Source organism: Streptomyces sp. NPDC052052 (assembly GCF_040680455.1).
Lineage (GTDB): Bacteria > Actinomycetota > Actinomycetes > Streptomycetales > Streptomycetaceae > Streptomyces.
Genome location: NZ_JBFAWU010000013.1, coordinates 1 through 113,691, shown reverse-complemented (window position 1 = coordinate 113,691; position 113,691 = coordinate 1). Strand labels below are relative to the sequence as shown.

The window sequence follows — 113,691 nt, the reverse complement described above, 5'->3', positions numbered from 1 at the left end:
GGAGTCGGTCGCGGCTCGCGAGGCGGCGATCTCCATCCACCGGCGGTGCCTGGCCGGGTCGGACGTCCGCACCGATCCCGATCTGGCGGACCAGCTGCCCGAGTTGATGTGGCTCATGCAGATGGGCCTGGTGCTGTACTGGGTGTACGACCGGACGGAGCACACCGAACGCAGCCGCCGCCTGGTCGAACGCTCCGCCCCGATCGTCGCCCGCGCCATCGCGCTCTCCCGGTTCCGGGCGCTGCGTCCCCTGGTGCGCCAGATCCACGGCCTGCTGGAGGAGTTCCTGCCCGGCGCCGCCAGGCACCGGGCCTGACACGGAGCGCGACCCGGCCCCCGGGACGGACGAAGGGGCGGGCGCCCCGGCAGTGCCGGGGCGCCCGCCCCTCGACCTGGTTCGTCACGCGCCCGGTCCGGCGCGGCGGGCCGTCAGATCCGCTTCAGTTCCCAGAGCCGCCAGATGCCGGTGCCGTCCGACAGGTACTGCGAGCCGGAGATCTCCCCCGTGCTGACGACGTAGTCCTTCTTCTGCCACAGCGGCACGAGCGGCACGTCCTCGGCGACCAGTTCCTGGATCTCCTTGAAGTCCGCGGAGGTACGGCTGCGGTCGCTGTACTGCAGCGTGTCCGCGATCAGTTCGTCCATCTTCTTGCTGACGTAGCCGTTGTGGAGGGTGTTGGAACGGCCGACCAGCGGCTGACTGAAGGTGTCGGGGTCCGGGTAGTCGGGCAGCCAACCGAGCGTGAACGCGTCGTACTTACCGGACGTGTACCCCTTCTGGTACTCCTGCCACTCGGCCGACTTGACCGTGACCTTGAACAGTCCGGTCGCCTCCAGCTGGCGCCGCAGCTCCTTGGTCTCCGCCACGTACGCGGTGTCGCCGGCGCGGTAGGCGAAGGTGAAGTGCAGCGGTGTCTGCACCCCGGCCTCCTGCAGCAGCGTCCTGGCACGCTCGGTGTCCGGCGAGGGATAGGCGTCGAAGAACGGCGTGCTGTGCCCGAGGACACCCTGCGGGATCAGCGAGTAGAGCGGTTCGACCGTGCCCTTGTAGGCACCGGCCGCCAACTGGCCGCGGTCGATGACCGAGGCGATGGCCTGCCGGACCCTCTTGTCCGCGAGCGGGGAGCCTGCGCGGACGTTGAAGACGAGGTTGCGGGTCTCGGAACTGTCCGCCTCCGTGACGTGCAGGTCGGGGTCACCGGGGTTCAGCTCGGTGACCGCTTCCGGCGTGAGCTGACGGTGCGTCACCTCGACCTGTCCGGACTTCCAGGCCGCCAGGAGCGCTTCCGGCTCCTTGTAGTAGCGCACCGTGACCGGGACACCGGTCTTGCTGATGGCGCCCTCGTAACGGGGGTTGGGAACCAGCTCGATGGAGTCGTCCCGGAACGACTTCAGGAGGTACGACCCCGACCCGTCGACCTTGGTACCGGTCCGGAGCTCCTTCGCCGGGTACACCTCGCGGTCCACGATCGCAGCGGCGCCCGTGGCGAGAATCTGCGGGAAGGTCGCGTCACGCGTGGAGAGGTTGAAGGTGATGGTGCGGCCCTTGGTCACCACGCTCTTGAGGTTCGCGAACAGCACCGCCGGACCGACGTCCGAATTGATGTTGATCACGCGCTCGATGGAGTACTTGACGTCCTCGGCGGTGACCTCTCGGCCGTTGGAGAAGGTCAGGTCGTCGCGCAGCTTGCACTGGTACGTCTGGAGCTTCTGGCCGATGTACCCGCAGCTCTCGGCGGCGTCGGGTTCGGGGACGATCGCCCCGGTCCTGAACGTCAGGAGAGTTTGGTAGATGTTGTTGAACAGCGACCAGGAACCGGCGTCGTACGCACCTGCCGGGTCGAGCGAGGTGACCTCGTCCGTCGTGCCGACCGTGATCGGGTCCCGGTCCGTCTCGTCCGAGGGGAGCAACTGCCAGGCCCCGACCCCCACGATGATCAGTACGGCGAAAATCGCGAGAATCCGTAGTCGGATCGACCGCATTGTCGTGCTCTCCCTTACCAGCCCCACCTCGGTGTTGTGCTCAGACACGCACATCACCGCATGTTCTCGCTCAGCAAATCACACGATTTGCACATCTGGAAGCCGGAAACTAGTACTCATAGCCTTTTGTTCGACACTTGAAACCTCGGGGCGATCATCCGGCCTGTCACCGTTCGGCGGAGTGTCAGATTTGTCCGGAGGCGAGTTCCACCACGGTGATGTCGGAGGGCGCACCGACCCGCACGGGCGGCCCCCAGGCGCCCGCGCCCCGCGAGACGTACAACTGGGTGTCGCCGTAGCGGTCGAGTCCGGCGGCCGTGGGATTGGCCAGGCCCGCGAGGTAGTTGCCCGGCCAGAGCTGGCCGCCGTGAGTGTGTCCGGAGAGCTGGAGGTCCACACCGTGGGCGACGGCCTCGTCGATCAGGACGGGCTGGTGGGCGAGGAGGACGGCGGCGCGGGTACGGTCCCGGTCACCGAGCGCGGACTCGAAATCGGGCCCCTGCCCCTCGCCCTCCCCTCCGATGTCGTTGACGCCCGCGAGATCGAATCCGTCGATCTCCACCCGGGCGTTCTCCAGCGGATGCAGCCCCAAGTCCCTTACGTGGTCGATCCATTGAGCGGCGCCGGAGAAGTACTCGTGATTTCCGGTGACGAAGAAGCTCCCCCGGCGGGAGCTCAACCGGGCCAGCGGCTCCGCCGCCGGACCGAGATCGGCCACGGTTCCGTCGACGAGGTCCCCGACGACGGCGACGAGATCCGGCTGGGTGCGGTTGATCGTGTCGACGATCCGCTGGGTGTGGGCGCGGCCGAGGATCGGGCCGAGATGGATGTCGCTGACGACGGCGATCCGGAAACCGTGCGCGGAACGGGGCAGCTTGGCGAGCGGCACGGTGACCCGCTTGACCCGCGGCCCGCGCAGCACGCCGTAGGTGCCGTAGCCGACCGTGCCGAGCCCGGCGACGGCGGCGGCGCCCGAGACGGCCCGTGCGACGAACAGACGACGGGTGGGAGCGGCGGGACCGGCCACCGCGGAGGCTTCGGCGACCGGGGCGGGGGAGGTGTCCGGGGCGGACGCGGTGGAGGCGACCGGGGCGGGGGCGTCGGGGCCGAGGGGCTCGGGCGTCATTTCCGGGAGTGAAGACCGGTTCGTCCGGCTCGACCGGTCCGCACGGCCCGCGAGCAGGCGTCGCAGAACCGGGCGTACCGCCTCACCCACCAGCAGGGCCAGCGTCAGATACAGCAGCGCGGCCAGCCACAGATAGCCAGGCCAGGCCAGCACCTGCTGGAGCAGGAAGGGCGCACCCGCACGGCCGGAGACCAGGGCCCCGACACTCAGCAGCGGCAGGAGGAACGCGGCCACCGTGCCGGCGGTGCGCAGCACACTGTGCTCGGCCGTGGTGTCACCGACGAGGCGGCGCCACAGATAGCGGTGCACGCCGACGAGCAGCGCGATCACCACGAGCGCCGTCAGTACGAGACCGGCCAGTGCCATCGGTGCTCCCCCGCCCGCCGTATGGCCTGTTATCCGCGCTCGCGGCGCAGGGCCCTGACACCACGGAACCCGATCACGCCGATGGCCGTCCCCAGGAGGAAGGACGTGATGGCGAGCAGCAGATGCACCCAGAAGTAAGCGGTCGGGTCACCCGCGTCGTCGAAGGCGAGTCCGCTGCCGTCCTTCCAGAGGTTCTTGACGAAAGTGACCCAGATGAACCAGCTCCACACCCCGAAAGCGAGCAGGAACCAGGAGACGGGGCGGCTGAGCTTCATGGCTCCAGTATCGCTCTCGCTCCTCGGCGCAGCCGCCCGGGGTGGGCCGTCGCGGCGGTATGCCCAGCGAGTCAAGCAATCACGCTCATTCTTCATATCATCTGCCTGTACGTTGCCGATCGTGCCTGCTCTCAAAAAGACCGCACTGACGGTCCTCTCAGCCGCTTTGTTGTCCACTTTTGTCATCGGCCCTGCATCTGCAGTCGACAAGGACTCCGACGCCGATCAGCCCGAGCCGCCGGCCGCCATGTCCAGCGTCGGTGGCGAACTGCTGGGCCGGGCCGGCACACAGATGAAGCTGGGGGCCGGTGCCCCGGTGCTCCCCAAGGACCTCACGGGCAGGTCCTGGATCGTCGCGGACGCCGAGAGCGGCGACGTCCTCGCCGCGCACAACCCGCACTGGCGGCTGCCCCCCGCCTCCACCCTGAAAATGCTCTTCGCGGACACCGTGATGCCCGGACTGCAGCCGAAGACCCGCACGTACACCGTCCAGGAGAAGGACCTCGCCGGTCTCGGCGAGGGCAGCAGCCTGGTCGGCGTCAAGGAGAACCTCACGTACACGGTCCATGACCTGTGGCTCGGAGTGTTCCTGCGCTCGGGCAACGACGCGGTGCACGTGCTGTCCTCGATGTACGGCGGCGTGCCCAGGACCGTCGCCGACATGCAGGCGCACGCCGAGGAGTTGCAGGCGCTCGACACCAAGGTGGCCTCACCCGACGGATACGACGCGGCCGATCAGGTCTCCAGCGCGTACGACCTGACGCTGTTCGCGCGCAGCGGGCTGCAGAAGGCGGACTTCCGGGAGTACTGCTCGACCGCCGAGGCGGACTTCACCGGCACCACGAAGGACGGGAAGCGCAAGACCTTCAAGATCCAGAACACCAACCGGCTGCTCACCGGGGCGGACGGGGTCGAACCGTACAAGGGCATCGCGGGCGTCAAGAACGGCTACACCACGCACGCGGGCAACACCTTCACCGGTGTCGCCGAACGCAACGGCAGGGTGCTGCTGGTCACCGTCATGAACCCGTCGTCCAAGAAGGCCCACGCCGTCTACAAGGAGGCCGCGAGCCTCCTGGACTGGGGCTTCGCCGCGAGCGGAAAGGTGACCCCGATCGGCGAGCTGGTGGCGCCTAGGTCCGCCTCCACCGGGAACAGCACCGGGAAGGGCCCCACGGCGAACGACGCGAACGACGGGCGCAACGGCAGCAACGGTCCTTCGCGCACCGCCGAGGCCGCCGCCTCCACCGGGGGCGGCGGGGGCATCGGAATCGCGCTGGGGATCGCCGGAGGCGTCCTGGTCCTGCTGGCCGCGGGGGCGTTCCTGGTCAACCGGCGCTGGCCGCTGCCGGACCTGGTGCGCCGCCTCCCTCGTCGCTGACGGCCGCGGACTTCCCCGCCTCGTCCCTGCTGTTCCGCGTCGCCGTCCAGGCGGCGCAGAACAGCAGGAGCCTCGCCGTGAAGTTGATCCACAGCAGCAGCGCGACCGGCACCCCGAAGGCGCCGTACATGCTCTTCGACGCGACGCCCTTCATATAGCTGCCGAGCAGCAGCTTGAGCAGTTCGAAGCCGACCGCGCCGATCGCCGCCGCGACCAGCAGCCTGCGCCGCGGGGGTTCGACACCGGGCAGCAGCGTCAGCAGATAGAGCAGCAGCAGGAAGTCCGCGAGGGCCGCCACGACCAGGGCGGCCACCTGCAGCACCACACCGCCCGCGCCGCCGTCCGAGATGCCCAGCAGGCGGGCGGTCCAGCCCACGGCGACGGAGCCGGCCGAGGAGACGGCCAGGGTCGCGAGCGCCGCCCCGCCGAGACCGAGGAGCAGCCCGACGTCCTTGAGTTTGCGCAGGACCGGATTGCCCAGATCCAGGTCGTCCATGCCCCACACGGCGCGCAGGCAGCCTCGCATCGCACCGATCCAGCCGACGCCGGTGAAGAGCAGGGCCGCACCGGCGACCAGCCCCACCGTGCCCGCATGGGCCACCAGACCGCTGATGCCGAGCTGGTCGGAGATACCCGGCACCTGCTGGGCGATCTTGTCCTCGATCGTGTGGACCTGCTTCTCGGTGAGGAGCGCGGCAGCGACCGCCGCACCGACCGCGATCAGTGGGAAGAGCGCCAGAAAGCTGATGAAGGTGATCGCGGCGGCGAGCCTGGCCCAGTGGACCCGTTCCAGCGTTTCGTACGAGCGCCAGGCGTGCGTCGCCATCAGCCGGGAGACGATCGGCCCGACGACGGGGAGGTTCTTCAGCCAGTCCATGATCCACGACTACCCTGCTGGGCGCAGAAATGCGGGTGCCGCGTGCCCTGCTGCAGGAATCGAAACCTTTTCAATCACCCATACAGGTGACTGCTGTAACAAATCCCTCGAATGGGTTTTGTCGGGCGATACGGTCACATCCATGTCTGTCGACACCGTGTCCCTGACCGGCTGGGGCCGTACTTCCCCGACGACCGCGCTGCGCTTCCGTCCCCGGACGTACGAGGAGGCGGCTGCGACGGTGCGCGGCTGCGGGCCCCGCGGTTCCATCGCCCGCGGCCTCGGCCGGGCCCACGGCGACGCCGCCCAGAACGCGGGCGGCTCCGTTCTCGACATGACCGCGCTGGACCGGATCCGCACCATCGACGCCGGGACCGGCCTGGTGGTCTGCGACGCGGGGGTCGGCCTGCACCGGTTGACGGAGGTCCTGCTGCCGCTCGGCTGGTTCGTCCCGGTCGCACCGGCCACCCGGCAGGCCACGGTGGGCGGCGCGATCGCCACCGATCTGCACGGCCGCAACCACCACGTCTCCGGCTCCTTCTCCCGGCACGTCCAGGAACTGGAACTGCTGACGGCCGAGGGCGAGATCCGGACGGTCCGGCCCGGCACCGATCTCTTCGACGCGACCGCGGGCGGCCTGGGTCTGACGGGGGTGATCCTCTCCGCCACGCTCCGCTGCCACCGCGTCACCAGCTCCTGGATGTCGGTGGACACCGAACGGACCGTCGATCTGGACGACCTGCTGGCCAGGCTCTCGGCCGGGGACCACCGCTACCGCTACTCGGCGGCGTGGGTCGATCTCCTCGCCCGCGGCCGCGCGACGGGCCGCGCCGTACTCACCCGGGGGGAGCATGTGCCCGCGGACGCGCTGCCCGCGCAGGCCCGGCGCACGCCCCTCGCGTTCCGTCCGGGACAGCTGCCGGCCGCACCCGCTCTCGTACCGGACAGGCTGTTCGGCCGCACCTCCGCCGCCCTCCTCAACGAGTTCCGCTACCGCACGGCCCCTCGGTACCGCCTCGGCGAACTCCAGCAACTGTCCGCGTTCTTCCATCCGTTGGACCGCCTGCCGCCCTGGAACCGGTTCCATGGCCGCAGCGGGTCCGTGCGGTACCAGTTCGTCGTCGGGCACGGGCAGGAGGAGGCTCTGCGCCGGATCGTGCACCGGATCTCGCAGCGGCGCTGCCCGTCGTTCCTCGCCGTGCTCCAACGGTTCGGCGAGGGTGACCCGGGCTGGCTCTCCTTTCCCATGTCCGGCTGGGCACTCGCTCTCGATCTGCCCGCCGCACTGCCGGGCCTGGCCGGCTTCCTGGACGCGCTGGACGAGGAGGTGGCGGAGGCCGGCGGACGGGTCTGCCTGGCGAAGGACTCCCGGCTGCGGCCTCAGATGCTGGCCGCGATGTATCCACAGCTGGCCGCGTTCCGGTCACTGCGCGCCGAGCTGGACCCGAACGGGGCGTTCCGTTCGGACCTGTCGCGCCGCCTCTCGCTCTGACGGGCAGGGCGGTGGTCCGCCCCTCCGCTTCTCCCGTTCTCGCCCGATTCCCCTCGTTCCCGTCCGATCTCCCTCTGCAAGGAGCGTCTCCGTGAAGGACGCCTTCGGTGCCCCGCAGTCCCTGCTCGTCCTCGGTGGCACGTCAAAGATCGCTCTTGCCACCGCGCGCCGGCTGATCGCCCACCGGACCCGTACGGTCTGGCTGGCCGGCCGCCCCTCCCCCGCCCTCGACGAGGCCGCCGCGGAACTGCGTACCCGCGGCGCCGATGTCCGGACGGCCGACTTCGACGCCCTCGACCCCGAGTCCCATGAGACCGTCCTCGGCAAGATCTTCGCCGAGGGCGACATCGACATGGTGCTCCTCGCCTTCGGTATCGCGGGCGACCAGGAACACGACGAGGAGGACCCGCTCTCCGCGGTCAGGGTCGCCGGGACCAACTACACGGGGGCCGTCTCCGCCGGGCTGGTGTGCGCCGGCGCGCTTCAGGCGCAGGGGCACGGTTCGCTGGTGGTGCTGTCCTCGGTGGCGGGCGAACGCGTCCGCCGGGCCGACTTCATCTACGGGTCCAGCAAGGCGGGCCTGGACGCGTTCACGCAGGGGCTGGGAGACGCGCTGTACGGCACGGGGGTACATGTGATGGCCGTACGTCCCGGTGTCGTACGGCCTCAGAAGCCGGCCCGGGCGGCGACGCCGCGGCTCACCGCGGCCGGGCTCGCCACCGCCCCACTGGAGGCGCCGCCGCTCACGACGACGCCGGACGCGGTCGCCGCGGCGATCGTGGCGGGGCTGCGACGGCGTTCGGAGACGGTGTGGGTGCCGGGGTCACTGCGTGTGGTGATGTCGGCACTGAGGCATGTGCCACGGCCGTTGTTCCGGCACCTGCCGATCTGATTCCGCGGCCGCCGATCAGGGGTGCAGCGAGGGCTCGTCCATGGAGGAGCCCTGCGCGGGCACGGCGGCCGCGCCGTCCCCCGAATCGAACGGGAACTCGTTGATCTTGCGCCAGACGCTGTCCGGGCCCTGCTCGTACAGGGCGAAGGAGGCGCAGGTCCAGGCGGCCTCGTAGTCGGAGAGCTCCTTGTAGGCCCGGTCCATCGCCTGCTCGGTGATGTCGTGCGCCACGGTCACATGCGGGTGGTACGGGAACTGGAGTTCGCGTACCAGCGGTCCCGAGGCGTCCCTGACCCGCTTCTGCAGCCACGCGCACGCCGAGGCGCCCTCGACGACCTGGACGAAGACGACCGGCGAGATCGGCCGGAAGGTCCCGGTGCCGGACAGCCTCATCGGGAAGGGACGGCTGCCCGCGGCGATCTGCGCGAGGTGGGCCTGGATCGCCGGCAGGTCGGCCGCCTCGGCCTCGGTCGGCGGGACGAGGGTGACGTGGGTGGGAATGCCGTAGGCGGCAGGATCCCCGAAGCTCGCGCGCCGCTCCTGGAGCAGGCTGCCGTAGGGCTCCGGGACCGCGATCGAAACGCCGAGCGTTACGGTCCCCACGTCGTTCTCCTCAATCCTCGGTGGTCCATGGTCCACGGCGGTCGATGGCCCTTTTTCGGCCATCGCCCCCGTCCGACTTCTCTCGCCAGTGTGAGCCCGCGGCTGCGAAATCGCCAGGGTCTTTGGACTCAGTGCTTCGCAGGCAGAAAGCCCATCCGGTCGTACGTCCGGGCCAGCGTCTCGGCCGCGACGGAACGGGCCTTCTCTGCGCCCTTGGCCAGGATCGAGTCCAGCGTCTCCGGGTCGTCCAGATACTCCTGGGTGCGGGTGCGGAACGGTGTGACGAAATCGACCATGACCTCGGCGAGGTCGGTCTTGAGCGCACCGTAGCCCTTGCCCTCGTACTTCTGCTCCAGATCCGCGACAGCGGTGTCGGTGAGCGTGGAGTAGATGGTCAGGAGGTTGCTGACACCGGGCTTCTCGACCTGGTCGAAGCGGATCACCGTGTCCGTGTCGGTGACGGCGCTCTTGACCTTCTTGGCGGTGGCCTTCGGCTCGTCGAGGAGGTTGATCAGGCCCTTGGGCGTGGGCGCGGACTTGCTCATCTTCGCCGACGGGTCCTGAAGGTCGTAGATCTTCGCCGTCTCCTTCAGGATGTACGGGTCCGGCACGGTGAAGGTGTCGCCGTAGGTGCCGTTGAACCGCTCGGCGAGGTTACGGGTCAGCTCCAGGTGCTGGCGCTGGTCCTCACCGACCGGGACCTGGTCGGCCTGGTACAGCAGGATGTCGGCGACCATCAGCATCGGGTACGTGAACAGACCGACCGTGGTGCGGTCGGCACCGTGCCTGGCGGACTTGTCCTTGAACTGCGTCATGCGGGACGCCTCGCCGAAGCCGGTGAGGCAGTTCATGACCCAGCCGAGCTGGGCGTGCTCGGGAACATGGCTCTGCACGAAGAGCGTGCAGCGCTCCGGGTCGAGACCGGCGGCAAGAAGCTGGGCGGCGGCGAGCCGGGTGTTCGCACGCAGCTGCGCGGGGTCCTGCGGGACGGTGATCGCATGCAGGTCCACGACCATGTAGAAGGCGTCGTGGGATTCCTGCAGCGCCACCCACTGGCGGACCGCGCCGAGGTAGTTGCCGAGGTGGAACGAGCCTGCGGTGGGCTGGATTCCGGAGAGCACGCGGGGGCGTTCAGAGGCCATGGCACCCATTGTCTCAGGTGCCGAAGCGTTGTCCGGCAGCCCGGTACGGAAGGGACCCGGCCATCCGCGGCGCGCACCGCCGCGGATGAGACGAGGAACACGGCCGGGCCGGCGGCCGGACGCGGACCGGCATCCGCGGGCGCGCCGTGAATCGAAGGTTTCCTGGCCCGGGTTCCGACCGACGATACAAAGTGGGCACCACCCTCCGCCCACGCCGCACGACGAACGGAGACCCCGTGTCGACCACGGAAACCGCCATCGCCTCCGCCGAGGCGCACAGCGCGCACAACTACCACCCGTTGCCCGTCGTCGTCGCTTCGGCCGACGGGGCCTGGATGACCGATGTCGAGGGCCGACGCTACCTGGACATGCTCGCCGGATATTCGGCGCTCAATTTCGGCCATGGCAACCGGCGCCTGCTCGACGCGGCCAAGGCGCAGCTGGAGCGGGTGACCCTCACCTCGCGCGCCTTCTACCACGACCGGTTCGCCGATTTCTGCACGCAGCTCGCCGACCTGTGCGGCATGGAGACGGTGCTGCCCATGAACACCGGGGCGGAGGCCGTGGAGACCGCGGTGAAGACCGCCCGCAAGTGGGGCTACCGGGTGAAGGGTGTCCCGGACGGCATGGCGAAGATCATCGTCGCCGCGAACAACTTCCACGGCCGGACGACGACGATCATCAGCTTCTCCACCGACCCGGAGGCGCGGGAGGACTTCGGTCCGTACACGCCCGGTTTCGAGATCGTTCCGTACGGGGATCTGACCGCGCTCGCGGAGGCCATGACGGAGAACACCGTGGCGGTGCTGCTGGAGCCGATCCAGGGCGAGGCGGGGGTGCTGGTGCCGCCGCCCGGCTACCTCCCCCGGGTGCGGGAGCTCACCCGGGAACGGAACGTGCTGTTCATCGCGGACGAGGTCCAGTCGGGCCTGGGCCGGACCGGGAAGACCTTCGCCTGTGAGCACGAGGGTGTCGTGCCGGACATGTACGTGCTCGGCAAGGCGTTGGGCGGTGGTGTGGTGCCGGTGTCGGCAGTGGTGTCGTCGCAGGAGGTCCTCGGGGTGTACCGGCCCGGTGAGCACGGTTCGACGTTCGGCGGCAACCCCCTCGCCTGCGCGGTGGCGCTGGAGGTCATGGCGATGCTCCGGACCGGCGAGTTCCAGCAGCGGGCGACCGAGCTGGGCGAACACCTCCACCAGGAACTGCGGTTGCTGGTGGGCGGGGGCGCGGTGGAGGAGGTACGGGGCCGCGGACTGTGGGCGGGTGTCGACATCGCGCCGCACCGCGGCACCGGCCGGGAGATCTCGGAGAAGCTGATGGCCCGTGGGGTGCTGGTCAAGGACACCCATGGCTCGACGATCCGGATCGCCCCGCCCCTGGTGATCAGCAAGGAGGACCTGGACTGGGGGCTGGAGCAGATCCGGGGCGTCCTGCGCGGCTGAGCCCCCGCACCGGGCCGGGGGTTCTAGAGGATCACGTGGGGCAGGAAGCGGGCGTACTCGTCCGTGACCAGCCCCGCCGATTCCCGGATGCCGAGCCCGGCCGCCTCGTCCTCGACGACCCACGCACCCAGCACCACCCGGTTGCCGTCGAAGTCGGGAAGCGGTGCCAGCTCCTGGTAGCAGCACGGCTCGTCCCGCAGCACCGCGGGGCTTCCCGGCTCGTGGAGGGTGACCCCGGCCCCCTCACGGCCGAGCAGCGGCTTGGCGACATAGCCGGAGCCGCCACGTCCGCCGTCCGTCGCCGCGAGCTCACGGGGGCCGTCGAGGTAGGAGGGGAGCAGGTTCGGGTGGCCGGGAAAGAGCTCCCAGAGGATCGCCAGCAGCGCCTTGTTGGAGAGCAGCATCTTCCAGGCGGGTTCGATCCAGCAGGTGCTGCCGGTGCCGCCGCCGTTGTCCAGGGTGTCCAGCACGTACGGTCCGAAGCGGTCGGTCGCCAGCCACTCCCACGGGTACAGCTTGAAGCAGCTGCGGATGAAGCGGAGCCGGTCGTCGACGAACCGCCCCGTCAGCCGGTCCCAGCCGATCTGTTCCACGGAGAGCGCCTGTGTGTCGATGCCGGCCTGCTGGGCGGTCTCCCGCAGGTAGGCGACCGTCATCAGGTCCTCGCCCAGTTCGTCGCCCTCGGAGTGCGCGAAGTGCAGCGGTCCGGGCGGCAGCAGGGCGGCCTGTCGTTTCCACGCGGCGACGAGACGTTCGTGCAGCGAGTTCCACTGGTCGGCGGCCGGGAAGCAGTCCTCCATCCAGAACCACTGAGCACTCGCGGCCTCCACCAGCGATGTGGGGGTGTCCGCGTTGTACTCCAGCATCTTCGCCGGGCCGGTTCCGTCGTAGCGCAGGTCGAACCGGCCGTACAGATAGGGCAGTTCGTCACGTCGGCGCCAGGACTGGGCGATGAGCCCGGCCAGTCGGCGGTCGGTGATGCCGAGTTCGGCGAACCGGTCCTGCTCCACGATGTGCGCGGCCGCGGCCAGACACAGCGTGTGCAGTTCCTCGACGACGTCCTCCAGCGCCTCGACCTCGGGCAGCGAGAAGACGTAGTAGGCACTCTCGTCCCAGTACGGACGCAACGATCCGTCGGGATGGCGGGTGAGCGGGTAGACCAGCCCCTGCCGCTCCACCGTCTGCTGCCAGCCGGGGCGCGGCCGTGCGGTGCGACGCTCCATACCGGCTCAGCCGCCGCTGCTGCCCGAGCAGCCGAAACCGCCGCGCTCGACCGCGGACTTGTCGAAGCTGCCGCCCTGCACCTTGCCGTTCTTGCTGGTGCCGCCGTAGTAGTACGCCCCCTTGCCGCTGTCGTTCTTGCACTCGTAACTCGGCAGCTTGCTCCGGGTCTGCGGGTCGACGCACCGCTTGTCCGGTTCCGAACCACAGGAGGTGATCATCGCCGCGAGCACCCCCATGCCACCGAGCACGACCGTGCTCGATCTCAGCTTGCGTAGGGCCATGCTTCCGTCTCCCCCGGTGTACAGATCAAGCCACTGCGCCCACTCGGCGCCGGCCGGTAGTCAGATTAAAGGGCTGCCGACGGTGGCGGGAAGCGGATGCGCCGAACACGTCCCGGGGCTGCCTGCGCCGGGCGTACCCGACCACGGGCCGGAGCGGTTCCCGCGTTCCCGACCTCAGGAAAGCACCCGCACCAGCGCCTCCAGCGCGCCCGCCCAGGCGCTGTCGGTCGGCGTCCCGTACCCGATGACCAACGCGTCGCGCCCCGGTCCGGCATCCGGGTGCCGGAAGCGCGAGAGGCCTTCCAGCGCGAGGTCCTGCCACGCCGCCGCACGCATCGCGGACGCCTCGCTGCCCTCGGGGAGTTCGAGGACGGCATGCAGGCCGGCAGCGATGCCGCTGACCCGGACCTCAGGTGCCCGTTCCGCGAGGGTCTCGACCAGTTGGTCCCTGCGGCGCCGATAGCGCAGCCGCATGGCGCGGACGTGCCGGTCATACGCGCCCGAGGCAATGAACTCCGCCAGGGTCAGCTGCTCCAGCGCGCTCGACGACCAGTCGCTCAGCCCCTTGGCCTCGGTCACCTCCCCCACCAGGTTCTCCGGCAGCACCAGCCACCCCAGCCGCAGCCCCGGCGCCAGCGACTTGCTCGTCGTCCCCAGGTGCACGACGTGTTCGGGGTCGAGACCCTGGAGCGCGCCGACCGGCTGCCGGTCGTAGCGGAACTCGCCGTCGTAGTCGTCCTCCAGAATCAGCCCACCCGTGGCGCGCGCCCAGTCGACCGCCGCGGCCCGCCGGTCGGGATGGAGCGGCACGCCCGTCGGGAACTGATGCGCGGGCGTCATCAGGACCGCGCCCACGCCGTGCAGCCCGGCCAGGTCACCGGTCCGGGCCCCGAGTCCGTCGACCGGCAGACAGGGCATGCGCAGGCCGGCGTCCGCGAGCAGGTTCCAGTGGATGTCCAGTCCGTACGACTCGACGGCCACCTCCCGCACGCGCCGCCCGCGCAGCACCGCCCCCATCAGCTTCAGCGCCTGCACGAAACCGGCGCAGACCACGATCCGTTCCGGGTTCGCGTACACGCCCCGGGCACGGGCCAGGTAGTCGGCGAGTACGGTGCGCAGCTCGATGCGCCCGCGCGGATCTCCGTACCCGAAGGCGTCGTTCGGCGCATCGGTCAGGGCGCGGCGGGCTGCCTTGAGCCAGTCGGCGCGGGGAAACGACGCGAGGTCGGGCGATCCGGGCAGCAGGTTGTGGACGGGTCGGGAGCGGACCGGCCGGGCCCTCGCCGCCCTCGGGGCCACCCTGCGCGGCTCGGCCCGCTGCGCGACCCTGGTCCCCGAACCCTGCCGGGCGGTGAGCCACCCCTCGGCGACCAGTTCCGCGTAGGCGTCGGCGACGGTGTTGCGGGCGATACCGAGGTCGGCGGCGAGGCCGCGGGAGGACGGAAGCCGGGTGCCCGGTGCCAGCCGCCCCGTGCGTACGGCGTCGCGCAGGGCATCCACGAGACCGGCCCGCACTCCTGCCGCACCCGCCCTTTCGAGATGCAGGTCGGCGCCGAAAGTGGCCCAGGAATCCTTCACGGAAATGGACCATACCCCTGTGCCATCCCGCACGTAACGTCGTCTCCATGACCACCCACGAGCACAGCCGCCCGACCTCGGAACTCCACCCCGAACACACTCCTCGCACGCGCTGGGCCGAGCTCGCGCCCGACGTGTACAAGGCCATGGTCCGGCTCGACGCGGCCTCCCGCAGGGGCCTCGACCCGGTCATCGGCGAGCTGGTGAAGATCCGTGCCTCGCAGCTCAACCACTGCGCGTTCTGCCTCGACATGCACACCAAGGACGCGCTCGCGGCGGGCGAGTCCATCGAGCGGATCGTCCAGCTCAGCGCCTGGGAGGAGTCGCGGCACTTCTACACCCCCAAGGAGATCGCGGCCATCGAGCTGACCGAGGCGGTGACCGTGCTGACCGACGGCTTCGTGCCGGACGAGGTGTGGGAGAAGGCCGCCAAGCACTTCGACGAGACCGAGCTCGTCCACCTCGTCGCCGCGATCAACACGATCAACGCCTGGAACCGGTTCGCCGTGACCACCCGCATGGTCCCCGGCCACTACAGGCCGGGCGACATCAAGCACTGACCGGCACGCCCGGGAGACCTCATGACACAGCCGCCCCCACCGGCGAGGCCGGTGGGGGCGGCTGCGGTACGCCTCGGCGGCGTACGGATCAGATCAGGCCGAGCTCGCGAACGGCGTCGCGCTCCTCGGTGAGCTCCTGCACCGACGCGTCGATGCGCGCACGGGAGAACTCGTTGATGTCCAGGCCCTGGACGATCTCGTACTTTCCATCCTTCGTGGTGACCGGGAAGGACGAGATGAGGCCCTCGGGCACGCCGTAGGAGCCGTCCGACGGGATACCCATCGAGGTCCAGTTGCCCTCGGCGGTGCCGTTGACCCAGGTGTACACGTGGTCGATGGCGGCGTTGGCGGCGGAAGCGGCCGAGGACGCGCCACGCGCCTCGATGATCGCGGCGCCGCGCTTGGCGACGGTCGGGATGAAGGTGTCGGCCAGCCACGCCTGGTCGTTGACGACCTCGGCGGCGTTCTTGCCGGCGATCTCCGCGTGGAAGATGTCCGGGTACTGGGTCGCCGAGTGGTTGCCCCAGATCGTCAGCTTCTTGATGTCGGAGACGGCGGCACCGGTCTTGGCGGCCAGCTGCGAGATCGCGCGGTTGTGGTCGAGGCGGGTCATCGCGGTGAAGCGCTCGGCCGGTACGTCCGGGGCGGCGGCCTGTGCGATGAGGGCGTTGGTGTTGGCCGGGTTGCCGACGACGAGGACCTTGATGTCGTCCGCGGCGTTGTCGTTGATGGCCTTGCCCTGCGGCTTGAAGATGCCACCGTTGGCGGAGAGCAGGTCACCGCGCTCCATGCCCTTGGTACGCGGGCGGGCGCCGACGAGCAGGGCGACGTTGGCACCGTCGAACGCCTTGTTGGCGTCGTCGGTGATCTCGATGCCGCGCAGCAGCGGGAAGGCGCAGTCGTCGAGCTCCATCGCGGTGCCCTCGGCGGCCTTCAGGCCCTGCGGGATCTCCAGGAGGCGCAGGTTGACCGGCACGTCCGGGCCGAGCAGGTGGCCGGAGGCGATGCGGAAGAGCAGCGCGTAGCCGATCTGGCCGGCCGCGCCGGTCACGGTGACATTCACGGGAGTGCGGGTCATGGCGATCTCCGTTAGACAGCTGGCGGTGGGGAACCTGCCCCTGGTGCTGGACATCCCTGAATCTTGATGTGAAGAGATATCCGGTGTTCAGGCTATCCGACGGGCATTGCCCTGCCCGCCCACCCCCCTGTGGCACCCCGCACAATCCGTCACAGAGCGCTCACCCGGCCGTACGGACCGACACCGGACGCGGGTCGCGGGTCGCGGGTCGCGGGGACCGGGCTGCCCAGTGGCGGCGGTTCACCCCGGTCGTCGGCACCGTCGTCACCGCACCCCCGCGGTCAGCAGCACCACCGCGGCCAGCACGAGCAGTGCTCCCGCCGTTCCCGCGAGGAACACGGCCGGCCGGGTGCGGCCACCGGCCGGGCGGCCCGCCCGCGGCGACGGCTGCGGCACCGGCGGGAGCGCGGCGCGCGCCCGGGAGATCCTGGCCGGCTCCAGCTCCGTCTCCGGACGCATCTCGGAACGGCTCCATGCCCGCTCCGCCACCTCCCACAGGGTCGTCAGATGCGTCTGATCGGTACCCGTCGCCTCGGCGAGAGCGATGATCGCCCCTCTGGGTGCGAGCAGGCGCCCGCTCAGATAGCGCTCCCACGACGTCCTGCTGTACCCCGTGCGGTCGGCCACCGCGGCGACACTCATCCCTCCGCCGTCGACGAGTGTGCGCAACCGGCCGGCGAACTCCCTGATCTGCGGATCGAGTTCGTCCGACAGCGGCTTCCACCGAGGCATTGCTTCTCCCTGCCCAGATCCGAGTCTTCCGTTCCTGTTCCGGACTACCCAGGAGTCCGCGCGAGCGCAGGACGACTGTTCCTCACGGCGGGGCGCACAGGGGTGTTCGGGACTCCCGGCGCGGGCGCACACGCCCCCCGATGTCACCGTGACACCACGTTCACACCATGGCGGAATGGTCACTTCCAGGCCACAGGCCACAGGGCTCCCTTGTACCGGCCCACCGCGTCCACGAGGCTGAAGTCACGGCAGGGGCAAGGCCGTTCGACTCGCCGCATTCCGGAGCATTCTGCGCTCCGACGGCTCCTGCCCGGGGGTCCGTCCCTTTTCGGGGGAGGGGACGGACACCCCTCGAACGACGTGGCCGTGGACGTGGCACAGGGCCACGGCCACGGCTGCGCGGACGGGTCTCAGCGGATCGGGTCTCAGCGGATCGTGAAGTGGACCGCGTGTTCCAGGAACGGAATGTCGAGCCACGGCTCGGGCTGCGCCACGAGTGCGAGCATCACGATGAGGACGCCGAGCACCCCGTAGGTCACCAGGTCGGTGAAGCGGGAACGGACCGCCAGCATGCCCACCGACGGGATCATGACCCGCAGTACGGCACCGCCGATGAGCGCCGCCCCGATCACCATCGTGCCGACCCTGAAGGCCTCCGCGAAGGGATCGACCGCCACGATCAGCAGCCCGATCCCGGCCGTGCAGAGCACGGCGAGCAGCGGCCACTGCCGCGCCGGGGCGGGCGCGTCCCCGGACGCGGCCCGGCCACCGCCCTCGGGACGGGCGGTGCCCCGGGTGATCGACGAAAACCTCCGCGACGGACGTGAAGTGCCGCGCGGGGCCTCGGCCGGTGCGCCGCCGCCGGGGCCGGTGGCAGCGGCGGCCGCGTCCGCAGACGTCCCCGGGCGGGTGTCCGCTTCCTCGTTCCCGACGCCTGAGTTCTCGACGTCTGAGTTCTCGGCGGGGTTCTCGCCGGAACTCTCGGCGGCGTCCGCTTCGGGGTCCGCCCCGGCGTCCGTACCGGCGGCGTCCGCACCGGCCCCGGCCGCCTCACCGGCCTCGGCCCGATCCCGCGCGGCCTCAGCCGCATCCGCCGCGCCCGTACCGGAGACGGGCACGTCCGACGGCGCCTCCGGAGACGTCCGGTCCGCCTCGGCAGCCGGGTCGGCCGGGCTCGTACCAGCACCCATGGGGTTCCTTCCGGATCGGGTCAGTCGGCTCGAACGGCGTCGGCTGCGGTGCGCTCGGCCGCCTCGACCACGTTGACGAGCAGCTGGGCGCGGGTCATCGGGCCGACACCGCCCGGGTTCGGGGAGATCCAGGCGGCGACCTCGGCCACACCCGGGTGGACGTCCCCGACGATCTTGCCGTTCTCGTCCCGGCTGACGCCGACGTCGAGCACGGCCGCGCCGGGCTTCACGTCCTCGGGCTTGATGATGTGCGGCACTCCGGCGGCGGCCACGATGATGTCGGCCTGCCTGAGGTGGGCGGAGAGGTCACGGGTACCGGTGTGGCACTGGGTGACGGTGGCGTTCTCGGACTTACGGGTCAGCAGCAGTGGGATCGAGCGGCCGATGGTGACACCGCGGCCGACGACCACGACGTGCGCGCCGTTGATCTCCACGTCGTGGTGGCGGAGCAGCTGGACGACGCCCTGCGGGGTGCAGGGCAGCGGACCCGTCTCGTTCAGCACGAGCCGGCCGAGGTTCATCGGGTGGAGACCGTCGGCGTCCTTGGCCGGGTCCATCAGTTCCAGGACACGGTTGGTGTCGATCCCCTTGGGGAGCGGGAGCTGCACGATGTAACCGGTGCACTCGGGGTTGTCGTTGAGCTCCCGTACGACGTCCTCGATCTCCTCCTGGGTGGCGGTGTCGGGGAGTTCGCGCTGGATGGAGCCGATGCCGACCTGTGCGCAGTCACGGTGCTTGCCGTTCACGTACCAACGGCTGCCCGGGTCGTCCCCGACCAGCAGGGTTCCCAGGCCAGGGGTGATGCCCTGTGCCTTGAGGGCCGCCACGCGGACGGTCAGATCGGACTTGATCGCGGCTGCGGTGGCCTTGCCATCGAGAATCTGGGCAGTCATGTCCCCATACTCGCGGATCACCGCCCGCATACCAATTCTGGGTGCCCGCAGTGGCCGCGACGTTGCACTTGGGCAACAGCCATCCATAACGGCTGGACAAATTTACATCCCACTTATCACGATGTTGAGCGCAGTGCCGCAGTAGTACCGGGGGGCGGATCACTGATGTTCTCTTTCCTCCGTGCGGCCGTACTCGTCCCCGCACGCACGTTGGAGGAACGCCAAGATGAGCTTCGGCGACCCGAACCCGAACAACCCCTACGGTCAGCCGCCGCAGGGCCAGCCCGGCCAGCCGCCGCAGGGCCAGCCCGGCTACGGCTACCCGCAGCAGGCGCCGGGCGTACCCCCGCAGCAGGGCCAGCCCGGTTACGGCTACCCGCAGCAGGGGGTGCCGCCCCAGGGCCAGCCCGGTTACGGGTACGGCTATCCGCAGCAGGCACCGGGCACGCTCCAGGCCAACAACGGGTACATCAACATCCCGGCCCTGGGTACCGTCCAGATCGCCTCGATGGGGCGCCGCCTCGGTGCTCGCGCCATCGACAGCGCGGTCATCGGCGTGATCCTCAGCATCATCATGGGGATCGGTCTGGCCGGCGCGGTGGGCATCGCCCAGGACTGCGACGTCAACGCGGCCGACTACAACGCGTGCGTGGACGACGCCAGCACCGGCTTCATCGCCGTGATGTTCACCTGGATCGCGGTGATCGCCGGCTTCTCGCTGCTCTACGAGTGGCTGATGATCTCGTTCGTCGGCGCGACCGTGGGCAAGCTCGCCGTCGGCCTGCGGGTCGTGAAGGAGAACACCGGCCAGAACCCGGGTATCGGCGCCGGCTTCATCCGCTACATCATCCCGATCGTCGGCGCGTTCCTCTGCTACATCGGCGCGGTCCTCGTCTACCTGTCGCCGTTCTTCGACAACTCCGGGAAGCTGCAGGGCTGGCACGACCGCGCCGCCGGCACCCTGGTGATCAAGAAGTAACCTGCGCGCACACCACGAAGAGCCGGAACTCCACACGGAGTTCCGGCTCTTCGCGCAGGGGAACCGTCAGTGGAAGAAGTGCCGCGTCCCCGTGAAGTACATCGTCACGCCGGCCTTCCGCGCGGCCTCGACGACCAGCTCGTCGCGGACCGAACCGCCCGGCTGGGCCACGGCCTTGACGCCCGCCGCGGTCAGGATCTCCAGTCCGTCCGGGAACGGGAAGAACGCGTCGGAGGCGGCGTACGAACCCCGTGCGCGCTCCTCACCGGCCCGCTCGACGGCCAGCTTCGCGGAGTCGACCCGGTTGACCTGGCCCATGCCGACGCCGACCGAGGCGCCGTCCTTGGCGAGCAGGATCGCGTTGGACTTGACCGCGCGGCAGGCCTTCCACGCGAAGGCGAGCTCCTTCAGCTCGTCCTCGGACAGGGCCTCACCGGTGGCGAGGGTCCAGTTGGCCGGGTCGTCGCCCTCCGCCTGGAGGCGGTCGGTGACCTGGAGCAGCGCGCCGCCGTCGATCGGCTTGACCTCGACCGGGGCGGTCGGGGCGTCGGGGCAGCGCAGCACGCGGATGTTCTTCTTGCGGGCCAGCACCTCGACCGCGCCGTCCTCGTAGGCCGGGGCGACGATGACCTCGGTGAAGATCTCCGCGACCTGCTCGGCCATGGCGACCGTCACCGGACGGTTGACGGCGATGACACCACCGAAGGCCGACAGCGGGTCACAGGCGTGCGCGTTGCGGTGCGCCTCGGCGACGTCGTCGGCGATCGCGATGCCGCACGGGTTGGCGTGCTTGATGATCGCGACGCACGGCTCGGCGTGGTCGTACGCGGCCCGGCGCGCGGCGTCGGTGTCGGTGTAGTTGTTGTACGACATCTCCTTGCCGTGCAGCTGCTCCGCCTCGGCCAGGCCGCCGGAGCCGGCGGTGTAGAGCGCGGCGGGCTGGTGCGGGTTCTCGCCGTACCGCAGGACGTTCTTGCGCTCGTACGTCGTACCGAAGAAGTCGGGGAAGCCCGAGTCGTCGGCGGCGGCGTAGTCGTCGGCGAACCAGGAGGCCACGGCCACGTCGTAGGCGGCGGTGTGCTGGAACGCCTCGGCGGCCAGCCGCTTGCGGGCGGTCAGGTCGAAGCCGCCCGCGCTGACCGCGTCGAGGACGTCGGCGTACCGCTGCGGGCTGGTGACGACGGCCACGGAGGGGTGGTTCTTCGCGGCGGCGCGGACCATGGACGGGCCGCCGATGTCGATCTGCTCCACGCACTCGTCGGCGGAGGCGCCGGAGGCGACGGTCTCCTTGAACGGGTACAGGTTGACGACGACGAGGTCGAAGGGCTCGACACCCAGCTCGGCGAGCTGCTCGCGGTGGGCGTCCAGACGCAGGTCGGCGAGGATGCCGGCGTGGACGCGGGGGTGCAGCGTCTTGACGCGGCCGTCGAGGCACTCGGGAAATCCGGTGAGCTCCTCGACCTTGGTGACGGGGACCCCGGCGGCGGCGATCCTTCCGGCGGTGGAGCCGGTGGAGACGAGTTCGACGCCCGCCTCGTGCAGACCACGGGCGAGGTCCTCGAGCCCCGTCTTGTCGTAGACACTGATCAGGGCGCGGCGGATGGGCTTATTCACCGACATGACCGAGATGAACCTTTCGTCCCTCAATGCGATAGCCGTCGCGGGCGAGCCGCCCCACGGCCTCGACGAGCAGCTTGCGCTCGACTTCCTTGATGCGTTCGTGGAGAGCGGCTTCACCCTCCGCCGTGTCCTCTTCGGCCACCTCGACCACGCCCTGCGCGATGATCGGGCCGGTGTCGACGCCGTCGTCGACGAAGTGGACGGTGCACCCGGTGACCTTCACGCCGTACGCGAGTGCGTCACGCACCCCGTGGGCACCGGGAAAGCTGGGCAGCAGGGCGGGGTGCGTGTTGATGAACCGGCCCCCGAACCGGGCGAGGAACTCCTTGCCCACGATCTTCATGAACCCCGCGGAGACCACGAGGTCCGGGCGGTGCTCGGCCGTCGCGGCCGCGAGTGCCGCGTCCCACTCCTCGCGGGTGGCATGGTCCTTGACCCTGCAGACGAAGGTCGGCAGCCCGGCACGCTCCGCCCGTTCCAGACCGACGATGCCGGGCCGGTCGGCGCCGACCGCGACGATCTCGGCGCCGAAGCTCTCGGGGTCGTCACCGATGGCGTCGAGCAGCGCCTGAAGATTCGTACCGGATCCGGAGACCAGGACGACCAGGCGGACCGGGGCGACGGAAGGGGGCGGGGAGGCCACGGCTGGGCCCTTTCTCGCGTGGTGGAGCAGAGCAACGCTGGTTTGTATGGTCGTACGAAAGAATCGAGCCCCGCGATACGGGGAACTCTACGAACGATTCGACCGCCAGCAACGATACCGGCACCATGTGGGCCCCCCACGGGACGGGGGTGACAGCCCGGCAGACCGACCGTCGCACGACACGGAACAGGCCCGGGGCGAACGTTTGCGGCCACCTGCGCCGCGCTCCCCGCTTTCGGCCCCTCCTGACCGGGAGGTAGCGTCTGCGTACAGGGAACCGTCCGCAGGGCGGACATGACGAGATGGGGAAGACGTTCACCACATGCCGGACCGACGCCGCCACACCGCCTTCCGCCACCCGCTGCCCGAGCGGACCTCGCCTCTGATGCGGGAACGCCGGTCCCCCACGGGCTCGTCCTCTTCCCCCTCCTCCTCGCCCTCCGGGTCCACGGGGCCGTCGGGCGCCGCGGACGACAACCCGTTCGCCGCTCCGCCCGAGGGCCGGCCGGACCAGCTCTGGCAGCCCCGCCATCCGTCGAACGCCGGCAACGGCGGCGACGGACAGGGGAACGGCGGCGGCCGGGGCGAGGGCGAGGGAACGCCCGAGGGCGGTTCCTCCGACGACCGGCCCGTCTGGGGCGGCCAGTGGAGCAGCCGTCAGCCCGGCCGCCAGAGCGGCGGCTTCGGCGGCCGGCCCGGAGGCCCCGGCGGGCCGCAGGGCCAGGGCGGCCCCGGGGGCGGCGGTTCCGGCGGACCGCGCTGGGACCCGACCGACCCCGCCCAGCGTCGTGCACGCTATGCGCTGCTCTGCGGTATGTGGGCGTTCTTCTTCGCTCTCTTCGACTTCCCCGAGATCGCCCTGCTGCTCGGCGCGCTCGCCGTGTACTGGTCGATCAGCTCGCTCCGGGCGAAGCCGAAGGAGGCGGCCACGCCGGGTGGCGCCGCCACAGCTCCCGGGCCGGCCCCGGCTTCCGGCACACCGGCCGGCGGCCCTCTCCAGGGCTCCGGTTCGGGGCACGTTCCGGTGTCCCCGCCGGGTGCCCCCATCGCTCCGGGCTACCGCAGGCAGCAGACCACGGCCGCGGTCAGCGGCCTGGTCGCGGCGCTGCTCGCCCTCTCGATCGTCGCGATGACATTCACGGTGCAGCTCGTCTTCCGCGACTACTACACCTGCGTGAACGACGCCCTGACCAAGTCCGGCCAGCTGGCGTGCAACGACCTGCTTCCGAAGCCACTGGAGCCCTTCTTCGGCGTCAAGCACTGACGCACGCACTGCCGCGTCACGCCCCGGCGGACGCGCGGATCTACGGGTTCAAGGACGGACCCGCCTCGCGAGGCGGGTCCGTCCGCGCTTTCCAGGGGCCGGTCGGCAGGAAGTCGTACGACCCGGAATCGTCACTCCGCGGGTCCGGCCGGGAAGCCGAGGCGGCACCGACGATCGGGGGGAAGGCCGGGGCGGCACCGGTACCGGCGGCCGGTGGGAAAGGCGGGGCCGCGGGTGCGGCGGGTGCGGCCCGGACGGATGCGGGTACGGCAACGGCTCCCGGTCCGGCCGACGGCTCGGACACCCCGTCCCCGTCCCCCTCCCCGCCCCTGCGGCCGGACCGCTTCCACCACCGCCGGTCACCGCCCGCCGGCTCCTGACGCGCCTGGCCGCGCAGCCGCCAGGCCCGCAGGAGCAGCGCGCCGGGTACACCGAGCAGCGCCGTCCAGGCCAGGGCCGCCGCACCCGTGAGCCACCACACCGGACCGAAATCGGCCAGCGCCCCGGTGCCGAGCGGTCCGCCCGCGAACGCGGCGAGCACCGCCATGAGGAGCCCGCACCCCACCGCCCCCAGCCCGGCCGCCTGCGCGGTCACCCGGCGACTCCACGCCTCCTCCCGCATGCAACGGGCGGGCGCGGCCCGTTGCACCGTGAACCAGGCGACCGTCAGCCCGGCCACGACCGGCACCGCGCCGGCCGCCCAGTTCACGGCCGTCCCCGGGCCCCGGTCCGGCACCGCGGCAAGCAGCGGGAAGACGGGCAGTGCCGGGCGTCCCGAGAAGGCCAGCGGGGTGACCGTGGACGCCGTGCCGAGCGCGAAGCCCGGCCCGAGCCCGTACGCGGCACCCCACACCGCCGCGTTCGGCACGAGTGCGAGCGCGAGGAGCAGCACCGCGATCTGCCCCACACCACCATCCGAGAGCTGGGCGAACGACGCCCGGGCTGCCTGCGCATGCCATACCAGCGCGGCTGCGACCAGCAGCGCCCCACCACCGAGCAGCACCACCGCCCCGGCCGCCGCCGACCGGCACGCCGCCTGCACGCGCTCCGCGAACCGGACGCGGGCCCACCACTCGCTCAGGCTCCAGGGCACCCAGGACGGCAGCGGCCCGAACGGGCGCCCGGCCGCCGTCCAGACCCCGGAGGCCGCCGCACCGGCCACCACAAGAGCCGGCAGGAGGAGCGACGACGGTGCGTACAGGGACAGCGCCCCCTCCCGGACACAGGCCGCGGCAGCGGCGCCGACCAGCCCGTACCCGCCGACGACCATGACGAACGCACCCGCTGCCGAAGGCGCCCGGCGCCCCTCTCCGGGCATCAGAACGTCCCGGGCGGCGCGATGCACCAGCCACACCGGCACCACCGTGAGCAGCAGCGGGAAGACGCCCACCGGGGCGGGGACCCCGGTGGGCGTGCCAGACCTGACCAGCTCGGCGCCATGGGCGAGCAGCCAGAGCCCGGCCGCCGTGCGGAGAGTGTCACCGAGCCCTTCGTCAGGGGCCGGAGCGCTGATCCACAACGCCAGGACGAGGACGGTGAGCGCGCCCAGGCCGAGCCCGGCCGCGAGCATGCCGCGCAGGAAGCCGAGGGCTCGCACGGCGGACCGGCCCCGGTCGGCGGACAACAACGGGCTGTGTTCGGTCACTTGGGTCACACCGCCATGCTCCCAACGACACGCACTTATTTCGTGTAACAGGTAAATAGCCGCTGTGTCGCTCAATATGTGGTTATGTACTTTTTCTCCCCGTGTCCTCGGCCCGCAGGGGATCGTTCATGACGCACAGCTCGACCGATGCGTCCGAGACCCAACCGCTCCCCTTGCCCGAGGAGCTGCGCAGACTGCGCGAGGCGAGGTCGCTGAGCGAGAAGCAGGCCGCGGCGGCAGTGGGTGTCACCCGGGTGACGGTCCGGTCCGGGGAGACGGGCCGCACCACACCCCGGGAGCGCAAGCGCGAGACGTACGCCAGGCTGACCAGCCGCCACCGTACTGGCGAAGCGGCCGGGAGCACCGCCACGGCTCCGGCCGAGCCGGAGACCGAGCCGGAGACCGGTTCCGAACCGTCCGAGGCGCCCGCCGCGCCTGGGAGGTCCGCCGCGCTTGGCACATCCGAAGCACCTGGCACATCCGCCGCACCGCTCGTATCCGTGGTGTCCGGCGCTTCCGTAGCTTCCGGCACGGACGAGGCGGCTCCCGGCCGTACCGCGCATGCGGCAGCCGTTGCGGTCGACGAACCCGCTGACGAACCCGACGCCACGGAAGCGCGGGAAAAGCCCGACGCACCCGATGCACCCGAAACACCTGAAACACCCGAAGCGGCGGCCGAAGCGTTCGACGCGTTGTACACGACCTGTGCGGCCACCCTCGTCCGTCAGACGTTTCTGCTGACCGGGCGTCGGCGCCTCTCCGAGGAGTCGGTCGCACGGGCCTTCGCGCTGGCCTGGGAACGCTGGCCGGAGGTCGCGGTGGACGCCGACCCACCGGGCTGGGTAAGGGCGGCGGCGTACGAGTACGCGCTGTCGCCCTGGCACCGGCTGCGCCGCGCGCACCGCACGTTCGACCCGCCGCCCGCCGAACCCGGTGCACGCGCCCTGCTCGACGCCCTGCTCGACCTCCCGCCGTCGTACCGCCGCACCCTGCTGCTCCACGACGGTGTCGGCCTGGGGCTGCCGGAGACCGCGGCGGAGACGGAGGCGAGCACTCCGGCGGCGGCGAGCAGGCTGGTGAACGCCCGCGCCGCGGTCGCCGAACAGCTTCCCGGGCTGGCGGAGCAGCCGTCCCCCACCGCGCAGTCGGAGCTCCTGCACCAGCAGCTCGACGCACTCGCCCAGGCCCAGCCGGCCGCCTCGCTGCCCTCGCCCGACCTGGTCCGTACCGGCAGCGAGCGCAGGGCCCGGCGGTGGACCAGGGCCACCCTTGCCTTCGCGGCGGTGCTCATCGGTCTGACGCTGTTCACCGTGGCAACGGCTCCGAGCCGGTACGAGGCCCCCCAGTCACCCGCCCGGAAGGTCGTCGGAGTGCCGCCGCGGGGCGGTCCTGAGCAGCTGACCCCGCAGGACCGGACGTTGCAGGAGAAGCTTCAGGGCGAACTCGTGCCGGGGCCGGGACGGCTGGTCCCGGACGCCGGTTGACTCATAGTGACCCACAGGTCCCTCCGGGGGGCACGGACGAAACGGCGCGGGCCCGTACCCCGATCAGGGGGTACGGGCCCGCGCCGTCTGTGCGGTGAGGCGCTCCTTGAGGTGCTGCTCCGCCGCGGTGAAGCGATCAGGCGCCGAGGATCTCGCGCGCCAGCTTGGCGGTCTCGGTCGGCGTCTTGCCGACCTTGACGCCGGCGGCCTCCAGGGCCTCCTTCTTCGCCTGCGCGGTGCCGGAGGAGCCGGAGACGATGGCACCGGCGTGGCCCATGGTCTTGCCCTCGGGGGCGGTGAAGCCCGCGACGTAGCCGACGACCGGCTTGGTGACGTTCTTCGCGATGAAGTCGGCCGCACGCTCCTCGGCGTCGCCACCGATCTCACCGATCATCACGATCAGGTCGGTGTCGGGGTCGGCCTCGAACGCCGCGAGGGCGTCGATGTGCGTCGTGCCGATGACCGGGTCGCCACCGATGCCGACGGCGGACGAGAAGCCGATGTCACGGAGCTCGTACATCATCTGGTAGGTCAGCGTGCCGGACTTGGACACCAGACCGATGCGGCCGGGCTTGGTGATGTCGCCCGGGATGATGCCGGCGTTGGACTGGCCGGGGGTGATGAGACCGGGGCAGTTCGGACCGATGATCCGGGTCTTGTTGCCCTTCGAGCCCGCGTACGCCCAGAAGGCGGCGGAGTCGTGGACGGCGATGCCCTCGGTGATCACGACGGCGAGCGGGATCTCGGCGTCGATCGCCTCGACGACGGCGGCCTTGGCGAAGGCCGGCGGCACGAAGAGAACCGACACGTTCGCGCCGGTCTTCTCCATCGCCTCGGCGACGGTCCCGAACACGGGTACCTCGGTGCCGTCGAAGTCGACCGACGTACCGGCCTTGCGCGGGTTCACGCCACCGACGATGTTGGTGCCGTCACCGAGCATGAGCTTGGTGTGCTTCATGCCGGTGGCACCGGTCATCCCCTGGACGATGACCTTGCTGTCCTTGGTGAGGAAGATAGCCATGCTGTTGGAGTCCCTCGTCCCTTACTTCGCAGCCGCGGCGAGCTCAGCGGCCTTGTCGGCCGCGCCGTCCATGGTGTCCACACGCTGCACGAGCGGGTGGTTGGCGTCGGAAAGGATCCTGCGACCCAGCTCCGCGTTGTTGCCGTCGAGGCGCACGACCAGCGGCTTGGTGACTTCCTCGCCCTTGGACTCGAGCAGCGCGAGCGCCTGGACGATGCCGTTGGCGACCTCGTCGCAGGCGGTGATGCCACCGAAGACGTTGACGAAGACGGACTTGACGTCCGGGTCGCCGAGGATGATCTCCAGGCCGTTCGCCATGACCTCGGCGGAGGCACCGCCACCGATGTCGAGGAAGTTGGCGGGCTTCACGTTGCCGTGGTTCTCACCGGCGTACGCGACGACGTCCAGCGTCGACATGACCAGACCGGCACCGTTGCCGATGATGCCGACCTCGCCGTCGAGCTTGACGTAGTTGAGGTTCTTGGCCTTGGCGGCAGCCTCGAGCGGGTTGGCCGCGGCCTTGTCCTCGAGCGCCTCGTGCTCGGGCTGACGGAAGTCGGCGTTCTCGTCGAGAGAGACCTTGCCGTCCAGCGCGATGACGTCACCGGAGGCGACCTTGGCGAGCGGGTTGACCTCGACGAGGAGCGCGTCCTCGGCGACGAAGGTCTCCCACAGCGTCACCAGGACCTCGGCGACCTTCTCGGCGACCTCGGCCGGGAACTTCGCCTGGGCGACGATCTCGCGGGCCTTCTCGATCGTGACGCCGGAGTTGGAGTCGACCGGGACCTTCGCGAGGGCCTCGGGGGTCTTCGCAGCGACCTCCTCGATCTCCATGCCGCCCTGCACCGAGGCCATGGCCAGGAAGGTGCGGTTGGTGCGGTCGAGGAGGTACGAGACGTAGTACTCCTCAAGAATCTCCGGCGCGGTCTCGGCGATCATCACCTTGTGGACCGTGTGGCCCTTGATGTCCATGCCGAGGATGTCGGTCGCACGGGCGACCGCCTCGTCGGGGGTGGCGGCCAGCTTGACGCCACCGGCCTTGCCGCGGCCGCCGACCTTCACCTGCGCCTTGACGACCGACTTGCCGCCCAGTCGCTCGGTCGCCTCGCGGGCTGCCTCAGGCGTGTCGATGACTTCACCGGCCAGCACCGGTACACCGTGCTTGGCGAAGAGGTCCCTCGCCTGGTACTCGAACAGGTCCACGCGCGTCCGTCCCTTAATCAATGGTCTCGCGGTTCGTTTTCTGCGTGGGCGTGCCGCGAGGGGCAATGTGACTGCTCTGTCACCAGGGATGCGCACACGGTGACCCGGATACGCGGCATGTCCATCTCGCAGGTTATCCCCGCGCTCGACAGGACCCTAAATCGCAGATCACACCTGAGCGGTGATAACGGTCACAGATCCCGCCGATACCTGGGCCGCACTGGACAAATCAACACTCGCGCGGTCCAGCTCGAACGGTCACCTGACCGGACGGTCGGGCGGGGTGCGGAGGACCGTCCCCGTCCGGCCCCCGTGCGGCGGGCTCGCCCTTGGACCCCCGGGTCATGGCCGGGTGTCCTGGTCCGGTACGGGCAGCGGTCTCTTCTCGATCGCCGCCGCCATGACCTCCGGGAAGAGGTCCGGCGTGCAGGCGAACGCCGGGATGCCCAGGGCCCCGAGGGCCGCCGCGTGGTCACGGTCGTAGGCGGGCGCGCCCTCGTCGGACAGGGCGAGCAGCGTCACGAACTGCACCCCGGACGTCTTCATCGCGGCGACCCGTTTCAGCATCTCGTCGCGTATACCGCCCTCGAAGAGATCGCTGATGAGGACGACGATCGTGTCGGCGGGGCGGGTGATCTTCGACTGGCAGTGGGCGAGCGCCCGGTTGATGTCGGTGCCGCCGCCGAGCTGGGTGCCGAAGAGTACGTCGACGGGGTCGTCGAGCCGGTCGGTGAGATCGACCACCGCGGTGTCGAAGACGACGAGTCGGGTGCGCAGGGCGCGCATCGAGGCGAGCACCGCGCCGAAGACCGACGCGTAGACGACGGAGGCCGCCATCGACCCCGACTGGTCGATGCAGAGAATGACGTCCTTCCTGACGGACTGCGCGGCCCGCCCGTGGCCGATGAGCCGCTCGGGAACGACGGTGCCGTACTCCGGGAGGTAGTTCCTGAGGTTGGCCCGGATGGTGCGGTCCCAGTCGATGTCGCGGTGACGGGGTCTCTCGATCCTGGCCGAGCGGTCCAGCGCACCGGTGAGTGCGGTCCGGGTGCGGGTGGCAAGCCGCTGCTCCAGGGCGTCGACGAGCGTGCGGACCACCGCCCGTGCGGTCTCCTTCGTCGTCTCGGGCATGGCCTCGTTGAGCGAGAGGAGCGTTCCGACGAGGTGGACGTCCGCCTCGACGGCTTCCAGCATCTCCGGCTCCAGGAGCAGCGCGGAGAGGCCGAGCCGGTCGATCGCGTCGCGCTGCATGACCTGGACGACGGAGCTGGGGAAGTAGGTGCGGATGTCGCCGAGCCAGCGGGCCACGGAGGGGGCGGAGGCACCGAGGCCGCCCGAGCGGTTGGTCCCGCCGCGGCCCTGCTTCCCTCCGCCGCCGTACAGGGCGGTCAGCGCATCGTCCATCGCGGCGTCCCGTCCGGTGAGGGCGGAACCGGTGCCTTCCGCGCTGTCCCCGCCCAGGACCAGGCGCCACCGGCGCCGACGCTCGTCCTCCGCCGGGACGGAGGGTGGGGCGGGGGCCGGGTGCGATGCGGTGCCGGCGGTGTCCGTGGTCATCCCGTTGCCCCCAGTGGTTCCTCGACGTGTACGGCTCGCTGGTCCGGGCGCCTGTCGTCCCGGTGTCCCCCGCCCCGGTCTCCCTTGCGCCGGTCCTCTTCGCCCAGGCCTCCCGCGCCCCGGCCGGTGCGGTCCGGAGCTCTCCGGTCCGGTGCCGCGCCACCCGGGTCCGGACCGGTGACGCCGTCCAGGCCGAGCAGGAGACGCAGCACGGGCACCACCGCCTCCGCCCGGGTTCCGTCGAGTCCGGGCCCGAAGCCGGGTGCCGTCGCCGCGGTCCCGGTGGCCGGCGCTCCGGCGGCCGGGCCGCGCCGTACGAGTTCGCCCAGCGTGCGCCGGACACCCGCTTCGTACGCGGAGAAGGTGCGGCGCAACAGCGGCAGCACATCGGTGAAGGTGTCGGCGGGCATCCCGGTGAGCCAGGCGTCGACCAGGCCCAGCAGGCGCTCGTCGTGGACGAGGAGCATGCCTCCTCCCGCGGCTCCCCCGACGAATCCCTCGATCCAGGCCGCCGCGTCGGCCGGGGGTGTGCCCGGGGACAGGGCCAGGCCCATCAGCCGTGCCGCCTCGTCCTCCGCGAGCCGTCCTTCGTCCAGCAGCAGGCGGGCCGCCCGGCCCCGGATCACGCCCGCGACCGTGTCCCGGGAGGCGAGTCTGCGCAGGACGGCGGTCCAGCGCTCGCGCAGCCCGTTCTCGGTGGCATCCGGCCGATCGGCTCCGGTGAGCAGTCCGATCGCACCGTGGACCGCGTCCACCCGGCGGCGCAGTTCGGCGGCGCCGTCGGCGTCCAGTCCGGTGCAGGCGGGTGGCAGTCCGACACAGATCCGCTCGGCCAGCCCGGCGGCGACCTCACCGAGCGCCGCCGTGTCCGTGGACCGCACGTCGCCGTAGCGCAGGGTGCGGGCCAGTGCGGGCAACGCGTCGGCGAGACGGCCGACATCGGTGTCCAGTGCGGCACGGTCGGCGAGGGCCCGCATCACCACGGGGAGCGCGTCGGGCAGTTCCGCGAGGAGGCAGTGCTCGGCAAGGGCGGTGACCTCGGCGAGCATGGTCGCCGAAACCGCCCGGTACTCGGCCTTGGCGGTCGCCGCCGAGAGCACGGTGGTGCCCCAGGTCCCGGCCTCGGCGACCCGAACGTACAGCTCGGGTTCCCAGCACAGCCGCCAGCTCTCCCGGAAGGTGCCGGTGCTGGTCCGGCCCGTGGTGGGCTCACCCCAGCCGACGGCGAGGATCCGCAGCCGGTGCAGCAGCCGACTGCGGGCCGCGTCGGTCTCCTTGCGCAGGTCGAGCTCCAACTCCCTTTCCATGGCCTCTGGTTTCAGCCGGAGTGTGCGCTGCCGGCGGGTGAGGTCGCGCTGCAGGGGTACCGCGGGAGCGGTGTCCGGCACCTCGCCGAGCGTCCCGCCGACGACCAGCCGGTCCTGGATGAGCGCGAGCGGCACATCGGAGCCCTCGCACATCACCGCCCGGATCGCATCGGTCGTCTCGCTCAGTCCCGCCAACGGGCGGCCGCGCACGGCGGCGAGGGCCCCGGCGAGCCGGACGGCCTCGATGACATGGGCGGACGACACGAACCGGTCCTCGTCGCGCAGGAGTCCGGCGGCCCTGGTCATCCACCGCTCGATCGGGCGGTCGATGGTCTCGAAGAGGTGCTCGTACCAGCCGGGCGAGTCGACGCCCGCTCCGTATCCGCTGTGCCGGGCGAGCCGCCGGTTCGACCAGGGCACCCAGGTGAGCTCGGCCCTGATCCTGGGCAGTCCCCTGAGCAGGGCCCGGTCGGCGGCGAGTGTGGTCCTCGCACCGAGCGCGGGCACATGCCACGCACCGCAGACGACCGCGACGTCGTCGCCGAACTCCTTCACGGCCTTGCGCAGTTGCAGGCGCATGTACGCCTCCCGCACGGTGTCATGAGGGTGTCCGCCGTCGCCGTACACCTCGCGCAGCGCCGTCATGGCCTCGGCCAGCACGGCGAACGGTGCTCGTGGATCGTCGGCCCCACCGCCCTGGGTGCGGTGTTCGACGACGTCCTCCCACCAGCGCTCCGGGTCGTCGTAGCCCGCCGCCCCGGCAAGGACACCGATGGGGTCGACCGGAGCAAGCACGGGTGCGTCGCCCGCGGCCGGCCTCCCGTCCGGGGCTGCGTCCCCGTCTCCACCTCCGTGCCCGTCCGGGACCGGATCGCGTTCCGCTGCTTCCGTCATGGCCAGGGAGTTCGCCGCGGGGAGGTCGATGAACCGGACCGGCACGTCATGGACCAGCGCCCAGCGGATCGCCACCCACTCGGGCGAGAACGCGGCCAGCGGCCAGAATGCCGCCACCCCCGGATCGTCCACCGCGTGGGCGAGCAGCGCGACCGGCGGCCGCATCTGCTCGTCGGCGGCGAGCGGCAGCAGTGCGTCGCCCTCGGGCGGCCCCTCGACGAGCACCGCCTGCGGACGGGCGGCTTCCAGGGCCGCGCGGACGGCCCGGGCGGAGCCCGGCCCGTGGTGCCGCACCCCCAGCAGCAGCGGTCCGGCACCACGCTCGGCCCCCGTCATGCGGATACCTCACGGCAGGCGCGGTAGAAGTCCTTCCACCCGTCCCGCTCCCGGACCACGGTCTCCAGGTACTCCTGCCAGACCGTCCGGTCGGCCGCAGGATCCCGGACGACCGCGCCGAGAATGCCCGCCGCCACGTCACCAGGGCGCAGTATCCCGTCGCCGAAGTGTGCCGCCAGTGCGAGGCCGTTGGTGACGACGGAGATCGCCTCGGCCGTCGACAGCGTCCCCGAGGGGGACTTGAGCCTGGTCCGGCCGTCGGTGGTGACACCGTCGCGCAGTTCGCGGAAGACGGTGACGACACGTCGGATCTCGGACAGGCCGTCGGGTGCGGCCGGGAGGTCGAGCGAACGCCCGATCTGGTCGACGCGCCGGGAGACGATGTCCACCTCGGCGTCCGGGGTGGCCGGCAGGGGCAGCACAACGGTGTTGAACCGCCGGCGCAGTGCGCTGGACAGCTCGTTGACCCCGCGGTCGCGGTCGTTGGCGGTGGCGATGACGTTGAAGCCGCGGACCGCCTGGACCTCCTGGCCCAGTTCGGGGACGGGGAGCGTCTTCTCCGAGAGGATCGTGATCAGCGAGTCCTGCACATCGGCGGGGATACGGGTGAGTTCCTCGATCCGCGCGGTCATGCCACCGGACATGGCGCGCATGACCGGGCTCGGCACCAGGGCCTCCCGGCTGGGGCCGTGCGCGAGCAGCTGTGCGTAGTTCCAGCCGTAACGGACGGCTTCCTCCGGGGTGCCCGCCGTGCCCTGGACGAGCAGGGTCGAATCCCCGCTGACGGCGGCCGCGAGATGCTCGGAGACCCAGGTCTTGGCCGTGCCGGGAACGCCCAGGAGGAGCAGCGCCCGGTCGGTGGCCAGCGTGGTCACGGCGACCTCGACGAGGCGCCGCGGTCCGACGTACTTGGGAGTGATCACCGTGCCGTCGGACAGGGAACCGCCGAGCAGATAGGTGGCGACGGCCCAGGGCGACAGCCGCCAACGCGCGGGCCGCGGACGGTCGTCGGCTGCGGCAAGGGCCTTCAGCTCATGAGCGAAGGCATCCTCGGCATGCGGTCGCAGAGCCTGCACCCCTACGGCGGCGCTGGTTTCGGACACGGTCATGGATCCCCCTCCAGATCGGTCGCCCCGATGTGGTTCCCACCGTGCACCACGCCACTGACAATCGGCCCGGACCGCAGGTCGGGGGCGGTTCAATCCCTCCTGACGGTGCGTCATTCCGTGATCGACGAGACCGCGGCGCAGCCGCCCGCGGTGAGGGCCCGTGCCCCTCGGCCGCCTCGACGACCTCGCGTCCCGCGGCGCGTCGCGGGCGGACGGTCGGGTCAAGTGGCTTGTACGCCGACGAAAGAGCAGGTCGGATCGATTGTCAGTGGCGCGGTCTACCGTCGTTCCCATGCTGCTTTCTCACGGGGGAGAACCCTTGCGCACCGCCGATCCGGCAGCGCGCTGGACAGCGGAACAGGTGTTGGCCCTGGCTCCTGACGAGGCCTCACGCAGGGCGGGGAGCAGGCTCGGTACGGCCGGTGCGTGGTCCGGCTGCGGGTGTGACGGTTCGGGTGCGGTGTGGGGGCGGTGCAGGGGAAGCGACAGCAGGCCGTACCAGACCGTGGTCGACACCACCGGGCCCGCCTGCACCTGCACGTGCCCGAGCAGGAAGTTCCCGTGCAAGCACGCCCTGGGTCTGCTGCTGGTCTGGGCTTCGGGCGCATCGGCCCTGCCCACGGGCGAGGTGCCGGACTGGGCCGACGCGTGGCTGACGAGCCGTCGCGACCCCGCGGCCGCCACGCCGGGGAGGGGCGAGCCGGGAGCCGGCGGCGCCCCGGCCACGGGCCCGGCCGACCCGGCGGCCGCCCGTCGGCGCGCCGAGCGCCGGGCCGGGCGGATCAGCGACGGCGCCCAGGAGCTGGAGCAGCGGCTGGCGGATCTGGTGCGCGGCGGGCTGGCCGCGGTCGATCAGCCCGGCTACACCCTGTGGGAGGAGACGGCGGCCCGCATGGTCGACGCCCAGGCTCCCGGCCTGGCCGCGCGGGTGAGGGAGCTGGGCTCCGTCCCGGCGTCCGGGCCGGGTTGGCCGGCCCGGCTGCTGGAGGAGTGCGCGCTGCTGCATCTGCTGGACACCGCCTGGCTGGGAATCGACCGACTGCCGGAGCCACTGGCCGCCACGGTCCGGACCCGGGTGGGACTGACCGCCCCCGCGGAGGGCCCGCCGGTCCGCGACCACTGGCTGGTCCTCGCCCAGTACGACACACCGGACGGCAGGGTCGTCACCCGCCGTATCTGGCTGTACGGGAGGGATTCGGGCCGCACAGCACTGCTCCTGTCCTACGGAGCGGCCGGGCGCTCCCCCGGGCCGGCGCTGCCGGTGGGCGCCACGATCGACGCCGAGATCACGCCCCATCCGGGCGCCGGGCAGCTGCGGGCGGAGCTGGGCGGACAGTTCGGTGCCCCGTCACCCGGCGGCACGCTCCCACCGGGCGGTTCGACGGCGGCCGCGATCCGCGCGTACGGGGACGCCCTGCGGGACGACCCCTGGCTGGACACCTGGCCCGTGACCCTGCGCGACGTCATACCCGTGCCGTCCGGGACCGGCTGGCAGCTCGCCGACGCGGCGGGCGACACGGCCCTGCCCGTCGCCCCGGCGGCGCTGTCCCGACCCGGGCTCTGGAAGCTCGTCGCTCTCTCCGGCGGCTCCCCGGTCACGGTCTTCGGCGAGTGCGGCCACCGCGGGTTCGAGCCCCTGACGGCCTGGCCCACGGACACCGGACCGGATACGGACACCGAGGCCCGTGCGGGGGCGGGCAGGGGCTCCGGCGACCTCGAGACACCGTCCGGGGCCGTGCTGCTCATCTGACTCCGCAGGACTGCGGACCCGAGGTTCGAAGGGGGACCAATGCCTCGCACCATCGCACGCGCGCCCTGGGAACAACTCGTCACCTCGGCGCTTCTGGGCACCGACCGCCGCCCGCCGGAAGGAGGCGGCGGGCCGGGCGAGCTGCTGGACGCGGCAGCACTCCACACCGTGCGGCGCCGCGCGGGACTGCTGCCCGCTCCCGCGGCCGCCCGGCCGGAGCCCGCACCCGACGACCCTCGGCCCGCGCTGCCTCCGGCAGCACGGCGCAGACTCGCCCAGCTGCTCGAGGACCGGACGGCACCGGGCAGCTCGGGCGGTCGGCGCGGCACCGCCCCCGACCTCACGGAGCTGATCCCACAGTGGCTGGCCACCGCCCATCGGTACGGCTACCGGGCCCCGGCCGCGCTCCTCCCCCTCCTGCTGGACGCGGCCAGGTCCCGCACCGACCTGCGGCCCGCGGTCCTGGCCTTCGCCGGACCGCGCGGGCGGTGGCTGGCCGGGCTGAATCCCGAGTGGAAGTTCGCGCTGCGGGGCTCCTCGCGCGGTCCGTCGCTGCCGGACCGCACAGAACCGGAAGCGGTCGCCCGGCTGTGGGAGGAAGGGCTGTTCGCCGAACGGGTCGCCCTGCTCGGGGCCCTGCGCGCACACGACTCCGCCGAAGCGCTGGCACTGCTCGCCACCACATGGACCACCGAACGCGCCGAGGACCGGCTGATGTTCCTCGATACGCTGCGCACGGATCTCTCCGGGACCGACGAGACCTTCCTGGAGCAGGCGCTCTCCGACCGCAGTCGCCATGTCCGCTCCACGGCTGCCGAACTGCTGTCCGCGCTGCCGGATTCGGCGTTCGCCGGACGGATGGCCGCCCGCGCGATGTCCTGCGTGAGCCAGGACCTCGCGGGAGACGAGGTCTCCGTCGCCGTGGAGGCTCCGCACGAATGCGATGCCTCGATGGAGCGCGACGGTGTGGTGGCGGTGCCTCCGGTGGGGCGGGGCGAGCGGTCCTGGTGGCTCGGCCAGTTGGTGGAAGCGACCCCACTGACCCTCTGGTCGGGGCGGTTCGGCGGTCGCGGCGCGCAGGAGATCGTCTCACTGCCGGTGCTGGACGGCTGGGCCGAGGAACTGCACGCCGCATGGTGCCGGGCGGCCGTGCGGCAGCGGGATCCGCAGTGGGCCCGCGCACTGCTCGGCTCCCCCGCCGTTCCCCCGTCGAACAGCCCCGGTACGACGTCACTCGCCGAGCGGTCCAAGCTGCTCGCCGTGCTTCCCGCCGCCGAACGGGGCACCTGGGTGGCCGACTTCATCGCGGCACACGGGTTGTCGGAGGCCTTTCAGCTGCTCGGGGTCTGTCCGGTCCCCTGGGCCGAGTCACTCGGCCGCTCCGTCGTCGACGCCCTGGACATCGCCCGGGACGCGGGCAGCTATCCGTGGAGCTTCAGCGGCATCATGGGCCTCGCCGAGCGCTGCCTGGACCCGGCCGAGGCGGACCGCCTGGAAGTCCTCACCACCACCCCGGACGAACCGGAGAACGCCTCACCGGGCGCGAACGGCTACTGGTCCGAGGCCTTCCAACGGCTGGTCTCCACCCTGCGGTTGCGTGCGGCGATGGACCGGGAGCTGGCAGCGGGCTGAGGAGCGACGACCGACTTCGGACCTGAGGGAACGAGCCCGGGGCGCCGGGCCCCGGGCGGGCCGGAGCCCGCGGCCCGGAGCCGACGGCCCGGCCTTGCGGCGGGGAGGGCTCAGGCTTCCGCGGGGTGCCGGACGTTCGCGTTGACCCAATCGACGATCGACGCCGTCGTCGCACCCGGCGTGAAGATCTCCGCGACGCCCTGCTCCTTCAGCGGCGCGATGTCCGCCTCCGGGATGATGCCGCCGCCGAAGACCTTGATGTCCTCCGCCTCACGCTCCTTCAGCAGCTCGATCACCCTGGCGAAGAGCGTGTTGTGCGCGCCGGAGAGGATCGAGAGGCCGATCGCGTCGGCGTCCTCCTGGATCGCGGTGTCCACGATCTGCTCGGGCGTCTGATGAAGGCCGGTGTAGATGACCTCCATACCGGCGTCGCGCAGCGCCCGCGCGATCACCTTGGCTCCGCGATCATGGCCGTCCAGGCCCGGCTTGGCCACCACCACTCGGATCGGACCGGTCACACCCATCACTGCCTCCACATGCGTCTCCCGTGCCTGAAGGGCCGGGGATGTGAACGAACGTTATCGACAGCATCCCGCAACCCACCGTTTCGCGGTGGCCGGGGAGGGGGAAATCACACAGGGGACATGTTCACCGGTGGCCGCTTCCAGGGCATCCGGCGGTCCTGCTGTGTGGGACCGGCCGCCAGGAAAGCCGCCGCGAGGTCGCCGTACCACCGCGCCGCCAGCCGCGCGGCACGGTGGTGCGGGCTGCCGGGGCGGTGCGGCAGTACAGCCGGAGACCGTTCGTCCGCCACCGCCACGACCGGCACGCAGGGGACTGCGCCCGGCAGGACCCCGCCCGGCAGTCCGGGCGCGTCACCCGTACCCGCGCATCGGCTCCCCACGAGGACGCGCGGCGAGCAGAGCCGTCTCCCCGCACGCCGGAGCAGGAGGTCGGCCATGAAGGTTCTGCCCTTCCTTCGCCCCTTGCCGGGCCGGCCGTGCCGGTGCGGCATCCAGCTGTCATCCGCGCTGATCAAAGCCACCGCGCTCGAACCGGTGGTACTCACCGGACAGATGCTCCTCGCCGGCATCATCGGGGAGCGTCGGCCCGCGCCACGCCCGGCCGGACCGACCACGGGATCCGCCGCCGCACCGGCGACCGCACCGGCCGCCGCACCGCACACCGTCCCCGCCCCTGCCTCCACCACCACCGCCGCCTCGACCGGGAGCCTGGGCCTCCGGGGCGGAGAGCCGCCGCCCGTCGTCCTCCTGCACGGTCTCACCGACAACCGTTCGGCCTTCGTGCCGCTCCGCCGCACCCTCGCCCGACACGGCCGGCACCATCTGGAGTCGCTCAACTATGCGTCGTTGACCTGCGACATCCGCACGGCGGCCGAACTGCTCGGCCGGCACATCGAGGAGATCTGCGCCCGCACCGGACACCAGAAGGTCGACATCGTCGGACACGGCCTCGGCGGCCTGATCGCCCGGTACTACGCCCAGCGGCTGGGCGGCGACCAGCGGGTCCGCACCCTGGTCACGCTCGGCGCGCCGCACGGGGGCACGTCCGTCGCCCCGCCGGCCGGCGCCCACCCTCTCGTGTCCCAGATGCGCAGGGGCTCCGGGCCGATCGAGGAACTGCGCAGGCCGGCACCCGGCTGCCGCACCCGCTTCGTGAGCTTCTGGAGCGAGTTCGACCGGGTAATCGTCCCGGCCGAGGCGGCCTGCATCGATCACCCGGATCTCGACGCGCTGAACGTACATGTCAGCGAAATCGGCCATCTCGCGCTCCCAGTGCACCCGGCCGTCGTCGCCGCCGTCCGGCAGGCACTGGATTCCCGCGCATCAATGATCGAAGCCTCGGGCGGCACACTGCCCCCGAGCACCTCAGAAGCCCCGGCAGGAACCGCGAGAACCACAAGAACCGAGCAAACCGTGAGAGCCGCAGGAACCGAGCAAACCGCAGGCACCGCGACAACCGCAGGAACCACGGGCACCGGTCCGGTGACCCGATCACACCGGAGCAGCAGCACCCCACCTCATTCGCGGCCCCATTAAATAGAACGCATTTCGAACATAGAGCCAAGGCTGTGTGCACGGCCCGGCAAAAGACTGCCGATTGCCCGTTTCCTGAGCCGCCCCGGGGCTGCCGAAGATTGTCGACGTCGCGTACCGCCGGGTACAGTCGCGCCACTGCTCCCCTGGGATTCCCCACCGGATCCCGGACCGCAGATCCTGCTGCCGAGGCGAGAGAGAAGTTGGTGGACGACCAGCACCCCCACGCCGGGTATGCCGGATACGACGGCCAAACCACCGCCAGTCACCTCGGCGACCCGCTCTTCGGCTCCCTCCCCGGCAGCTACGACGGCATGTACGACAGCGGCTACGGTACGGGCCCGGTCGAGTACGGGGTTCCCTACGAATCCACTCACTGGGACACCGGCGCACACCCCACCACCTCGTACGACGCCTACGGCGGGTACCCCGCGCAGACCCAGCAGCCGTATCCCGCGGGCCCGACGTACGACACCACGGCCACCTGGACCCCTGCCGTCGACCACGGCACGGCGGCGGACACGATCACCGCCACCTTCGCCGACATTCCGGCACGGGGCGGCGCTCCGGACGCCACGGGTCAGTGGGACACCAGCGGCTGGTACCGGCCCGACCCGTGGGCGGCGTCCGCCTACGACTCCGGCGTCCACGACGCCACGGCCTGGAACATCGGCGCCACGCCCACCCACGAGCAGCAAGCACCGGAAGCGTACGCGGCGCACGAGGCGCACCAGCCGTACGGGCCCTATGACGATCAGAGCTCCTTCGACCCGTACGAGCCCCAGCACACCGCCGAGTTCAACCTCACGGAGCCGGAGACCGGGACCGCCCCGGAGACCGGGCCGGAGGCGGAGGCCGGAGCGGACTTCGGCCCCGGCAGTCACGACGGTCACAGCGGACACAGCGACGCCGACGGGCCGGAAGACGAAGCCGACGGCTACGACGACGACCTGAACGACCACGTGCCCGCCGCCCGGCGCCCCCTCAGCCGCCCCGTCACCCGCGCTCGGCGGCGTACGCCAGCGAAACGTTCCGCGCTCCTCACCGTCGCCGTTCCGTCCGCCTGCGTGATGAGCGTGGCCGGTATCGCCGCCGCCTCCGTCGCCGGGCTGGGCGGCGAGGACAAGAAGGACGACAGCACCACGATGGCGGCCGCCGATCCGGGTTCCGTCAAGTCGGTCGCCGCCAACAACAAGTTGGACACCCAGCTCGCCAACCTCAGCGCCGACGCCGAGAACTTCGCCGACCGCGCCAGCCGCACCCAGGAGCGCATCGACCTGCGCGAGCGGCAGGCCGCGGAGAAGAAGAAGCGGGAGGAAGAGGCCGCCCGCAAGGAGGCGTTGCGCCCCAAGTTCGTCATGCCGGTCAAGGACCACGGCCTCAGCGCGTACTTCGGCCAGGCGGGCGTCAACTGGATGTCCGTGCACACAGGCATCGACTTCCCCGTCTCGTACGGCACGCCCGTGATGGCCGCGACCGACGGCACCGTGCGCACCCAGTGGAACAGCGCCTACGGGAACATGGCCATCGTCACCATGGCCGACGGGACCGAGACCTGGTACTGCCACCTGAGCAGCACCAAGATCCGCTCCGGCGCGGTCAAGGCCGGTGACGTCATCGCGTACTCCGGCAACTCCGGCAACTCGACCGGCCCGCACATGCACTTCGAGGTACGGCCCGGCGGCGGCGCGGCGATAGACCCGCTCCCCTGGCTCCGCAGCCACAACGTCGACCCGACCTGAGCCGCTCCCGCCGCCCGGTCGTCCCGACCGACCGGGCCGGCCGGGACGAGTGACCGGGCCGTGTGTACAACCGGCCCGCCGGTCACTCGTCGGCCCGGCTACAGCTTCTCGACCGGCGCGTACCGCAGCAGCAGCTTCTTCGGCCGCTCGTCCCCGAAGTCGACGGTCGCCTTCGCCTGATCGCCGACGCCCTCGACCGCCGTCACCGTGCCGAGCCCGAACTGGTCGTGCGTGACCCGGTCCCCGACGGCCAGCGTGATCGTGGGCTTGTCCGACGTGCGCCGGGTCGCGAAGCCCGAGGGGCCGGAGCGCGAGCGCGACGAGGACAGCGACGAGGTGATCCCCGAGGTCGGTCCGGCCGGGGACACCATCGGCCCGGTCCGCTTCCACTCCAGGTGCTGGTCCGGGATCTCCTCCAGGAACCGCGAGGGCGGGTTGTACGAGGGCTGGCCCCAGGCGCTGCGCATCGCCGCCCGGGTCAGATAGAGGCGCTCGCGGGCCCGGGTGATGCCCACGTACGCGAGCCGCCGCTCCTCCTCGAGCTCCTTGACCTGGCCGAGCGCGCGCATGTGCGGGAAGACGCCGTCCTCCATGCCGGTCAGGAAGACCACCGGGAACTCGAGGCCCTTCGCGGTGTGCAGGGTCATCAGCGTGATGACGCCGGAGCCCTCCTCGTCCTCGTCCGGGATCTGGTCGGAGTCGGCGACGAGCGCGACCTTCTCCAGGAACTCGGCGAGCGTCCCCGCGCCCTCCTCGCCGGACTCGCCCCGCTCCTGCTCGAATTCGAGGGCGACGGCCGCGAGTTCCTGAAGGTTCTCGATCCGGGTCTCGTCCTGCGGGTCGGTGGACGCCTGGAGTTCGGCGAGGTAGCCGGTGCGCTCCAGCACCGCCTCCAGGACCACCGCGGGGCCCGCGCCGGACTCGACGATCGTGCCGAGCTCCTCCATCAGCGTGTTGAACCGCTTGACGGCGTTGGCCGACCGGGCGGCCATGCCGTACGCCTCGTCGACCCGGCGCAGCGCCTGCGGGAAGGTGATCTTCTCGCGCAGGGAGAGGGCGTCGATCATCGCCTCGGCGCGGTCCCCGATGCCGCGCTTGGGCACGTTCAGGATGCGGCGCAGCGGGACGCTGTCCTCGGGGTTGGCGAGGACCCGGAGGTAGGCCAGGACGTCCCGGACCTCCTTGCGCTCGTAGAAGCGCACACCGCCGACGACCTTGTAGGGCAGGCCGACGCGGATGAAGATCTCCTCGAAGACACGGGACTGCGCGTTCGTCCGGTAGAAGACCGCGACGTCACCGGCCCTGGCGTCGCCCGCGTCGGTCAGCCGGTCGATCTCGTCGGCGACGAACTGCGCCTCGTCGTGCTCGGTGTCGGCGACGTAGCCGGTGATCCGGGCGCCGGTGCCGGCGTTCGTCCAGAGGTTCTTGGGGCGGCGGCTCTCGTTGCGTTCGATGACCGCGTTGGCGGCGGACAGGATCGTCTGCGTGGAGCGGTAGTTCTGCTCCAGGAGGATCGTGGTCGCGTCCGGGTAGTCCTCCTCGAACTGGAGGATGTTGCGGATGGTCGCGCCGCGGAAGGCGTAGATCGACTGGTCCGCGTCGCCGACGACGCACAGTTCGGCGGGGGCGCCGTCCTCGCCGGCCGGGCCGACCAGTTCGCGTACGAGGGTGTACTGGGCGTGGTTGGTGTCCTGGTACTCGTCGACCAGGACGTGCCGGAAGCGGCGGCGGTAGTGCTCGGCGACATCGGGAAACGCCTGGAGCAGGTGGACCGTCGTCATGATGATGTCGTCGAAGTCCAGTGCGTTGGCCTCGCGCAGCCGGGACTGGTACATCGCGTAGGCCTGGGCGAGGGTCTTCTCGAACCCGTCCGCGGCCTGGCCGGCGAAGGTCTCCTCGTCGATCAGCTCGTTCTTCAGGCTGGAGACCTTGGCCGTGAAGGACTTCGGCGGGAACCGCTTGGGGTCGAGGTCGAGGTCACGGCAGACCAGGGCCATCAGCCGCTTGGAGTCGGCGGCGTCGTAGATGGAGAACGACGAGGTGAAGCCGAGCTTCTTCGACTCGCGGCGCAGGATGCGTACGCACGCGCTGTGGAAGGTCATGACCCACATGGCGTGGGCGCGCGGGCCGACGAGCTGTTCGACCCGCTCCTTCATCTCGCCCGCGGCCTTGTTGGTGAAGGTGATCGCCAGGATCTGGCCGGGGTGGACTCCGCGCTCGGCGAGGAGGTGGGCGATCCGGTGGGTCAGCACCCGGGTCTTGCCGGAGCCCGCCCCGGCGACGATGAGCAGCGGGGAACCCGCGTGGACCACCGCGGCGCGCTGCTCGTTGTTCAGCCCGTCGAGCAGTGCCGCGGGGTCGATCACCGGACGGTGCGCGCCGTCACGGTAGTACGCGTCCCTGGACGGCGGAGGCCCGTCGAACACGCCCGCGAAGAGGTCCTCCGGCACCTCTTCGGGTGCGGAGTCCTCGGGGGGCGGCGGAGGCTCCTCCTCCGTGTGCTGGAGGCCGGCCAGGAAGCTGTCGTCAAAGAGGCTGCTCATCGCTTGCCGAGTCTAGTGCCGCGACCGCACCTGGCGGCCGGGTACGCAAAGAGAGCGGTCGTCCACGCGGTGTGAGAGAAACCGGGCCCCGGCCCTCCCGCGCCACCTCGCTCCACCGAGGTCACGAAAACGTATCGGGCATATCGAACATCGACCTTCACAGCGGCCCCACGAGTTGGCTAGCGTGCTCGACCGGGCGGCCCGTACCCCCTGAGGCGAACCGCGCCGAACGGGTGCCCGCGCCGAATCCGGGCTGCCCTCGTGGGAGTTCGGAGCCGGGGACCCAGATGCAGCACCGGGGTGAATCGGTCCATATCCCCACGCGGACCGTAGGGCAGCCTTCCGTTCCGCCCGAACCCGACAGCTAACCCGGCAGGCGGTCCACGGAAGGAGATGCCGGTCTTGGCATCACACCGCAAACCGCGCACCCGGGTGCGCACCAGTACACCCGCCGTCGGCCTCACCACGGCCGCACTGGCGTCCGTGACCCTGCTCTCCTCGCAGAGCGCCATGGCCGCCCCCGCCCCGAAGCAGAGCATCGAGGACGTCCAGAAGAAGGTGGACGGCCTCTACCGGCAGGCGGGCACCGCGACCCAGCAGTACAACCAGGCGAAGGAGGCGTCCACCGCCCAGCGCGCCAAGGTCGACGCCCTGCTGGAGGACGTGGCGAAGCGCGCCGACAAGCTCAACGAGGCCCGCAGGACGCTCGGCGCCTACGCCGCCGCGCAGTACCGCGCCGGCGCCATCGCCCCGAACGCCACCTTCTTCCTGGCCGACGACCCGCAGTCGTACTTCGACCAGAACCAGCTGATGAACCGGATGACCGAACAGCAGCAGAAGGCCGTCTCGGACTTCCGCGCGGAGCAGGTCAAGGCCTCGAAGAAGCGCGCCGAAGCGGTACAGAGCCTGGAGACGCTGACCACGACGCAGGCCACGCTGCGCACCAGCAAGCAGAACGTCCAGCAGAAGCTGGGCGAGGCGCGTGCGCTGCTGTCGAAGCTCACCGCCGAGGAGAAGGAGCGGCTCGCGGCGCTGGAGCGCAAGAAGGAGGAGGAGGCCAGGCGCAAGGCGGAGGAACTCGCCAAGCAGCAGGCCGCCGCCAAGGCCGAGGCGGACCGCAAGGCGGCCGAGGCCGCGGAGGAGACGGAGACCGGCACCACGACCGGTTCGGACAGCAGCGCCACCACCAAGGCGGAGAAGGCCCTCGCCTTCGCCGCGGCCCAGATCGGCAAGCCGTACGTGTGGGGTGCGACGGGTCCGTCCTCGTACGACTGCTCCGGGCTCACCCAGGCGGCATGGAAGGCCGCGGGTGTCGACATCCCGCGCACCACCTGGGACCAGGTGGAGATAGGAACCCGGGTCGCGACCGCCGATCTCCAGCCGGGCGACCTCGTCTTCTTCTACGACGACATCAGCCACGTCGGCATCTACAAGGGCGACGGGATGATGATCCACGCGCCGAAGCCGGGGGCGAATGTGCGCGAGGAGTCGATCTACTACATGCCGATCTACGGCAGCGTGCGCCCGGCGTAGCCGCCCGCACCGCCGGCCCGTCGGGCAACGGCTGCGGGGCGGGCTCCCTGTCGGAGCCCGCCCCGCGGGTCGGGCCGGAACGGGGCGGCTCGGGTCCGGAGCGCGGCGGCGCCCCGGGGCCGGCGGCGGCCCGGGTCCGGAGGGGTGGCTCAGGTCCAGAGGGTGGCGATGAAGATGTTGGCCAGCGTCAGCCCGCCCACCGCCGCGAAGGCGCCCTTGTCGACCTTCTCCTCGTCCCGCTTGATGTAGACGAGCGCGAGGATCACGATCAGGATCAGCAGCTTGATCCCGATCTTGATGTGGTTCAGCTGACGGCCGTCGGACTCGTCGAGCCCGACCAGCGCGACACCGGTGACCAGCATCGTCAGTGCACCGTGCAGCATCGCCGGGACGAACCGGGCGGTGCCGGCGCCCATCGCCTTCATCTGGGTCAGGAAGCCGCCCAGCAGGGCAGCGATGCCGATGATGTGCAGGGCGACGAAGACATTGATGAGTACGTCCATGGGTCCGCAGCCTAGCCCCGCCCATACCGCCACCCCGCAGGCAGGTGCGGCTTCCCCGACTTCCTGTCGCTTTACTCACATCTGCGCGAATTGTCTGAATCTGATGCCATTTCCCCCGGTCAACTTGCATCAATGCCGCGCCAACTTCGGACAATAGGCGTCATTACGACTCCTGCACATGCCCCGGGTCTAGCGTCCTGACCAGGTGACCGGCCTCACCACCGCTCCACACCGGGCGGCGGGCCGGTCGCCCCGCCGAGAGATCCGGCGGCGGGCCGGCCCCTCTGCCGGTGCCCCGCCACCGGGCCTCGGGCGGGCCCGCCGGTAGTCCCCGTCGGGCAGTCGTCAGGAAGGACGCACGCCCTCGTGGCAGCGCATCGGAAACCCAAGCGGCGCCTGGTCACCGGCTCCGCTGCCCGCACCGCAGCCACCCTCGCCTTCGCCGGGGCCGCCGCCGCTGCCGCACTGCCGGGCTCGGCACACGCCGACCCCCAGCGCACGCCCGCCCAGATCAGGGCGGAGGTGGACCGGCTGTACCGCGACGCGGAAGCCGCCACCGAGCAGTACAACGGCGCGAAGGAGCAGGCGACCGCCGCCGCCGAGGCCGTCGGCACCCTGCGCGACGAGGCCGCCCGCCGGACCGAGCGCCTCAACGCCTCCCGCGACGCCCTGGGTTCACTCGCCGCCGCGCAGTACCGCACCGGCGCGATCGATCCGTCCGTACAACTGGCGCTCTCCTCCGACCCCGACGAGTACCTGGAACGCGCCTCGTACCTGGACCGGATCGGCGACCGCCGGGCCACCGAGGTCGACCGGGTCGAGCGGCAGGTCGCCCGGATCGACCAACTGCGCGCGCAGGCCCGGGGAAAGCTGGCGGAGCTGGCATCGCGCCAGGCCGCCCTCAAGAAGCACAAGGCGACGATCCGGGCCAGGCTGGCCGCCGCGCAGCGGCTGCTGGCCACCCTGTCCCCGGCCGAACGCGCCGTCTACGACAGCCTGGACGGGGCGCGCCCCGCGGGCCATGCGGACCGCGGCACCCTGCGCGGCGCCGTCCCGGCACCGGGCAGCCGCGCCGCCGAGGCCGTCGCGTTCGCGTACGGAGCCCTCGGCAAGCCGTACGTCTGGGGAGCCACCGGCCCGTCCGCATTCGACTGCTCCGGACTCACCCAGGCCGCCTGGCGCTCCGCCGGGATCTCCCTGCCGCGTACCACCTACACCCAGATCAACGCCGGGCGGCACATCCCGCGCTCCGAACTCGCCCCGGGCGACCTGGTGTTCTTCTACTCCGGCATCAGCCATGTCGGCCTCTACATCGGCAACGGCCAGATGATCCACGCCCCGCACCCCGGAGCGCCGGTCCGGATCGCGCCGATCGACCAGATGCCCTTCGCCGGGGCGACCCGGGTGGCATAGGTGTGCGCGACGGGGCCAAGGTTGTCGGGCACGGCATGAGCTCGGCTGATGCCCTGTCATCACCGACGCGCGCCTGTCCGCAGGGCGGCGAGCGTGTGGTCGAGGTCGGTGCGGTCGGTGCGGTTGTAGGGGAGTTTCCCGAGCAGGGAGGCCATGGCGCAGCTGTTGGAGACGGCGGAATAGACGAGGCCGGCGGCGATGCCCGCGGAGAGCAGTTGGAAGGCGGGGTGGATCACCTGGCCGAGGAGCAGCCCGAGCAGGACCCCGGAGCCCGCGGTGAGACGGACCTGGCGGTCCATGGCCCATCTGGGCGCTGCGGTGGTGGCCGGGCGGTGCAGTTCTTCTCCCGCTGAGGCCCAGGCGGCGGTCCCGCCTTCGAGGCCGGCGGCCGGTATGCCGTTGCGGGACAGCATGGCGCAGGCGTTCTCCGAGCGGGTGCCGGAGGCGCAGACCACCAGGAGGTCGCTGCGGTCGGCCGCCTCACGGAGGGTGGGCAGGGCGTGTTCGAGGTCGTCGAGGGGGATGTTGTAGGCGCCGGGCAGATGTCCGCCGGCGTATTCACCGGGGGTGCGTACGTCGATGACGACCAGGGTGTGCAGGCGCTCACGGACGACACGGGTGGTGAGAGTCGGGTTCATGGGGTTGTCCTGTCCTTCGGTTCGGGGTGGGGCTGGATCAGAAGAGGCCGTCGAGGAGCATGAAGGCGGCCACGGCGAGCAGAACGTAGGCGAAGACGTGCTGCAGGCGGTCGCCGGAGATCTTCGTGGCGAGACGTTTGCCGTCCCAGGCGCCGAGGATCGCGGCTCCGGTGAACGGGGCGATGACGGCCCAGTCGAGGCCGTCAGCGGTGCCGGTGCGAGTGACGAGCGCGGCGAGCGAGTTGATGATGATGACCAGGAGGCTGGTGCCGACGGCGGCCTTCATGCGCAGGCCGAGGACACCGACGAGGGCGGGCACGGCGAGGAAGCCTCCGCCGACACCGAGCACACCGGTGACGGCACCCAAGCCGGCCCCGGCCGCCGCGGCCCTGGCCGGCCGCACGGGGTGATCTGCTGCGGGGCGGCTGGGGCGGAGCATCCGCCAGGCCGCGAGTGCGGCGATCACCGAGAACGCGACAGTCAGGACAGAGGCCGGGATGCGGCCGGCGGCGAGGCCGCCGAGCAAGGCGGGGCCGATGCCCGCAGCGGCGAACAGCAGCCCGGTCCGCCAACGGACGTTGCCGTCCCGGGCGTGGGCGACCAGAGACGTGAGGGAGGTCGCGGCGACGATGATCAGGCTCGCGGTGGTGGCGGCGACGGGACTGAAGCCGAGCAGGTAGATCAGTGCGGGCACGGCCAGCACGCTGCCGCCCCCGCCGAGTCCGCCCAGGGCCAGGCCGACCACCGCTCCCGTCACCAGGGCGAGAATGAGCACGCTCATATGACGGTTCCCGTCGCTCCGGCGGTGTCCTGGACCGGCAGCCCCTGGCGGGCCCACGCCTTCATACCGCCGATGACATCGGCTGCGTCCATGCCCCGTTCACGCAGCAGACCGGCTGCGTGCTGGGAACGCTGCCCTGAGCGGCAGATCAGCACGAGGCGTGGGCCGTCGGGCGCCTTTGCTCCAGCCGTCAGCCGGGACAGCGGCAGATGCTGCGCGCCGGGGATGTGCCCGGCCCGCCACTCCTCGGTCTCGCGCACGTCCAGCAGAACGGCGGTGGCTTCCTGAAGCATGTGGTGGGCCTCCACGACGCCGAGGCGACCGGGACCTGCAGGGAAGATGGACATGGCGGGACTCCTCTCGGTGTCGATCCGGGTTCAGACGGCGGTGGCGATGGTCAGGCCGGCGTCCGCGGCCTGGTCGAAGCCCTCGTCGACGGCGACCACGTCGCGCCCGGCCGCATCCAGCAGCGAGGCCGCGATCCCGGCCCGCATGCCGCCCGCGCAGTGGACCCACACTTCTCCGGCGGGCACCTCGTCGATCCGCTTGTGCAGCGTGTGCACGGGGATGTGGACCGAGCCCTCGATGAAGCCGCCGGCCCGCTCGGAATCACGGCGCACATCCAGGACCACCGGCCGTTCCCCGGCCTGGGAGAGCTCGGCGGCCAGGTCGGCGAAGACCGCCCGGCGGAACGAGGCCGGGGCCTCATCGGGGCGCAGCCAGTCGGACGGGCCGCCGATCGCGGCGGCCGCGGGGCGGTCGATCCCGACTCGGACCAGTTCGCGCTGGGCTTCGGCAAGCTGCTGGGGTGTCTCGGCGAGCAGGGTGACGGGCTTGCCCCAGGGGATCATCCACGCCAGGTAGGTGGCGATCTTGCCGTCGGCCTCGAAGTTGAACGAGCCCGCGACGTGGCCCCGGGCGAACGCGACACGGTTGCGCAGGTCCACGACCCACTCACCGGCCGCGAGCCGGACGGCGATCTCCTCGGCGTCCGCACGCCGGGGGGAGGTCAGGTCGACGGGTTCCGGGCCCGCGGAGTTGGCCGGGGCCATGTGCGCGTAGTAGGCGGGAACGTCCTCCAGACCGGCCAGCAGGTCGGCGACGAAGGTGTCGACGTCCTGGGCCAGAGCGGCGTTCACGGCCTTCTCCCGGCCGATGGTGCTCGCGTCACCCTCGGCCTGTCCGGAGGAGCAGAAGCTGCCGAACCCGTGGGTGGGCAGGACCGAGGTGTCGTCGGGCAGCTCCATGGCGAGCCGCTGCGCGGAGGCGTGCTGGGCGCGGGCGAGGTGCTCCGTGAGGCGGGGTTCGACCAGGTCGGGGCGGCCCACGGTGCCGATGAGCAGGGAACCGCCGGTGAACGCGGCGACCGGTGTCCCGCCGTCCTCCAGGACGTACGCGGTGTGGTGCGGGGTGTGCCCGGGGGTGGCCAGGGCCCGCACGGACAGTCCCTGGTCGACCTCGATCACGTCGCCGTCGCTGACCGGGACGCGGGCGAAGGAGACCTGGGCGGCGGCCGGCACCAGGTAGGCGGCGCCGGTCAGCCGGGCCAGTTCCAGACCGCCGGTCACATAGTCGTTGTGGATGTGCGTCTCCACCACGTGCGTGATCCGCACCCCGCGCCGTGCAGCCGCCGCGATCACCTGGTCGATGTCACGGGGCGGATCCACCGCCACCGCGGCCCGGGCGCCCCCGACCAGGTAGTGCCGGTTGCCCAGGCCCTCGATCTCGATGGTGTCGACGAAGAACATGTGCCGCTCACTTCCTCAGCTGGATACCCCCCTGGGTATTAAATCCACCGTAACAGATTACCCCCGGGGGTATAGTCGGAGGTAAATCGCCTCATTCATCCAGGCTTGGGAAGGAAGATCATGGGATACGACCGGACCGTGCGCGTACGCGCCGACTTCGCCCGGACCGTGGCCGCCGCTCGGCAAGCCCTTGCCGCACAGGGTTTCGGAGTGATCACCGAAATCGACATGGCCGCAACGCTCAAGGCCAAGCTCGGCCGGGACATGGAGAACTACCTGATCCTGGGCGCGTGCAACCCTCAACTGGCGGAGCGGGCCCTCGACACCGACCGGGGCGTCGGGCTCCTGTTGCCCTGCAACGTGGTGATTCGCACGGAGGGCTCGCAGACGGTGGTGCAGGCGTTGGACCCCGCCACCATGGTCACTCTCACCGGCCTCGACGCCATGGTCCCGGTCGCGGACGAGGCCGCCCACCGACTGGACGACGCGCTCGCCCGACTCGCCGAGGAGCTCAACGGATGAACCCGACCGCCCCGAACCCGGCTCCGGAAACCTCCGAGACCGTGACCGTCGAGGACGAAGTCTCCGCCCGCGCGGTGCTCAACCGCCTGCGCCGCGCACAGGGTCAGCTGGCAGGGGTCATCACGATGGTCGAGGAAGGCCGGGACTGCCGGGACGTGGTGACCCAGCTCGCCGCCGTCAGCCGCGCGCTGGACCGTGCCGGCTTCAAAATCGTCGCCGGTCGCATGCGTGCATGCCTGACCGCCCCCGAGGACGGCGGTACCCCCGCCATGAACGAGGCAGAACTGGAGAAGCTCTTCCTCACCTTGGCCTAGGGCCTTTCGTCTGGATCAGGGTGGATCAGGGAGCGGGGTCCGGTGCCGTGCATCGCAAGGCGGAGGAGGGAGTCGGATGGGGTCTCCCCTGCTCGAGCGCAGCCGAGAGCTTGGGGAAGGAGCCATGCCGACCGACGACAACGCGGCGAGGTGCGGCACCGGGGGCACGCGAGCCCGGCCTGATCCAAACGAAAGGCCCCAGTGCCGCCCGGCCCCGCACCGCGGCAGGGGTGGGGCCGGCCCCGCAGGAACAGGGTCCGGGCGGCCGGACCGGGTCTCCGGGTCAGACCAGCCGCCTCGCCGTCGCCCACCGCGTCAGCTCGTGCCGGTTGGAGAGCTGGAGCTTGCGCAGGACCGCCGAGACATGCGACTCGACCGTCTTCACCGAGATGAACAACTGCTTGGCGATCTCCTTGTACGCGTAGCCGCGGGCGATCAGCCGGAGCACCTCGCGCTCGCGCTGCGTCAGCCGGTCCAGGTCCTCGTCGACCGGCGGCGCGTCGGTGGAGGCGAAGGCGTCGAGGACGAAGCCGGCCAGCCGGGGCGAGAACACCGCGTCGCCCTCCTGGACCCGGAAGACCGAGTCGACCAGGTCGGCGCCGGTGATCGTCTTGGTGACGTAGCCACGGGCGCCGCCGCGGATGACGCCGATGACGTCCTCGGCGGCGTCCGACACGGACAGCGCCAGGAACCGGACCGGGTTCTCCACGGCGCCCATCAGCGGGGCGCAGCGGCGCAGCACCTCGACGCCACCGCCGCCGGGCAGATGGACGTCGAGAAGGACGACCTCGGGACGGGTCGCCGTGATGACGGTGACCGCCTGGTCGACGTCGGCGGCCTCCCCGACCACCTCGACGCCCGTCTCCTCGGTGCGGCCGATCTCGGCCTGCACGCCGGTGCGGAACATCCGGTGGTCGTCGACGAGCACGACCCGTACCCGGCGCTCCGCGCCCCCCGCCGCCTCAGTGGTGGTCTCCGTCATCGCTCGCCCTCTCCATCTCCAGTTCGACTTCCGTGCCCCCGCCGGGCACCGAACGCAGTCGCGCCGTACCGCCGTTGCGCTGCATCCGGCCGATGATCGATTCCCGTACGCCCATTCTGTCGCCCGGTACGGAGTCCAGGTCGAATCCCGGGCCCCGGTCCCGTACCGAGACGAAGACCGTGCGGCCCTCGACCTCCGCGTAGACCTGGACCGCGCCGCCCTCGCCACCGTACTTGGCGGCATTGACCATCGCCTCGCGTGCGGCCTGCATCTGCGCGACCAGCCTCTCGTCCAGCGGGCAGTCGCCGACGACGACGACCTCCAACGGGACGCCGTGCTTGTCCTCGACCTCGGCCGCGGCACGCTTGACCGCCTCGGCGAGGGTGTCGGGTTCGTCGTCCCCGTCCTTGCCGGTGCCCTCGGGGTTGTACAGCCAGTTGCGCAGTTCGCGCTCCTGGGCCCGGGCCAGTCTGCGGACCTCGCCGGCGTCCTCCGCGTTGCGCTGGATCAGCGTGAGGGTGTGCAGCACCGAGTCATGGACGTGGGCGGCGACCTCGGCCCGCTCCTGGGCCCTGATCCGCATCAGGCGTTCCTCGGAGAGGTCCTGGGTCATGCGGACGAGATAGGGGCCGGCCAGCAGCGCGATGCCGGTGAGGACGGCGATCGCGGCGGTCAGGACGTTGCCGAGCTGGGCCGCGGAGCCGCGTACCACCATGAAGACGGCCAGGCCCAGGCCGACCAGGGCGACCCCGGCCAGACCCCGGGCGAGGAGCAGGACCCGGCGACGGTTGCCGACCTCCATCCAGCGGGCGCGGCGGGCATTGTCGGCCTGCCGCCACACCAGTACGGAACCGGCGCCGATCAGCAGCATGGGCCAGATGTAGCGGTCGGCCCTCCCGCCCATGTCGACGTTGTCGACGAACAGAAGGGCACCGACGAACAACGCGACCAGGGCGAAGACCTGGCCCCTGTCGGGTTTGCGGAGCCTGCGGCTGCCGTCCGGCGCGGTCTCGAAGACGGAGCGCGGTGCCTCCACACCGCCGACCCCGAGCGGGACCACGATCCAGAACACCGCGTAGAGCAGCGCCCCGAGACCGTCCGCGAGGAACAGGCCGAGGAAGACGAACCGCACCCAGGCGACCGGCAGCCCGAGGTGCCCGGCGAGTCCGCGGGCGACACCGCCGAGCAGCCGTCCGTCGGCGCTGCGGTACAGCTTGCGCAGCGGCGGCTCCTCCGGGGCGGCGGTGCGGGAGCTCGTGGCTCGGGACGTGGCGGTTGGCATGACCCGATCGTCACATGTCCGTACGCGTGACGGCATCAGGGTCCGCCCCCGACCGGACCCTGAGAGTGCGGCAGGGGACGTGTTATCCGTTCGCGCTGCCCAGCCGAGGTGAGCCCCAAGGCCGCCAATGAGCCGGGCGGCCGGTGTCGGCCCGCGGGACGGGGCTGCGCCTCGGCAGAGCGCGCGGGAGCACCCCGAAAAAAATGGTGACGCGCTCTGTCACCTTTGGCGTGCACCGTGGTGGCATGGACAAGGACATCAGCACCCAGCACATCGGCCGGGTGGGCTCGCTCGCCGGCCGGACAGCGCTCGTCGCCGGAGCCACCCGTGGCGCCGGACGTGCCCTCGCCGTCGAACTCGGCCGCGCCGGCGCCACGGTCTACGTCACCGGCCGCACCACCCGGAAGCACGCCAGCGAGGTCGGCCGGATCACGGAGACCATCGAGGAGACCGCTGAGCTGGTCACAGCGGCCGGCGGTACCGGCATCGCCGTCCCTACCGATCATCTGGACGCGGACCGGGTACGCGCCCTCGTCGAGCGGATCGACCGCGAACAGGAGCGGCTCGACATCCTCGTCAACGATCTCTGGGGTGGCGAGCACCTGCTCGTCGACTCCGTCTTCGGCAAGAAGAGTTGGGAGACACCGCTCGCCGACGGTCTGCGCATCCTGGAACTCGGGGTGCGCTCACATGTGATCACCGCGGCACTCGCCCTCCCGCTGCTGATCCGCTCGGACGCGCCGCTGCATGTGGAGGTCACCGACGGCACGGCGGTCTCGAATCGCCGTTACCGCGAGAACCTCTACTACGACCTCGCGAAGAACGCTCCGATCCGGATCGCCTTCGGACTGGGTGAGGAACTGGCCGAGTACGGGGGCACGGCGGTCGCCGTCACGCCGGGCTTCCTGCGCTCGGAACAGATGCTCACCCATTTCGGCGTGACCGAGGAGAACTGGCGTGACGCCGTCGCCCAGGAACCGGACTTCGCCATCGCCGAGTCGCCGTACTACCTCGCCCGCGCGGTCGCCGCGCTCGCCGCCGACCCGGACCGGGCGGTCCGCTGGAACGGGAAGTCCACCTCCAGTGCGGAGCTCGCCAGGACCTACGGGGTACGGGATGTGGACGGCAGCCAGCCGGATGCCTGGGGGTACTTCGAGGACGTCAGGTACGGCGGGAAGGACGGCTCGCCGGACGACTACCGCTGATTACCCAGCTCCGGACCGTACAGGGTGGCGAGGCCCCGCGCGTGCTCGCGGAAGCGGGCACGCAGGCTCTCCGGGGCCAGCACCTCCACGTCCGCGCCGAGCCCGGTCAGCTGGGCGAAGGCGACGTCCTCCGACTCCACCGGCAGGTCGAGCGTGACTCGTCCGGCGGCGTCCGGCGCGGTCGCCGACGCCAGCGCCTCGCCGGCCCCGGCCGGGTCCGCCACAGCCGGCAGGCGGAGCAGGCCGCACTCGGTCAGGCGCACGGTGACGGTCGTGCGCAGCAGTGCCCGGGCGAACCCGGCGGCGTGGTCCTGCCAGTGCGCGGCCAGGTCGAAGGACGGGTCGCGGACGAAGGGTTCGTCGGCGCCGGGAGCAAGGGAGAGCGCCGTGACGCGGTCGACGCGGTAGGTACGCCATGCGCCGTCCCGGCCCGTCCCTTCTCCGGGCACACGGCCTACGACGTACCACACCCCCGCTTTCAGGACGAGGCCGTACGGCTCCAGCAGGCGGGTGACCGTGCGGGGCGGCGTGCCGTCCCGGCCCGGTCGCGCGTAGGCCAGCTCGACCGTGCGGTCGGACCACACGGCGCGGGCCAGCTCCGGCAGCAACTCCGGTGCCGACGGCTCGCGGAACCAGGCCGGGGCGTCGAGGTGGAAGCGGCGCACGGACGACTCGGCCGCCGCCCGCAACGACGGGAGCAGGGTGGCCGACAGCTTCAGCCGGGCCGTGTCCGCCGCGCCCGACAGCCCGAGATCACGCAGGGCCGTGGGCAGGCCGGAAAGATAGAGCGTCTCTGCCTCGGTGGGATGGAGCGTCGTGAGCCGGGTCCGGTGGCCCGGTGCCAGGTGATAGCCGCCCGTGCGGCCGTGCTCGGACCGGATGGGAACGCCCGCCTCCTGCAGAGCCTGGGCGTCGCGGATCACCGTGCGTTTGGAAACGTCCAGCTCACGGGCAAGGGCGCCAGCGGTCAGACCGGGGCTCGACTGGACGAGGAGGGCCATGCGGATCAGGCGGGCGGCACGCATGACTCAAGGATCGCGGACCCGGTGCTCCGGCAACGGCCTCCGGCTGCCTACGGGACGAGGTCCGGGGTTTCCTGTACCTCTCGACTGCTCACACCCGAACGCGGTGGAGCACTGCCGCACCCGCTGTCGGACCCGGTCGCCTCGGGAGGCGTCGGGGAACCGTCGGGGCAATATCAGGGATCGGCCAGGGTCGGCGCCGGTCCCGGAGCAGTGCCCGGCCCGTCACCATGGAGCCATGACCGTTCCCCAGGACACCTCCCCCGGTGTCGCACCGCCCTCCGTGCCGGGGCCGCGGCTGCGGCGCAGCCCGCGCCACAAGGTCGTGGCCGGTGTGTGCGACGCGCTCGGCCGGTACTGCGACGTCGATCCGGTGATCTTCCGGATCGTGCTCGGTGTGCTGTCCGTCACCGGTGGCATCGGGCTGATCTTCTACGGCTTCGCCTGGCTGCTGATCCCGTTGGAGGGCGAGGACGAGAACGAGGTACGCCGACTGCTGTCCGGCCGTGTCGAGGGGGCCTCGCTGATCGCGGTGCTGTTCGCACTGATCGGCTGCGGCCTGTTCCTCTCGATGCTGAGCAACGGGGGCACGCTGGCGTTCTCCGCGATGCTGTCGCTCGCGGTCGTCGGCTTCGCCGTCTGGACGCGGAACCGCAGGACGGCGGCGCCCGAGGACCCGTCGCGTCCGTCCGCCGCGCAGGCCGTGGTGGACGCGCCGCCCGAGGTGAAGGCCCCGCCGACGCCGAGCAGTCCCTCGTGGTGGCGGGATCCGATCGTCAAGGACGGCACGTCGGGGCCGGTGGGTCCCGGCTATCTGTGGGGTCCGCCGGATGCGGCGCCCGACGGCCGGACGGCGCGCCCTCGGGGAGCGACAGCCCAGGACCCGTTCCGTGCGCCCCGGCAGGAGGCCGGGACCAGGGGGCCGGTGTCGATCGGTGGTCTCGTGTTCGTGTGCGCGCTGATCGCGGGCAGCCTGGGGGCCGGACTGGGATGGGACTCGCGGCCGCTGGGGACGAGTCTGCAGATCGGTCTGGCCTGCGCGCTCGCGGTGTTCGGGCTCGGGATGCTGGTCAGTGCGTTCGTCGGCCGGACCGGCTTCGGCACGGTCATGCTGTCCGTGCTCACGGCCGCCCTGCTGGCGGGGGCGTCCACGCTGCCGGACGACATCACCACCCAGTGGGTGCGCAAGGGCTGGCGGCCGGCCTCGGTGGCCGCGGTCCAGCCGCACTACGCCCTGGGTTCGGGGGTGGCGCGGCTGGACCTCAGCGGGATCACGGTTCCCCGGGGCGACACCGTGCGGACCGGGGTGAAGGTCGGCGCGGGGCGCGCGGTCGTCGTCGTCCCGGAGACGGTGACGGTGACGGTGGATGCGCGGGCGGGCCTCGGCGACATCACCCTGCCGGTCGGCCGGTCGGGCGAGGCGTCGGCGGACCGGGTGAACGACGTGGACGTCAATCCGTCACGGCACGAGCGCACCACGCTCGCCCCGGTGCCGGGCGGCAAGCCGGCCGGCACGGTCGAGCTCACTCTCGAAGTCGGCATCGGACAGGTGGAGGTCACCCGTGCTGCGTCATGAGATCCGTCCGGGGCGTGCGGTGGCGGGTGTCGTCATGCTCGCGCTGGCAGTGGGGTACGGGGCGGACGCGGCGGGAATCTGGGACGCCCCATGGGTCTTCTTCTTCCCGCTCTTCTTCGGCGGCCTCTGGCTGGCCGCCACCGTGACCTGGGCGAACTACAGGATCCGTCGCCGCCGTGACGCGAGAAGGGCGTCCACGGAGAACGCCGCCGCCCCGGCCAGCAGCAGCGGCAGCCAGGCGACGAGGTAGGCCAGGTCGTTGCCCAGGTAGTACGGATCGGCCTGCCAGCTCATGGTCAGCCACAGGCTCAGCGAGATCAGCGCCCCGCCGAATGCGGCGAGCCGCGCCCACAGCCCGAGGAGGGTGCCGATGCCGACGGCGAGTTCACCGAGGGCGATGGCGTACCCGAAGGCGCCGGGGTTCTTCAGGGCGAGGTCGACGAGGGCCGGGACCGCCGCCGAGTCGCGTACCGCGTGCAGCGTCTCGCCGAGGGATCCGGTGCCGCTCGCGTGGAAGAAGGAACGGTCCGTCAGCTTGTTGATCCCCGCGTAGACGAAGGTGACTCCGAGGAAGATCCGCAGCGGCAGCAGGGCGTGCTCCCGCGCCAGCTCCCTGATCCCCCTCTGTCTGCCCAGTCCGCGTACGTTCGTGTCGCCCAGACCGCGCACGTTCGTGCTGAAATCCTGCATGTGGCCGCACCGCCTTCCGTAGACCCTCGACAGACCATACGTACGTGGTGCACGGACTTCGCACCCGGTGGGTGGTCCGGTCGGCGGGCAACGCCACCCGGCCGGTCGGCGCTGTCCGCGGTCCCGCGGACGGCACGGGTCCGGCCGGTCAGTCCGTCACATCGATCTCGACCCGGTTCGTCTCCACCCCGGCGGCGGTCACGACCTGCACCTCCACCAGTCCGGGTTCCACCTCCACCGGCACCGGCACGGTGAGCAGGGTGTCGGTCGGGTTGGCGAAGCCGCCGGTGACGGGGACGAGCGGGGCGTGCACATGGACCCGGCCGATCCGGACGACCACCTGGGCCAGCCGGTCGGGTGCCCCGGCGCCGGGCGGCACGAACCCCGCACCGCGGATCTCGATGTCGTCGCCGGTACGGATCGACGTGTCCAGGTCCCCGGCCTCCCTGGCCCGGACCACGGAGAGCACCACCGGGCGGCCACCGTCCGCGTACTTCCCGGCGACGTAGGCGAGCGCCGAGACGGTGACCAGCAGCGCCAGGCCCCAGGGCAGGTCGGGCAGCTGCTCGGGCCTGCGGGCGAGGCGGACCGCGGCGAACAGCACGGCGACGGTGCTCACCAGCACGTACTGCACATCGGTGAAGCTGCCCCGCCCGGAGTCGTCGGTGAGCAGATCGGCGGCGCGCGGACGGGCGGCCCGTAGCTTCTGCAGCCGCCCCGCCAGGGCTCGTACGGTCACCACCCGGCGTACGACCACGGCAATGGCGCACACCAGTGCCAGCACGGTCACCATCCCGGCGCCCCTGGCCAGGTCCAGGCCCTCGATCAGTTCGTCGCGCTCCGCGTGGCCGGAGGCGCCGGCCAGCTGGAGCGCCAGCACCAGGACCGAGAAGACCGCGAGCAGCACCCAGGACGCGGCGACCGCCCGTGAGGTGGAGAGCCGGTTGTCCTCGCCGATCACCGGGGCGAGGAGGCCGCCGCGGGCCCGGTGGACCTGGGCGGCGCAGGTGAGCAGGGCCGCGGTGACAAGTCCGGCGAGCAGTCCCGCGGTACGGGCGTTGGTCCAGCCCGCGCCGATGGCGGTGGCGGACTCGGCGACGACCAGCACGGCGAAGCTCCCCCACACCGCGACGAGGGTGCGCCGCCACACGCGGTACAGCCAGGCGTCGCCCGCCTCCCGGCCCCGTTCGGCGACGGTCCTGGCGGACTGGGTCAGTTCGTCCGAGACCCACTGCCGGGTCGCGGAGACGGACCGGGCGACCCCGGCCGGCAGCCCCTGGCCCGCGGCGAGTTCGTCCCGCTGGGCCAGGAAGGCGGCGACCGCACGCCGGTGCCCCTCGTGCGCCCCGTGCGGGCAGTCGCCGCACGTGCAGCCGCCATGGTGCGTACTGCCCGTCCTCACCTCGTCCAACGCCACGGGGAACGCCGCCCTTTCACGTCCTGGTTCAGCCAACTCGACTGCGATTGCAGCGAATTGTGCCGCACAGAAGGGCCCGGACCCGCATCGGGGCAGCCTGTCGTCACCTCTTCGTCAGAATGTGCGACTGATCCGGCGCCACAGCGGCTGGTAGTTGATCCAGGCGACCAGGTCGCTGCCGAGCTGGTCACGGGTGGCGACCGCGTCCCGGTGCCCGATCGGCACCGGCTTTCCGGCCGCCCGTGCGGCCAGCTGGACCTGGCAGGAGCGCTCCAGGGCGATGAACCACCAGGCGGCCGCGTCCACCGAGTCGCCGACCGTCAGCAGCCCGTGGTTGCGCAGCACGATCGCCTTGTGACCGCCGAGCGCGGCAGCGATCCTGCCTCCCTCCTCCTCGTCCACAACGACCCCGGTGTACGCGTCGTACAGGACGTGGTCCTCGTAGAAGGCACAGGATTCCTGGGTGATCGGCTCGATGAGCTCGCCGAGCGCGGACAGCGCCCGCCCGTGCACGGAGTGGGTGTGCGCGACGGCGACGACGTCCGGGCGGGCCCGGTGCACCTGGGCGTGGACGGCGAACGCCGCCTGGTTGACGTGGTGGCGCCCCTCGACGACCTGCCCCTCCCCGTTGACCAGGATCAGCTCGTCCGGCGTGAGGCCGTCGAAGGGGAGCCCGAACGGGTTGACCCAGAAGCACTGGGTGAACTCCGGGTCCCGCGCGGTGATGTGACCGGACACTCCGTCCTCGTAGCCGTACTCCCCGAACAGCCGGAGCGCCCCGGCCAGCCGCTCCTTGCGGTGGGCGCGCTCGTCCTCCACCGAGTCGTGGACGGGCGGCATCGCGAAGTGGAGCTGGTCCACGGGTACGGGTGTGGGCTCGGGCATGGCGACTCCTCGGGGCTCCCAGGGCGTACGGAGTCGGAAGTTACCGCCGGTCGCCACAGGTGACCAGAGGCATGAGGGACCCGATTCGAGGCGGGTTCCGGCGCGGGGCGGCAGGCCGGATACGCGCCGATGCCGCCGCTCGGGGACGAGCGACGGCATCGGCGTCGACCGGAAGTCAGGCAGGGCCCGTCGGGACGGTCACTCCCACTCGATGGTGCCCGGCGGCTTGCTCGTCACGTCGAGCACGACGCGGTTGACGTCGGCCACCTCGTTGGTGATACGGGTCGAGATCCTGGCGAGGGTCTCGTACGGCAGGCGCGACCAGTCGGCTGTCATGGCGTCCTCGGAGGACACCGGGCGCAGCACGATCGGGTGGCCGTAGGTACGGCCGTCGCCCTGGACGCCGACCGAGCGGACATCGGCGAGCAGGACCACCGGGCACTGCCAGATCTCCCGGTCCAGGTCTGCCGCCGTCAGCTCCTCGCGGGCGATGGCGTCGGCCTCACGGAGCAGGTCGAGCCGCTCCTTGGTGACCTCGCCGACGATACGGATGCCGAGGCCGGGGCCGGGGAACGGCTGGCGCTGGACGATCTCGTCCGGCAGGCCGAGCTCCTGGCCGACCATCCGGACCTCGTCCTTGAACAGCTGGCGCAGCGGCTCGACGAGCTGGAACTCGATGTCGTCGGGGAGACCGCCGACGTTGTGGTGCGACTTGATGTTGGCGGTGCCGGTGCCGCCGCCGGACTCGACGACGTCCGGGTAGAGCGTGCCCTGGACGAGGAAGGCGACCTCCTCGCCGTCGGCGGCACCCTCGGCGACGATCTCGGCCTGGGCCTGCTCGAAGACGCGGATGAACTCCCGGCCGATGATCTTGCGCTTCTGCTCGGGGTCGGACACCCCGGCCAGGGCGGTCAGGAACCGCTCCTCGGCGTCGACGACCTTCAGCTGGACGCCGGTGGAGGCGACGAAGTCCTTCTCCACCTGCTCGCTCTCGCCCTTGCGCATCAGACCGTGGTCGACGTACACGCAGGTCAGCTGGGAGCCGATGGCCTTCTGCACGAGGGCCGCGGCGACCGCGGAGTCCACACCGCCGGACAGGCCGCAGATGGCGCGCTTGGTACCGACCTGCTCGCGGATCAGCGCGATCTGCTCCTCGACCACATTGGTCGTGGTCCAGGTCGGCTCGATCCCGGCACCGCGGTAGAGGAAGTGCTCCAGGACCTGCTGGCCGTGCGTGGAGTGCAGGACCTCGGGGTGGTACTGGACGCCGTAGAGCTTCTTCTCGTCGTTCTCGAAGGCGGCGACCGGTACGACGTCGGTGGACGCGGTGACGGTGAAGCCCTCGGGGGCCGCGGAGCAGGCGTCGCCGTGCGACATCCAGACCGACTGCTCGGCGGGGGTGCCCTCGAAGAGCGTGGAGCCGGTCTTGGAGACGAGGAGCGGGGTGCGGCCGTACTCACGGGCACCGTTGTCGTCGACGGTGCCGCCGAGCGTGGTGGCCATCAGCTGGAAGCCGTAGCACATGCCGAAGACCGGGACGCCGGCTTCGAACAGCGAGCGGTCGAGGGAGGGCGCGCCCTCGGCGTACACCGAGGAGGGGCCGCCGGACAGGATGATCGCCCGGGGCTTCTTGGCCAGCATCTCGGCCACCGGCATCGTGGACGGGACGATCTCGCTGTAGACCCGGGCCTCACGGACGCGTCGGGCGATGAGCTGGGCGTACTGCGCGCCGAAGTCGACAACGAGGACCACGTCGGTCGCGCTGTCGGGGGCGGCGGGGGGTACTGCTGGCACGGGGCGGCCTTCCGGCGGTGAAAGGGGGTCGGTTCTCTCGATTCTACCGGGGTCGGGCAGACAGCCGCGGTCCCGCCCGGACCGGGGGCCGCGAGCCATGATCGTCTCCGTCGCCGCAGCCGTCTCAGCATCCGGCCCGGTGTTGGTGGGCCCGCCGCGGCCGGGCCATACTGAGGACATGCGTCAGCACACGACCTCCGTCTTTACCTATGGCATCCGGCCCGCCGGCTGCCATGGTCGTGCTGCTTGATCCACTGACAAGCAACGTTCCAGGCGCCCCGGGCCGAAAGGCCCGGGGCGTTCTGTCGTTCCGGGCCGGACGGTCTCGGGGGCCCCGGCCCACGAGGAGTCACCTCCATGACCAGCACCACCGCGACGAAGACCGCCGCCGAGAAGACCGCCACCGAGAAGACCGGCGCACACACCGATGACGCCGCCGCGCTGATCAGTGACGCGCGGTTGCGCATCGACGCCCTCGACGACCGGATCATCGGTCTCGTCCAGGAGCGGATGGCCGTCTCCACGGTCATCCAGGAGGCCCGGATCACCTCCGGCGGGCGCCGGATCAACCTCTCCCGCGAGATGGAGATCCTCGGCCAGTACCGGGACGCGCTCGGCAAGCCCGGCACCTCTCTCGCCATGACGCTGCTGGAACTCTGCCGGGGCCGGGCCTGACGCCCCGCGGGCAGGGGGCCGGGGCGTATCCCAGTTCGGGCGGGCTCTCACCCGTACGGCGCGTGACCGGCTCCGCCGCGGCTTCGTTGGTCCCGGTGTCCGTGCCAGCCAGGGGCGGCTCTGGAAGGAAACCACGCGTGGCTCCGCTGGAGCGCGTGACGTACTGCAGGTGCGTCGTGGGACCGCGTCCCAGCGTGTGTGACCGGTCGGCAGGGGACAGCAGCCCGGTCACCCCGAGAACGGCCGGCTCCGGGGACGCCCGGAGCCGGCCGTTTCCGCCGCTGCTTCCGCTGCGCCGATGTGCGCGGCTGCCGCCGCCGCTACGGCTTTTCCTTCGGCGGGACGGTCGGCATCCCGAGGAACGGCAGCCTCAGCGCACCGAAGGCCTCCTTCGGCACCGCCGGGGCCTGCGGCTCGACCGCGGCCAGGCGGGTGTACGCCTCGCCCTGCGCGGGCCGCGGGTCCGCCTCGCCCTTGTTGGGCCAGAACGACATCGCGCGCTCGGCCTGGGCGGTGATGGTGAGCGACGGGTTGACGCCGAGGTTCGCGGAGACCGCCGAGCCGTCGACCACCGAGATGCCGGGGTGTCCGTAGAGCCGGTGGTACGGGTCGATGACGCCCTCCTCGGCGCTCGCGCCGATGGCGCAGCCGCCGAGGAAGTGCGCGGTGAGCGGGGTGCCTATCAGCTCACCTATGTTCGAACCCGGAATGCCGTGGATCTCCTCGGCGAGCAGGGTGGCCGCCCGGGTCGCCTCCGCGATCTGGGTCGGGTTGGGCGCGCCGTGCCCCTGCCGCGCGGTGAGCAGCCCCTTGCCGATGCCCTTCGGCTTGCGGTACGCGGTCAGGGAGTTGTCCACCGACTGCATGACGAGCCCGATGATCGTCCGCTCGGACCAGTGCCAGTTGGACAGCTGGCGCACGGCGAGCACCGGGTGCCGGGCCACGTTGCGCAGCCAGCCCAGCACCCGGTGTGAGTGGTACGGGACCTGGAGGACGGTCAGCGAGCCCATGGCGTTGGAGCCCTTGCCGTACCGGACGGGTTCGATGTGGGTGTTCTCGTCGGGGTGGACGGACGAGGTGATGGCGACGCCGCGGGTGAAGTCGGGCTTGGTGCCGTGCTTCTGGCGGTAGCGGCGGTTGCTGGTCTGCGCGCCCACCAGCCCCTCGGAGTTGGTCCGGGTCAGCTCGCCGAGCCTCGACGAGATCCTGGGCAGCAGGCCCCGGTCCTTCATGGTGTGCAGCAGGGACTGCGTCCCGTAGGTGCCCGCCGCCACCACGACCTTGCGGGCGCGCATCCTGGTCGGCCCGGTCTTGCGGCGGCGGTCGGTCGGGACGGTGCTGACGCGGTAGCCGCCCTCCGGGTCGTCCGTGATCGCGACGACGGACGTCATCGGGTGGATGACGGCGCCGGCCGTCTCGGCCAGGTACAGATAGTTCTCGTTGAGGGTGTTCTTGGCGCCGTGGCGGCAGCCGGTCATGCATTCGCCGCATTCGGTGCAGGCCCTGCGGGCGGGGCCGGCGCCGCCGAAGTAGGGGTCGGCGACGGTGCCGCCGGGCTTCGTCCGCGCCGTGCCGTCGGCGTCCTCGCCGTCGCCGAAGAAGACGCCGACCGGGGCGAGGTGGAAGGTGTCGCCGATGCCCATCGCCTGGGCGGCCGCGTGGAGGTGGACGTCGGCGGGGGTCCTGGTCGGGTTGAGCCGGACACCGAGCATCCGCTTCGCCTGCTCGTAGTACGGCGCCAGTTCGTCCCGCCAGTCGGTGATGCCGGCCCACTGGCGGTCCTCGAAGAAGGGCGCGGGCGGCACGTACAGCGTGTTGGCGTAGTTGAGGGAGCCGCCGCCGACGCCAGCGCCCGCCAGCACCATCACCTTGCCGAGCAGATGCACCCGCTGGATGCCGAACAGGCCCAGGGCCGGGGCCCACAGGTAGTTCCTGATGTCCCAGGAGTTCTTGGGCAGGGTGCCGGCCGCGAAGCGGCGGCCCGCCTCCAGGACCCCGACCCGGTACCCCTTCTCGGTCAGCCGCAGGGCCGACACCGCGCCGCCGAAGCCCGAGCCGACGACCAGGACGTCGTAGTCGTACGCGGCATCGTCATCGGTCTTCTCAGCCGCCTCGGCCGGATTCTGGGCAGGACTGTCCTGGGACATGGCTCTCCTCGGTACGGAAGGGAGGGACGTACTGCGGTGGTACGGGGTTCAGCGCAGGCGGAGCGCCTTCATCACCTTCAGGCTGCGGGTCATGAACGCCGCGTACTTCTCGTCGTCCATGCCGAAGGACGGGGCGAGCGGAATCAGCCGCTGCTGGGCGACGGTCTGCGCCTCGGTGTACTTCAGGATGCCCTCGGAACCGTGCCGGCGGCCGAGCCCGGAGTCCTTCATGCCGCCCATCGGGGACTGCACGCTGCCGTACGCGGGGGCGTACCCCTCGTTGATGTTCACCGTGCCGGTCCGCAGCCGGGCGGCGACCCGATGGCCACGCTTGGAGTCCTTGGTCCAGACACTCGAATTCAGGCCGTACGGGGTGGCGTTGGCGAGGGCGACGACCTCGTCCTCGTCGGTGAAGCGGTAGAGGGAGACGACCGGGCCGAAGGTCTCCTCGGCGCAGACGGCCATCGGCGCCTCGACGCCGTCGAGGATGGTCGGCTCGTAGAAGAGCGGGCCGATGTCGGGGCGGGCGACACCCCCGGCGACGAGCCGGGCCCCCTTCTCGACGGCCTCCTCGACGTGCCGGGTGACGGTCTCCAGCTGGCGCTCGCCGACCAGCGAGCCCATGTCGGCACCGTAGGCGAGGGCGCTGCCCAGCCGCATGGCCTTCGTGCGGGCGGCGAAGCGGGCCACGAAGTCGTCGGCGATCGACTCGTGGACGTACAGCCGCTCGATGGAGATGCAGAGCTGGCCGGCCGAGGAGAAGCAGGCGCGGACGGCGCCGGCGGCGGCCTTCTCCACGTCGGCGTCCGCGAGGACCAGCATGGCGTTCTTGCCACCGAGCTCCAGCGAGACGCCCACGAGCCGGGCCGCCGCACCCTGCGCGACCTCGCGGCCGGTCCGGGTGGAGCCGGTGAACGAGACGTAGTCGGCGTGCTTGACGACCTCGGGGCCGACGACCGGACCGTCCCCGAGGACCACCTGGAACACCTCGGCGGGCAGCCCGGCCTCGATCAGCAGGTCACGGGCCCACAGCGCGGTCAGCGCGGTCTCCGTGTCGGGCTTCATCACGACGGCGTTGCCGGCGACGAACGCGGGCAGCGCATCGCCCACGGAGAGTTCCAGCGGGTAGTTCCACGGCGCGATCTGGCCGATCACGCCCCGTGGCTGGCGCAGCTCGGTGACCTTGGTGAGGGTCGGTACGACTCCGGTGTGCCGCTTCGGCTTCAGATAGGCACCGGCCCTGCGCCCGTAGTGGCGGGCCGCGACGGCGACGGCCTGGACCTCCTCGTTGGCGTGCAGCCGGGCCTTGCCGGTCTCCAGCTGGATGAGGTCGAGCACCTCGGCCTGGCGGCTGAGGACCAGGTCGTGGAAGCGGAGCAGGACCGCGGCCCTGGTCCGGACGGGGGTCGCGGCCCAGGACGGCTGGGCGGCACGGGCCCGCTCGAAGGCCGTCGCCACGTCCTCGGGGGTGGCCTCGGGCAGGTCGGCCAGCTTCTCCCCGGTGAAGGGGGTGTGGTTGGCCGTCCGGCCGTCGCCGATCACGCCGCGCGTCAGCCGGGCGACCAGCTCGGGTGTCACCACATCGGCGGCCGTGCGCACGCCCGCGGGGGTGGGGGCCACGGGGTTGGTGCCGACTGCGGCTGCGGCGGTGGACGTGGAGGCCTGCGAGTCCGTCATGAGGGCGAGAGTACGTCCCGTCGCACGGTTTCGGTACCCGTGAGTAACGGGTTTTCGCAGCCGTCACGAACAAGCCAGTGATCACTGGCAACAAAGCCCCTGATCAGGACCCCTGCGATCGCCGGCACGGTCCGGCGGCCCCCTCAGTCGCCGGGCGCGCGCCAGCCGCGCAGCATCGTGTCGAACTGCTTGCGGGTGGTGTCCCAGTCCGACGCCGGACCCGTCATGTACAAGGCGTACTCGGGGCCGTCCGCGTCCTCGTAGTACATCTGGTCGACCGCGCGGCGCGGGCCCGGGTGGGTCTTGGTCTCGGTCCAGCCGAACTCCCAGAGCGAGCTCTCCCGGTCGCGGTAGACCGTGGCGCGCAGCGTCGTGCGCCGGTACCCGGGCAGCCGTTCGACGAGTTGCTTCTCCAGGTTCTGCATGTGCTGGTACGGGTTCTCGAAGTCGGGCTCGGGGTCGATGTCGATCTGGAGATAGTGCACACCGTTGTCCGGGGTGTAGCTGATGCGGTTGTCGTCCGTCCGGCGCACCCAGCCGTCGGGCACGATCAGGCTGAAGCCCTCGGGGTCGTCCACCCGGTGCCAGCCCTCGGGTATGCCCTTGCTCGGCGCATCGGGTTTCGCCGAGGCCGACGCAGGGGGGCTCTCACGGTGGGCGGTCGCCTGCGGGACCGGTCCGGAACTCCCGGAGGAGCTGTCCGTGCGGTCCCCGTACGTCAGCGCGGCGAACCCCGCGCCGCCCCCGACCAGCACCGCTGCGGCGGCGACCAGGACCGCCGTACGCCAACGGGACCGGCGGCGCCGCTTCACCGGGGACGGCACCGGGCCGGCCCCGGAGCCGTCGGCCGGGCGCGGCAGCCGGGCCGTCCCGGACGCGCCGTCCGGACCCGGCGTGTGCAGCGTCTCCTCGGGGAAGCGCTGGGTCGGTACGAACGCCTGCGCGGCCCGGGGCGCACGCCCCTCCATGGCCTCCAGCAGCATCCGCTCCGTCTCCGCCGCGGAGGGCCGGCCGTCGGGGTCCTTGTGCAGCAGCGCGGTGATCACGGGGGCCAGGGCGCCCGCCCGGCGGGGCGGCGGCAACTCCTCGGTGACGACGGCCTGCATGGTGGAGATCGGGGAGGTGCGGCGGAACGGTGAGCGACCCTCGACCACGGTGTAGAGCGTGGCGCCGAGCGACCACAGGTCGGACGCGGGGCCGGGATCGCTGCCGCGTACCCGTTCCGGCGCCAGGTACTCGATGGATCCGACCAGTTCACCGGTCCTGGTGATGGTGGAGTCGCCCTCGATCGCCGCGATCCCGAAGTCGGTGAGAAGCACCCGGCCGTCGGCGGCGAGCAGGACGTTGCCGGGCTTCACGTCCCGGTGCAGAACCCCCACGCCGTGTGCGGCGCTCAGGGCACCCAGCACATGGAGGCCGATCCTGGCGGCCTCGCGCGGCTCGATCTCGCCGAACTCCCTGGCCCGGTCGGCGAGTGACGGACCGTCGACGTACTGCATCACGATCCAGGGCCGGTCGTCGTACTCGATCACGTCATGGACGGTGACCACACCCGGGTGCGTGATCCGGGCGGCCGCGCGGGCCTCCTTCTGCGTACGGGCGTGCAGCACGATCCGGTCGGCCTCGGCGACGTGCAGTCCGGCGGTCAGTTCCTTGACCGCGACCGTGCGGTGCAGCACCTCGTCGTGGGCGCGCCACACCTTGCCCATGCCGCCCCGCCCGAGGACGTCACCGAGTCGGTACCTCCCGGCCAGCACCAGCCCCGTCTGTGTGCCCTGTGATCGATCCACGTATCCCCGCCCCGTTGCTCCGGAGAGCCAGGTTACGGAGGGGACGCGGGACACGGAACCTCGCACCGCTCCGGAGACCGCACTGTGATGCTTGTCGCTCCGTCCCCGCCCCGGCGGCACGGCGGAACTGCGGCACCGCGCGGGTCCGTCAGTCCGTCAGGTCGTCACCCGGTAGGAGGCGATGGCCTGTTCGTAGATCTCCCCCACCTTGTCGCGCTGATCCTCCGGCCCGATGACCTGGAGGACGTGGTAGCGGCCGTCGACGATCATCGCGAGGTTACGGGCGTACACCTCACGGCCGTTGGCGTCCTGCCAGGTGAACTGCCCCTCGGCCATGGCCTGTCGGCCGACGTCGATCCGGCGCAGCCCGCTCGACCCCGACCAGCTGGAGTCGCGGAACGGCTGCAGCTCCAGCTCCTTGTCCGCCTGGTACGCCAGCGGGTCGCCGCCGGCGGCGTTGACGGTGTCGCGCCCGGGGACGATCAGCAGGCTGAAGCCGTCGCTGCCGTAACGGATCTGACGGTCGGCGTTGGCGGGGCTGCGCTGCCATCCCTTGAGCACCCCGATCTCGAAGCCCTCCGGGTCCTTGCGCAGGGTGTAGCCGGGGGCGAGCGCGACGGCGGAGCGCGTGGTCTGCGGCTGCTGCGCGCCCGGCGGCTGTGAGGGCGACGGCCCGCCGGATGTCCCGGCTGCCGGATCGGGCGAGCCGGACGGCGACGTGCCCGGGGAGCGGGTCCCGGATTCGCTGTCCGCCTTGGGCATGAACAGCACCGCGTAGGCGACGGCCGCGGCCAGGGCCAGCAGGATCAGCAGCAGAAGCAGCCGCCCCAGCCGTCGTGGTGCCCGCCCGCCCTGCTCATGCCGCGTGGGCGGAGTACGCAGTGCCTTGGGGCCCTCGGGCTCGCGCGGCAGCCTGGGCGCCCGTTCCTCGCGGGGTCCGTCGTGGCGGCCGGCCTTCCCTCCGGTGTGGCGGTGGCGGCCGTGGGCCGCCCCCTGGCGGCCCCGGCGCCTGCGGACCAGCTCGCCCCGGCGGCGTACGACGGGAAGCCGGGCACTGTCGGCGGACGGCAGGGGTACGACGTCCAGACCGACCCCGGGCTCCGGCGCGGACCGGATGAGGGAACGGAGCCAGCCCCGCAGCTCCTCGAAGTCCGGCCGCTCGGTGGGGTCCTGGCGCAGCAGCGACTCCACGACGGGACGCAGCGGACCGCACTCCTCGGCGAAGGCGGGGGGTTCGGCGCACACCATCTGGACGAGTTCGGCCGCGTTCTCCTCGGGGTACGGGGCGTGCCCCTGGACGGCCCGGTAGAGCAGGGCGCCCAGGGCCCAGAGGTCGGTGGAGGGGCCGATCGGCGGCGCCAGTTGCCAGTTCTCGTGGACCGGTCCGGCCTGCTCGGGCGCCCAGCGTTCGGTGACCGCGCCGACGACCGCGATCCGGGTCTGCCGGGCGCGCTCGGCGGCCAGGGTGGTGGCCGGACCGCGGTAGGCCGGGCCGGTGGGGCCGCTCGCGACGACCTCGTCCCAGCGGCCCGGTCGTGGCTGCGGCTCGGGGCGGTGCGCGGGCAGCGCCGGGGAGTTGTCGTGGCGGCGGGCGTCGGCCCGCAGGGCGTCCTCGCCCGATCCTCCGGCGGGCACGGGGCGTCCGGCCCCGGGGCCTTCGCTCCAGGTGCCGGTGAGGTGCAGTCGCCGGGGAGCCGACGGGCCGTCGTCCCCGAAGCCGTCCTCGTCGTCGTCCCCGAAGCCGTCCTCGTCCTCGTCGTCGTACGGGTCCGTGGCGTACGGGGCGGCCCGGTACGGGTGGTCGGCGGGCCGGTACGGGTGGGCGGGCGGCTGCGCGGGGCCGCGGTCCGGGTCCGACGGCCCCTCGGCCGGTGGCTGCGCGGGGCGCTGCGCCGGTAGCTGCGCGGGGCGCTGGGCCGGCAGGGTGCCGGAGCTCTCCGCCCCGCTCGCGCCGCCGTCCGCGCCGTCCACCTCGGCCCGGCGCCGGTCCTCGCCGACCCGGGCGGCTGCGCGGGCGCCCTCTCGGTAGGCGGCGATGGCGCCGGCACGCTCGGCCCGCGCCTGTGCGGCTGTCACGGGGGCGGGTGACGGCAGCGCGGGGTTCACCGGCCGCCGTACGCCCTCCCGTTCACCCGGGGCACCACCGGGGCGGCCCTCGGCGTACCCGGTGCCGGGACGCGGGGCTTCGGTGAGCGCGGCGTCAGAGGCCGGAGTCTCCGGGGACTGGGCGCCAGGGGACGGGGCGCCAGTGGACGCGGCATCAGGGCACAGGGCGTCAGGGGACCGGCCGTCGTCGAACGGGCCGTCCTCGCCGCGCGCGTCCTCGGCGGCCGTGCCTGGCCCGATCGCCGCCGGGCCGCGTGCGGCCGACACCTCGGCCGGTGCGGCGGACGGGGCCGACGGGAGGAGGTGGGCGGATGCTGCGGACGGACCGGCCGGGTCCGTTCCGTACGCCGGTGCGGCTCCGTACTCGTCGTCGTCCGGCTGGGGCGTCGGTACGTAGCCGCAGAGCGCCTCCTCCGCCGCCCCCGCCGCCAGACCGGTCAGCACGACCCGGCCGTCGTCGCAGACCAGGACCGTGCGCACGGTGATGTTGCGGTGGGTCCAGCCGTGGGCGTGCACCACCCGCAGCGCCGTCAGCACGTCGGAGCCGATCTCGGCGGCCCGGAAGGGGTCGAGCGGGCGCTCCGCGAGCAGGGCCGCGAGCGGGCGCGCCCGGAAGAGTTCGCTCACGATCCAGAGCGAACCGTCCTCGGCGAACACGTCGAAGACCTGGTCCAGCCGGGGATGGTCGGGGACCTGGGCCGCCGCCTGAGCCGCCTCGATGGCGCGTCGGACCGCCGGGTCCGTGGGCCGCCGCACGGCCCGCCCGGAGACCCGCCGGGCCGCCGGGACCGTCCCCTCGCCGTCGAGCACCTCGGCGTCCACCACTTCGGGCAACGGCACCTGGCGGACCAAAACCTCCTGCCCGCTGTAGGTGTCGAAGGCCCGGGTCTCGGCCAGTTCGTACGCGTCGGACGGGGGCAGCGGAAGGCGGTAGCGGTCGGCGAGCACCCGACCCGCGTAGTCGTCCACGACGCCTCCCCAGAGCGCGCTGTCCCCCGGCCGCGAAGACCGCATATGTCCGTCAATTGCGTTCACTTACCGTGTAATTGACCGACCGTTTCCACTGCGTACGGTCTTCAGGCTCTCACGATACGTGGCACGCCACGAGCGTGCGGCAGGGTCGGTGGTTCCTGCCTCGATTCCCCCGCGGATCAGTCGGTGGGCTCGAACGTGTCGAATGCGGTACTGCGCAGCGTCCGGCACTCCTTGCTGTCCCACTCGCTCGCCTTGCAGCTGATCATGATCGCGTAGCCGTGCGTGGCGTCGACCTTGAAGCCCCGGTTCAGCACGTGGACCCGCTGGCCCTGCTGCGTCCGCTCGAACTGCCAGTCGGCGACGGTCGGGTAGCCGTTGTACTTCACGGTTTTCACGCTGAGGTGGTGGTAGCCGTTGCTGCTGGCCGCGACGGCGCTCCTGGCCGCGTTCCAGGCCGCGGCGGCGTCGCCGCCCGGAGAGTCGGTGTAGTCGACCTGGATGCGCGGAAAGCCTCCGTCGACGTTGTAGATGCCGCCGGAGTTGCGACCGGCGATGTTGTCGAGCCGGAAGCCCTTGGGCATCGCCATGGTGAAGTGGAACTGCTTGTTCTTGACGGTCCGGTATCCGGCGGGCAGCGCGTCGGCGGTGTCCGGGTCGTCGCCCTTCGAACCGTCCGACCCCTGGTCCGGATCGTCGTCCTGGCCCGTGCCCTGGTCCGCGGCCTGGTCGTCGCCCTTGCCGCTGTCGGTGTCCGGGGAACTGCCGGCCGTCGGTGTCCCGGCCGAGGCGGGGGTGCCGCCCTTGCCCTTGCCGCCGCCCGCCTCGTCCTGGTCGCCCGAGCCGAGCGTCAGGGCGAGGACCGTGCCGATGACGGCGAGCACGATCGCGGCGGCGATGATCGCCAGGGTGCGGCGTGGCACCACGTCCGTCAGGGACGCGCGGGGTGCGGTGACCGGCGACGTGGCGGAACGCGGCCCGGGCACGGCGGCGGAGGCCGCGGCCGGCTTCACCGGGGCCGACGGACCAGCAGGTTTCGAGGAGGCCGTCGAGGGAGTGGCCGACGAAGGCGCCGAGGGCGGGGGAACCGAGGGCAGGGGCGGGACAGCGGCCGATGCCGCGGCACCGCCCGCCGCGGCCGCAGGTGCCGCCTTGGCGTTCCGCACGGAGCGCAGCGCACCGCGCAGCCGGTCCCGCGCACCCTCCCCGGACTCCCCGGACTTCGACGCCGTCCGGTCGCCGGATGCGGCGGTCTTCCCGGGCAGCGCCATGACCTGGGTGGCGTCGGCGGGCGGGGGCACCACGGCGGCCGGCTTCTCGGGGGCGTGGATCACCTTTTCGAGCAGGGCGCGCGCGCCGGCGTCGTCGAGCCGCTGCTCGGGGTCCCTGGCGAGCAGGCCGTAGATGACCTCCTCCAGCGGGCCGGCGTTCTTCGGCGGATCGAGCGGTTCGGTCATCACCGCGGTCAGGGTGGCGATGGCCGATCCCTTGTCGTACGGCGGGGATCCCTCGACGCTGGCGTACAGCAGTCCGCCCAGCGACCACAGGTCGGCCGGCGGTCCCGGCTTGTGCCCGCGGGCTCGCTCCGGGGAGATGTACGAGGGTGCGCCGACGAGCATGCCGGTCGAGGTGACCGACGGGTCGCCCTCGACCTGCGCGATGCCGAAGTCGGTCAGCACGACCCGGCCGTCCTCCGCGATCAGTACGTTGGACGGCTTCACATCGCGGTGCAGGATGCCCTCGCGGTGCGCCGATCGCAGCACGTCGAGGATGGCGAGGCCGACCTCGGCGGCGCGCTTCGGCGTCAGCACCCCGTCCTCACGGATGACCTCGGCAAGGGACTTGCCCTCGATGAGCTCCATCACGATCCAGGGCCGGTCGTCCTCGTCGACCACGTCGAAGACCGTCACCGCGCCGTTGTTGCGGATCCTGGCGATCGCCTTCGCCTCACGCAGCGTACGTGTGATGAGCCGGCGCTTCTCGTCCTCGTCGATGGCCGAGGGGAACCTCAGTTCCTTGACCGCGACCGTGCGGCCCAGCGTCTCGTCGACGGCACGCCAGACCGTGCCCATTCCGCCCCGGCCGAGCACCTCCCCGAGCCGGTACCGCCCCGCAAGGAGACGTCCGTCCTTGTCCCGTTGGGGCTCCCGTGCCTGCTCCGCCTCCGACATGCGTCCCCTCTGCGATCAACCCGCCCTGGCAGAGCGTTCATTGTCCCTCACCCCGGCGCCGGTCATGGTGCCGGGTCCAAAGGCCCGTCACGAGGGAACCGGAGAAAGGGAATCCCTGTCGTGCCGGCACTCGGGGAGTTGCTCGCCGCCCCGCTTCCGGCAGCGCTGCCGCGCCGGGGAACAGCGACCCTACCCAGCGGTGCGTGCCGCCGCCACCCGCCCCGCGAAGGCCGGTCCGCCCCGGCGTACCGCGTCGACACGGACTCCCCGACCGCTGCGGTCTCCCCCGAATCGGCACTGCTGGACGCGGAGTTCCGCGGAGGGGTGCCCGATCCCCGAGGGACACGCCCCGCAGGGACCGGCGCACCGGCGGGCCGGCCGTCAGAGCGGCACGATGTCCGGCGCGCCGAGCCGGGCGGCGTCCGCCGTGAGGTCGTCCGGTTGCCGCTGCGACTCCCGCTCCGCCTGCACCCGCTTCTCGTAGTGCTCGACCTCCCGGTCGATCTGCCGCTCGTCCCAGCCCAGGACCGGCGCCATCAACTGCGCACAGATCCGGGCACTGAGCGTGCCCCGGTCGAAGGTCTCGATGGAGATCCTGGTGCGCCGGGTCAGTACGTCGTCGAGGTGACGGGCCCCCTCGTGCGAGGCGGCGTAGACGACCTCGGCCTTCAGATAGTCGTCCGCCGACGGCAGCGGCTCGCCCAGCGTCGGATCAGCGGCGATCAGGTCGAGAATCTCCTCGGTCATGGAGCCATAGCGGTTGAGCAGATGCTCCACCCGGGCGACATGGAGTCCCGTCCGGATCGCGATCCTCGCCCGCGCGTTCCACAGGGCGCGGTATCCCTCCGCCCCCAGCAGGGGGATGTCCTCGGTGACGCAGTCCGCCACGCGTTGGTCGAGGCCGTGCACCGCCTCGTCCACGGCGTCCTTCGCCATCACCCGGTACGTCGTGTACTTGCCGCCCGCCACGACCACCAGGCCCGGCAGCGGGTGCGCCACCGTGTGCTCGCGCGAGAGCTTGCTGGTCGCGTCCGACTCACCGGCCAGCAGCGGCCGCAGCCCTGCGTAGACACCCTGCACGTCGTCCCTGGTCAGGGGGGTGGCCAGCACCGAGTTGACGTGTTCGAGCAGGTAGTCGATGTCGGCGCTGGACGCCGCCGGGTGCGCCTTGTCGAGGTCCCAGTCGGTGTCCGTCGTCCCGACGATCCAGTGCCGCCCCCACGGGATGACGAAGAGGACGGACTTCTCGGTCCTCAGGATCAGGCCGGTCGAGGAATGGATGCGGTCCTTCGGAACGACCAGGTGGATGCCCTTGGACGCCCGGACGTGGAACAGGCCCCGCTCACCGATCAGCGCCTGGGTGTCGTCTGTCCACACCCCGGTGGCATTGACCACCTGTTTGGCCCTGATCTCGTATTCTCCGCCCGCTTCGACATCCTCCACCCGGGCGCCGACGACCCGCTCACCCTCCCGGAGGAAACCGATCACCCGTGCCCGGTTCGCGACATGGGCGCCGTATCCGGCGGCGGTGCGCACCAGGGTCGCCGTATAGCGGGCGTCGTCCATCTGGGCGTCGTAGTACTGCAGGGCCCCGACCAGGGCGTCCTTCCGCAACGCCGGGGCGACGCGCAGGGCGCGGCGGCGGGAGAGGTGCCGGTGGACGGGCAGTCCGCGGCCGTGCCCCGACGACACCGACATCGCGTCGTAGAGCGCCACGCCGGAGCCGGCGTAGAGCCGTTCCCAGCCCTTGTGCTGCAGCGGGTAGAGGAACGGCACGGGCTTCACCAGATGGGGGGCGAGCCGCTCCAGGAGGAGCCCGCGCTCCTTCAGCGCCTCCCGGACGAGCGCGAAGTCGAGCATTTCCAGATAGCGCAGCCCGCCGTGGATCAGCTTGCTCGATCTGCTGGAGGTGCCCGAGGCCCAGTCGCGCGCCTCGACGAGGCCGGTCGCGAGTCCTCTGGTCGCAGCGTCCAGTGCCGTACCGGCGCCGACCACACCCGCGCCCACGACCAGCACGTCCAGTTCGCGCTCGGCCATCGCGGCGAGCGCCACAGCACGCTCCGCAGGTCCCAGTGTCGCTGTCCTCACTGCTGCCTCCCGGATCGATCGGGGTGGTCCGGCACGCGGCGCGCCCCGACCGAGCGGTCGGGCGCCCCGTGCCCACCCCTCGATTCTGTCCGTCGCCGATGACTTCGGCCACCGCCTGTGGACAACACCAGGAGGATGAAAAACAGACAATGCGACATATAGGTCATATTTGCGCCTACTGTGACATTGCGCCGTCCACAGCGGTTGCGCTTTCCGCCCTCATGGTCTTGGACCGACCGACCGGCAGGCGGAGGTGGCGCGCCCTCCATCCACCGATCGGTCCAGGGAAGGACGGCCCACATGCCCGCAGACCTCGCTGTCATCGGACTCGGCCACCTCGGCCTCCCCCTTGCCCAGGCCGCCGTCGCCGCCGGTGTCCAGACCGTCGGCTACGACACCGACCCCCGCGCCTATGCCGAACTCGCCGCGGGCCGCACCCCCCTCGAAGGATCGCTCACCGCCTCCGAGGTGCGCCGGATGCTCTCCCGGGGGTTCCGGCCCACCACCGACCCGGCCGAACTGGGCCGGGTCCGTACCGCGGTGATCTGCGCGCCCACCCCGCTCGGCGCCGACCGCACCCTCGACCTCACCGCTGTCGCCGACGCGACCCGCGCGCTCGCCGCCCGGCTGCGCCCGCACACCACCGTCCTGCTGGAATCGGCCGTGCAGCCCGGCACCACCGAGACCTTCGTACTGCCCCTGCTCGAAGAGGGCTCGGGACTGCGCGCCGGGCGCGACTTCCATCTCGCCCACTCCCCCGGCCGCCTCGACCCCGGCAACAGGACCCACGTCTACGCCAACACCCCCAAGGTCATCGGCGGGCTCACCCCCGCCTGCACCGAGTCCGCCGCCGCCTTCTACGGCCGGCTCACCGACAAGGTCGTCCGGGCCCGCGGACCGCGCGAGGCCGAGATGACGAAGGTCCTGGAGACCAACTTCCGGCACGTCAACATCGCCCTGGTCAACGAGATGGCGGTGCTCTGCCACGACCTCGGCGTCGACCTCTGGGACGTCATCAGGTGCGCCGAGACCAAGCCGTTCGGCTTCCAGCCGTTCCGGCCGGGCCCGGGCGTCGGCGGCCACGGCGTCCCCGTCGACCCGGGCCACCTCCCGTACAGCAGCCGCACCCCCGGGCACCCGCTGCGCATGGTCTCGCTCGCCCAGGAGATCAACGACCGCATGCCGCAGTACGTGATCCAGCGCTGCGCCACCCTCCTGAACGAGCACGGCAAATCCGTTCGCGGCGCCCGGGTCCTGCTCCTCGGCGTCACCTACAAGCCGGACCTCGCCGACCAGGAGGCCTCCCCCGCCCGGGAGATCGCGACCCGGCTGATGGACATGGGGGCGCAGATCGGCTACCACGACCCACACGTCCTGGACTGGCGGGCGCGTGAACTCCCGGTCCCGCGCGCCGACTCGCTGTACGAGGCAGCAGCGAGCGCGGACCTCACCGTGCTCCTCCAGCACCACCGCACCTACGACCTCCAGGGCCTCGCCGTGAAGGCCCAGCTCCTTCTGGACACCCGGGGCGCGACCCCGGCGGGGGCCGCGCACCGGCTGTGAGACGGGATTCCTGGGAATCGGGTAGGCGATGTCGGGGGTGACTGCTAGCCTGCGGCGTCACTTCTCGCACAATCGTGCGCTTGCGTCCAGGGGGAAATCCGCCATGAGCCAGCCCGTGCCACCGACGAACCAGCCGAACGACGCCCAGCCCGTCGACGGCAACCCCTACGCGGTCCAGCAGCCCGGCGCCCCCACCGGCAATCCGTTCGCGGCTCAGCAGCCCGGCCCGTACGGCGAGCCCGGTCAGCCCGGCGCCGCGTTCGGCGGAGCACCGTTCGCCCCGCCCGCCCCGGCCCGCAACAACCTGGGCCTCGGCCTGCTCGCCGCCCTCGTCGCGGCCCTCGTCGCCGCGGGCGTCTACGGCGCCATCATCGGTGCCACCAAGCACGAGATCGGCTACGCGGCCGTGGGTGTCGGCGCCGTCGTCGGCTTCGCCGCGGGCAAGGTCGGCGGCCGCAACCCCGCCCTGCCGGCCATCGGCGCCGTCCTCGCCCTGGTCGGTGTCTACTTCGGCCAGCTGCTCGGTGAGGCCATCCTCATCAGCAAGCAGTTCCCGCTCTCGGTCAGCGAGATCTTCTTCGACAACTTCGGCAACCTGAACAAGGTGTGGAAGGAAGACATGAGCGCCATGAGCTTCGTCTTCTTCGTGGTCGCCGCGGTGGTCGCCTTCTCCGCCGCCCGCAAGGCGGCCGACTGATCAGGCCCGCTGGACGCACAAGAGCCCGGACCGCACACGGTCCGGGCTCTTGTGCGTCCGAGGGCTCAGCGGCGGTGCTGCGAGTCCGCCACCGTCACCTCGACCCGCTGGAACTCCTTGAGGTCGCTGTACCCCGTCGTCGCCATCGCACGGCGCAGCGCGCCGAAGATGTTCATCGAACCGTCCGGGGTGTGCGAGGGGCCGGTGAGGACCTCCTCGGTGGTGCCGACGGAGCCCAGGTCCACCAGCTTGCCGCGCGGCACGTCCTCGTGGACGGCCTCCATGCCCCAGTGCCGGCCGCGGCCCGGCGCGTCCGTGGCACGGGCCAGCGGGGAGCCCATCATCACGGCGTCCGCGCCGCAGGCGATGGCCTTCGGCAGGTCGCCGGACCAGCCGACGCCACCGTCCGCGATCACGTGCACGTACCGGCCGCCGGACTCGTCCATGTAGTCGCGCCGGGCCCCGGCCACGTCGGCGACCGCGGTCGCCATCGGGACCTGGATGCCGAAGACGTTGCGCGTGGTGTGCGCGGCACCACCGCCGAAGCCGACGAGGACACCGGCCGCGCCGGTACGCATCAGGTGCAGGGCGGCGGTGTACGTGGCGCAGCCGCCGACGATCACCGGGACGTCCAGCTCGTAGATGAACTGCTTGAGGTTGAGCGGCTCGGCGGCGCTCGACACGTGCTCGGCGGAGACCGTCGTACCGCGGATGACGAAGATGTCCACGCCCGCGTCGACGACGGCCTTGGAGAACTGCGCGGTGCGCTGCGGGGAGAGCGCGGCGGCGGTGACGACGCCGGAGTCGCGCACCTCCTTGATGCGCCGGCCGATCAGCTCCTCCTGGATCGGGGCGGAGTAGATCTCCTGGAGGCGGCGGGTCGCCGACTCGACGGGCATCTCGGCGATCTCGTCGAGCAGCGGCTGCGGGTCGGCGTGCCGGGTCCACAGGCCCTCGAGGTTGAGCACGCCGAGGCCGCCGAGCTCGCCGATACGGATCGCGGTCTGCGGGGAGACCACGGAGTCCATGGGGGCCGCCAGGAACGGCAGCTCGAACCGGTAGGCGTCGATCTGCCAGGCGATCGAGACCTCCTTCGGGTCGCGCGTGCGTCGACTCGGAACGACAGCGATGTCGTCGAATGCGTACGCCCGGCGGCCGCGCTTGCCGCGCCCGATCTCGATCTCAGTCACGATGATGTGGCCTTTCCCTCTACGTCTGCGTTGTCCAGTATCCCCGACCCACGGCTGAGGGGCGGTCCCGGGAACCCCGGACCGCCCCTCGGCTGCACTGTCGCGTTACTTCTTGCTGTAGTTCGGCGCCTCGACCGTCATCTGGATGTCGTGCGGGTGGCTCTCCTTGAGACCCGCCGAGGTGATCCGGACGAACCGGCCGTTGGCCTGGAGCTCCGGGACGGTGCGGCCGCCGACGTAGAACATCGACTGGCGCAGACCGCCGGTGAGCTGGTGGACGACCGCGGAGAGCGGGCCGCGGTAGGGGACCTGGCCCTCGATGCCCTCGGGCACCAGCTTCTCGTCGGAGGCGACACCCTCCTGGAAGTACCGGTCCTTGGAGAACGACTTGCGGTCGCCGCGGGTCTGCATCGCACCCAGCGAGCCCATGCCGCGGTACGACTTGAACTGCTTGCCGTTGATGAACATCAGCTCACCCGGGGACTCCTCGCAGCCCGCCAGCAGCGAGCCGAGCATCACGGTGTCCGCGCCGGCCACCAGGGCCTTGGCGATGTCGCCGGAGTACTGCAGGCCGCCGTCGCCGATGACCGGGACGCCGGCCGCCTTGGCGGCGAGCGAGGCCTCGTAGATCGCGGTGACCTGCGGAACGCCGATGCCGGCGACGACACGGGTGGTGCAGATGGAGCCGGGGCCCACACCGACCTTGATGCCGTCGGCACCGGAGTCGATCAGGGCCTGGGCGCCGTCACGGGTGGCGATGTTGCCGCCGATGACATCGACCGAGGAGTTCGACTTGATCTTGGCGACCATGTCGCCGACCAGCCGGGAGTGGCCGTGCGCGGTGTCGACGACGATGAAGTCGACGCCCGCCTCGATGAGCGCCTGGGCCCGCTCGTAGGCGTCGCCCGCGACACCGACGGCGGCGCCGACCAGCAGGCGACCCTCCTTGTCCTTGGCGGCGTTCGGGTACTTCTCCGCCTTGACGAAGTCCTTGACGGTGATGAGGCCCTTGAGCACGCCCGCCTGGTCGACCAGCGGAAGCTTCTCGATCTTGTGGCGGCGCAGCAGCTCCATGGCGTCCACGCCGGAGATGCCGACCTGGCCGGTGACCAGCGGCATGGGCGTCATGACCTCGCGCACCTGGCGCGTACGGTCCGACTCGAAGGCCATGTCACGGTTGGTGACGATGCCGAGCAGCTTGCCCGCGGGGTCGGTGACCGGGACACCGCTGATGCGGAACTTGGCGCACAGCTCGTCGGCGTCGCGCAGCGTCGCGTCCGGGTGCACCGTGATCGGGTCGGTGACCATGCCGGACTCGGAGCGCTTCACCAGGTCGACCTGGTTGGCCTGGTCGGCGATGGAGAGGTTGCGGTGCAGCACGCCCGCGCCACCCTGCCGGGCCATGGCGATCGCCATGCGGGCCTCGGTGACCTTGTCCATCGCGGCCGAGAGCAGCGGGATGTTCACCCGCACGTTCCTGGAGATGTACGAGGCGGTTTCGATCTGGTCGGGCGCCATGTCGGACGCGCCGGGCAGCAGCAGCACGTCGTCGTATGTCAGCCCGAGCATCGCGAATTTCTCGGGCACTCCGTCGACGTATGCAGTCATGACACCTTCCCCAAATGGCCTTGATCGGTGCGGATGTCCATGCTAACGGCCTTCGGGGGCGTCTCATTCCACGAACAAGATCACTCAGGGCTTTTGTGGCTTCGTACAGAACCCGGAGAAAGCCCGGGTCACTGCTCCGCGAGGGCCCGCAGCCTGCTCAGGGCCCGGTGCTGGGCGACCCGGACGGCACCCGGTGACATGCCCAGCATCTGACCGGTCTCCTCCGCGGTCAGACCGACGGCGACCCGCAGGACGAGCAGCTCACGCTGGTTGTCCGGGAGGTTGGCCAGAAGCTTCTTGGCCCAGGCCGCATCGCTGCTGAGCAGCGCACGCTCCTCGGGTCCGAGCGAATCGTCCGGCCGTTCGGGCATCTCGTCGGAGGGCACGACCGTCGATCCCGGATGCCGCATGGCGGCCCGCTGGAGGTCGGCGACCTTGTGGCCCGCGATGGCGAAGACGAAGGCTTCGAAGGGCCTGCCGGTGTCCTTGTAGCGGGGCAGCGCCATCAGTACCGCGACGCACACGTCCTGCGCCAGGTCCTCCACGAAGTGGCGAGCATCACCGGGCAGACGGTTCAGCCGGGACCTGCAGTAACGCAGAGCGAGCGGATGAACATGGGCCAGCAGATCATGGGTGGCCTGCGCGTCGCCCTCGACAGCACGGTGCACCAGAGCACCGATCACGGTCGTTTCGTCGTCGCGCATCGGACCATGGTGCCTCGGAGCCGCGTCATCCGCGCCGCCGCGTCCGTAGTTGTGCACCGAAGCGTTATGAGCGGGTGCGCCGGAAGTCATGCCCTGCGCCCTCCCCTTCCGCTCGACCGAATCGTTCCCGAGGAACTCCACGACTCAAGGATGCGGTATCGGCCGCGAAGCTTCACAAACCGTCGGCGCGACAGGCGCCGCCGACGGGGCGCAGCCCGCCCCGCGCACACCGGTCACCTGCCCCGTCCGCCGATGTGCGGACGGGGATTCGAGCTACTTCCGGCCACGGCCGGTCCTCAGCGGACCAGACCCCAACGGAAACCGAGCGCCACGGCGTGCGCCCGGTCCGAAGCGCCGAGCTTCTTGAACAGGCGCCTGGCGTGCGTCTTCACCGTGTCCTCGGAGAGGAACAGCTCACGGCCGATCTCGGCGTTCGAACGGCCGTGGCTCATGCCTTCGAGCACCTGGATCTCACGCGCCGTGAGCGTCGGCGCCGCCCCCATCTCGGCCGACCGCAGCCGACGCGGGGCGAGCCGCCACGTCGGATCGGCCAGCGCCTGGGTGACGGTGGCCCGCAGCTCCGCACGGGAGGCGTCCTTGTGCAGATAGCCGCGGGCACCGGCGGCGACCGCGAGCGCGACACCGTCCAGGTCCTCGGCGACGGTCAGCATGATGATCCTGGCCCCGGGGTCGGCGGAGAGCAGCCGCCGGACCGTCTCCACACCTCCCAGACCGGGCATGCGTACGTCCATCAGGATCAGATCCGAACGGTCGGCGCCCCAGCGGCGGAGGACTTCCTCGCCGTTGGCCGCCGTCGTCACACGTTCGACGCCGGGCACGGTCGCGACCGCACGACGGAGCGCCTCTCGGGCAAGCGGGGAGTCGTCGCAGACGAGGACGGATGTCATGACCGTCCTCCGCAGCTGATGAGCGTCACCTTGAACCTCCAGGCTGTACAAGTCGTCACCTGAGCGGTCGACACTTCCGGACATCTGCCCGATCGCTCTTCCGTCAACCGCCTCCGCCCTCTCAACGACGGTCACTCGAAAGAGTTACGGGTCGGACGGCCGGGTTCGGCACTCTACGTGAGGGATCACGCACACAGGAGAGCGACGCAGATCGTCCAACGGTCAACCGAAAAATCCTCATGAAGATATGCCCCATTTGGCGGGTTTTCTTCCCTTTTGCTGGTGTCTGTGACTAGATTCGCAATCAGTCATATTTACATCTACTTACACCGTAGATGCAGATGTCATGGGCACGGTCAAAACGGACGACAACGACGATTCCGACTCAGCACGGTTTCGAGGGGACAAGCAATGGCAGATTTCTCCCGCCTTCCCGGACCCAACGCCGATCTGTGGGACTGGCAACTGCTGGCGGCCTGCCGCGGGGTCGACAGCTCGCTGTTCTTCCACCCGGAGGGTGAACGCGGGGCAGCCCGGAGCGCCCGCGAGAACTCGGCAAAAGAGGTCTGCATGCGATGCCCGGTACGCGCCGAGTGCGCAGCACACGCACTGGCGGTGCGCGAACCCTACGGAGTGTGGGGCGGACTCACCGAGGACGAACGCGAGGAGCTCATGGGACGGGCCCGCAACCGGCTGATCACGGCGGCCGCGCCGACGGCCCTTCCGTCCCCGTCCGGGCACGGCTGATCCCGCCGTCCCGCCAAGCCAACAGAAAAACGTTTCTGCACCCCACCCGGCCACCGAGGGCGGCCGGGACACAGGCAGGCCCGCCTCAGCGGTCGGCCGCCACGGACAGCCGCTCCAGCGTGGCCGCGACCGCCGGCACCCGGGCCAGGTCGGGCAGGGTCAGGGCGACGATCTCGCGCTCGACGGCCGGTTCCACCTGCACGGTGCGGGCCCCCTTGGGACGTACCGACTCGATCGCCAGCTCCGGCAGCACGGCCACGCCCAGCCCGGCCCCGACCAGGCCGATCACCGCCGGGTAGTCGTCGGTGGCGAAGTCGATGCGTGGCGTGAAACCGGATTCCTCGCAGACCTCCACCAGCTGGCGGCGGCAGCGCGGACAGCCCGCGATCCACGACTCGCCGGCCAGCTCGGCGATCCCGACCGCATCCGCCCCGGCGAGCCGGTGCCCCTCGGGGACCAGGCCGATCAGGCGGTCGGTGAGCAGCGGGCGCACGACCAGGTCGTCCCACTCCGCGCCGGAGGTCCCGTAGCGGAACGCCAGCGCGATGTCGCAGTCGCCCTCGCGCAGCATCTCGACCGAGCGCGGCGGCTCGGCCTCGACCAGGGAGACCTGGGTGCCGGGGTGGGCCGCGCGCAGCGCCGCGAGGGCCCCGGGAACCAGCGTGGAGCTGCCGCTGGGGAACGAGACGAGCCGGACCCGGCCCGCCCGCAGCCCGGCGATCGCGGCGACCTCCTCCTCGGCGGCGGTGAGCCCGGCGAGGATGCCGGAGGCGTGCCGGACGAGGGCCTCGCCCGCCTGAGTCAGCCGCATCTCGCGGCCCGTACGGATCAGCAGTGTGGTCCCGGCGGAGGCTTCCAGCGCCTTCATCTGCTGGCTCACCGCGGGCTGGGTGCAGCCCAGTTCGCGGGCGGCGGCGGAGAACGAGCCGGTGGCGGCCACGGCGCGCAGGACACGGAGATGGCGTGCTTCGATCACACCCCAACCATAAGAGAACCTTGGGGAGGGTGTGAAATATCTGGGTGCACCTTTGGCGGTGTGGTGGTTAGCGTTCTCCGCATGAAGCCGACGAAGCCGACGAAGCCCACGGAGCCGATGAAGCCGATGAAGCTGCTGACCGTGAACGTGGGACGGCCGAAGGCCGTCGCGTACACCGACGCCCCCGGTGGTGCGACAGGGATCGACAAGCGGCCGGCCGACGGCCCCGTGCACGTCGCCGACCCGGGCCCCAAGGGAACCGGCGGCAGTGGGCTGGCCGGGGACGCGGTGTGCGATCTGCGCCATCACGGCGGCTCCGATCAGGCCGTGTACGCCTTCGCCCGCGAGGAACTGGACGTCTGGGAGCGGGAGCTCGGCCGTCCGCTGGCCAATGGCGCGTTCGGGGAGAACCTGACGACCAGCGGTCTGGACGTGAGCGGCGCGAAGATAGGCGAGCGCTGGCGGATCGGCGCGGATCTGGTCCTGGAGGTCACGTCCAGCCGGATCCCGTGCCGTACGTTCGCCGGCCATCTCGACGAGAAGCGCTGGGTGAAGCGGTTCACTCAGGCGGCCGCGCCGGGTGCCTATCTGCGCGTGATCGTGCCGGGCGAGATCCGCGCCGGCGACCCGGTCGAGATCGTGCACCGGCCCGAACACGACGTCACCGTGGAACTGGACTTCCTGGCCTCGACGACCCGCCGGGACCTGCTGCCGAGGATGCTCGCGGCCGGGGACGCGCTGCATCCCGAGACGCTCCGTGCCGCTCTGAAGTATGTGGCGACGCAGTCCGCGGACAACTGATCACGGTGCGCCGGACAGGCACTACCGTGCCGCGTATGACGACTGCACTGATTACGGGCGCGACCGCGGGGATCGGAGCCGCGTTCGCGCGGCGGCTCGCGGCCGACGGGCACAACCTGGTGCTGGTGGCCCGCGACACCGAGCGGCTGCGCGAGCAGGCCACCGAGCTGCACGACCGGCACGGCATCGAGGCCGAGGTGCTGACGGCCGACCTGTCCGAGGACAAGGGGATCGCCGCGGTCGAGGACCGGTTGACGGACCGTCGGCACCCGGTCGACCTGCTGGTCAACAACGCCGGGTTCGGCAACAAGGGGCGCTATCTGGAGGTATCCATGGCCGATGAGCTGAGGATGCTGAAGGTGCACTGCGAGGCGGTCCTCCGGCTGACCTCGGCGGCGGCGGCCGGGATGCGGGAGCGGGGCCGGGGCGGGGTCGTCAACGTCGCCTCGGTGGCCGCGTTCCTGCCGCGCGGGACGTACGGCGCGTCCAAGGCGTGGGTCGTGCAGTTCACCCAGGGCGCGGCGAAGGACCTGGCGGGTTCGGGGGTGCGGCTGATGGCCCTGTGCCCCGGCTTCGTCCGGACCGAGTTCCACGAGCGGGCCGGGATGGGGACCGGCAACATCCCGGGGTGGATGTGGCTGGACGCGGACAAGCTGGTGTCGGCGGCGCTGGCGGACCTGGCCCGCGGAAGGTCGGTCTCGATCCCGGATCCGCGGTACAAGGCGTTGATGGGACTCGTGAAACTGACGCCGCGCGGCCTGCTCGGCGGGGTCAGCTCCAAGGCGGGCCGCACCTACGGACCTCGGTGAGCGGGCGGTCGCCGCACTCCCCCACGCACGGCAGCACGTGCCGAGGCCCGGTACCCCGCGACGGGGTACCGGGCCTCGGTGGCTCAGCGGTTCAGCCGGAGCCGCTGACTGGCGTCAGTGCGCGTGGCCGTGGCCGCCGTGGGCGGCTTCGGCCTCTTCCTCGGCCGGCTTCTCGACGACCAGGGTCTCGGTCGTGAGCAGCAGCGACGCGATGGACGCGGCGTTCTCCAGCGCGGAGCGGGTGACCTTGACCGGGTCGATGACGCCGGCCTTCACCAGGTCGCCGTACTCGCCGGTCGCGGCGTTGAAGCCCTGGCCCTTGTCGAGGTCGGAGACCTTCGAGGTGATGACGTAACCCTCGAGGCCGGCGTTCTCGGCGATCCAGCGCAGCGGCTCGACAGCGGCGCGGCGCACGACCGCGACACCGGTGGCCTCGTCGCCGGTCTTGTCGAGGTTGCCCTCCAGGACCTTGACGGCGTGGACCAGAGCGGAGCCACCACCGGAGACGATGCCCTCCTCGACCGCGGCGCGGGTCGCGGAGATGGCGTCCTCCAGACGGTGCTTCTTCTCCTTGAGCTCCACCTCGGTGGCGGCACCGACGCGGATCACGCACACGCCGCCGGCCAGCTTAGCGAGGCGCTCCTGGAGCTTCTCGCGGTCCCAGTCGGAGTCCGTGGCCTCGATCTCGGCCTTGATCTGGTTGACCCGGCCCTTGACGTCGCCGGGCTCGCCGCCGCCGTCCACGATCGTGGTGTCGTCCTTGGAGACGGTGACGCGGCGGGCGGTGCCCAGGACGTCCAGACCGGCCTGGTCGAGCTTGAGGCCGACCTCCTCGGCGATGACGGTCGCACCGGTGAGGGTGGCGATGTCGCCGAGCATGGCCTTGCGGCGGTCACCGAAGCCCGGGGCCTTCACCGCGACGGCGTTGAAGGTGCCACGGATCTTGTTGACGACGAGGGTCGACAGCGCCTCGCCCTCGACGTCCTCGGCGATGATCAGCAGCGGCTTGGAGCCACCGGCCTGGATGACCTTCTCCAGCAGCGGGAGGAGCTCCTGGATCGCGCCGATCTTGCCCTGGTGGATCAGGATGTACGGGTCGTCGAGGACGGCCTCCATACGCTCCTGGTCGGTCACCATGTACGGGGACAGGTAGCCCTTGTCGAAGGCCATGCCCTCGGTGAAGTCGAGGTCCAGACCGAAGGTGTTGGACTCCTCGACGGTGATGACGCCGTCCTTGCCGACCTTGTCCATCGCGTCCGCGATGAGCTCGCCGACCTGCGGGTCCTGCGCGGAGAGCGCGGCCACGGCGGCGATGTCGGCCTTGTCGTCGATCGGGCGGGCGGTCGCGTGGAGCTCCTCGGACACGGCCTTGACCGCAGCGTCGATGCCCTTCTTCAGGGCTGCCGGGGAAGCGCCCGCGGCGACGTTGCGCAGACCCTCGCGGACGAGCGCCTGGGCCAGCACGGTGGCGGTGGTCGTACCGTCACCCGCGATGTCGTTGGTCTTGGTCGCCACCTCCTTCACCAGCTGGGCACCGAGGTTCTCGTACGGGTCGTCGAGCTCGACCTCGCGCGCGATAGTGACACCGTCGTTGGTGATGGTGGGAGCACCGAACTTCTTGTCGATGACGACGTTGCGGCCCTTGGGGCCGATCGTCACCTTGACCGTGTCGGCCAGCTTGTTGACGCCGCGCTCAAGGGCGCGACGGGCGTCCTCGTCGAACTTCAGAATCTTCGCCATGGCAGCTGAGCTTTCCTCTCAGACGTACTGCGCCCCCGACCGCCCGGCTGGTTGTTCGCAGGGGGCCAGGGGCGCAGAACAGAAGCAAACGTGGGTGAATTACTTCTCGACGATCGCGAGCACGTCGCGAGCCGAGAGGACGAGGTACTCCTCGCCGTTGTACTTCACCTCGGTGCCGCCGTACTTGCTGTAGAGCACGACGTCGCCGGTCTTGACGTCGAGCGGAAGGCGCTCGCCGTTCTCGAAGCGACCCGGGCCCACGGCCAGGACGACGCCCTCCTGGGGCTTCTCCTTGGCGGTGTCCGGAATGACCAGGCCGGAAGCCGTGGTCTGCTCGGCGTCGAGCGGCTGGACCACAATGCGGTCCTCGAGCGGCTTGATCGCAACCTTGGTGCTGGCGGTCGACACGATCCGGTCTCCCCCTTCGGAGATCTCACGGGGTCAGGAGTCTTGGTGTGGCGACCAGGTCGATCCGTCGTCGCGGGTGCCGGACCTGCCAGTCGCACTGAACTGCTGGCACTCTCCTGTGGTGAGTGCCAGCACCGAGACTATGACCGCGATTAGCACTCGGTCAAGCGGAGTGCCAATTCAGCCCGTCGTGGCGCCGTACGGGCTCCCCCACCCGGTCGGCGACGGGTGCCCGTTCCGTCCAACGGTCCGGACGGCACCACGTTCGTGACGCCGCGGCAGCACGGGCCCCGGGCACTGTGGGACGGCAACGGTCCGGACGCGACCGCGCAACGGTCCGGGCACCCTGAATGCGACGCGGGGACGGACCGCACGGTTCCGTACGACCCTGGGGCCCATGCTCGAACCTCGGCACCAGCCGTCGAACCCGCTTCCGGATCCCCCGTCGTCGGCACCGCGCTCCGCTCGCCCCGTCAACGGCTGCCTCGACGTGCTGCTGGGTCTGCTGCTGCTGGTCGTGGAGGGGCTGATCTGCGCGCTCGCCGCCTTCTCCCTGGCCTTCTCGCGGTGGGGCCCCAGTGGCCAGGAGCTGACGGGGCCACCGCCGATGGACTGGACACCCGTCCTCGTCTTCGGCGGGTTCACCGCGGTGGCCTGCCTGTTCGCCATGGTGCTGATCCGCTCGCGGTGGCCCTGGGCCGGCGCGCTCCAGATCCTGGCCGCACTCGTGCTCTGCGGGGCCACGGTGCAGATCGGGCTGGAGGACTACCGCCGGTCGCACCCGCGGCCGGCCCCCGTCCCCACGGTCGAGCCCTTCCAGTCCGGCCACCCATGCCGCAGCGGCGGCGACGACCGGGAGTGCCGGGACTCCGGCAGCTGAGGACAGGCGGTGGCGGCCGGCGCCCCGGGCTCCCCGTGATCGCCGTGCGGGCGCGCCTGCGGGCCGGCCGCGGGTGCCGGATGCGGGCGGGCCACCTTCTGCGCGGCCTTGCGGCCCAGCCGTTCGATCGGGTCCACGGGCGCGCATCCGGCGGTCGCGGTCAGCAGCGCACCGACCGTCAGCAGTCCGGCGAGCAGTCTGTGCGCCCTGGTCATACGTAGTCCTCCAGCCGGGCCACCGCATACCCCTGGTCCGTGACGGTCTTCATGACCGCCCGGACCAGATCGGCCATGCTGCCACCCCACTCCGCCCGTCCCCGGAAGTGCGTCCGGATGATGTCGCCGGGGTGCAGTTCATGATCCGCCTCGCGCCATTCCATGCGGTCCGGGAACGCCTCCGCGTTCCACAGCGGCACGGCCTTGATGCCGCAGGACTTCGCGGCGCGGAGGGTGTCCTCGTCGTAGTGGCCGTACGGAGGACGGAAGAGGGTGGGTCGCGGTCCGAACTGTTCCTTGATGACGGCCTGCTGTCCGCAGATCTCGCTCTTCTGCTCGTCGTACGAGAGGCCGGTCAGATCGGACTGCCCGAGCGTGTGGTTGTTGACGGCGACGCCCAGCCGCTGCATCTCCAGGAAGTACCCGTAGGTGTCACCCACCAGGCGGTCACTGAGGAACGCGCTGTACGGGATGTCCAGTTCGTCCATCATCTGCAGCAGTTCGGGGTCCTTCTCGGCCCCGCCGTCCATCGTCAGGAAGACGACGCGGTTCTTGGTCGGGACGGTGGTGAAGACCGGGGGCAGCGAGTCGTCGTCGCCGGCCTCGAACCCCTCGCGGGTGGTGATCCGCGGCTTCACGGCGGGCGGCGGGGGCGCGATCAGCGGAGGGCTCGCCAGCCCCCACTTCTTGGCGAGGGCGGCCCGTACGGCCGGACTGAACCGCGCGTTCTCACGGGCCACGGCGGGGGCACGGCCCTGGCCGGCCCACTGTCCGAGGCCCGCCCCGGGCGCGGGGGCCCCCGGTGGGCCCGCCGCGGGCGGGGCCGGGTGCCCGTCGGCGCCATCGGCTCCGGAGGCGCAGCCGGAACAGACGGCGGCGGTCAGGAGTGCGGCCAGGACCGCGCAGGCGCACCGATGCCTGCCGGGGCCCCGCCCGCCGCCGCGTTCCCGGGCGCCCGCCTCACTCCCTTTCATGGTTAATTTTTCCTTTTGTCGTACTAGTTGCATGGCGTCGCATCCTGCCAGCACGGAACCGGCGCCCCGGCCCGACACCGCCACCGGGTCCGCCGGTCAACCCGGCTGGCTCACAATGGGGCAGGTGAACGCCTTCGCCCCGAACGACCGGCCCGACGCCGACGACCCGCTCGCCGCCTTCCTCGCCCTGCGCACCCCCGAGGGCGCGGAGCTCCTGGACGGGCTGCGGTCGTACGACCCCGCCCAGGAGCTCGCCACCGCCACCCGGCTGCGCCGCTCCCATCCGGCCCCGCTGGTCTCGGCGGCCCTCGGCCAGGCGCGGCTGCGGCAGCGGGCGGTGGCGAAGTTCGGTGCGGAGGACGCGTACCGGATGTTCTTCACGCCGAACGGCGTCGAGCAGGCGACCCGCGCCTCGGTGGCCACCCACCGCGCGCGGCGTTTCGTGGAGGCGGGCGGCGTACGGAGCGTCGCCGACCTGTGCTGCGGGATCGGGGGCGACGCGATCGCGCTCGCCCGGGCGGGCATCCGTGTCCTCGCGGTCGACCGCGACCCGCTGACCGCCGAGGTGGCCCGTGCCAACGCCGCCGCGCTCGGCCTGGACGACCTGATCGAGGTGCGGTGCGCCGACGTCACCGGGATCGACACCGCGCCGTACGACGCGGTGTTCGTCGACCCGGCCCGGCGCGGCGGCAGGGGCAGGATCTTCGACCCCGAGGCGTACTCGCCTCCGCTCTCCTGGGCGACCGGCGCCGCGCTCAAGGCCCCTCGCGCCGCACTGAAGATCGCTCCCGGCATCCCGCACGAGGCGATCCCGGCGCAGGCGGAGGCGGAGTGGATCTCGGACGGCGGAGACGTGAAGGAGGCGGTGCTCTGGTTCGGCGAGGGCTTCGCGGCCGGTTCGTACCGCGCCACCGTGCTTCCGGCCCGCGCCACCCTGTGGTCCGGGGCCTCGCTGCCCGCCCCGCCAGTCGGCCCGGTCGGCCCCTATCTGTACGAGCCGGACGGCGCCGTCATCCGCGCCCATCTGGTCGCCGACATCGTGGCCCGGTGCGACGGCCGGCTGATCGACGAGACCATCGCGTACGTCACGGGCGATGAGCCGTACGACTCCCCGTACACCACCGGGTACGAGATCACCGACCAACTGCCCTTCCACATGAAGAAGCTGAAGGCGCTGCTGCGGGAGCGGGAGGTCGGCGTCCTGACGGTGAAGAAGCGCGGATCGGCCGTCGAACCGGAGGAGTTGCGCCGCCGCATGAAGCTCCAGGGGCCGAACTCCGCCACGGTCTTCCTGACCCGGGTGGCCGGAGCCCCGACGATGCTGATCGGCCGTCCGCTGACCGGCCCCGCCTGAGGGCGGGGCCGGGGCGGGCGTCAGGCCCGGTCGGTCAGGTCCTCGGCGTACACCTGCGAGAGCGGCTGAGGACCCACGTACTGCTGGCAGTTGCACTGCCCCGCCTCGAAGCGGACCGGCTTCTTGGTCTCGTCCCAGGCCGTCGGGACCTCGACCCGCTCATGGCACCTGCCCTGCTTGTCGTGCTTGGCGAGGTGGTGCGTGCAGCCGCAGACCGGCTCCGGCGGCTTCTGCGCCGCCTCGACGGCGAGGCGTTCCTGCTTGGACGCCTCCAGCAGCTCCAGCTTCCGGGTGTGCCGATTGCGCAGTGCGGTACGGACGTTGTCGACCGCCCATCCGAAGCCGCCCGTCCAGAAGACGATGAGCACCCACCAGTACCACGCCATGCGACGCTCCTCCCCTACTCGTGTGTCAGGTCAGGATAGGTGCGGCAGGCAAGCGTCGGCGGTGTGCGTCCCGGCCGGCCGGGAACGACCATGCCCGCCTCAGGCGGGGGACTCGGCGGCCTCCAGCGACTCGAAGCGCCAGCGGTGCACCGGGCGGGTGATCAACTCCGCTGCGGGCTCGGGGAGTTCGGGCAGTTCGTCGCCGTAAGCCGCCGCCCACCAGGTGATGACCAGGACCCGGTCCTGCGGGGCACGCAGCAGCTCCCGGCGCAGCGGCTCACGGGCCAGCTCGACCGACCGGGCCCGTGCCCACTCCAGGAGTTCGCGGCCCCGCCCGGCGGTGGCGCGGGCCTCCCACATCAGCGCGACGGTCGTGCCACTCATGAGTAGAGGTTGTCCTTGCTGATCTCGTGCACATGGTCGTGGCCGTGGGTGTGCCCGTGGGCCCCCGGCACGTGCGGGTCGGTGACCGGCAGCGACGAGTCCGCGGACAGCTCCAGGTCCGAGGCCGCCCTGCCCCGGGCCACCATCTCCGCGCCCAGCGCCGCGACCATCGCCCCGTTGTCCGTGCACAGCCCCGGCCGCGGCACCCGCAGCCGGATCCCGGCCCGCTCGCACCGCTCCTGGGCCAGCGCCCGCAGCCGCGAGTTGGCCGCGACACCGCCGCCGATCATCAGATGGTCGACGCCCTCGTCCTTGCAGGCCCGGACGGCCTTCCGGGTGAGCACGTCCACCACGGCCTCCTGGAAGGACGCCGCCACGTCCCGTACCGGCACCTCCTCGCCCGCGGCGCGCCTGGCCTCGATCCAGCGGGCCACCGAGGTCTTCAGTCCGGAGAAGGAGAAGTCGTACGCGGGGTCGCGCGAGCCGCTCAGACCGCGCGGGAACGCGATCGCCCCCGGGTCGCCCTCCCTGGCCAGCCGGTCGATGACCGGGCCTCCGGGGAAGCCGAGGTCCAGCACCCGGGCGATCTTGTCGAAGGCCTCACCGGCGGCGTCGTCGATGGTCGCGCCGAGCGGCCGCACGTCGTTGGTGATGTCGGGCGCGAGCAGCAGCGAGGAGTGGCCGCCGCTGACCAGCAGCGCCATCGTGGGCTCGGGCAGCGGGCCGTGCTCCAGCTGGTCGACGCAGATGTGCGAGGCGAGGTGGTTCACCCCGTAGAGCGGCTTGCCCAGCGCGTACGCGTACGCCTTCGCGGCCGAGACGCCGACCAGCAGCGCGCCCGCGAGCCCGGGACCGGCGGTGACGGAGATGCCGTCGAGGTCGCGGGCGCTGATCCCGGCCTGCTTCAGGGCACGCTCGATGGTGGGGACCATCGCCTCCAGGTGCGCGCGGGAGGCGATCTCCGGAACGACGCCGCCGAAGCGGGCGTGGGTGTCCACACTGGACGCGACGGCGTCGGCCAGCAGCGTCGTGCCGCGGACGATGCCGACGCCGGTCTCGTCGCAGGAGGTCTCGATGCCGAGTACGAGGGGTTCGTCAGCCATCAGTCAGTCCCTGTTTCCTGTACGAGCTCCGGTCCGGGCTCGGGTACGTGCTCTGGTACTTCTTCGTGCAGGTGAAGACGCATGACGAGGGCGTCGACATTGCCCGGCTGGTAGTAGCCGCGGCGGAAGCCGATCGGTTCGAAGCCGAAGCGTTCGTACAGCTTCTGCGCCCGGGTGTTGTCGACGCGGACTTCGAGGAGCACCTCGGCGCACTCGAAGTCCGTGGCGTGCTTCAGCAGATCGGTGAGGAGTTCGGAGCCGAGCCCGCCGCCCCAGTGGTCGCGGGTGACGCCGATCGTCTGGACGTCGGCGAGATCACCGGCCGCGGCGAGACCGGCGTAGCCGACGATGCGGTCGGTGCCGGGGTCCTCCGCGACGACGTAGCGGCGGGTGGCCTGCGCACCGCGGGAGTGCGCCAGCTCGGACCAGAACATGCCGGCCGACCAGGCGTCGTCCGGGAACAGCTCGTGTTCGAGTTCCAGCACCGGGTCGATGTCCCACCAGCGCATCTCGCGCAGAACGGCAGTGGCGCTCGTCACTTCGGCGTGACCACCTTGTAGTTCTTCGGAACCTGGGCGTCGGGCCTGCGCAGGTAGAGCGGCTGCGGCGGCAGCAGTTCCGCGCCCGCGGAGAGGCGCTCGGCGGCGAGGGCCGCCAGCGCACCGGCGCTGACGTGCTCGGGGCCCCGGGCGTCCGGGAACGCCTCCGGGTAGAGCACCGCGCCCGCGCCGACGACGGGGAGCCCGGCGAGCTGATCGGCGATGTCGGCGGGCCGGTCGACCGCGGGCCCCGTGGCGGGGGTGCGGAAGTCCTCGTAGCGCGCCCAGTACACCTCCTTGCGACGGGCGTCCGTCGCGACGGCGAACGGGCCCTGGAGGCCGTCCTGCCCGGCGGCGTACGCGAGACCGTCCAGGGTGCACAGACCGTGCACGGGTACGGCGAGGGCGGAGCCGAAGGTCGCGGCCGTGACCAGGCCGACCCGCAGCCCGGTGTACGGCCCGGGGCCGACGCCCACGACCACGTCCGTCACGGCACCCAGGTCCGTCCCGGCCTCGGCGAGGACCCGGTGGACGGCGGGCAGCAGCAGCTCCCCGTGCTTGCGGGCGTCGACCTGGCCGGACTCGGCGACGACGGAGGTTCCGTCGTGCAGGGCGACGGTGACGGCGGGGGTGGCGGTATCCATGGCGAGCAAGAGCACCTAAACAGCCTACGGCTCCCGCTGCGGGGCATGACGTCCCGTACGGCGTCCGGGTGCGACCGGCCCCGGCTGCTAACGTCACCATGTACACGCGTGAGATACGACGTAACGACGTAAACGCTTGTACGACATACGGGAGCGAAAGGGGCGCGCACGGTGGCTAGGGGCAGCTCGGGAATCGTGGCCGGGCTCACCGCGGCGGCTCTCGCCGTGATCGGTTTCCTGGCCTACCAGGCATCGGCGAACGCTCCCGATTCCGTCGCCGTTCCCCGGCCCGGCGCCTCCGACAGCTCCCCCGCCGCCAGCAGCTCCCCCGCCACCGGTCACGGCAAGCCGAAGGACAAGAAGAAGAACAGCCCGCCCGCGCTCCCGGCCGCTTCCGGCAACGGCAAGCGCGTGGTGTACGCCCTGAAGGCCCGGCAGGTGTGGCTCGTCGACGCGGACGGCAAGGTGACCCGGACCTTCGGGGTCATGCCGAGCGCGCTGAGCCCGGAGGCCGGGACGTACCAGGTGGGCACGCGCTCGGAGCCCGCCACCAGGGGCTCGGACGGCGTGATGATCGAGCACGTGGTGCGGTTCGCGATGGCGGAGGGCGCCGCCGTCGGATTCAGCGCGGCGGTGGACGGCTCGATGAAGAGCCCGGATCCGTCGCTGCGGACGGGTGGGGTGCGGATGTCCCGGGCCGACGGGGACGCGATGTGGGAGTTCGCCACGGTCCGCACGACCGTGGTCGTCGTCCCGTAGGGCCTTTCGTCCGGATCAGCCCGCCCGGCGTCCCGGGGCCGGCACGACGGCTTGTGTGTCCGGGTCCCCGTCCGAGTCCTCTGCGGTGTCCGGGTCCGTTGCGGCGTCCGGGGCCCGGTCCGCGGACGGCTGGGGTGGTGTCGAGACCGCTGTGGCGGCGGCGCAGGCCGCCAGCAGGTCGCGCATCGAGGGCGGCGGCACTTCACGTTCGACGGACGTCGGCATGGATGCCTCCCGAGGCTCGGTGGAAGGCGCGGTAAGGCAGCCCTTACCGGCTCTCGTCATCCATGTGAACACGCCCGCACCGCCGGGCGCAACAATTTGCCGACAGTCTGTCGGGAACGGCCTTCCTGAGCCGGGGCCGCACAGCAGGCCCGATCAGCCCTCCAGCGCCCCGGCGGCCTCCCGCAGCCCCGCCCAGCGGGCCCCGATGCCGACCAGGGTCACCGAGCGCCGCTCGTCGTCCGTGTCGCCGACCGCCCGGTGGATCAGTACCTGCAACCGGTCCTCCGACAGTTCCTCGACCTTGCCGTCGCCCCACTCCACGACCACCACCGACTCGGGCAGCGACACGTCGAGGTCCAGGTCCTCCATCTCGTCGAGCCCGCCGCCCAGGCGGTAAGCGTCGACATGGACCAGTGCGGGACCACCGGTCAGCGACGGGTGGACCCGGGCGATCACGAAGGTGGGAGAGGTGACGGCACCCCGCACCCCGAGGCCCTCGCCGAGCCCCCGGGTCAGCGTCGTCTTTCCGGCCCCGAGCTCCCCGGAGAGCATCACGAGGTCGCCGGGGCGCAGCACCTCGGCGATCCGGCGGCCGAGCGCCTGCATCTGTTCGGGGGACTCGACGGCCAGGCTCACGGTGACGGTGTCCGGTTCGGCGCCCTCGGCTGCTTCAGCCGTCGGGCTGTTGTGCGGTGCTTCCATGCCCGCCAACGTTAGTCTCTGCCGGCACCGCACCGACACGTACCAGGAGGTCCGCCAGCCGGTCCGTCACCGTCTCCGGGTGTTCCAGCATCACCAGATGGCCGGCGTCGGGCACGATGACCAGCTCCGCCTCCGGGAGCTGATCGGCCATGGTCTCGCTGTGCGAGCTGGGCGTCACCAGGTCCTTGTCGCCCGCCAGGATCAGCACCGGTACGTCCCGGAAGGCGGGCACGACGTGGCTCTTGTCGTGGTCGGTGAAGGCCGGGTAGAACTCGGCGACCACGTCGATCGGGGTGGATTCGATCAGCCGCTCGGCGAACCTCTCGACCGCCGGGTCCACGTCCCGCGACCCGAACGAGTACCGCTTGATCAGCCCGGCGAAGAGATCGGCGGTCGCGCGACGGCCCCGTTCCACCAGCTCGGCCTGGGAGCCGAGCGCCCTGAGCACCCCGGGCAGCACCCGCCGCACCGCGTTGACGCCCGCGATCGGCAGCCCGAAGCTGACCTCGGCGAGCTTCCCGCTCGACGTGCCGACGAAGGCCACCGCGGCGACCCGGTCCCGGATGAGCTGCGGGTACTGCTCGGCGAGTGCCATCATCGTCATGCCGCCCATCGAGTGCCCGACCAGCACCAGCCGCCCTTCCGGGGCGGCCGCGTCGATGACGGCCTTCAGATCGCGGCCGAGCTGATCGATGCCCACCGTGGTCCCGTCCGCCTGGGCCCGGCCCCGCTCGGAGCGGCCGTGGCTGCGCTGGTCCCAGTGGACGGTACGGACCAGACCGCGCAGCGCCGCCCGCTGGAAGTGCCAGGAGTCCTGGTTGAGGCAGTAGCCGTGGCTGAAGACGACGGTGACCGGCCCCGGCGCCTTGCTGCCGAAGAGCCGGCGGCGGCGGGTGCCGGAACCGGCGGCGGGGCTCCCGCCGGCCGCGGCGGCCACTGCGGCCCCGTCCGGTTCGACCTCGTCGATCTCGTAGTACAGCTCGGTGCCGTCGTCGGCCGCGGCCCGGCCGGGCAGCCCGCGCAGCGATCCGTACGGCCCCGAGGTGTCCAGCGCCAGCCTGGCCTTCCTGCGCATGCCCCGGCCCACGGTCAGCCGCTCGACCGCGACACCGGCGGCGGCCCCTGCGGCGATCACGCCCATGGCGGCTCCGGCGACCCCCGCCCGGCGCCAGCCGACCGTTGTGGCGGCGTCCGTCACCGCGTCCCCCGCGCTGAACTCGCTCACCGTGCCGCACTCCTCCTCGGTCGTGTCCGTCAGGTCAGGGCTGGTGCGTTCCGGTCCCGCTCAGATCGTGCCTGGCCAGGGCGGCTGATCGGTCAGGACTCGGCCGGGGTGCCATGCAGATGGACGCGCGGTACCCGGGTGCCGATCCGGGTGACGATCTCGTACGCGATCGTGTCGGCGGCCTGCGCCCAGTCCTCGGCGCTCGGCTCGCCGCGGTCGCCCGGCCCGAAGAGCACCGCCTCGCTTCCCACCTCGATCTCGTCCCCGTCCAGGTCGACGACGAACTGGTCCATGGCCACCCGGCCCGCGATCCGCCGCCACGCCCCGCCGACCAGGACCGGCGCACGGCCGGAGGCGTGGCGCGGGATGCCGTCCGCGTAGCCGACCGGGACCAGGCCCAGGGTGGTCTCGGCGGGGGTCGTGTAGTGGTGTCCGTAGCTGACCCCGTGACCGGCCGGCACCCGCTTGACGAGGGCGATCGACGCGGCGAGCGTCATGACGGGACGCAGCCCGAAGTCCGCCGGGGTGCCCAGCTCGGGGCTGGGCGAGATGCCGTACATCGCGATCCCGGTCCGTACGAGGTCGAAGTGCGACTCGGGGAGCGTCAGCAGTGCCGGGGAGTTGGCGATGTGCCGCACCTCGGGGTCCACGCCCTCCTTCTCCGCGTACCCGACCATGTCCCGGAATACGTTGAGCTGGGCGGCGATGGAGGGGTGGCCGGGCTCGTCGGCGCAGGCGAAGTGGGACCAGAGGCCGGTGATCCTGAGGGTGCCCGCCTTCTCGGCGGTGCGGGCGGCGGCGACCAGCTCGGGCCAGTCGGCCGGCTGGCAGCCGCTGCGCCCGAGGCCGGTGTCGGCCTTGAGGTGGACACGGGCCGGGGTGCCGGCCTCCGTGGCCGCGGCGACGACCTCGCGCAGGGCCCACATCCCGCTCACCGACACATCGACGTCGGCCTCGATCGCCTCGCGCCAGGGGCCGCCCGGGGTCCACAGCCAGCACATCACCCGGCCGCCGATCCCGGCCGCCCGCAGCGCGAACGCCTCCTGCGGCGTCGCGGTGCCCAGCCAGGTCGCCCCGGCCTCCAGCGCGGCACGGGCGCAGGGCACCGCTCCGTGTCCGTACGCGTCGGACTTCACGACGGCCATGAGTTGCGCGCCGCCCGCCCGCCCGCGCAGTACACGCACGTTGTCGCGCAATGCGGCGAGGTCGATCTCGGCACGGGCTCTCAAGGACGCTGTCTCATTCATCGCGCCCAGTCTCTCACCGACGTGCGACCGGGCCCCCGGGCGGCGGGCCGGAAAAAGTCCGGTGCCCGGGCCGCCGGCGCCGCGCGGGTCCGCCTCAGTGCGCACGCAGTTCGTGTTCCAGATGGTCGACGAGTACCGGGACATGGCTGTGCGGGACGTCCTTGACGGCTGTGACGAGCGTCACCGGGTCGCCGCCGCGGACCAGGTCCACGAGCTTCTCGACGGCCGCCTCGTGTGCGGGGTCGGCCAGCTCGGCGCGGTAGCGGTCGACGAAGTCGTCGTAGCGGGTGCCGGTGCGGTCCTCGTGGTACCAGGCACGGAGTTCGTCCGACGGGGTGATGTCCTTCAGCCAGGTGTCGATGGCGGCCCGGTCCTTGGACACGCCACGCGGCCAGAGCCGGTCCACCAGGACCCGGGTGCCGTCGCCGTCCTCCTGGGGGTCGTACACGCGGCGTACGCGAATGTCGCTGCCTCGGCTGCTGCCCACGGTCGGCCCTCCTGTCGACTCGGCTGCTCGGTCCGGGTCACCCGCCCCCTGGGCCCAGGATCGCTCAGGCCAGGACGTCCCGCCATGCCGCCGGGATCCCGTCCGCGACGTCCTGTGCGGCGACGGGGGCGCCGTCGGCGGCGTGCCGGGCGGCCAGGCCGTGCAGGTACGCGCCGACGGACGCGGCGTCGCTCGGGGCGAGACCGGCGGCGAGCAGGGAGCCGGTCAGGCCCGAGAGGACGTCGCCGCTGCCGGCCGTGGCCAGCCAGGAGGTGCCGGTCGGGTTGACCCGCACGGGGGTGGGTCCGGTGGGGGCGGCGACCAGGGTCGTCGACCCCTTGAGCAGGACGGTGGCACGGAACCGGGCGGCGAGTTCCCGGACGGCGGCCAGCCGCCCCGCCTCGACGTCCTCGCGCGGGACGCCGAGCAGTGCGGCGGCCTCCCCGGCGTGCGGGGTCAGGACGGTCGGCGCGGTGCGCGCGCGGACGACGGCGGTGTCGAGCAGCCGCAGCCCGTCCGCGTCGACGAGCACCGGGACGTCCGCGGCCAGCACGTCTCGGACCGCTTCGACGGCCTCCGTGCCGTCGCCGAGGCCAGGTCCGACGACCCATGCCTGCACCCGCCCCGCCTTGTGCGGCGGGCCCGCGTGGACCAGCGTCTCCGGGTGGCGGGCGATCACCGCACCGGCGCCCGGACCGACGTACCGCACGGCCCCCGCGCCGCCCCGCAGGGCCCCGGAGACGGCCAGCACCGCCGCCCCCGGGTATCGCTCCGAGCCGGCGACGATGCCGACGACGCCCCGCCGGTACTTGTCGCTCTCGGCTGCGGGGGCGGGCAGCAGCGCGGCGACGTCCGCATACTGCAGCGCCTCCAGGTCGGGGACGCCGGGCAGCTCGGGCCCCAGCCCGATGTCGACGAGGTGCACGGCGCCCGCCAGCTCGGCGGCCGGATCGATGAGAAGCCCCGGCTTGTACGTGCCGAAGGTGACGGTCGCATCGGCGCACACCGCGTCGCCGAGCACCTCCCCCGAGTCGGCCTCGACCCCGCTGGGCAGGTCGACGGCGACGAAGGACGCACCGGTCGCCCGGAAGTCCCGCACCAGTGCGGCGGCGTCCGGGCGCAGCCCGCCCCGCCCGCCGATGCCGGTGATCCCGTCCACGACGAGGTCGATGTGCCCGCCCCAGGCGCCCGCCACCGCCTCCCCCTCCGTCACGCGTCCGCCCGCCGCGAGGAGCGCCGCGAGTCCGGCGCCGTGGGCGCGCCCCGGTGTGGTGAGGACGGCGCGCACGCCCGCGCCGCGGCGGGCGAGCCGGGCTCCGGCGTACAGCGCGTCGCCCCCGTTGTCGCCGCTGCCGACGAGGAGGACGACCCGGGCCCCGTACACCCGGCCGCGCCGGCGCAGCACATCGGCGCAGGCGGCGGCGAGCCCCGCCGCGGCGCGCTGCATCAGGGCGCCCTCGGGCAGCCGGGCCATCAGGGCCTGCTCGGCGGTCCGTACGGTCTGCACGCTGTACGCGGTTCGCATGTGCTCAACCCTCCGCGATGACCACGGCCGACGCCACCCCCGCGTCGTGGCTGAGCGACACGTGCCAGTGCCGTACGCCCAGCCGGTCCGCGCAGGCGGCGACCGAGCCGCTCACCCGGAGCCGGGGCTGCCCGCTCTCCTCGACGTACACCTCGGCGTCCGTCCACAGCAGTCCGGCCGGCGCGCCGAGCGCCTTGGCGAGGGCCTCCTTGGCGGCGAACCGCGCGGCGAGCGAGGCGATACCGCGCCGCTCGCCGTCGGGCAGCAGCAGTTCGCTCCTCAGAAAGAGCCGGTCGGCCATCTGCGGCGTGCGCTGCAGCGCCGCGTCGAACCGTTCGATCTCGGCCACATCGATTCCGACCCCGATGATCACGCCTGTTCCCTCACTGCTCGCTACTCCACGGTCACGGACTTCGCCAGGTTGCGCGGCTGGTCCACCTCGTTGCCGCGGGCCGTCGCCAGTTCGCAGGCGAACACCTGCAACGGCACGGTCGACACCAGCGGCTGAAGCAGCGTAGGCGTCACCGGGATCCGGATCAGATGATCGGCGTACGGGACGACCGCCTCGTCGCCCTCCTCGGCGATGACGATGGTGCGGGCGCCGCGGGCCCGGATCTCCTGGATGTTCGACACGATCTTGTCGTGGAGCACCGACCGGCCGCGCGGTGAGGGCACGATCACGACGACCGGCAGATCGTCCTCGATGAGCGCGATCGGCCCGTGCTTGAGCTCACCGGCGGCGAAGCCCTCGGCGTGCATGTACGCGAGTTCCTTGAGCTTCAGCGCACCCTCCAGGGCCACCGGGTAGCCGACGTGGCGGCCCAGGAAGAGCACCGTGTCGTGGCCGGTCAGGGAACGGGCGAGGGCGCGGACGGGCTCCATGGTCGTCAGGACCTGTTCGACCGCACTGGAGATCGCTGAGAGCTGACGGACGACCGTGCGGACCTCGTCCCCCCACTTCGTGCCGCAGATCTGTCCGAGGTAGAGGGCGACGAGGTAGCAGGCGACGAGCTGGGTGAGGAACGCCTTGGTGGAGGCGACGGCGACCTCGGGCCCGGCGTGCGTGTAGAGCACGGCGTCGGACTCGCGCGGGATGGTGGAACCGTTGGTGTTGCAGATGGCGAGGACCTTCGCGCCCTGTTCGCGGGCGTGCCGCAGGGCCATCAGAGTGTCCATCGTCTCGCCGGACTGGGAGATCGCGACGACGAGGGTGCGGTGGTCGAGGATCGGGTCGCGGTAGCGGAACTCACTGGCCAGCTCGGTCTCGCAGGGGATCCGGGTCCAGTGCTCGATGGCGTACTTGGCGATCATCCCGGCGTGGAACGCGGTGCCGCAGGCGACGATGACGACCTTGTCGACCTCCCGGAGCTCGCCGGGGGAGATCCGCACCTCGTCGAGGTGGAGTCTGCCCGCGCCGTCGATCCGGCCGAGGAGCGTGTCGGCGACGGCCTTGGGCTGCTCCTCGATCTCCTTGAGCATGAAGGAGGCGTGGCCACCCTTCTCGGCGGCGGAGACGTCCCAGTCCACGTGGTACCTGCGGACATCGGCTGGGCGCCCGTCGAAGTCGGTGACGCTGACGCCCTCCCGGCGCAGCTCCACCACCTGGTCCTGCCCCAGCTCGATCGCGGAGCGGGTGTGCGCGATGAACGCGGCCACGTCGGAGGCCAGGAACGCCTCGTCCTCCCCCACCCCCACCACGAGCGGCGAGTTGCGCCGGGCCCCGACCACTGTGTCGGGGGCGTCCGCGTGCACGGCGACGAGGGTGAAGGCGCCCTCCAGTCTCCGGCACACCTGCCGCATCGCCTCCGCGAGGTCCGCGCAGGACGAGAACGCCTCGGCCAGCAGGTGGGCGACGACCTCGGTGTCCGTCTCGGAGGCCAGATCGTGGCCGCGCTCGGCGAGTTCGGCGCGCAGGACGGCGAAGTTCTCGATGATCCCGTTGTGCACGACGGCGACGCGGCCCGCGTTGTCGAGGTGCGGGTGGGCATTGGCGTCGGTGGGCGCCCCGTGGGTGGCCCAGCGGGTGTGCCCGATCCCGCTGGTCCCGGTCGGGAGCGGTGCCTCGGACAGCGTCTTCTCCAGGTTGACGAGCTTCCCGGCCTTCTTCGCGGCGGCCAGGCCGCCGTCCGCGAGGACGGCGATGCCCGCCGAGTCGTAGCCCCGGTACTCCAGGCGCTTGAGGCCCGCGACGACGACGTCCTGCGCCGACTGCCCACCGACGTAACCGACGATTCCGCACATACCGTTCCCTTCCTGGTCGCCCGCCCCGCTTTTTCGCATCGTCGCAGAAGCGGCACGCCACGGCAGAAATCACATGCCGGGCGCGCACCGGGTCCATCCGGGCGATGACGGCCGCAGCCGCGCCGGAAGGTCACCCTCCGCCGCGGCTCCCGTAAACCGCACTCCGCACTTCGAGCACGACCGACCACGGCACGCCCTGGTGCACCGAGCCCAGCAGGGGCAGCGTCACGTGGCGACCCCCGCACCCGACGGGACCGTCGGCCGCCCGGGTCGCCCTCATCGGTCCCGGAATGCCCCGCACGCCGCCGAAGCACCTGGCCAGGCCGGCCGCGACAGCCGGGGGCCAGGGGCTCGCACATGGTCAACTGCTGTTAGCCTGCGGCGGCTTGACCCCATGACAACGAAAGGCCGCACATGCGCACAGGCAGACCCGGCACCATGGCCGTCCTCGTGGGAGCGCTCGCCCTCGCGGCGCTCGACGTACCGGCCGCGGAAGCCGCCGACACCGGGATCACGGTGTCGAAAGTGGTCGTGAACTCGGGCAAGCCCATCATCGTGGGCATCACCGAGGAGAAGCTCCCCCCGATCAGCTTCCACATGAACTGGCCCTCGGGTTACGACCTCGGCGATGCAGACGGGGACCCTTTCCTCTACCACGACACCACCGTGAGCAAGGGCGCCGACGGTGGTGGCATCTACACGACCTCCTACACCTGCTACGAGGACGGTTCGCATGCCGCGAACTGCGAGGGTGAGCTGATCATCAAGCCGCGCCGCACCCTGGACTCGAACAACGACGCCACAACGTGGAAAATCGGCGCGAGCGCACTCCTCTGGGGCACGGACGGGCAGCCCGAGCATGAGTACCTGACCGGCCTCGGCACGGCACAGGTCAAGCGCGCGGCGAGGGCGACCGTCAACGCCTCGCCCGAGCCGGTGACCAAGGGCAAGACGCTCACCGTGACCGGCAAGCTGACACGCGCGGACTGGGTGAAGCACGCCTACACCGGTTACAGCGGGAAGTCGGCCAAGCTCCAGTTCCGCAAGGCGGGCACCAGCACGTACTCCACGATCAAGATCGTCAAGGCGAGCTCCACCGGCGCCCTGAAGACGACGGTCAAGGCGTCCGCGGACGGCTACTGGCGCTGGACCTTCAGCGAGACGGCCACGACAGGCGGAGCGACGGCCGCCGGGGACTACGTCGACGTCAAGTGACATCGCGCATCCCGGGGCAACGCGAGCCGCAGGGCCCCGGCCCACGGGCCCTCAAGGCCTGAGGAGGAGAAAGGTCCCCGCAGGGATACGGATACCGGCCCCGCCGCCCTCCCCCACGTGACCGAGCCCACCCCCCACTCCGTTCAAACTCCCGCAACAATGAACACGTGATCACTTCGCCGCAACGGAGCACCCCCCGACGTGCCGACCACGCAGCGACGCCGTACGTCGACCTGTCGCGCGCCGAGTGGAGCGCTCTGCGCGACAAGACCCCGTTGCCGCTGACCGCCGAGGAAGTCGAGCAACTGCGCGGACTCGGGGACGTCATCGACCTCGACGAGGTACGCGACGTCTACCTGCCGCTCTCCCGGCTCCTCAACCTGTACGTCCAGGCCACCTCGGGTCTGCGCGGCGCCCTGAACACCTTCCTCGGGGACGCGGGCAACGGGCACGGCGCACAGCGCGGCACCCCGTTCGTCATAGGCGTCGCGGGCAGTGTCGCGGTCGGCAAGTCCACCACCGCCCGCATCCTCCAGGCGCTGCTGGCCCGGTGGCCGGAGCACCCGCGCGTCGAGCTCGTGACCACGGACGGGTTCCTGCTGCCGATGGACGAACTCCGCTCCCGCGGGCTGATGTCGCGCAAGGGGTTCCCGGAGTCGTACGACCGCCGCGCCCTGACCCGTTTCGTCGCCGACATCAAGGCCGGCAAGGACGAGGTGACGGCCCCCGTCTACTCGCACCTGATCTACGACATCGTGCCGGGCGAGCGGCTCACCGTACGCCGTCCCGACATCCTGATCGTCGAGGGCCTGAACGTGCTGCAGCCCGCGATGCCCGGCAAGGACGGGCGCACCAGGGTCGGGCTCGCGGACTACTTCGACTTCAGTGTGTACGTGGACGCGCGGACCGAGGACATCGAGACCTGGTATCTCGACCGGTTCCGCAAGCTGCGTGAGACGGCGTTCCAGGACCCGTCCTCGTACTTCCGCAGGTACACCCAGGTCTCCGAGGCGGAGGCGATGGAGTACGCGGCGACGATGTGGCGGACCATCAACAAACCCAACCTGGTGGAGAACGTCGCACCCACCCGGGGCCGTGCCACGCTGGTGCTGCGCAAGGGCCCGGACCACAAGGTCCAGCGACTGTCCCTGCGCAAGCTCTGACCGCGGCCTGCGCCGGACGCCCCCAGGAGGGAGGCCGCCCGGCGGTCCCGGCTGGATCAGGCCGGATCCGCGCCCCGGCCTGATCCGAACGAGACGTTCTAACCGAGTGCGGACTTCACCACGTCGGCGAGCCGCTCGGCGATCCCCCGCGCCTGGTCGATGTCGGCCGCCTCGACCATGACCCGCACCAGCGGCTCCGTGCCGGACGGACGCAGCAGCACGCGCCCGGTGGAGCCCAGCTCGCGCTCGGCCTCGGCGACGGCGTCGGCCAGCTCCGGGGAGGTCCCGACGCGGGACTTGTCGACGTCGGGGACGTTGATCAGCAGCTGGGGCAGGCGCTGCATGACCCCGGCCAGCTCGGCGAGCGTACGGCCGGTGGCGACGACCCGGGCCGCCAGCAGCAGGCCGGTCAGGGTGCCGTCACCGGTGGTGGCGTGGTCCAGGACGATGACATGGCCGGACTGCTCACCGCCCAGCGCGTAGCCCTCGGCCTTCATCGACTCCAGGACGTACCGGTCACCGACGGCGGTCTGGACGAGCTGGATGCCCTCCCGCTCCATCGCGATCTTGAAGCCGAGGTTGGACATGACCGTGCCGACCACGGTGTCCTTGCGCAGCTGCCCCACCTCACGCAGGGCGAGAGCGAGCACGGCCAGGATCTGGTCGCCGTCGACCTCCGCACCCGTGGCGTCCACGGCGAGGCAGCGGTCGGCGTCACCGTCGTGCGCGATACCGAGGTCGGCACCGTGCGTGACGACGGCGGCCTTCAGCAGCTCCAGATGGGTGGAGCCGCAGCCGTCGTTGATGTTCAGACCGTCCGGAGCGGCGCCGATCGTGATCACCTCGGCGCCGGCCCGCGCGAAGGCCTCGGGCGAGACCCGGGAGGCCGCGCCGTGCGCCTCGTCGAGGACGACCTTCAGCCCGTCGAGCCGGTTGGGGAGGACGGCGACGAGGTGCGCGATGTACTGGTCGAAGCCCTCGGCGTACTCGGTGACCCGGCCCACCCCGGCACCGGTCGGGCGCTCCCACGGCTCACCGGTGCGGTGCTGCTCGTAGATCGTCTCGATCCGGTCCTCCAGCTCGTCCGCGAGCTTGTGACCGCCACGGGCGAAGAACTTGATGCCGTTGTCCGGCATGGCGTTGTGGCTGGCGGAGAGCATCACGCCGAGGTCGGCGCCCAGCGCGCCGGTGAGGTACGCCACCGCAGGGGTGGGCAGCACACCGACTCGCAGGACGTCCACGCCCGCGCTGGCGAGGCCCGCCACGACGGCCGCCTCCAGGAACTCCCCGGACGCACGTGGGTCGCGCCCCACCACGGCGGTCGGCCGATGCCCCTCGAAGGTGCCCGCCTCGGCAAGCACATGCGCCGCAGCGACCGACAGACCGAGCGCCAGCTCAGCCGTCAGATCCGCATTGGCGACACCGCGCACACCGTCCGTGCCGAAGAGTCGTCCCACTGGTGTCCTCCGAACATGTTCCGAAATCACAAACCAAACGAATGCATCGCCCCGCAGAACGGTGCGAGACAAACCAACGCAACACAGCAACCCGACGAGCACCACGCGGCTCGCTCATCCCCGCGCGGCACCACACCACACCGCGCCTGCAGGCGTATGAACGTCTCTTGCCGTTATACGCCCAGGGATGCCCATAGACGAACGCCCCGACAGCACAAGGTGTGCCGCCGGGGCGAACGTGTACAGCGGGTGAGCAGGCGACTTAGCGCTTGCTGTACTGCGGGGCCTTACGGGCCTTCTTGAGACCGGCCTTCTTGCGCTCGACCGCACGGTCGTCGCGGGAGAGGAAGCCGGCCTTCTTCAGCGGGGCGCGGTTGTTGTCCACGTCCGCCTCGTTCAGCGCACGGGCCACACCGAGGCGCAGGGCACCGGCCTGACCCGAGACGCCGCCACCCGAGATGCGGGCGATGACGTCGTAGCGGTTGTCGAGCTCGAGCACCTTGAAGGGCTCGTTGACTTCCTGCTGGTGCACCTTGTTGGGGAAGTAGTCCTCAAGGGTGCGACCGTTGATCTTCCACTTGCCGGAGCCCGGAACGATCCGGACACGGGCAATGGCGTTCTTCCGACGGCCAAGGCCGGCGGCGGGCTGCGGGTCGCCGAAGCGGGAAGCCAGCGACTCGCTGGTGTACTCGCCCTCGACGGGAACCTCGGACTCGAAGGTGGTCACCTCGGCGAAAACCTCTTCGCCCTCGGTGCCCTCGACGGGGTTCTCAACAGTGGTCTCGGCCACGATTCTCCTCAGATCTTTCTTTTGGTCTTAGGGGGAGGCCGGAACTACTGCGCGACCTGGGTGATCTCGAACGGGACCGGCTGCTGAGCAGCGTGCGGGTGCTGGTCGCCCGCGTAGACCTTGAGCTTCGAGAGCATCTGACGGCCCAGGCTGTTCTTGGGGATCATGCCCTTGATGGCCTTCTCGACGGCCTTCTCGGGGCTCTTGGCGAGCAGCTCGTCGTAACGGACGGAGCGGAGACCACCCGGGAACCCGGAGTGGCGGTACGCCATCTTCTGGGTCTTCTTGTTGCCGGACAGGTGAACCTTGTCGGCGTTGATGATGATGACGAAGTCGCCCATGTCCATGTGGGGGGCGTAGATCGCCTTGTGCTTGCCGCGGAGGAGGTTCGCAGCCGTCGTGGCCAGACGACCCAGGACGATGTCCTGCGCGTCAATGATGTGCCACTGGCGCGTCACATCGCCGGGCTTGGGGCTGTACGTACGCACGGTCGTAGCCTTCGCTTCTTCAGTGAGTGGGTCCTGACAAGGCCACCCGGACGATCACACCAGCCTTGGCGGCGCTGCGGGGACGCAACCCGAGTGCCTGCCGCTGGTCATCGGCCCGGTGAACCGGCGTAAGGGCCCCTCGCGTGAGAACGACCAAGCCAATACGCATAACAAACCAGAAGAATACCGTCGCCCCCCTGCGCGGGTCAAAACACCCTCCGAACCCCTGCCCGGACCGCTGTCCGACCGGGCAGCGGCCCTCGGCCCGGCCGAGCCGGAATCAGGCCCCGGCCTGTGCGAACAAGTCCTCGGCTGCTTCGGCGGTCAACGACCGGTCGAGCCAGTCGCTCAGCACATCCAGATCGGTACAGGAGACGATCCGCTGCCGCACCTGCTCCGACACCGCGACCCCCCGCTTGGACAGGATCCGAAGGATGTCCTCGGCACGTCCCTCGGCACGTCCCTCGGCACGTCCCTCGGAACGTCCCTCGGAACGCAACCGCTGGGACGTCTGCGAGCGGAAGAAAGAGAGGTCGACAGCCATCAGATCCCTCCAGATCTGTGCGGCCGGAGCGGAGCCCAGGCCGAGTTCCGTGAGTTCGGCGAAGATCATCGCCGTATCGTCGTCAACGGTCTGCAGAGCAGCGACCAGCGCCTTCAGTATCGCACCGGCATCCGGATCCTTGGCATGTGTGATGGCCGAGAGCGTGGCGAGCGGGATGTCCCTGGCGGCAGCCTCCACATCGGTGAAGACGGGGACGTTGTGCGGCCCGAGCACCAACGGGCGGAGCGACAGCGTCGGCCATGCCGTGGGGCCGATGACCACCGTCTCGGCCGCCCACTCGGCGGTCGACCGGTCCTGGCAGGTCACCAGGAGCAGCGGAGGAAGCCGGTACTTCGCGTAGAGGTGGGCCACGTAGTAGGCCCAGCTGCCGGGTTTCCCCCGGTCCTTCTTCCCTTGTGCCTCCACGGCCAGCAGATAGCTGTCACCTCCGGCCGCATCGATCCGCAGAAGGGTGTCCAGTCGTCTTTCGAGCGGCTGGATCTCGGTGAGATCCGTGGGCATGAGCGACACGGCGACGGGTTCCGGAAAGGGAAGTCCCAGCGTGCGGAACGTCCGTGCGAAGACACCGGGATCCTCCTGGAAGATCCGGTGCATCGCCTCGTGCGATGAGCTGACCATGCGGCCACGCTAGGAACGCGGCACCGAACACGTCCGCCCTTCGGCGAACGCTCACCCGGACAGGTGAAAGCCGGTGCCGCGGCCGGCACCCACGCCCCGCGCTACCGGGCCCGCTCCACCCTCCGTTCGTCCCACACCGGCTCCCTCGTCTCCCGTACGACGCCGTCCGAGCCGAACACCAGGTACCGGTCGAAGGACTTCGCGAACCAGCGGTCGTGGGTGACGGCCATCACCGTTCCGTCGTACGCCTCGAGCCCGTCCTGCAGGGCTTCGGCCGACTCCAGGTCCAGGTTGTCCGTCGGCTCGTCCAGCAGCAGTGCGGTCGTACCGGCCAGCTCCAGGAGCAGGATCTGGAACCGCGCCTGCTGTCCGCCCGACAGCTTCTCGAACAGCTGGTCGCCCTGTCGCTCCAGTTCGTAGCGCCGCAGGACGGACATCGCCCCGCCCCGGTCCTTGGCGTGCTCGGTCCAGAGGATCTCCACGAGGGTGTGGCCCAGCAGCTCCGGATGGGCGTGCGTCTGGGCGAAGTGACCGGGCACGACCCGTGCGCCGAGCTTCCACTCCCCCGTGTGCGCGACCGGCTCCCCCGCCAACAGCCGCAGGAAGTGCGACTTGCCCGACCCGTTGGAGCCGAGGACGGCGACCCGTTCCCCGTAGTAGATCTCCAGGTCGAACGGCTTCATGAGTCCGGTCAGCTCCAGCCCCTTGCAGGTCACCGCCCGTACGCCGGTCCGGCCGCCGCGCAGCCGCATCCTGATGTCCTGCTCGCGCGGCGGCTCGGGCGGAGGGCCCGCATCCTCGAACTTCTTGAAGCGCGTCTGCATCGCCCGGTAGCGCGACGCCATGTCGGGGCTGTTCGCGGCCTGCTGCCGCAGCCGGAGAACCAGCGCCTTCAGCCTGGCGTGCTCCTCCTCCCAGCGCCGCAGCAGCTCCTCGAACCGGGCGAACCGGTCCTTGCGTGCCTGGTGGTACGTGTCGAAGCCGCCGCCGTGCACCCACACGTCGCTGCCCGCCGGGCTCGGCTCGACGCTCACGATCTTCTCGGCGGCCCGGGACAGCAGCTCCCGGTCGTGGGAGACGAAGAGAACCGTCTTACGGGTCTCCTTCAGCTTCTCCTCCAGCCACCGCTTCCCGGGCACGTCCAGATAGTTGTCCGGCTCGTCCAGGAGCAGCACCTCGTCCGGACCGCGCAGCAGCGCCTCCAGCACCAGCCGCTTCTGCTCACCGCCGGACAGCGTGCGCACCTCGCGCCACTGCGCCTTCTCGTACGGGACACCGAGCGCGGCCATGGTGCACATGTCCCAGACCGTCTCGGCCTCGTACCCGCGGACCTCCGCCCAGTCGCTCAGGGCCTGCGCGTACGTCATCTGCGCGGCCTCGTCGTCGACAGTGAGGATCAGCTCCTCGGCCCTGTCGACCGCAAGGGCCGCCTCCCGGACGCGGGGCTGGGCGACGGAGACCAGCAGGTCCCGGACCGTGCGTTCGTCCCGGACCGAACCCACGAACTGCCGCATCACCCCGAGTCCGCCGCTCACCGACACGGAGCCGCCGTGCGGCTGGAGCTCCCCGGCGAGCAGCCTCAGCAGCGTGGTCTTCCCGGCACCGTTCGCCCCCACGAGCGCGACCACCGCACCGTCCGCGACCCGGAACGAAGCGTCGCCGAGCAGCACCCGCCCGTCCGGTAGGTAGTACTCCAGGTGGCCCGCTTCAAGATGTCCCATGCAGAGCATTGTCATGGGCGGCGATGCCCTGACCCAACCGGATTGTTCTCCGTCCCGTGCGCGAGCGGGGAAGCCGGTCGGACACTGCGGTCCGGCGGGCGGCGTTCGCCCGTCAACAGGGGGCTCAAACACTGCCTGTTGCGGCACTAGGATGCGCCCCATGAGCTTTGGGCAAGGGGGGCCCTCCTGGGGGCCCGGGGGCACACAGACCCCGGACTGGGCAGCGTTGGCCGACGCGTCCGCCGCGCGCAGCCGCCGCAGGAAGTGGCTGCTGATCGGTGGCGGTGCCCTCGCCACCGCGGCTGTGGGCGCGATCGTGGCGACGGCGGTCATCTCGACCGACAACCACTCCAGCCGCTCCGGCGGGAAGGCAAGCGGACTGCCGGCGCCGAGCGACCTGCCGGACGACTCCGCCGAGCCCGAGCCCGAGCCGTCCTTCTCCTCCGTGGCACCTCTGCCCCCGCCGGACCCGAAGGACTACATATCCGACGGCAAGAAGGACAGGGCGCCGATCACCGTCGACACGTTCTTCCCCGGCAGGAAGCTCACCATGGGCGACCGCGTCTACGTCAAGGGCGCGACCCAGCAGACGAAGAGCTGCGCGGCGACCACCAAGGACGCGCTCGGCTCCATACTCGTCAACAACGGCTGTGACCAGGTCATCCGGGCCACCTACAGCAAGGACGGGGTCGCCGTCACCATCGGCGTCGCGGTCTTCGGGACGGAGACGCAGGCGAAGAAGGCGGCCCAGCAGGCGAGCGGCAGCATCGCCCCGCTGAGCGGCGCGGGCGTGCCGGCCTTCTGTCCCACCGGATCGGTCTGCCGCCGTACCGCCAACTCCTACGGTCGCTACGCCTACTTCGCCATCAGTGGGTACACCAGCGGCAGGAACGTCACCCAGGGCGACACGAACGTCTACACCTGCGGCGACGACCTGACGAACTTCACGTTCCGTCAGATCCACCACCGCGGCGAACTGCAGGCCTCGGCAGCCGCCACCGCCCCCGCGAACTGATCCGGCCCGACAGGCCCGTGCGCCACACCTTCCGGGACGCCTCGTCCGGCGCCCCGCCCCGCCGGTCTCAGCAGCAGCCCGCTCCGGGGAGCGTGCGCACATTGCGCGCCTCCTCGGCGCGGATGGCCAGCAACTCGTCGGCCGGATAGGCGACTTCCTCCAGGGTCAGCCCATGCGGGCGCACCACGTGCACGCCGGGATCCCGCAACCGTGCCGCCAGAACCTGTGCGGGCCACTCGGCCGGGCGGCGGCCGTCACCGACGAACAGCGCCGCTCCGATCAGCGCTCGCACCATGTTGTGGCAGAACGCATCAGCCTGCACGGTCGCCGTCAGGATCCCGGACGCCTCGTCCCGCACCCAACTCAGCTTCTGGAGCGTGCGGATGGTCGTCGCCCCGTCACGCTTCTTGCAGTACGCGGCGAAGTCGTGCACCCCGACCATCCCGGCCGCAGCCTCGTTCATCGCGTCGACGTCCAACGGCCGGTCGTGCCACAGCACATGACCCCGCAACAGCGGATCGACCCCACCGGGCCGGTCGGAGACCCGATACGCGTAACGACGCCACAGCGCCGAGAAGCGGGCGTTGAATCCTGCCGGGGCCTCGGTGATCCGCCAGATCCGCACATCGGGTGCCATCCGTCCGGCCATCCGCCGCAGCAGCTTGTCGGCGTGCTCGGCCCACACCTCGTCCGGCAGATCGACATGGGCGACCTGGCCCCGGGCGTGCACCCCGGCATCGGTACGTCCGGCGACGGTCAGGTCGTAGGTCCGTGCGGACCGCGTCACGGTCCGCAGCGCGTCCTCGATCTCCCCCTGGACGGTCCGCCTGCCGGTCTGCTTGGCCCAGCCGGAGAAGTCCTTGCCGTCGTACGCCAGGTCCAGCCGCACCCGTACGAAACCGGGCTCTACCTCGTCACTCACCGAAGGATCCTTTTCTGCCAGTACATACGGAACGGGCCCGCACCGCCCCGAAGGGTGATGCGGGCCCGTCCAGGTCTCAGAACGCTCAGGCGTCCTTGGACTCCGCCTCGGCCTCGGCCGGCTTGGCGTCCTCGACGACCTCGGCGGACTCGGCCGCGGCCTCGTCCTTCTTGAGGGCGTCTTCCTTGACCGCGCGCTTGGTCGCAGCCTCGGCCTCACCGGTGGCCTGCTGGGCCACGGTCAGCGCCTCGACCAGCTCGATGACCGCCATCGGGGCGTTGTCGCCGCGACGGTTGCCGATCTTGGTGATGCGGGTGTAACCACCGGGGCGGTTCTCGTACCGCGGGGCGATCTCGGTGAAGAGCGTGTGGACGACGCCCTTGTCCGTGATCGACTGCAGCACCAGGCGACGGTTGTGGATGTCGCCCTTCTTCGCCTTGGTGATGAAACGCTCGGCGACCGGACGCAGGCGGCGGGCCTTGGCCTCGGTCGTGGTGATGCGGCCGTGCTCGAACAGCGACTTCGCGAGGTTGTTGAGAAGAAGCTTCTCGTGCGCAGCGCTGCCGCCCAGACGGGCGCCCTTGGCGGGCTTCGGCATGGTTTTTCTCCTTGTGTGCTGCACCGGCCGTGTCAGGTACCGGTGTCAGTTCCCGTGCGGCGGATGCCACACGGAAGATCGTGAGCCGTACCGGGCGTCGATCACATCGAGCCCGTCGGGCGAGGGAGGGCACTGGGCCCTCACCCCGGCCGGGGCGCCCGGAAAACCCGGGCCCTGCGCCGCCGCGGCACGGGGTCCGACGGCGGTGCGGACCTGCTGACCAGCGCCGCCCCGGTGCTCGTCGGGCTGATCGCCGCGCTGGTCCT

The 113,691-nt window shown here is 71.4% G+C and carries 101 protein-coding genes and 1 riboswitch (1 of these 102 only partly in view); of the genes, 31 read left to right on the top strand and 70 right to left on the bottom strand.

All coding sequences use genetic code 11. The features are described 5' to 3' along the window. On the top strand, positions 1–316 hold the 3' end of the coding sequence (locus AB0L71_RS17720) for a TetR family transcriptional regulator (protein WP_365243511.1). Its footprint begins 395 nt before the window's first position; the window shows 316 of its 711 coding nt (coding positions 396–711); its start codon lies off the left edge, out of view; the stop codon is at positions 314–316. A gap of 113 nt (positions 317–429) precedes the next feature. Here AB0L71_RS17720 and AB0L71_RS17715 read toward each other — a convergent pair whose 3' ends face one another. The 3 genes from AB0L71_RS17715 to AB0L71_RS17705 all read right to left on the bottom strand — a co-directional run bounded on the left by AB0L71_RS17715 (position 430) and on the right by AB0L71_RS17705 (position 3,750). Then, on the bottom strand, positions 430–1,983 hold the full coding sequence (locus tag AB0L71_RS17715) for an ABC transporter substrate-binding protein (protein ID WP_365243676.1): 1,554 nt from the start codon (positions 1,981–1,983) through the stop codon (positions 430–432). 184 nt (positions 1,984–2,167) lie between these two features. Beyond that, a complete protein-coding gene (locus AB0L71_RS17710; RefSeq protein ID WP_365243509.1) occupies positions 2,168–3,475 on the bottom strand; it encodes a metallophosphoesterase in 1,308 nt (435 codons plus the stop codon). A gap of 29 nt (positions 3,476–3,504) precedes the next feature. Beyond that, positions 3,505–3,750 carry a hypothetical protein gene (locus AB0L71_RS17705; RefSeq protein WP_365243507.1) on the bottom strand — a complete coding sequence of 82 codons (246 nt, stop codon included), beginning with the start codon at positions 3,748–3,750 and terminating at the stop codon, positions 3,505–3,507. A 121-nt stretch (positions 3,751–3,871) separates the two neighbouring features. Between AB0L71_RS17705 and AB0L71_RS17700 the strand changes: the two genes are divergently transcribed. After that, positions 3,872–5,131 (top strand): D-alanyl-D-alanine carboxypeptidase, encoded by a 1,260-nt coding sequence (locus AB0L71_RS17700; RefSeq protein ID WP_365243505.1) that lies wholly within the window; start codon positions 3,872–3,874, stop codon positions 5,129–5,131. Here AB0L71_RS17700 and AB0L71_RS17695 read toward each other — a convergent pair. Then, positions 5,079–6,008 (bottom strand): YihY/virulence factor BrkB family protein, encoded by a 930-nt coding sequence (locus tag AB0L71_RS17695; RefSeq protein ID WP_365243503.1) that lies wholly within the window; start codon positions 6,006–6,008, stop codon positions 5,079–5,081. The two genes, AB0L71_RS17700 and AB0L71_RS17695, sit on opposite strands and share 53 nt — an antisense overlap. A gap of 142 nt (positions 6,009–6,150) precedes the next feature. Here AB0L71_RS17695 and AB0L71_RS17690 point away from each other — a divergent pair, with 142 nt between their 5' ends. Both AB0L71_RS17690 and AB0L71_RS17685 read left to right on the top strand, forming a co-directional pair. Next, entirely contained in the window at positions 6,151–7,500 is a 1,350-nt protein-coding gene (locus tag AB0L71_RS17690) for an FAD-binding oxidoreductase (protein WP_365243501.1), read from the top strand. Positions 7,501–7,591: 91 nt separating this feature from the next. Further along, positions 7,592–8,392, top strand: coding sequence for a decaprenylphospho-beta-D-erythro-pentofuranosid-2-ulose 2-reductase (locus tag AB0L71_RS17685; RefSeq protein ID WP_365243500.1), 801 nt, complete (start codon positions 7,592–7,594; stop codon positions 8,390–8,392). A gap of 15 nt (positions 8,393–8,407) precedes the next feature. Here the strand turns inward: AB0L71_RS17685 and AB0L71_RS17680 are convergent, their stop codons facing one another. Together AB0L71_RS17680 and trpS are read right to left on the bottom strand one after the other, a co-directional pair. Next, entirely contained in the window at positions 8,408–8,995 is a 588-nt protein-coding gene (locus AB0L71_RS17680; protein ID WP_365243498.1) for a 2'-5' RNA ligase family protein, read from the bottom strand. A 128-nt stretch (positions 8,996–9,123) separates the two neighbouring features. Next, entirely contained in the window at positions 9,124–10,137 is a 1,014-nt protein-coding gene (gene trpS, locus AB0L71_RS17675; RefSeq protein ID WP_365243496.1) for a tryptophan--tRNA ligase, read from the bottom strand. Between the two features lie 236 nt (positions 10,138–10,373). Between trpS and rocD the strand changes: the two genes are divergently transcribed. Beyond that, complete coding sequence (gene rocD / locus AB0L71_RS17670) at positions 10,374–11,579, top strand: ornithine--oxo-acid transaminase (RefSeq protein ID WP_365243495.1); 1,206 nt, start codon at positions 10,374–10,376, stop codon at positions 11,577–11,579. 23 nt (positions 11,580–11,602) lie between these two features. Here rocD and AB0L71_RS17665 read toward each other — a convergent pair whose 3' ends face one another. The 3 genes from AB0L71_RS17665 to AB0L71_RS17655 form a co-directional block, all read right to left on the bottom strand. Continuing rightward, on the bottom strand, positions 11,603–12,802 hold the full coding sequence (locus AB0L71_RS17665; RefSeq protein WP_365243493.1) for a glutathionylspermidine synthase family protein: 1,200 nt from the start codon (positions 12,800–12,802) through the stop codon (positions 11,603–11,605). A 6-nt stretch (positions 12,803–12,808) separates the two neighbouring features. Further along, positions 12,809–13,084: a hypothetical protein gene (locus AB0L71_RS17660; protein WP_365243491.1), complete on the bottom strand. Its 276-nt coding sequence runs from the start codon at positions 13,082–13,084 to the stop codon at positions 12,809–12,811. Positions 13,085–13,258: 174 nt separating this feature from the next. Next, positions 13,259–14,662, bottom strand: a complete 1,404-nt coding sequence (locus tag AB0L71_RS17655; RefSeq protein WP_365243489.1) for a PLP-dependent aminotransferase family protein — start codon at positions 14,660–14,662, stop codon at positions 13,259–13,261. 47 nt (positions 14,663–14,709) lie between these two features. On the opposite strand from AB0L71_RS17655, the gene AB0L71_RS17650 reads away from it, so the two are divergent. After that, positions 14,710–15,222: a carboxymuconolactone decarboxylase family protein gene (locus AB0L71_RS17650; RefSeq protein ID WP_365243487.1), complete on the top strand. Its 513-nt coding sequence runs from the start codon at positions 14,710–14,712 to the stop codon at positions 15,220–15,222. Between the two features lie 88 nt (positions 15,223–15,310). Here the strand turns inward: AB0L71_RS17650 and AB0L71_RS17645 are convergent, their stop codons facing one another. From AB0L71_RS17645 to AB0L71_RS17630, 4 genes are all read right to left on the bottom strand, one after another. Beyond that, positions 15,311–16,300, bottom strand: coding sequence for a malate dehydrogenase (locus tag AB0L71_RS17645; protein ID WP_365243485.1), 990 nt, complete (start codon positions 16,298–16,300; stop codon positions 15,311–15,313). Positions 16,301–16,564: 264 nt separating this feature from the next. Next, positions 16,565–17,032: a helix-turn-helix transcriptional regulator gene (locus AB0L71_RS17640; protein ID WP_365243483.1), complete on the bottom strand. Its 468-nt coding sequence runs from the start codon at positions 17,030–17,032 to the stop codon at positions 16,565–16,567. A gap of 425 nt (positions 17,033–17,457) precedes the next feature. Next, positions 17,458–18,222 carry a DUF3017 domain-containing protein gene (locus AB0L71_RS17635; RefSeq protein ID WP_365243481.1) on the bottom strand — a complete coding sequence of 255 codons (765 nt, stop codon included), beginning with the start codon at positions 18,220–18,222 and terminating at the stop codon, positions 17,458–17,460. Positions 18,223–18,242: 20 nt separating this feature from the next. Next, positions 18,243–19,115 carry a bifunctional methylenetetrahydrofolate dehydrogenase/methenyltetrahydrofolate cyclohydrolase gene (locus AB0L71_RS17630; RefSeq protein WP_365243479.1) on the bottom strand — a complete coding sequence of 291 codons (873 nt, stop codon included), beginning with the start codon at positions 19,113–19,115 and terminating at the stop codon, positions 18,243–18,245. A gap of 226 nt (positions 19,116–19,341) precedes the next feature. On the opposite strand from AB0L71_RS17630, the gene AB0L71_RS17625 reads away from it, so the two are divergent. Continuing rightward, positions 19,342–20,094 (top strand): RDD family protein, encoded by a 753-nt coding sequence (locus AB0L71_RS17625; RefSeq protein WP_365243477.1) that lies wholly within the window; start codon positions 19,342–19,344, stop codon positions 20,092–20,094. Positions 20,095–20,160: 66 nt separating this feature from the next. On the opposite strand, the gene purH is transcribed toward AB0L71_RS17625, so the two are convergent. Together purH and purN are read right to left on the bottom strand one after the other, a co-directional pair. Beyond that, positions 20,161–21,714, bottom strand: coding sequence for a bifunctional phosphoribosylaminoimidazolecarboxamide formyltransferase/IMP cyclohydrolase (purH, locus tag AB0L71_RS17620; protein ID WP_365243475.1), 1,554 nt, complete (start codon positions 21,712–21,714; stop codon positions 20,161–20,163). After that, positions 21,701–22,357 (bottom strand): phosphoribosylglycinamide formyltransferase, encoded by a 657-nt coding sequence (purN, locus tag AB0L71_RS17615; RefSeq protein WP_365243473.1) that lies wholly within the window; start codon positions 22,355–22,357, stop codon positions 21,701–21,703. Before purN ends, purH begins: the two co-directional genes overlap by 14 nt. Before the next feature lie 322 nt (positions 22,358–22,679). On the opposite strand from purN, the gene AB0L71_RS17610 reads away from it, so the two are divergent. Continuing rightward, positions 22,680–23,621, top strand: a complete 942-nt coding sequence (locus tag AB0L71_RS17610) for a hypothetical protein (RefSeq protein WP_365243471.1) — start codon at positions 22,680–22,682, stop codon at positions 23,619–23,621. Positions 23,622–23,661: 40 nt separating this feature from the next. Here AB0L71_RS17610 and AB0L71_RS17605 read toward each other — a convergent pair whose 3' ends face one another. After that, a complete protein-coding gene (locus tag AB0L71_RS17605) occupies positions 23,662–25,266 on the bottom strand; it encodes a DUF6350 family protein (RefSeq protein ID WP_365243675.1) in 1,605 nt (534 codons plus the stop codon). Positions 25,267–25,394: 128 nt separating this feature from the next. Here AB0L71_RS17605 and AB0L71_RS17600 point away from each other — a divergent pair, with 128 nt between their 5' ends. Next, a complete protein-coding gene (locus tag AB0L71_RS17600) occupies positions 25,395–26,750 on the top strand; it encodes a sigma factor-like helix-turn-helix DNA-binding protein (RefSeq protein WP_365243470.1) in 1,356 nt (451 codons plus the stop codon). A gap of 136 nt (positions 26,751–26,886) precedes the next feature. On the opposite strand, the gene sucD is transcribed toward AB0L71_RS17600, so the two are convergent. The 5 genes from sucD to AB0L71_RS17575 all read right to left on the bottom strand — a co-directional run bounded on the left by sucD (position 26,887) and on the right by AB0L71_RS17575 (position 34,177). After that, the gene (sucD, locus tag AB0L71_RS17595; RefSeq protein WP_365243468.1) at positions 26,887–27,771 is read right to left on the bottom strand and encodes a succinate--CoA ligase subunit alpha; all 885 of its coding nucleotides are present in this window, start codon (positions 27,769–27,771) and stop codon (positions 26,887–26,889) included. 21 nt (positions 27,772–27,792) lie between these two features. Continuing rightward, positions 27,793–28,974, bottom strand: coding sequence for an ADP-forming succinate--CoA ligase subunit beta (gene sucC / locus AB0L71_RS17590; RefSeq protein ID WP_365243466.1), 1,182 nt, complete (start codon positions 28,972–28,974; stop codon positions 27,793–27,795). A 342-nt stretch (positions 28,975–29,316) separates the two neighbouring features. Further along, entirely contained in the window at positions 29,317–30,531 is a 1,215-nt protein-coding gene (locus AB0L71_RS17585) for a VWA domain-containing protein (RefSeq protein ID WP_365243464.1), read from the bottom strand. Continuing rightward, the gene (locus AB0L71_RS17580; RefSeq protein ID WP_365243462.1) at positions 30,528–33,068 is read right to left on the bottom strand and encodes a DUF5682 family protein; all 2,541 of its coding nucleotides are present in this window, start codon (positions 33,066–33,068) and stop codon (positions 30,528–30,530) included. Before AB0L71_RS17580 ends, AB0L71_RS17585 begins: the two co-directional genes overlap by 4 nt. Beyond that, entirely contained in the window at positions 33,065–34,177 is a 1,113-nt protein-coding gene (locus AB0L71_RS17575; protein WP_365243460.1) for an AAA family ATPase, read from the bottom strand. The genes AB0L71_RS17580 and AB0L71_RS17575 overlap by 4 nt, the downstream gene beginning before the upstream one ends. 292 nt (positions 34,178–34,469) lie before the next feature. Here AB0L71_RS17575 and AB0L71_RS17570 point away from each other — a divergent pair, with 292 nt between their 5' ends. Then, entirely contained in the window at positions 34,470–35,927 is a 1,458-nt protein-coding gene (locus AB0L71_RS17570) for an SWIM zinc finger family protein (protein ID WP_365243458.1), read from the top strand. 39 nt (positions 35,928–35,966) lie between these two features. Then, the gene (locus AB0L71_RS17565; protein WP_365243457.1) at positions 35,967–37,559 is read left to right on the top strand and encodes a DUF5691 domain-containing protein; all 1,593 of its coding nucleotides are present in this window, start codon (positions 35,967–35,969) and stop codon (positions 37,557–37,559) included. Between the two features lie 110 nt (positions 37,560–37,669). Here the strand turns inward: AB0L71_RS17565 and AB0L71_RS17560 are convergent, their stop codons facing one another. Next, the gene (locus AB0L71_RS17560; RefSeq protein ID WP_365243455.1) at positions 37,670–38,083 is read right to left on the bottom strand and encodes a cobalamin B12-binding domain-containing protein; all 414 of its coding nucleotides are present in this window, start codon (positions 38,081–38,083) and stop codon (positions 37,670–37,672) included. Positions 38,084–38,518: 435 nt separating this feature from the next. Between AB0L71_RS17560 and AB0L71_RS17555 the strand changes: the two genes are divergently transcribed. Then, positions 38,519–39,619 carry an alpha/beta fold hydrolase gene (locus tag AB0L71_RS17555; RefSeq protein ID WP_365243453.1) on the top strand — a complete coding sequence of 367 codons (1,101 nt, stop codon included), beginning with the start codon at positions 38,519–38,521 and terminating at the stop codon, positions 39,617–39,619. A gap of 203 nt (positions 39,620–39,822) precedes the next feature. Continuing rightward, the gene (locus AB0L71_RS17550) at positions 39,823–41,358 is read left to right on the top strand and encodes a M23 family metallopeptidase (protein ID WP_365243451.1); all 1,536 of its coding nucleotides are present in this window, start codon (positions 39,823–39,825) and stop codon (positions 41,356–41,358) included. 98 nt (positions 41,359–41,456) lie between these two features. Here AB0L71_RS17550 and pcrA read toward each other — a convergent pair whose 3' ends face one another. Further along, entirely contained in the window at positions 41,457–43,901 is a 2,445-nt protein-coding gene (gene pcrA, locus AB0L71_RS17545; protein ID WP_365243449.1) for a DNA helicase PcrA, read from the bottom strand. A gap of 230 nt (positions 43,902–44,131) precedes the next feature. After that, positions 44,132–44,296, top strand: a riboswitch (cyclic di-AMP (ydaO/yuaA leader). On the opposite strand from pcrA, the gene AB0L71_RS17540 reads away from it, so the two are divergent. Continuing rightward, positions 44,295–45,434 (top strand): NlpC/P60 family protein, encoded by a 1,140-nt coding sequence (locus AB0L71_RS17540; RefSeq protein ID WP_365243447.1) that lies wholly within the window; start codon positions 44,295–44,297, stop codon positions 45,432–45,434. Its footprint overlaps the riboswitch before it by 2 nt. Before the next feature lie 149 nt (positions 45,435–45,583). Here the strand turns inward: AB0L71_RS17540 and AB0L71_RS17535 are convergent, their stop codons facing one another. After that, positions 45,584–45,937, bottom strand: coding sequence for a hypothetical protein (locus AB0L71_RS17535; protein ID WP_365243445.1), 354 nt, complete (start codon positions 45,935–45,937; stop codon positions 45,584–45,586). Between the two features lie 366 nt (positions 45,938–46,303). Between AB0L71_RS17535 and AB0L71_RS17530 the strand changes: the two genes are divergently transcribed. Continuing rightward, positions 46,304–47,350: an NlpC/P60 family protein gene (locus tag AB0L71_RS17530; protein ID WP_365243443.1), complete on the top strand. Its 1,047-nt coding sequence runs from the start codon at positions 46,304–46,306 to the stop codon at positions 47,348–47,350. A gap of 59 nt (positions 47,351–47,409) precedes the next feature. Here AB0L71_RS17530 and AB0L71_RS17525 read toward each other — a convergent pair whose 3' ends face one another. The 4 genes from AB0L71_RS17525 to AB0L71_RS17510 all read right to left on the bottom strand — a co-directional run bounded on the left by AB0L71_RS17525 (position 47,410) and on the right by AB0L71_RS17510 (position 50,517). Continuing rightward, positions 47,410–47,988, bottom strand: a complete 579-nt coding sequence (locus AB0L71_RS17525; RefSeq protein WP_365243441.1) for a rhodanese-like domain-containing protein — start codon at positions 47,986–47,988, stop codon at positions 47,410–47,412. A 37-nt stretch (positions 47,989–48,025) separates the two neighbouring features. Continuing rightward, the gene (locus AB0L71_RS17520; protein ID WP_365243439.1) at positions 48,026–48,769 is read right to left on the bottom strand and encodes a sulfite exporter TauE/SafE family protein; all 744 of its coding nucleotides are present in this window, start codon (positions 48,767–48,769) and stop codon (positions 48,026–48,028) included. After that, the gene (locus AB0L71_RS17515; RefSeq protein ID WP_365243673.1) at positions 48,766–49,062 is read right to left on the bottom strand and encodes a rhodanese-like domain-containing protein; all 297 of its coding nucleotides are present in this window, start codon (positions 49,060–49,062) and stop codon (positions 48,766–48,768) included. The genes AB0L71_RS17520 and AB0L71_RS17515 overlap by 4 nt, the downstream gene beginning before the upstream one ends. Before the next feature lie 84 nt (positions 49,063–49,146). Next, on the bottom strand, positions 49,147–50,517 hold the full coding sequence (locus AB0L71_RS17510; protein ID WP_365243437.1) for an MBL fold metallo-hydrolase: 1,371 nt from the start codon (positions 50,515–50,517) through the stop codon (positions 49,147–49,149). Positions 50,518–50,637: 120 nt separating this feature from the next. Here AB0L71_RS17510 and AB0L71_RS17505 point away from each other — a divergent pair, with 120 nt between their 5' ends. Together AB0L71_RS17505 and AB0L71_RS17500 are read left to right on the top strand one after the other, a co-directional pair. Then, complete coding sequence (locus AB0L71_RS17505) at positions 50,638–51,039, top strand: DUF302 domain-containing protein (RefSeq protein WP_365243436.1); 402 nt, start codon at positions 50,638–50,640, stop codon at positions 51,037–51,039. Beyond that, positions 51,036–51,353 carry a metal-sensitive transcriptional regulator gene (locus tag AB0L71_RS17500; protein WP_365243435.1) on the top strand — a complete coding sequence of 106 codons (318 nt, stop codon included), beginning with the start codon at positions 51,036–51,038 and terminating at the stop codon, positions 51,351–51,353. The genes AB0L71_RS17505 and AB0L71_RS17500 overlap by 4 nt, the downstream gene beginning before the upstream one ends. Positions 51,354–51,636: 283 nt before the next feature. Here AB0L71_RS17500 and AB0L71_RS17495 read toward each other — a convergent pair whose 3' ends face one another. Together AB0L71_RS17495 and AB0L71_RS17490 are read right to left on the bottom strand one after the other, a co-directional pair. Beyond that, positions 51,637–52,335 (bottom strand): response regulator transcription factor, encoded by a 699-nt coding sequence (locus AB0L71_RS17495; RefSeq protein WP_365243433.1) that lies wholly within the window; start codon positions 52,333–52,335, stop codon positions 51,637–51,639. Continuing rightward, complete coding sequence (locus tag AB0L71_RS17490) at positions 52,316–53,617, bottom strand: PspC domain-containing protein (RefSeq protein WP_365243431.1); 1,302 nt, start codon at positions 53,615–53,617, stop codon at positions 52,316–52,318. Before AB0L71_RS17490 ends, AB0L71_RS17495 begins: the two co-directional genes overlap by 20 nt. A gap of 245 nt (positions 53,618–53,862) precedes the next feature. Between AB0L71_RS17490 and AB0L71_RS17485 the strand changes: the two genes are divergently transcribed. Then, positions 53,863–54,822 carry an SDR family oxidoreductase gene (locus AB0L71_RS17485; protein ID WP_365243429.1) on the top strand — a complete coding sequence of 320 codons (960 nt, stop codon included), beginning with the start codon at positions 53,863–53,865 and terminating at the stop codon, positions 54,820–54,822. Here the strand turns inward: AB0L71_RS17485 and AB0L71_RS17480 are convergent. Further along, positions 54,813–55,847: a WYL domain-containing protein gene (locus AB0L71_RS17480; protein WP_365243427.1), complete on the bottom strand. Its 1,035-nt coding sequence runs from the start codon at positions 55,845–55,847 to the stop codon at positions 54,813–54,815. The two genes, AB0L71_RS17485 and AB0L71_RS17480, sit on opposite strands and share 10 nt — an antisense overlap. A gap of 235 nt (positions 55,848–56,082) precedes the next feature. Between AB0L71_RS17480 and AB0L71_RS17475 the strand changes: the two genes are divergently transcribed. Beyond that, positions 56,083–57,420 (top strand): PspC domain-containing protein, encoded by a 1,338-nt coding sequence (locus AB0L71_RS17475; protein WP_365243425.1) that lies wholly within the window; start codon positions 56,083–56,085, stop codon positions 57,418–57,420. A 156-nt stretch (positions 57,421–57,576) separates the two neighbouring features. Here the strand turns inward: AB0L71_RS17475 and AB0L71_RS17470 are convergent, their stop codons facing one another. The 4 genes from AB0L71_RS17470 to guaA form a co-directional block, all read right to left on the bottom strand. After that, positions 57,577–58,110 (bottom strand): DoxX family protein, encoded by a 534-nt coding sequence (locus AB0L71_RS17470; RefSeq protein ID WP_365243423.1) that lies wholly within the window; start codon positions 58,108–58,110, stop codon positions 57,577–57,579. A gap of 148 nt (positions 58,111–58,258) precedes the next feature. Further along, positions 58,259–59,527, bottom strand: coding sequence for a hypothetical protein (locus AB0L71_RS17465; RefSeq protein WP_365243421.1), 1,269 nt, complete (start codon positions 59,525–59,527; stop codon positions 58,259–58,261). A 114-nt stretch (positions 59,528–59,641) separates the two neighbouring features. Next, on the bottom strand, positions 59,642–60,412 hold the full coding sequence (locus AB0L71_RS17460; protein ID WP_365243419.1) for a class II aldolase/adducin family protein: 771 nt from the start codon (positions 60,410–60,412) through the stop codon (positions 59,642–59,644). Positions 60,413–60,610: 198 nt separating this feature from the next. Further along, positions 60,611–62,206 carry a glutamine-hydrolyzing GMP synthase gene (gene guaA / locus AB0L71_RS17455; protein ID WP_365243418.1) on the bottom strand — a complete coding sequence of 532 codons (1,596 nt, stop codon included), beginning with the start codon at positions 62,204–62,206 and terminating at the stop codon, positions 60,611–60,613. Between the two features lie 357 nt (positions 62,207–62,563). Here guaA and AB0L71_RS17450 point away from each other — a divergent pair, with 357 nt between their 5' ends. Further along, entirely contained in the window at positions 62,564–62,881 is a 318-nt protein-coding gene (locus AB0L71_RS17450; protein WP_365243416.1) for a chorismate mutase, read from the top strand. A 320-nt stretch (positions 62,882–63,201) separates the two neighbouring features. Here AB0L71_RS17450 and AB0L71_RS17445 read toward each other — a convergent pair whose 3' ends face one another. The 6 genes from AB0L71_RS17445 to AB0L71_RS17420 all read right to left on the bottom strand — a co-directional run bounded on the left by AB0L71_RS17445 (position 63,202) and on the right by AB0L71_RS17420 (position 75,832). Continuing rightward, on the bottom strand, positions 63,202–65,028 hold the full coding sequence (locus AB0L71_RS17445; protein WP_365243414.1) for a GMC family oxidoreductase: 1,827 nt from the start codon (positions 65,026–65,028) through the stop codon (positions 63,202–63,204). Between the two features lie 48 nt (positions 65,029–65,076). After that, complete coding sequence (locus AB0L71_RS17440; protein ID WP_365243412.1) at positions 65,077–66,705, bottom strand: succinic semialdehyde dehydrogenase; 1,629 nt, start codon at positions 66,703–66,705, stop codon at positions 65,077–65,079. 143 nt (positions 66,706–66,848) lie between these two features. Beyond that, a complete protein-coding gene (locus tag AB0L71_RS17435; protein WP_365243411.1) occupies positions 66,849–68,495 on the bottom strand; it encodes a serine/threonine-protein kinase in 1,647 nt (548 codons plus the stop codon). Between the two features lie 156 nt (positions 68,496–68,651). Further along, positions 68,652–71,570, bottom strand: coding sequence for a serine/threonine protein kinase (locus AB0L71_RS17430; RefSeq protein ID WP_365243409.1), 2,919 nt, complete (start codon positions 71,568–71,570; stop codon positions 68,652–68,654). A gap of 182 nt (positions 71,571–71,752) precedes the next feature. Continuing rightward, on the bottom strand, positions 71,753–73,744 hold the full coding sequence (locus AB0L71_RS17425) for a serine/threonine-protein kinase (RefSeq protein WP_365243407.1): 1,992 nt from the start codon (positions 73,742–73,744) through the stop codon (positions 71,753–71,755). A gap of 381 nt (positions 73,745–74,125) precedes the next feature. Beyond that, positions 74,126–75,832: a glycerol-3-phosphate dehydrogenase/oxidase gene (locus AB0L71_RS17420; protein ID WP_365243405.1), complete on the bottom strand. Its 1,707-nt coding sequence runs from the start codon at positions 75,830–75,832 to the stop codon at positions 74,126–74,128. A gap of 300 nt (positions 75,833–76,132) precedes the next feature. On the opposite strand from AB0L71_RS17420, the gene AB0L71_RS17415 reads away from it, so the two are divergent. After that, positions 76,133–77,395 (top strand): nucleotide sugar dehydrogenase, encoded by a 1,263-nt coding sequence (locus tag AB0L71_RS17415; protein WP_365243403.1) that lies wholly within the window; start codon positions 76,133–76,135, stop codon positions 77,393–77,395. Positions 77,396–77,498: 103 nt separating this feature from the next. Beyond that, positions 77,499–78,092 (top strand): hypothetical protein, encoded by a 594-nt coding sequence (locus tag AB0L71_RS17410; protein WP_365243402.1) that lies wholly within the window; start codon positions 77,499–77,501, stop codon positions 78,090–78,092. A 65-nt stretch (positions 78,093–78,157) separates the two neighbouring features. Here AB0L71_RS17410 and AB0L71_RS17405 read toward each other — a convergent pair whose 3' ends face one another. The 4 genes from AB0L71_RS17405 to AB0L71_RS17390 form a co-directional block, all read right to left on the bottom strand. Continuing rightward, positions 78,158–79,282: a GuaB3 family IMP dehydrogenase-related protein gene (locus tag AB0L71_RS17405; protein ID WP_365243400.1), complete on the bottom strand. Its 1,125-nt coding sequence runs from the start codon at positions 79,280–79,282 to the stop codon at positions 78,158–78,160. Between the two features lie 105 nt (positions 79,283–79,387). Then, positions 79,388–80,890, bottom strand: a complete 1,503-nt coding sequence (gene guaB / locus AB0L71_RS17400; protein WP_365243398.1) for an IMP dehydrogenase — start codon at positions 80,888–80,890, stop codon at positions 79,388–79,390. Positions 80,891–81,018: 128 nt separating this feature from the next. Further along, a complete protein-coding gene (locus AB0L71_RS17395; protein WP_365243396.1) occupies positions 81,019–81,594 on the bottom strand; it encodes a sigma-70 family RNA polymerase sigma factor in 576 nt (191 codons plus the stop codon). A gap of 296 nt (positions 81,595–81,890) precedes the next feature. Continuing rightward, positions 81,891–82,502 carry a response regulator transcription factor gene (locus AB0L71_RS17390; RefSeq protein WP_003948568.1) on the bottom strand — a complete coding sequence of 204 codons (612 nt, stop codon included), beginning with the start codon at positions 82,500–82,502 and terminating at the stop codon, positions 81,891–81,893. A gap of 411 nt (positions 82,503–82,913) precedes the next feature. On the opposite strand from AB0L71_RS17390, the gene AB0L71_RS17385 reads away from it, so the two are divergent. Further along, positions 82,914–83,249: a WhiB family transcriptional regulator gene (locus tag AB0L71_RS17385; RefSeq protein ID WP_365243394.1), complete on the top strand. Its 336-nt coding sequence runs from the start codon at positions 82,914–82,916 to the stop codon at positions 83,247–83,249. An 85-nt stretch (positions 83,250–83,334) separates the two neighbouring features. Here AB0L71_RS17385 and AB0L71_RS17380 read toward each other — a convergent pair whose 3' ends face one another. Continuing rightward, complete coding sequence (locus AB0L71_RS17380; protein WP_365243392.1) at positions 83,335–84,225, bottom strand: LysR family transcriptional regulator; 891 nt, start codon at positions 84,223–84,225, stop codon at positions 83,335–83,337. A 126-nt stretch (positions 84,226–84,351) separates the two neighbouring features. Here AB0L71_RS17380 and AB0L71_RS17375 point away from each other — a divergent pair, with 126 nt between their 5' ends. Both AB0L71_RS17375 and AB0L71_RS17370 read left to right on the top strand, forming a co-directional pair. Then, a complete protein-coding gene (locus tag AB0L71_RS17375; protein WP_365243671.1) occupies positions 84,352–85,026 on the top strand; it encodes an MOSC domain-containing protein in 675 nt (224 codons plus the stop codon). Positions 85,027–85,061: 35 nt separating this feature from the next. After that, a complete protein-coding gene (locus AB0L71_RS17370; RefSeq protein WP_365243390.1) occupies positions 85,062–85,835 on the top strand; it encodes an SDR family oxidoreductase in 774 nt (257 codons plus the stop codon). Between the two features lie 114 nt (positions 85,836–85,949). Here AB0L71_RS17370 and groL read toward each other — a convergent pair whose 3' ends face one another. Further along, positions 85,950–87,575, bottom strand: a complete 1,626-nt coding sequence (gene groL / locus AB0L71_RS17365) for a chaperonin GroEL (RefSeq protein WP_365243388.1) — start codon at positions 87,573–87,575, stop codon at positions 85,950–85,952. A 99-nt stretch (positions 87,576–87,674) separates the two neighbouring features. Beyond that, positions 87,675–87,983, bottom strand: coding sequence for a co-chaperone GroES (gene groES, locus AB0L71_RS17360; RefSeq protein WP_124716902.1), 309 nt, complete (start codon positions 87,981–87,983; stop codon positions 87,675–87,677). Positions 87,984–88,380: 397 nt separating this feature from the next. Between groES and AB0L71_RS17355 the strand changes: the two genes are divergently transcribed. Next, on the top strand, positions 88,381–88,863 hold the full coding sequence (locus AB0L71_RS17355) for a DUF6234 family protein (protein WP_365243387.1): 483 nt from the start codon (positions 88,381–88,383) through the stop codon (positions 88,861–88,863). Positions 88,864–89,074: 211 nt separating this feature from the next. Here the strand turns inward: AB0L71_RS17355 and AB0L71_RS17350 are convergent, their stop codons facing one another. Continuing rightward, on the bottom strand, positions 89,075–90,052 hold the full coding sequence (locus tag AB0L71_RS17350; RefSeq protein WP_365243385.1) for a polysaccharide deacetylase family protein: 978 nt from the start codon (positions 90,050–90,052) through the stop codon (positions 89,075–89,077). 115 nt (positions 90,053–90,167) lie between these two features. On the opposite strand from AB0L71_RS17350, the gene AB0L71_RS17345 reads away from it, so the two are divergent. Then, positions 90,168–91,406 carry a methyltransferase domain-containing protein gene (locus AB0L71_RS17345; protein ID WP_365243383.1) on the top strand — a complete coding sequence of 413 codons (1,239 nt, stop codon included), beginning with the start codon at positions 90,168–90,170 and terminating at the stop codon, positions 91,404–91,406. A 20-nt stretch (positions 91,407–91,426) separates the two neighbouring features. Here AB0L71_RS17345 and AB0L71_RS17340 read toward each other — a convergent pair whose 3' ends face one another. The 5 genes from AB0L71_RS17340 to tsaB form a co-directional block, all read right to left on the bottom strand. Next, a complete protein-coding gene (locus tag AB0L71_RS17340; RefSeq protein WP_365243382.1) occupies positions 91,427–91,792 on the bottom strand; it encodes a hypothetical protein in 366 nt (121 codons plus the stop codon). Between the two features lie 99 nt (positions 91,793–91,891). Beyond that, positions 91,892–92,176, bottom strand: coding sequence for a hypothetical protein (locus tag AB0L71_RS17335; protein ID WP_365243380.1), 285 nt, complete (start codon positions 92,174–92,176; stop codon positions 91,892–91,894). Next, positions 92,173–93,279 carry a tRNA (adenosine(37)-N6)-threonylcarbamoyltransferase complex transferase subunit TsaD gene (tsaD, locus tag AB0L71_RS17330; protein WP_365243378.1) on the bottom strand — a complete coding sequence of 369 codons (1,107 nt, stop codon included), beginning with the start codon at positions 93,277–93,279 and terminating at the stop codon, positions 92,173–92,175. Before tsaD ends, AB0L71_RS17335 begins: the two co-directional genes overlap by 4 nt. Continuing rightward, positions 93,279–93,818, bottom strand: a complete 540-nt coding sequence (gene rimI, locus AB0L71_RS17325; RefSeq protein WP_365243376.1) for a ribosomal protein S18-alanine N-acetyltransferase — start codon at positions 93,816–93,818, stop codon at positions 93,279–93,281. The genes tsaD and rimI overlap by 1 nt, the downstream gene beginning before the upstream one ends. Continuing rightward, on the bottom strand, positions 93,815–94,462 hold the full coding sequence (tsaB, locus tag AB0L71_RS17320; protein WP_365243669.1) for a tRNA (adenosine(37)-N6)-threonylcarbamoyltransferase complex dimerization subunit type 1 TsaB: 648 nt from the start codon (positions 94,460–94,462) through the stop codon (positions 93,815–93,817). The genes rimI and tsaB overlap by 4 nt, the downstream gene beginning before the upstream one ends. A gap of 171 nt (positions 94,463–94,633) precedes the next feature. On the opposite strand from tsaB, the gene AB0L71_RS17315 reads away from it, so the two are divergent. After that, a complete protein-coding gene (locus AB0L71_RS17315) occupies positions 94,634–95,221 on the top strand; it encodes a hypothetical protein (protein ID WP_365243374.1) in 588 nt (195 codons plus the stop codon). Positions 95,222–95,236: 15 nt separating this feature from the next. On the opposite strand, the gene AB0L71_RS17310 is transcribed toward AB0L71_RS17315, so the two are convergent. The 8 genes from AB0L71_RS17310 to glmS all read right to left on the bottom strand — a co-directional run bounded on the left by AB0L71_RS17310 (position 95,237) and on the right by glmS (position 102,873). Then, complete coding sequence (locus AB0L71_RS17310) at positions 95,237–95,446, bottom strand: hypothetical protein (protein WP_365243372.1); 210 nt, start codon at positions 95,444–95,446, stop codon at positions 95,237–95,239. 153 nt (positions 95,447–95,599) lie between these two features. Continuing rightward, positions 95,600–96,148, bottom strand: a complete 549-nt coding sequence (gene tsaE / locus AB0L71_RS17305; protein ID WP_365243370.1) for a tRNA (adenosine(37)-N6)-threonylcarbamoyltransferase complex ATPase subunit type 1 TsaE — start codon at positions 96,146–96,148, stop codon at positions 95,600–95,602. After that, positions 96,117–97,373 (bottom strand): alpha/beta hydrolase, encoded by a 1,257-nt coding sequence (locus tag AB0L71_RS17300; RefSeq protein ID WP_365243368.1) that lies wholly within the window; start codon positions 97,371–97,373, stop codon positions 96,117–96,119. Before AB0L71_RS17300 ends, tsaE begins: the two co-directional genes overlap by 32 nt. A gap of 92 nt (positions 97,374–97,465) precedes the next feature. After that, entirely contained in the window at positions 97,466–98,620 is a 1,155-nt protein-coding gene (alr, locus tag AB0L71_RS17295; protein ID WP_365243366.1) for an alanine racemase, read from the bottom strand. 94 nt (positions 98,621–98,714) lie between these two features. Beyond that, positions 98,715–99,107: a DUF488 family protein gene (locus AB0L71_RS17290; RefSeq protein WP_365243364.1), complete on the bottom strand. Its 393-nt coding sequence runs from the start codon at positions 99,105–99,107 to the stop codon at positions 98,715–98,717. Positions 99,108–99,171: 64 nt separating this feature from the next. Beyond that, positions 99,172–100,632 carry an NAD(P)H-hydrate dehydratase gene (locus AB0L71_RS17285; protein WP_365243362.1) on the bottom strand — a complete coding sequence of 487 codons (1,461 nt, stop codon included), beginning with the start codon at positions 100,630–100,632 and terminating at the stop codon, positions 99,172–99,174. A gap of 4 nt (positions 100,633–100,636) precedes the next feature. Continuing rightward, complete coding sequence (locus tag AB0L71_RS17280) at positions 100,637–101,005, bottom strand: holo-ACP synthase (RefSeq protein WP_365243360.1); 369 nt, start codon at positions 101,003–101,005, stop codon at positions 100,637–100,639. 20 nt (positions 101,006–101,025) lie between these two features. Beyond that, on the bottom strand, positions 101,026–102,873 hold the full coding sequence (gene glmS / locus AB0L71_RS17275; protein WP_365243359.1) for a glutamine--fructose-6-phosphate transaminase (isomerizing): 1,848 nt from the start codon (positions 102,871–102,873) through the stop codon (positions 101,026–101,028). A 414-nt stretch (positions 102,874–103,287) separates the two neighbouring features. Between glmS and AB0L71_RS17270 the strand changes: the two genes are divergently transcribed. Then, on the top strand, positions 103,288–104,088 hold the full coding sequence (locus AB0L71_RS17270; protein WP_365243357.1) for a hypothetical protein: 801 nt from the start codon (positions 103,288–103,290) through the stop codon (positions 104,086–104,088). Between the two features lie 167 nt (positions 104,089–104,255). Next, on the top strand, positions 104,256–105,251 hold the full coding sequence (coaA, locus tag AB0L71_RS17265; RefSeq protein ID WP_365243355.1) for a type I pantothenate kinase: 996 nt from the start codon (positions 104,256–104,258) through the stop codon (positions 105,249–105,251). 98 nt (positions 105,252–105,349) lie between these two features. Here the strand turns inward: coaA and glmM are convergent, their stop codons facing one another. The 5 genes from glmM to AB0L71_RS17240 form a co-directional block, all read right to left on the bottom strand. Continuing rightward, entirely contained in the window at positions 105,350–106,708 is a 1,359-nt protein-coding gene (gene glmM / locus AB0L71_RS17260; RefSeq protein ID WP_365243353.1) for a phosphoglucosamine mutase, read from the bottom strand. Between the two features lie 262 nt (positions 106,709–106,970). After that, positions 106,971–107,498, bottom strand: a complete 528-nt coding sequence (gene rpsI / locus AB0L71_RS17255) for a 30S ribosomal protein S9 (RefSeq protein WP_365243351.1) — start codon at positions 107,496–107,498, stop codon at positions 106,971–106,973. Positions 107,499–107,542: 44 nt separating this feature from the next. Beyond that, positions 107,543–107,986, bottom strand: a complete 444-nt coding sequence (gene rplM / locus AB0L71_RS17250) for a 50S ribosomal protein L13 (RefSeq protein WP_148838718.1) — start codon at positions 107,984–107,986, stop codon at positions 107,543–107,545. Positions 107,987–108,266: 280 nt separating this feature from the next. Then, the gene (locus AB0L71_RS17245) at positions 108,267–109,169 is read right to left on the bottom strand and encodes a hypothetical protein (protein ID WP_365243348.1); all 903 of its coding nucleotides are present in this window, start codon (positions 109,167–109,169) and stop codon (positions 108,267–108,269) included. 101 nt (positions 109,170–109,270) lie between these two features. Further along, positions 109,271–110,899: an ATP-binding cassette domain-containing protein gene (locus AB0L71_RS17240; RefSeq protein ID WP_365243667.1), complete on the bottom strand. Its 1,629-nt coding sequence runs from the start codon at positions 110,897–110,899 to the stop codon at positions 109,271–109,273. Positions 110,900–111,050: 151 nt separating this feature from the next. Between AB0L71_RS17240 and AB0L71_RS17235 the strand changes: the two genes are divergently transcribed. After that, complete coding sequence (locus tag AB0L71_RS17235) at positions 111,051–111,905, top strand: hypothetical protein (RefSeq protein ID WP_365243347.1); 855 nt, start codon at positions 111,051–111,053, stop codon at positions 111,903–111,905. A 67-nt stretch (positions 111,906–111,972) separates the two neighbouring features. On the opposite strand, the gene truA is transcribed toward AB0L71_RS17235, so the two are convergent. The 3 genes from truA to AB0L71_RS17220 form a co-directional block, all read right to left on the bottom strand. Beyond that, complete coding sequence (gene truA, locus AB0L71_RS17230; protein WP_365243345.1) at positions 111,973–112,827, bottom strand: tRNA pseudouridine(38-40) synthase TruA; 855 nt, start codon at positions 112,825–112,827, stop codon at positions 111,973–111,975. Positions 112,828–112,912: 85 nt separating this feature from the next. Continuing rightward, entirely contained in the window at positions 112,913–113,425 is a 513-nt protein-coding gene (gene rplQ / locus AB0L71_RS17225) for a 50S ribosomal protein L17 (RefSeq protein WP_365243343.1), read from the bottom strand. A gap of 45 nt (positions 113,426–113,470) precedes the next feature. After that, on the bottom strand, positions 113,471–113,691 hold a 221-nt coding region (locus AB0L71_RS17220), incomplete at its 5' end, for a hypothetical protein (RefSeq protein ID WP_365243341.1).

Bases quoted from the DNA above. Each gene is read 5' to 3' on its own strand.
- AB0L71_RS17665 (WP_365243493.1), bottom strand. From the start codon at position 12,802: ATGGAGCGTCGCACCGCACGGCCGCGCCCCGGCTGGCAGCAGACGGTG.
- AB0L71_RS17625 (WP_365243477.1), top strand. From the start codon at position 19,342: ATGAGCTTCGGCGACCCGAACCCGAACAACCCCTACGGTCAGCCGCCG.
- AB0L71_RS17460 (WP_365243419.1), bottom strand. From the start codon at position 60,412: ATGCCCGAGCCCACACCCGTACCCGTGGACCAGCTCCACTTCGCGATG.
- AB0L71_RS17645 (WP_365243485.1), bottom strand. From the start codon at position 16,300: ATGACCCGCACTCCCGTGAATGTCACCGTGACCGGCGCGGCCGGCCAG.
- AB0L71_RS17505 (WP_365243436.1), top strand. From the start codon at position 50,638: ATGGGATACGACCGGACCGTGCGCGTACGCGCCGACTTCGCCCGGACC.
- AB0L71_RS17640 (WP_365243483.1), bottom strand. From the start codon at position 17,032: ATGCCTCGGTGGAAGCCGCTGTCGGACGAACTCGATCCGCAGATCAGG.
- AB0L71_RS17370 (WP_365243390.1), top strand. From the start codon at position 85,062: ATGACGACTGCACTGATTACGGGCGCGACCGCGGGGATCGGAGCCGCG.
- AB0L71_RS17240 (WP_365243667.1), bottom strand. From the start codon at position 110,899: ATGCTCTGCATGGGACATCTTGAAGCGGGCCACCTGGAGTACTACCTA.
- AB0L71_RS17480 (WP_365243427.1), bottom strand. From the start codon at position 55,847: ATGCGTGCCGCCCGCCTGATCCGCATGGCCCTCCTCGTCCAGTCGAGC.
- AB0L71_RS17495 (WP_365243433.1), bottom strand. From the start codon at position 52,335: ATGACGGAGACCACCACTGAGGCGGCGGGGGGCGCGGAGCGCCGGGTA.
- AB0L71_RS17630 (WP_365243479.1), bottom strand. From the start codon at position 19,115: ATGACTGCCCAGATTCTCGATGGCAAGGCCACCGCAGCCGCGATCAAG.
- tsaB (WP_365243669.1), bottom strand. From the start codon at position 94,462: ATGGATACCGCCACCCCCGCCGTCACCGTCGCCCTGCACGACGGAACC.
- AB0L71_RS17585 (WP_365243464.1), bottom strand. From the start codon at position 30,531: ATGACCACGGACACCGCCGGCACCGCATCGCACCCGGCCCCCGCCCCA.
- AB0L71_RS17375 (WP_365243671.1), top strand. From the start codon at position 84,352: ATGAAGCTGCTGACCGTGAACGTGGGACGGCCGAAGGCCGTCGCGTAC.
- pcrA (WP_365243449.1), bottom strand. From the start codon at position 43,901: ATGAGCAGCCTCTTTGACGACAGCTTCCTGGCCGGCCTCCAGCACACG.
- AB0L71_RS17445 (WP_365243414.1), bottom strand. From the start codon at position 65,028: ATGTCCCAGGACAGTCCTGCCCAGAATCCGGCCGAGGCGGCTGAGAAG.
- guaB (WP_365243398.1), bottom strand. From the start codon at position 80,890: ATGACTGCATACGTCGACGGAGTGCCCGAGAAATTCGCGATGCTCGGG.
- AB0L71_RS17235 (WP_365243347.1), top strand. From the start codon at position 111,051: ATGAGCTTTGGGCAAGGGGGGCCCTCCTGGGGGCCCGGGGGCACACAG.
- AB0L71_RS17350 (WP_365243385.1), bottom strand. From the start codon at position 90,052: ATGAAAGGGAGTGAGGCGGGCGCCCGGGAACGCGGCGGCGGGCGGGGC.
- AB0L71_RS17600 (WP_365243470.1), top strand. From the start codon at position 25,395: ATGACGCACAGCTCGACCGATGCGTCCGAGACCCAACCGCTCCCCTTG.
- AB0L71_RS17570 (WP_365243458.1), top strand. From the start codon at position 34,470: ATGCTGCTTTCTCACGGGGGAGAACCCTTGCGCACCGCCGATCCGGCA.
- AB0L71_RS17340 (WP_365243382.1), bottom strand. From the start codon at position 91,792: ATGGCGTGGTACTGGTGGGTGCTCATCGTCTTCTGGACGGGCGGCTTC.
- AB0L71_RS17490 (WP_365243431.1), bottom strand. From the start codon at position 53,617: ATGCCAACCGCCACGTCCCGAGCCACGAGCTCCCGCACCGCCGCCCCG.
- AB0L71_RS17500 (WP_365243435.1), top strand. From the start codon at position 51,036: ATGAACCCGACCGCCCCGAACCCGGCTCCGGAAACCTCCGAGACCGTG.
- AB0L71_RS17390 (WP_003948568.1), bottom strand. From the start codon at position 82,502: ATGACATCCGTCCTCGTCTGCGACGACTCCCCGCTTGCCCGAGAGGCG.
- AB0L71_RS17610 (WP_365243471.1), top strand. From the start codon at position 22,680: ATGCCGGACCGACGCCGCCACACCGCCTTCCGCCACCCGCTGCCCGAG.
- AB0L71_RS17415 (WP_365243403.1), top strand. From the start codon at position 76,133: ATGCCCGCAGACCTCGCTGTCATCGGACTCGGCCACCTCGGCCTCCCC.
- AB0L71_RS17245 (WP_365243348.1), bottom strand. From the start codon at position 109,169: ATGGTCAGCTCATCGCACGAGGCGATGCACCGGATCTTCCAGGAGGAT.
- AB0L71_RS17690 (WP_365243501.1), top strand. From the start codon at position 6,151: ATGTCTGTCGACACCGTGTCCCTGACCGGCTGGGGCCGTACTTCCCCG.
- AB0L71_RS17575 (WP_365243460.1), bottom strand. From the start codon at position 34,177: ATGACCGTGTCCGAAACCAGCGCCGCCGTAGGGGTGCAGGCTCTGCGA.
- AB0L71_RS17335 (WP_365243380.1), bottom strand. From the start codon at position 92,176: ATGAGTGGCACGACCGTCGCGCTGATGTGGGAGGCCCGCGCCACCGCC.
- AB0L71_RS17555 (WP_365243453.1), top strand. From the start codon at position 38,519: ATGAAGGTTCTGCCCTTCCTTCGCCCCTTGCCGGGCCGGCCGTGCCGG.
- AB0L71_RS17355 (WP_365243387.1), top strand. From the start codon at position 88,381: ATGCTCGAACCTCGGCACCAGCCGTCGAACCCGCTTCCGGATCCCCCG.
- AB0L71_RS17425 (WP_365243407.1), bottom strand. From the start codon at position 73,744: ATGTCGGAGGCGGAGCAGGCACGGGAGCCCCAACGGGACAAGGACGGA.
- AB0L71_RS17510 (WP_365243437.1), bottom strand. From the start codon at position 50,517: ATGTTCTTCGTCGACACCATCGAGATCGAGGGCCTGGGCAACCGGCAC.
- AB0L71_RS17520 (WP_365243439.1), bottom strand. From the start codon at position 48,769: ATGAGCGTGCTCATTCTCGCCCTGGTGACGGGAGCGGTGGTCGGCCTG.
- AB0L71_RS17660 (WP_365243491.1), bottom strand. From the start codon at position 13,084: ATGGCCCTACGCAAGCTGAGATCGAGCACGGTCGTGCTCGGTGGCATG.
- AB0L71_RS17345 (WP_365243383.1), top strand. From the start codon at position 90,168: ATGGGGCAGGTGAACGCCTTCGCCCCGAACGACCGGCCCGACGCCGAC.
- AB0L71_RS17535 (WP_365243445.1), bottom strand. From the start codon at position 45,937: ATGGACGTACTCATCAATGTCTTCGTCGCCCTGCACATCATCGGCATC.
- AB0L71_RS17485 (WP_365243429.1), top strand. From the start codon at position 53,863: ATGGACAAGGACATCAGCACCCAGCACATCGGCCGGGTGGGCTCGCTC.
- AB0L71_RS17650 (WP_365243487.1), top strand. From the start codon at position 14,710: ATGACCACCCACGAGCACAGCCGCCCGACCTCGGAACTCCACCCCGAA.
- AB0L71_RS17565 (WP_365243457.1), top strand. From the start codon at position 35,967: ATGCCTCGCACCATCGCACGCGCGCCCTGGGAACAACTCGTCACCTCG.
- AB0L71_RS17270 (WP_365243357.1), top strand. From the start codon at position 103,288: ATGCGCACAGGCAGACCCGGCACCATGGCCGTCCTCGTGGGAGCGCTC.
- AB0L71_RS17440 (WP_365243412.1), bottom strand. From the start codon at position 66,705: ATGACGGACTCGCAGGCCTCCACGTCCACCGCCGCAGCCGCAGTCGGC.
- tsaE (WP_365243370.1), bottom strand. From the start codon at position 96,148: ATGGAAGCACCGCACAACAGCCCGACGGCTGAAGCAGCCGAGGGCGCC.
- AB0L71_RS17470 (WP_365243423.1), bottom strand. From the start codon at position 58,110: ATGCAGGATTTCAGCACGAACGTGCGCGGTCTGGGCGACACGAACGTA.
- AB0L71_RS17710 (WP_365243509.1), bottom strand. From the start codon at position 3,475: ATGGCACTGGCCGGTCTCGTACTGACGGCGCTCGTGGTGATCGCGCTG.
- AB0L71_RS17635 (WP_365243481.1), bottom strand. From the start codon at position 18,222: ATGGGTGCTGGTACGAGCCCGGCCGACCCGGCTGCCGAGGCGGACCGG.
- AB0L71_RS17525 (WP_365243441.1), bottom strand. From the start codon at position 47,988: ATGAACCCGACTCTCACCACCCGTGTCGTCCGTGAGCGCCTGCACACC.
- AB0L71_RS17705 (WP_365243507.1), bottom strand. From the start codon at position 3,750: ATGAAGCTCAGCCGCCCCGTCTCCTGGTTCCTGCTCGCTTTCGGGGTG.
- AB0L71_RS17385 (WP_365243394.1), top strand. From the start codon at position 82,914: ATGGCAGATTTCTCCCGCCTTCCCGGACCCAACGCCGATCTGTGGGAC.
- AB0L71_RS17695 (WP_365243503.1), bottom strand. From the start codon at position 6,008: ATGGACTGGCTGAAGAACCTCCCCGTCGTCGGGCCGATCGTCTCCCGG.
- AB0L71_RS17580 (WP_365243462.1), bottom strand. From the start codon at position 33,068: ATGACGGGGGCCGAGCGTGGTGCCGGACCGCTGCTGCTGGGGGTGCGG.
- AB0L71_RS17560 (WP_365243455.1), bottom strand. From the start codon at position 38,083: ATGGGTGTGACCGGTCCGATCCGAGTGGTGGTGGCCAAGCCGGGCCTG.
- AB0L71_RS17515 (WP_365243673.1), bottom strand. From the start codon at position 49,062: ATGCTTCAGGAAGCCACCGCCGTTCTGCTGGACGTGCGCGAGACCGAG.
- sucD (WP_365243468.1), bottom strand. From the start codon at position 27,771: ATGGCTATCTTCCTCACCAAGGACAGCAAGGTCATCGTCCAGGGGATG.
- glmS (WP_365243359.1), bottom strand. From the start codon at position 102,873: ATGTGCGGAATCGTCGGTTACGTCGGTGGGCAGTCGGCGCAGGACGTC.
- trpS (WP_365243496.1), bottom strand. From the start codon at position 10,137: ATGGCCTCTGAACGCCCCCGCGTGCTCTCCGGAATCCAGCCCACCGCA.
- AB0L71_RS17540 (WP_365243447.1), top strand. From the start codon at position 44,295: ATGCCGGTCTTGGCATCACACCGCAAACCGCGCACCCGGGTGCGCACC.
- AB0L71_RS17410 (WP_365243402.1), top strand. From the start codon at position 77,499: ATGAGCCAGCCCGTGCCACCGACGAACCAGCCGAACGACGCCCAGCCC.
- AB0L71_RS17395 (WP_365243396.1), bottom strand. From the start codon at position 81,594: ATGCGCGACGACGAAACGACCGTGATCGGTGCTCTGGTGCACCGTGCT.
- rplQ (WP_365243343.1), bottom strand. From the start codon at position 113,425: ATGCCGAAGCCCGCCAAGGGCGCCCGTCTGGGCGGCAGCGCTGCGCAC.
- AB0L71_RS17475 (WP_365243425.1), top strand. From the start codon at position 56,083: ATGACCGTTCCCCAGGACACCTCCCCCGGTGTCGCACCGCCCTCCGTG.
- alr (WP_365243366.1), bottom strand. From the start codon at position 98,620: ATGAATGAGACAGCGTCCTTGAGAGCCCGTGCCGAGATCGACCTCGCC.
- AB0L71_RS17715 (WP_365243676.1), bottom strand. From the start codon at position 1,983: ATGCGGTCGATCCGACTACGGATTCTCGCGATTTTCGCCGTACTGATC.
- AB0L71_RS17310 (WP_365243372.1), bottom strand. From the start codon at position 95,446: ATGCCGACGTCCGTCGAACGTGAAGTGCCGCCGCCCTCGATGCGCGAC.
- AB0L71_RS17450 (WP_365243416.1), top strand. From the start codon at position 62,564: ATGACCAGCACCACCGCGACGAAGACCGCCGCCGAGAAGACCGCCACC.
- tsaD (WP_365243378.1), bottom strand. From the start codon at position 93,279: ATGGCTGACGAACCCCTCGTACTCGGCATCGAGACCTCCTGCGACGAG.
- purH (WP_365243475.1), bottom strand. From the start codon at position 21,714: ATGTCGGTGAATAAGCCCATCCGCCGCGCCCTGATCAGTGTCTACGAC.
- AB0L71_RS17285 (WP_365243362.1), bottom strand. From the start codon at position 100,632: ATGCGAACCGCGTACAGCGTGCAGACCGTACGGACCGCCGAGCAGGCC.
- groL (WP_365243388.1), bottom strand. From the start codon at position 87,575: ATGGCGAAGATTCTGAAGTTCGACGAGGACGCCCGTCGCGCCCTTGAG.